Source organism: Micromonospora sp. NPDC048063, from assembly GCF_043202855.1.
In the GTDB taxonomy this organism is placed as follows: Bacteria; Actinomycetota; Actinomycetes; order Mycobacteriales; family Micromonosporaceae; genus Micromonospora.
Genome location: NZ_JBIDBG010000007.1, coordinates 1 through 115,343 on the forward strand (window position 1 = coordinate 1; position 115,343 = coordinate 115,343).

70 protein-coding genes and 8 pseudogenes (1 of these 78 running past the window's edge) are annotated in these 115,343 nt (G+C 69.7%); 27 read left to right on the forward strand and 51 right to left on the reverse strand.

The window, feature by feature from the left end; genetic code table 11:
• The 18 genes and pseudogenes from ACGFZ2_RS18620 to ACGFZ2_RS18705 form a co-directional block, all read right to left on the reverse strand.
• Positions 1-28,420 (reverse strand): annotated as a pseudogene (locus ACGFZ2_RS18620) (hypothetical protein); the annotation flags it as partial.
• A 99-nt stretch (positions 28,421-28,519) separates the two neighbouring features.
• A complete protein-coding gene (locus ACGFZ2_RS18625; RefSeq protein WP_350711314.1) occupies positions 28,520-28,828 on the reverse strand; it encodes a hypothetical protein in 309 nt (102 codons plus the stop codon).
• A gap of 32 nt (positions 28,829-28,860) precedes the next feature.
• Positions 28,861-29,283, reverse strand: coding sequence for a YbaB/EbfC family nucleoid-associated protein (locus ACGFZ2_RS18630; protein ID WP_393270734.1), 423 nt, complete (start codon positions 29,281-29,283; stop codon positions 28,861-28,863).
• A gap of 67 nt (positions 29,284-29,350) precedes the next feature.
• Positions 29,351-32,485, reverse strand: a complete 3,135-nt coding sequence (locus tag ACGFZ2_RS18635) for a hypothetical protein (protein ID WP_393455000.1) — start codon at positions 32,483-32,485, stop codon at positions 29,351-29,353.
• Positions 32,486-32,487: 2 nt separating this feature from the next.
• Positions 32,488-32,859 carry a hypothetical protein gene (locus tag ACGFZ2_RS18640; protein ID WP_350711309.1) on the reverse strand — a complete coding sequence of 124 codons (372 nt, stop codon included), beginning with the start codon at positions 32,857-32,859 and terminating at the stop codon, positions 32,488-32,490.
• Between the two features lie 289 nt (positions 32,860-33,148).
• On the reverse strand, positions 33,149-33,436 hold the full coding sequence (locus ACGFZ2_RS18645) for a WXG100 family type VII secretion target (protein WP_393270729.1): 288 nt from the start codon (positions 33,434-33,436) through the stop codon (positions 33,149-33,151).
• A gap of 70 nt (positions 33,437-33,506) precedes the next feature.
• Positions 33,507-33,824, reverse strand: a complete 318-nt coding sequence (locus ACGFZ2_RS18650; RefSeq protein ID WP_393270726.1) for a hypothetical protein — start codon at positions 33,822-33,824, stop codon at positions 33,507-33,509.
• 117 nt (positions 33,825-33,941) lie between these two features.
• Positions 33,942-35,273: a type VII secretion protein EccB gene (eccB, locus tag ACGFZ2_RS18655; RefSeq protein WP_393270723.1), complete on the reverse strand. Its 1,332-nt coding sequence runs from the start codon at positions 35,271-35,273 to the stop codon at positions 33,942-33,944.
• A 1-nt stretch (position 35,274) separates the two neighbouring features.
• Positions 35,275-36,654, reverse strand: coding sequence for a type VII secretion integral membrane protein EccD (gene eccD / locus ACGFZ2_RS18660; RefSeq protein WP_393270720.1), 1,380 nt, complete (start codon positions 36,652-36,654; stop codon positions 35,275-35,277).
• Positions 36,655-37,294: 640 nt separating this feature from the next.
• The gene (locus tag ACGFZ2_RS18665) at positions 37,295-37,708 is read right to left on the reverse strand and encodes a hypothetical protein (protein ID WP_393270718.1); all 414 of its coding nucleotides are present in this window, start codon (positions 37,706-37,708) and stop codon (positions 37,295-37,297) included.
• A 108-nt stretch (positions 37,709-37,816) separates the two neighbouring features.
• Positions 37,817-38,194 carry a WXG100 family type VII secretion target gene (locus ACGFZ2_RS18670; RefSeq protein ID WP_393270715.1) on the reverse strand — a complete coding sequence of 126 codons (378 nt, stop codon included), beginning with the start codon at positions 38,192-38,194 and terminating at the stop codon, positions 37,817-37,819.
• 18 nt (positions 38,195-38,212) lie between these two features.
• The gene (locus ACGFZ2_RS18675) at positions 38,213-40,303 is read right to left on the reverse strand and encodes a hypothetical protein (protein ID WP_393455003.1); all 2,091 of its coding nucleotides are present in this window, start codon (positions 40,301-40,303) and stop codon (positions 38,213-38,215) included.
• On the reverse strand, positions 40,303-44,271 hold the full coding sequence (gene eccCa / locus ACGFZ2_RS18680) for a type VII secretion protein EccCa (RefSeq protein ID WP_350711292.1): 3,969 nt from the start codon (positions 44,269-44,271) through the stop codon (positions 40,303-40,305). The genes ACGFZ2_RS18675 and eccCa overlap by 1 nt, the downstream gene beginning before the upstream one ends.
• 117 nt (positions 44,272-44,388) lie before the next feature.
• Positions 44,389-44,898 (reverse strand): hypothetical protein, encoded by a 510-nt coding sequence (locus tag ACGFZ2_RS18685; protein ID WP_350711290.1) that lies wholly within the window; start codon positions 44,896-44,898, stop codon positions 44,389-44,391.
• Positions 44,899-44,928: 30 nt separating this feature from the next.
• Positions 44,929-48,393: a right-handed parallel beta-helix repeat-containing protein gene (locus ACGFZ2_RS18690; RefSeq protein WP_393455006.1), complete on the reverse strand. Its 3,465-nt coding sequence runs from the start codon at positions 48,391-48,393 to the stop codon at positions 44,929-44,931.
• 115 nt (positions 48,394-48,508) lie between these two features.
• Complete coding sequence (locus tag ACGFZ2_RS18695; RefSeq protein WP_393270707.1) at positions 48,509-50,365, reverse strand: hypothetical protein; 1,857 nt, start codon at positions 50,363-50,365, stop codon at positions 48,509-48,511.
• The gene (locus tag ACGFZ2_RS18700) at positions 50,362-51,630 is read right to left on the reverse strand and encodes a hypothetical protein (RefSeq protein WP_393270704.1); all 1,269 of its coding nucleotides are present in this window, start codon (positions 51,628-51,630) and stop codon (positions 50,362-50,364) included. The genes ACGFZ2_RS18695 and ACGFZ2_RS18700 overlap by 4 nt, the downstream gene beginning before the upstream one ends.
• A gap of 86 nt (positions 51,631-51,716) precedes the next feature.
• Positions 51,717-53,132 (reverse strand): glycosyltransferase family 2 protein, encoded by a 1,416-nt coding sequence (locus ACGFZ2_RS18705; protein ID WP_393455009.1) that lies wholly within the window; start codon positions 53,130-53,132, stop codon positions 51,717-51,719.
• 306 nt (positions 53,133-53,438) lie between these two features.
• Here ACGFZ2_RS18705 and ACGFZ2_RS18710 point away from each other — a divergent pair, with 306 nt between their 5' ends.
• Both ACGFZ2_RS18710 and ACGFZ2_RS18715 read left to right on the forward strand, forming a co-directional pair.
• Entirely contained in the window at positions 53,439-53,987 is a 549-nt protein-coding gene (locus ACGFZ2_RS18710) for a sigma-70 family RNA polymerase sigma factor (RefSeq protein ID WP_393270700.1), read from the forward strand.
• 86 nt (positions 53,988-54,073) lie between these two features.
• Positions 54,074-55,168: a sensor histidine kinase gene (locus ACGFZ2_RS18715; RefSeq protein ID WP_393455012.1), complete on the forward strand. Its 1,095-nt coding sequence runs from the start codon at positions 54,074-54,076 to the stop codon at positions 55,166-55,168.
• A 39-nt stretch (positions 55,169-55,207) separates the two neighbouring features.
• On the opposite strand, the gene ACGFZ2_RS18720 is transcribed toward ACGFZ2_RS18715, so the two are convergent.
• Positions 55,208-57,565, reverse strand: coding sequence for a hypothetical protein (locus tag ACGFZ2_RS18720; RefSeq protein WP_393455015.1), 2,358 nt, complete (start codon positions 57,563-57,565; stop codon positions 55,208-55,210).
• Positions 57,566-57,570: 5 nt separating this feature from the next.
• Entirely contained in the window at positions 57,571-58,236 is a 666-nt protein-coding gene (locus ACGFZ2_RS18725; protein WP_393270694.1) for a response regulator, read from the reverse strand.
• A gap of 160 nt (positions 58,237-58,396) precedes the next feature.
• On the opposite strand from ACGFZ2_RS18725, the gene ACGFZ2_RS18730 reads away from it, so the two are divergent.
• The 5 genes and pseudogenes from ACGFZ2_RS18730 to ACGFZ2_RS18750 form a co-directional block, all read left to right on the forward strand.
• Positions 58,397-60,469: an Hsp70 family protein gene (locus ACGFZ2_RS18730; protein ID WP_393455018.1), complete on the forward strand. Its 2,073-nt coding sequence runs from the start codon at positions 58,397-58,399 to the stop codon at positions 60,467-60,469.
• Between the two features lie 781 nt (positions 60,470-61,250).
• Positions 61,251-62,717, forward strand: a complete 1,467-nt coding sequence (locus tag ACGFZ2_RS18735; RefSeq protein WP_393455021.1) for a cell wall anchor protein — start codon at positions 61,251-61,253, stop codon at positions 62,715-62,717.
• A gap of 908 nt (positions 62,718-63,625) precedes the next feature.
• Positions 63,626-63,808, forward strand: coding sequence for a transposase (locus ACGFZ2_RS18740; RefSeq protein ID WP_393455605.1), 183 nt, complete (start codon positions 63,626-63,628; stop codon positions 63,806-63,808).
• 88 nt (positions 63,809-63,896) lie between these two features.
• Complete coding sequence (locus ACGFZ2_RS18745; RefSeq protein WP_393455024.1) at positions 63,897-65,411, forward strand: UbiD family decarboxylase; 1,515 nt, start codon at positions 63,897-63,899, stop codon at positions 65,409-65,411.
• An 85-nt stretch (positions 65,412-65,496) separates the two neighbouring features.
• A pseudogene (locus ACGFZ2_RS18750) lies at positions 65,497-65,653 on the forward strand (IS5/IS1182 family transposase); the annotation flags it as partial.
• A gap of 55 nt (positions 65,654-65,708) precedes the next feature.
• Here the strand turns inward: ACGFZ2_RS18750 and ACGFZ2_RS18755 are convergent.
• Both ACGFZ2_RS18755 and ACGFZ2_RS18760 read right to left on the reverse strand, forming a co-directional pair.
• A complete protein-coding gene (locus ACGFZ2_RS18755) occupies positions 65,709-66,560 on the reverse strand; it encodes an inositol monophosphatase family protein (protein WP_393455027.1) in 852 nt (283 codons plus the stop codon).
• Positions 66,561-66,834: 274 nt separating this feature from the next.
• Positions 66,835-67,758, reverse strand: coding sequence for a phosphotransferase (locus ACGFZ2_RS18760; RefSeq protein WP_393271258.1), 924 nt, complete (start codon positions 67,756-67,758; stop codon positions 66,835-66,837).
• A 400-nt stretch (positions 67,759-68,158) separates the two neighbouring features.
• Between ACGFZ2_RS18760 and ACGFZ2_RS18765 the strand changes: the two genes are divergently transcribed.
• Together ACGFZ2_RS18765 and ACGFZ2_RS18770 are read left to right on the forward strand one after the other, a co-directional pair.
• Entirely contained in the window at positions 68,159-68,581 is a 423-nt protein-coding gene (locus ACGFZ2_RS18765; protein WP_393271259.1) for a PPOX class F420-dependent oxidoreductase, read from the forward strand.
• Positions 68,582-68,646: 65 nt separating this feature from the next.
• Positions 68,647-69,357 carry an HAD family hydrolase gene (locus ACGFZ2_RS18770; protein WP_393455030.1) on the forward strand — a complete coding sequence of 237 codons (711 nt, stop codon included), beginning with the start codon at positions 68,647-68,649 and terminating at the stop codon, positions 69,355-69,357.
• On the opposite strand, the gene ACGFZ2_RS18775 is transcribed toward ACGFZ2_RS18770, so the two are convergent.
• Positions 69,337-69,648 (reverse strand): response regulator transcription factor, encoded by a 312-nt coding sequence (locus ACGFZ2_RS18775; RefSeq protein WP_393455033.1) that lies wholly within the window; start codon positions 69,646-69,648, stop codon positions 69,337-69,339. The genes ACGFZ2_RS18770 and ACGFZ2_RS18775 overlap by 21 nt on opposite strands.
• A gap of 168 nt (positions 69,649-69,816) precedes the next feature.
• On the opposite strand from ACGFZ2_RS18775, the gene ACGFZ2_RS18780 reads away from it, so the two are divergent.
• Positions 69,817-71,955: an Hsp70 family protein gene (locus ACGFZ2_RS18780; RefSeq protein WP_393455036.1), complete on the forward strand. Its 2,139-nt coding sequence runs from the start codon at positions 69,817-69,819 to the stop codon at positions 71,953-71,955.
• Between the two features lie 514 nt (positions 71,956-72,469).
• Here the strand turns inward: ACGFZ2_RS18780 and ACGFZ2_RS18785 are convergent.
• A complete protein-coding gene (locus ACGFZ2_RS18785; protein WP_393455039.1) occupies positions 72,470-75,298 on the reverse strand; it encodes an AAA family ATPase in 2,829 nt (942 codons plus the stop codon).
• A gap of 267 nt (positions 75,299-75,565) precedes the next feature.
• Between ACGFZ2_RS18785 and ACGFZ2_RS18790 the strand changes: the two are divergent.
• Positions 75,566-76,255 (forward strand): annotated as a pseudogene (locus ACGFZ2_RS18790) (transposase family protein); the annotation flags it as partial.
• A gap of 285 nt (positions 76,256-76,540) precedes the next feature.
• Here the strand turns inward: ACGFZ2_RS18790 and ACGFZ2_RS18795 are convergent.
• On the reverse strand, positions 76,541-77,560 hold the full coding sequence (locus ACGFZ2_RS18795; protein ID WP_393271191.1) for a methyltransferase: 1,020 nt from the start codon (positions 77,558-77,560) through the stop codon (positions 76,541-76,543).
• Between the two features lie 1,122 nt (positions 77,561-78,682).
• Between ACGFZ2_RS18795 and ACGFZ2_RS18800 the strand changes: the two genes are divergently transcribed.
• Together ACGFZ2_RS18800 and ACGFZ2_RS18805 are read left to right on the forward strand one after the other, a co-directional pair.
• A complete protein-coding gene (locus tag ACGFZ2_RS18800; protein ID WP_393455042.1) occupies positions 78,683-78,829 on the forward strand; it encodes a hypothetical protein in 147 nt (48 codons plus the stop codon).
• A gap of 158 nt (positions 78,830-78,987) precedes the next feature.
• Positions 78,988-79,224: a hypothetical protein gene (locus ACGFZ2_RS18805; RefSeq protein WP_393455045.1), complete on the forward strand. Its 237-nt coding sequence runs from the start codon at positions 78,988-78,990 to the stop codon at positions 79,222-79,224.
• 65 nt (positions 79,225-79,289) lie between these two features.
• Here the strand turns inward: ACGFZ2_RS18805 and ACGFZ2_RS18810 are convergent, their stop codons facing one another.
• Positions 79,290-79,499, reverse strand: coding sequence for a zf-HC2 domain-containing protein (locus ACGFZ2_RS18810; protein ID WP_393271183.1), 210 nt, complete (start codon positions 79,497-79,499; stop codon positions 79,290-79,292).
• 335 nt (positions 79,500-79,834) lie between these two features.
• On the opposite strand from ACGFZ2_RS18810, the pseudogene ACGFZ2_RS18815 reads away from it, so the two are divergent.
• Positions 79,835-79,921: pseudogene (locus ACGFZ2_RS18815) on the forward strand (IS5/IS1182 family transposase); the annotation flags it as partial.
• 125 nt (positions 79,922-80,046) lie between these two features.
• Here ACGFZ2_RS18815 and ACGFZ2_RS18820 read toward each other — a convergent pair.
• Positions 80,047-80,218: pseudogene (locus tag ACGFZ2_RS18820) on the reverse strand (transposase); the annotation flags it as partial.
• Positions 80,219-80,443: 225 nt separating this feature from the next.
• On the opposite strand from ACGFZ2_RS18820, the gene ACGFZ2_RS18825 reads away from it, so the two are divergent.
• Positions 80,444-80,995, forward strand: a complete 552-nt coding sequence (locus ACGFZ2_RS18825) for a sigma-70 family RNA polymerase sigma factor (protein WP_393455048.1) — start codon at positions 80,444-80,446, stop codon at positions 80,993-80,995.
• 102 nt (positions 80,996-81,097) lie between these two features.
• On the opposite strand, the gene ACGFZ2_RS18830 is transcribed toward ACGFZ2_RS18825, so the two are convergent.
• The 11 genes and pseudogenes from ACGFZ2_RS18830 to ACGFZ2_RS18880 form a co-directional block, all read right to left on the reverse strand.
• Positions 81,098-81,355, reverse strand: a complete 258-nt coding sequence (locus ACGFZ2_RS18830; protein ID WP_393271187.1) for a transposase — start codon at positions 81,353-81,355, stop codon at positions 81,098-81,100.
• 325 nt (positions 81,356-81,680) lie between these two features.
• Positions 81,681-82,238 (reverse strand): hypothetical protein, encoded by a 558-nt coding sequence (locus tag ACGFZ2_RS18835; RefSeq protein ID WP_393271189.1) that lies wholly within the window; start codon positions 82,236-82,238, stop codon positions 81,681-81,683.
• A 184-nt stretch (positions 82,239-82,422) separates the two neighbouring features.
• The gene (locus tag ACGFZ2_RS18840; RefSeq protein WP_393455051.1) at positions 82,423-83,316 is read right to left on the reverse strand and encodes a hypothetical protein; all 894 of its coding nucleotides are present in this window, start codon (positions 83,314-83,316) and stop codon (positions 82,423-82,425) included.
• 529 nt (positions 83,317-83,845) lie between these two features.
• Positions 83,846-85,105 (reverse strand): histidine decarboxylase, encoded by a 1,260-nt coding sequence (locus ACGFZ2_RS18845; RefSeq protein WP_393455053.1) that lies wholly within the window; start codon positions 85,103-85,105, stop codon positions 83,846-83,848.
• Positions 85,102-85,836, reverse strand: coding sequence for a hypothetical protein (locus ACGFZ2_RS18850; protein ID WP_393455056.1), 735 nt, complete (start codon positions 85,834-85,836; stop codon positions 85,102-85,104). The genes ACGFZ2_RS18845 and ACGFZ2_RS18850 overlap by 4 nt, the downstream gene beginning before the upstream one ends.
• A gap of 260 nt (positions 85,837-86,096) precedes the next feature.
• A complete protein-coding gene (locus ACGFZ2_RS18855) occupies positions 86,097-87,542 on the reverse strand; it encodes an APC family permease (RefSeq protein WP_393455608.1) in 1,446 nt (481 codons plus the stop codon).
• Between the two features lie 11 nt (positions 87,543-87,553).
• Positions 87,554-87,826 carry a hypothetical protein gene (locus ACGFZ2_RS18860; protein WP_393455059.1) on the reverse strand — a complete coding sequence of 91 codons (273 nt, stop codon included), beginning with the start codon at positions 87,824-87,826 and terminating at the stop codon, positions 87,554-87,556.
• A 302-nt stretch (positions 87,827-88,128) separates the two neighbouring features.
• The gene (locus tag ACGFZ2_RS18865) at positions 88,129-88,770 is read right to left on the reverse strand and encodes a hypothetical protein (RefSeq protein ID WP_393455062.1); all 642 of its coding nucleotides are present in this window, start codon (positions 88,768-88,770) and stop codon (positions 88,129-88,131) included.
• Positions 88,767-89,999: a globin domain-containing protein gene (locus tag ACGFZ2_RS18870; protein ID WP_393455065.1), complete on the reverse strand. Its 1,233-nt coding sequence runs from the start codon at positions 89,997-89,999 to the stop codon at positions 88,767-88,769. Before ACGFZ2_RS18870 ends, ACGFZ2_RS18865 begins: the two co-directional genes overlap by 4 nt.
• A gap of 3 nt (positions 90,000-90,002) precedes the next feature.
• Positions 90,003-90,197: pseudogene (locus ACGFZ2_RS18875) on the reverse strand (nitric oxide synthase oxygenase); the annotation flags it as partial.
• A 322-nt stretch (positions 90,198-90,519) separates the two neighbouring features.
• Positions 90,520-90,649 (reverse strand): annotated as a pseudogene (locus ACGFZ2_RS18880) (IS5/IS1182 family transposase); the annotation flags it as partial.
• Positions 90,650-91,214: 565 nt separating this feature from the next.
• On the opposite strand from ACGFZ2_RS18880, the gene ACGFZ2_RS18885 reads away from it, so the two are divergent.
• The gene (locus ACGFZ2_RS18885) at positions 91,215-92,216 is read left to right on the forward strand and encodes a hypothetical protein (protein WP_393455068.1); all 1,002 of its coding nucleotides are present in this window, start codon (positions 91,215-91,217) and stop codon (positions 92,214-92,216) included.
• Between the two features lie 83 nt (positions 92,217-92,299).
• Positions 92,300-93,431 (forward strand): annotated as a pseudogene (locus ACGFZ2_RS18890) (IS630 family transposase); the annotation flags it as partial.
• 99 nt (positions 93,432-93,530) lie between these two features.
• Here ACGFZ2_RS18890 and ACGFZ2_RS18895 read toward each other — a convergent pair.
• The 4 genes from ACGFZ2_RS18895 to ACGFZ2_RS18910 form a co-directional block, all read right to left on the reverse strand.
• A complete protein-coding gene (locus tag ACGFZ2_RS18895) occupies positions 93,531-93,908 on the reverse strand; it encodes a nuclear transport factor 2 family protein (protein ID WP_393308325.1) in 378 nt (125 codons plus the stop codon).
• A gap of 199 nt (positions 93,909-94,107) precedes the next feature.
• Positions 94,108-95,352: a M14 family zinc carboxypeptidase gene (locus ACGFZ2_RS18900; protein WP_393455070.1), complete on the reverse strand. Its 1,245-nt coding sequence runs from the start codon at positions 95,350-95,352 to the stop codon at positions 94,108-94,110.
• Positions 95,353-95,557: 205 nt separating this feature from the next.
• Positions 95,558-95,905 (reverse strand): CGNR zinc finger domain-containing protein, encoded by a 348-nt coding sequence (locus ACGFZ2_RS18905; RefSeq protein ID WP_393455073.1) that lies wholly within the window; start codon positions 95,903-95,905, stop codon positions 95,558-95,560.
• 309 nt (positions 95,906-96,214) lie between these two features.
• A complete protein-coding gene (locus ACGFZ2_RS18910; protein ID WP_393271135.1) occupies positions 96,215-96,670 on the reverse strand; it encodes a VOC family protein in 456 nt (151 codons plus the stop codon).
• Between the two features lie 116 nt (positions 96,671-96,786).
• Here ACGFZ2_RS18910 and ACGFZ2_RS18915 point away from each other — a divergent pair, with 116 nt between their 5' ends.
• The 4 genes from ACGFZ2_RS18915 to ACGFZ2_RS18930 are packed head-to-tail and all read left to right on the forward strand — an operon-like array spanning position 96,787 to position 99,480.
• On the forward strand, positions 96,787-97,398 hold the full coding sequence (locus ACGFZ2_RS18915) for a helix-turn-helix domain-containing protein (protein ID WP_393455076.1): 612 nt from the start codon (positions 96,787-96,789) through the stop codon (positions 97,396-97,398).
• Entirely contained in the window at positions 97,398-97,769 is a 372-nt protein-coding gene (locus ACGFZ2_RS18920) for a hypothetical protein (RefSeq protein WP_393271139.1), read from the forward strand. Before ACGFZ2_RS18915 ends, ACGFZ2_RS18920 begins: the two co-directional genes overlap by 1 nt.
• Entirely contained in the window at positions 97,766-98,686 is a 921-nt protein-coding gene (locus tag ACGFZ2_RS18925; protein WP_393271140.1) for an ABC transporter ATP-binding protein, read from the forward strand. The genes ACGFZ2_RS18920 and ACGFZ2_RS18925 overlap by 4 nt, the downstream gene beginning before the upstream one ends.
• Positions 98,683-99,480, forward strand: coding sequence for an ABC transporter permease (locus ACGFZ2_RS18930; RefSeq protein WP_393271142.1), 798 nt, complete (start codon positions 98,683-98,685; stop codon positions 99,478-99,480). The genes ACGFZ2_RS18925 and ACGFZ2_RS18930 overlap by 4 nt, the downstream gene beginning before the upstream one ends.
• 198 nt (positions 99,481-99,678) lie before the next feature.
• On the opposite strand, the gene ACGFZ2_RS18935 is transcribed toward ACGFZ2_RS18930, so the two are convergent.
• Complete coding sequence (locus ACGFZ2_RS18935) at positions 99,679-101,112, reverse strand: MFS transporter (protein ID WP_393455079.1); 1,434 nt, start codon at positions 101,110-101,112, stop codon at positions 99,679-99,681.
• A 305-nt stretch (positions 101,113-101,417) separates the two neighbouring features.
• Here ACGFZ2_RS18935 and ACGFZ2_RS18940 point away from each other — a divergent pair, with 305 nt between their 5' ends.
• Together ACGFZ2_RS18940 and ACGFZ2_RS18945 are read left to right on the forward strand one after the other, a co-directional pair.
• Entirely contained in the window at positions 101,418-101,699 is a 282-nt protein-coding gene (locus ACGFZ2_RS18940; RefSeq protein ID WP_393455082.1) for a heavy-metal-associated domain-containing protein, read from the forward strand.
• A gap of 82 nt (positions 101,700-101,781) precedes the next feature.
• Complete coding sequence (locus ACGFZ2_RS18945; RefSeq protein WP_393268602.1) at positions 101,782-102,087, forward strand: glutaredoxin family protein; 306 nt, start codon at positions 101,782-101,784, stop codon at positions 102,085-102,087.
• A 175-nt stretch (positions 102,088-102,262) separates the two neighbouring features.
• Here ACGFZ2_RS18945 and ACGFZ2_RS18950 read toward each other — a convergent pair whose 3' ends face one another.
• The 6 genes from ACGFZ2_RS18950 to ACGFZ2_RS18975 form a co-directional block, all read right to left on the reverse strand.
• Entirely contained in the window at positions 102,263-103,246 is a 984-nt protein-coding gene (locus tag ACGFZ2_RS18950) for a threo-3-hydroxy-L-aspartate ammonia-lyase (RefSeq protein ID WP_393455085.1), read from the reverse strand.
• Positions 103,243-104,499 (reverse strand): MFS transporter, encoded by a 1,257-nt coding sequence (locus ACGFZ2_RS18955; RefSeq protein ID WP_393455611.1) that lies wholly within the window; start codon positions 104,497-104,499, stop codon positions 103,243-103,245. Before ACGFZ2_RS18955 ends, ACGFZ2_RS18950 begins: the two co-directional genes overlap by 4 nt.
• A gap of 50 nt (positions 104,500-104,549) precedes the next feature.
• The gene (locus tag ACGFZ2_RS18960; protein ID WP_393455088.1) at positions 104,550-105,692 is read right to left on the reverse strand and encodes a PLP-dependent cysteine synthase family protein; all 1,143 of its coding nucleotides are present in this window, start codon (positions 105,690-105,692) and stop codon (positions 104,550-104,552) included.
• Between the two features lie 841 nt (positions 105,693-106,533).
• Positions 106,534-107,463: a M56 family metallopeptidase gene (locus ACGFZ2_RS18965; RefSeq protein ID WP_393455091.1), complete on the reverse strand. Its 930-nt coding sequence runs from the start codon at positions 107,461-107,463 to the stop codon at positions 106,534-106,536.
• Positions 107,460-107,786 (reverse strand): BlaI/MecI/CopY family transcriptional regulator, encoded by a 327-nt coding sequence (locus ACGFZ2_RS18970; RefSeq protein WP_393455614.1) that lies wholly within the window; start codon positions 107,784-107,786, stop codon positions 107,460-107,462. The genes ACGFZ2_RS18965 and ACGFZ2_RS18970 overlap by 4 nt, the downstream gene beginning before the upstream one ends.
• Positions 107,787-107,881: 95 nt before the next feature.
• Positions 107,882-108,334, reverse strand: a complete 453-nt coding sequence (locus ACGFZ2_RS18975; protein WP_393455094.1) for a DUF2752 domain-containing protein — start codon at positions 108,332-108,334, stop codon at positions 107,882-107,884.
• A 179-nt stretch (positions 108,335-108,513) separates the two neighbouring features.
• On the opposite strand from ACGFZ2_RS18975, the gene ACGFZ2_RS18980 reads away from it, so the two are divergent.
• Positions 108,514-109,383, forward strand: a complete 870-nt coding sequence (locus ACGFZ2_RS18980; protein WP_393455097.1) for a F510_1955 family glycosylhydrolase — start codon at positions 108,514-108,516, stop codon at positions 109,381-109,383.
• Between the two features lie 86 nt (positions 109,384-109,469).
• Here ACGFZ2_RS18980 and ACGFZ2_RS18985 read toward each other — a convergent pair whose 3' ends face one another.
• Both ACGFZ2_RS18985 and ACGFZ2_RS18990 read right to left on the reverse strand, forming a co-directional pair.
• Positions 109,470-111,398, reverse strand: a complete 1,929-nt coding sequence (locus tag ACGFZ2_RS18985) for a heavy metal translocating P-type ATPase (RefSeq protein ID WP_393455100.1) — start codon at positions 111,396-111,398, stop codon at positions 109,470-109,472.
• Positions 111,399-111,421: 23 nt separating this feature from the next.
• Positions 111,422-111,640 carry a hypothetical protein gene (locus ACGFZ2_RS18990; protein WP_393455103.1) on the reverse strand — a complete coding sequence of 73 codons (219 nt, stop codon included), beginning with the start codon at positions 111,638-111,640 and terminating at the stop codon, positions 111,422-111,424.
• A gap of 706 nt (positions 111,641-112,346) precedes the next feature.
• Here ACGFZ2_RS18990 and ACGFZ2_RS18995 point away from each other — a divergent pair.
• From ACGFZ2_RS18995 to ACGFZ2_RS19005, 3 genes are all read left to right on the forward strand, one after another.
• Positions 112,347-112,667: a hypothetical protein gene (locus ACGFZ2_RS18995; RefSeq protein ID WP_393268609.1), complete on the forward strand. Its 321-nt coding sequence runs from the start codon at positions 112,347-112,349 to the stop codon at positions 112,665-112,667.
• A 1,111-nt stretch (positions 112,668-113,778) separates the two neighbouring features.
• Entirely contained in the window at positions 113,779-114,213 is a 435-nt protein-coding gene (locus tag ACGFZ2_RS19000; RefSeq protein ID WP_393268612.1) for a hypothetical protein, read from the forward strand.
• Positions 114,214-114,247: 34 nt separating this feature from the next.
• Positions 114,248-115,343, forward strand: partial view of a glycoside hydrolase family 15 protein gene (locus ACGFZ2_RS19005; RefSeq protein ID WP_393268614.1) — the 5' portion only. 719 nt of this gene lie beyond the right edge of the window; the window shows 1,096 of its 1,815 coding nt (coding positions 1-1,096); it begins with the start codon at positions 114,248-114,250; its stop codon lies off the right edge, out of view.

Genomic DNA, 115,343 nt, shown 5'->3' on the forward strand with positions numbered 1-115,343 from the left:
CCGCCCACCCCGACGGCAACACACCCTTCCCACCACCCGAGAACGAACCACCCCCCACACGACCCCACTCAAACGCCGCCGCACCACCAGGCAACGACGACCCACCCCCAGCGCCCGGCCCATCCCCGGCGCTCGGACGCTGCCTGGTCGGCTCAGGTACCGACTCGGCTCGCAGGATGCGCATATTGCGCCTCTCCTGCCGGTCTCGGAGATCTTTGATGAGCGCCTCGAACTGATCCACCGTCTTGCGCGTATTGATGATCTTGTAGGCGTGTCCGGTTCCGTCGACCAACGGCGCCTTGACCACGACGAAAACGCCGGTAACGAATTCCGGTCCGACCTGCCGCGACCACTTCCCTACCCGGTAGGTGACATCCGTCCCAGGGGTGACATTCACCTCCCCCCCACCGAACGTCATGTTCTCCGAACCAAACCTGAGTCTCAGGGGTCGGGGCAGGTAGGGTATCACTCGGTCTATTCGTTTGATCGAATGTATTGTGTCTTCGAACGTTGCTGGGTCGGAAAGATCCCACTGATTCTGCGGCACCCACAGTGCCCTTCTGCGCAGCGACTCGATGTCGCCTGCGGTGGGGGCGGGCTCCAGTTTCAGGTACAGCGCCCGTCCGGTAGGGCTATTTTCGGCCGGTAGCTCCACGACTGCGGCGGGTCGACCCAAGATGTCATACCCGAGCTCGACACGAACCCTCTCGATGTCCACAGGAAAGACAAACGACCTTCCGTCGACCACCACGGTCGGTGAAATGAAGACCGGACGGCCGGCGAACCCTACGTTCAACTGCCCAGAATTAGACTTGGGGTCCAGGGACGCCGTGATGTGGTAGGACTCGGCGAACGATGGGGGGGCGAATTCCCACGTCTGGCCGGGCACCTCCCGCAAGTCCGGCGCGACACCGCCGAAACCACCGGCCATCATGGTTTCGCTCGAACCCGGGACCGCCCCGCCCGCCCCTGCGGGCAACGACGACCCACCCCCGATGCGCGGACGCTTCGGGGCCCGCCGAGTTCCCGCCGGCCCGCTCACCTCCGACAGCGGGTCCAGCTGTTCGACCCGGCCGCCTACCGGATCATCCTGTTCGACCAGAGACTCGACCAGCGCGGGGTTCTCCGGCGGCGACGCCAGGTCGAACGGCGCTGGCAGATCCAACCCTGCCGGCAGGTCCGGGGAGTCGACCGGTGCAGTGATCCCCGGCGGCGCCGCCCCCAGGTCAAGCGCTTGCGTCAGATCCCTTGGACTGCGATACGACACCTGCCAACCGCCGCCCACCACCTCCTCGGCAGGCGGCTGCTCACCCGCTCCCCACCCAGAAGACGACCCACCCCGGGCGCCCGGCCCATCCTCGATGCGCGGACGCTGCGCGGCCCGCCCAGTTGCCGACTCGGCTCCCCTTTTGCGCTCGCCGAGCCTCATCTGCCGGTCTTCGAGCCTCATCTGCCGGTCTTCGAGCTGCTTTATGAAAGCATCGTAATCCGTCTTGCCCGTGGTGAAGAGCCGGAAGGCGTATTCGGGTTCGGACGCCGGCGCGTCCCGTCTTGGGACCAACGGCGCCTTGACCACGACGACAACCTCTTTGACGCTATCGACAAAGCCGTTGACGACATCTTTTCCGACCGGCCGGAGCCGCTCCCCTACTCCCAAGGTGATCGGCGTCCCAGGGGCGAGATTCACCTCCCGCCCATCTAACGTCTTTGCCGAGTTTCTGCCGATAGTAAGACGCAGAGGATTGGGCAATCGCCTTTGCGAGTCCATTTCGTCATCGAAATATCTCACCCGGGAAATGTTCCACCAATTCTCGCGTTCCCACAGCGACGCTTTGCGCAGCCACTCGATGTCGTCGATGGTGGGGGCAGGCTTGAGCAGTTGCAGATACAGGTCCTGTCCGGCCCCGCTCTTCTCTGCCGGCATTACCACGACCGCGAGGGGTTGACCATCCCAGCCATACCCGAGTCGGAGAATAACCTCCTTCATGTTCTGAGGGATGACAAATGGACTTCCGTCGGCCACCTTGACGGCTGGAATATGGGCTCTCTGGAGTTTTTCGCCTTCGGAACCCTTGCCGAAGCTGCGGCTCAATTGGCCGTTCTTGGGCACTAAGCCCGCCGCGATGTGATAGAAGAGGCCGACCGGCGGCTCGTCGAGTTGCCACGCCTGGCCGGGTGCCTTGTCTCTCAGTTCGGCCAGCTCGCTGTCAGTAAATTTGCGGTCGATCTCTAGGTAGGCAAACTTCTTGGCGCCGTTGGCCATGTACGGGATTTTGACAATACCGACACCCACCCCGTCGACCGACCCGAAGTCGATATCGACCATATCGCCCGAGAGGATCATGTGGTCAACACGAGTGAGTTCCACGTCCTTGCCGCCCAACCGGGTGCGCAATGCCGAGTACGCGTCGCTGCCGGCGTGAACGTAGGCGGGGATACGGAGGGTGAACGGGTCATTGAGTTTCCATCGGTAGTCACCTTCCCAGTCGCCGCCGTTGCCGAGGGCGTTGAGGTACCGACGGTGTGCTGCAAGTTCTTCGGCTTGACGGCGAGGGGAGGTGGGGCGTTGGCCAATGGCCGCGAGCTCGCGGTCAAATACGTATTTCAGGAGGGACCGGTGGCGCTTGGTAAAATTCCCTTCCGCCGTGGCGATTTCGGTTTTCAGTAGACCGAGCGCCTCGTTGAAAAGTCTGTCCCGTCGCTGCTGTTCGGGGTCGGATATCGAATTCCGCTGGTAGCCACTGGCGATGCGGGCGGCGATGTCGGCATCGTTTGGGTCACGAGGTTTAAGGATGATGTAACCACCGTTCCACCACACGACCGAGTGTGGGATGGCACCGTCATCGGACGACGGACCGATGTCGTCGTACGGGTCGCCGAACGGATGGTGGATCCGCATCGGCTGGTCCAACCCCTTGGCCAGGAGATGGAGAGCCACAGGCGCGACTTCCAAATCCGCAGATCGGGCGTTTGCGATCTTGTCGAGCCAGATCCGGTGCAGGGCATCTCGTCGCTGCTCGGACATATTCTCCGGATCCGGATACGGATACGGAAGAAGCTCCCTGAACCTCGACGATCCGCCCAGGGCGAGTTCCTCGGCCATTTGGCGGGACAACCATCCGCGCAATCCAGTCGGGGTGGTTATGCCTTTCTTCCCCAACTCTTCCCGGTAGGTGTTCAACACCGACTCGTTGAAGGCGTAGTTCGACCTGAGATCGACCTTCGCGGGATCGAATTCGAACACCTCGCGCGCCCACTCGCCAAACGCCGCCTCGGCAGCGGTTCCAGCGACCGTCAAGTATCGGACGGCCGCTTCCACTTCCTCTTCCCAGTCCGGCTTCTGCCCGCCCGACGGCGACCATCCCGGGCCGGCCGCCGGTGTCGGCGCTGCCGGCGAGCCCAGGGACCCGCCCGCTCCGCCGGTCTGCGGCTGCAGCCCATCCGAGAGATCCTTTGGTGTCGTGGCGCCCGCTGCCTGCATCGCCTTGGACGGGCCGCGTGGCGTGCTGGTGGAGGCGAGCAGGATGGCGCTGGTGTCGGTGCTGGTCGTGGTGTTCGGCCGCGGGTGTGCGGCGGTCTGGCCGCGCAGGTCGGTGATGGTGGTGGGTCGCCCGTTCCCGTCGAACGCGGCCAGCAGGGTGCTGGACATGAACAGGTGTTGTAGCCACGCATCTTGTTCTGGTTCGGGTCGGTTGACGGCGTCGGGCACCAGGGGGTCCCGCACCTGGATTCTCGGCGGCCCGGATTCCTGTGGCTGGCTGTAGAGGGCGAACACGTGCTGCTGCTCGTTCGGTATCGCGGCCTTGACCACGACCATCGACCCTGGCACGGCCCGCAGCGCGGCCAGCACGTCCTCTCCTGCTACTCCGTGCGGGTGGGGGCCGACAGGCTCGGGCACCGTGTCGAGGATCTCCATCAGTTGCGGCCAGCCCATGTTGGGCGCGAGCCGCCCGTCCGGTCCGAGGATCCGGTCGTCGAACACCGCCCGGTTGCCCAGCCGTTTGTACTCGGTTTGGAACACATCGAGCGTGGCCGCCACGCACCACCACGGGTCGCCGCTGCTGCCAGGCACCCCGTCCCCGGTGCGCGGGCGCTTCTCGACCGGCCCCGCCGTTCCTTCCGGCCCGGCTCGCCGTTTGCCGCTGTCGGTCATCTCCCGCTGCTTCTTGAACTCGTCGAACCACTCGTTCGACATGTTCGTGTCGATGAGCCGGTGGGCGTATCCGGACCGGTCGGCCAACGGCGCCTTGACCGCGGCGAAGACACTCGTGACGACGTTCGGCTCCTCCAGCCGGAAGAATCGGCCGACCCGCAGGGCGACCTCCGTCCCAGGGGAGAGATCCACCTCCCGCCCGTCCAACGTCCTGCCCGAGTTGTCCCCACCCAGCGCGAGCGGCAGCGGGTGGGGCGTCCGCTTGTCCTCCTGCATCACGAGATCGATGGACACTTCGTCGACAAGCGGCGGCGGCTCGATTGATTCCCACAGCGCCAGCGTGCGCAGCCACTCGATGTCGTAAGCGGTGGGCGGCGGCGAGGACAACTCCAGGTACAGGGGCGCTCCCGTGCCGTTCCTTCCGGCCGGTGCTTCCAGGACCGCCAGGGGTTGACCATCCATCCCGTACCCGAGCCGGAAACGCCCCTCCTTCAACTCCGCGGCGATGACCGGCGGAAGCCCGTCAGCCACCTCGACCGGTGGAATCGTGACTCTCTGGCCGCCGAAGGTGATGTTATTAAATACTCCGCTTTCGCTCACCGGCACCGTGATGTGGTAGAGATTGCCGAACTTCCACCGATCGGCGGTCTCCCACACCGGGCCGGCTGCCATGCTCCGCAGTTCGGCCAGCTCGCTGTCGGTGAACCTGCGGGCGAACTCCTGGTAGACGAACCTCTCGGTGCCGTCGGGCGCGGTGTACGGGATTCTGGCGATAGCGATACTGAGACCTTCGCCATCAACCTTTCCGACAACGACAGCGACCCTGTCGCCCGCGACGGCGACCCGACCGACATATTCGAGGAACACGTCGTTGTCGCCGACCCGGAACTGAAGATATGGGCGACCCCCGATGTCCTCGACGGGGACGGGGACGGTGAATGGGTCTTGCAGGTTCCAACGGTTCTCGTCTTCCCACTTGCTGTCCTCGCGGAGGGCGTCGACGTATCGGCGGTGCTCTTCGAGCACCTCGATGTGCCGGCGAAGGGAGCTGGGGCGTTGACGGACGGCCGCGAGGTTCCGATCGAATGTGTCCCGCAGAAGCGACCAGTGGCGGTTCGTCGTGTTCTGTTCCGCCGCGTCGACTTCGGCTTTCAGCACATCGAGCGCCTCGTCGAACACGGCATCCAGTCGGCGCAGTTCGGTGAGGGCCGTCGGTGACGGGAAACCCTCGACGATGCGGGCATCGTGTGGGTCACGAGGCTGGCCGAGGTGGTAGGCGCCGTTCAAGAAGACGACTGGTTGCGGTTTGGCGCCGTCATCGGACGGCGGACCGATGACGTGCGGGGCACCGAACGGGTGGTGGGCCTCCATCGGCAGACCCAACCCCCAGGCCACGATGTGGGGAACCACATGCACAACGTCGGGATAGCCGGGCTGGCGGTGTACGAGTTTGTTGAGCAGGTGCCGGTGCAGGGTCTCCCGTCGCTGCTCGGACATGTTCTCCGGATTCTCCGGATAAGGGAGAAATGCTCTGAACATCGACTGCTCGCCCCGGCGGAGGTCGGCGTCCAGGTGGCGGGCCACCAGCACGCCCAGTTCAGCCACGGTGGTGACGCCCGCCTGCGCCAACAGCTCTCCATGGGTTTTCAACACCGTCCCGTAGAAGACGTCGAGCGGCCCCGCGTCGCCCTCCGCGCGATCGATGTGGAAAACCGAATGCGCCCACTGCTCGAATGCCGCCAACTCGCTGCGGGTTTCCCCGGCCGACAACTGCCCGATCGCCGACTCAACTTTCGACCGCCGGGCCTCCGCCGCCCTTTCCATCAGCCTGGTCAGATCCGCCGCCGTGAGTCTGGTGGCGAACTCCTGGTACATGAAGGTTTCGGTTCCGTCGGGCGCGGTGTACGGGACTCTGGCCTCAGCGACGACATCTTCGCCGTCCATCCAGAAATCGACAGGGATCGTGTCGCCCAGGATGGAGATGGAGTGGAGCGAGCTGATACGCAGAACCTTGCCGCCCACCTCCATCATCAACTGTGCATTCTGGTTACCTTGGACCCGGACGGTGACGTAATGGGTGAACCAACCCGTTTGAGGCCTTCGGCTCTCGTCTTTCCAGCCGCTGGTCCGGCGGATGTGATAGAGGTACCGGCGGTGTTCTGTCAGGATGTCGGCCTGGCGTTGGGGCGATTCGGGGCGTTGACGGATGACCGCGAGCTTACGCTGGAACGCTTCCCGCAGGGCGGGCCAGTGTCTGCTGGCCGGACGAGGGTCCTGTTCCGCCTCGTTGATTTGCGCCTGCAGCAGACCGAGTGCCTGGTCGAACAGTCCATCCAGTCGCTGCTTCTCGTCGTCCGATATTGACGTCCGCTCGGGGCCCTCGGCGAGGCGGCCAGCGAGTGCGGCATCGGCTGGGTCAGGTAGCTGGCCGAGGTAGAAGGCGCCATCGTAGAGGACGAACGGATACCGGATGGCACCAGCATCGGACTCCGGGCCGATGCCGTCCGGGGCGCCGAACGGTTGGTAGATGCGCAGCTGGGGCAACTGCCGGGCCAGGATACGGACAACCACAGGCGCGACGTCGTAATCGCCGTTCTGGTGGTTCGCGACCTTGTCGATCCAGTTCCGGTGCAGGTCCTCTCGCCGCTGCTCGGACATGACCTCCGGATACGGAAACAACTCCCTGAACTCCGACGCGTCACCCAGGCGGAGCTCGGCGGCCAGGCTGCTGGCCGCCCACCCGCGCAGTCCGTTCGGGATGCGGTCGAGCTTCAAGTCCGCCAACTGCTGGCTGAAGGTGCGCAACACCGAGTAGAAGTCTGACTTCGGTCCGACCCCCGCGAGATCGATTCCGAGCACCTCGCTCGTCCACCGCACGAAATTCTGCTCGTCGCGTTTGCCCACGGCCGACAACTGTCTGATCGCCGAGGCCACTGTCCGCGACGAGTCCGGCGCTACACCGCCGGACCCACCGACCGCCGGCGCCCCACCCGACCCCGGGCCTGTCAGCACCCCCGCCTGCCCCGAGACCGCCAGGGCCTCGGTGATCTTGCGTTTCAGGTTGTCGAAGCCCTTGTTGTCCACACCCGTGTCGACAAGCCGGTAGACGTGTCCGGACCCGGACTTGTCGACCAACGGCGCCTTGACCACGGCGGGAATGGTGCCGGCGACATCCGCTCCGACCGACCCCGGGTCCTGCCACTTCCCCACCCACAGGGTGACCAACGTCCCCGGGGAGAGATCCACCTCCGCCCCGTCCAACGTCTTGGCCGGATCAGCACCGCCGACCGCAATAGACAGCGGACCGGGCGTCCACGTCCCCTCCTGCAACACGACATCGAAAGACATCTCCTCGGAAAGATCCCACCGGGCCGCCGGTTCCCACAACGCCTCCTTGCGCCGCCGCTTGATGTCGTCCACGACGAGGGCGGGCTTGCGCGCTTCCAGGTAGAGGGGCCGTCCTCTGACGTTCTTCTCGGCCTGCGCTACCAGAACCGCAGTGGGTCGGCCATCGTCCCTGGCATACCCGAGCAGGAGACGACCGTCCAGCTCGATAGGGAGGACAGGCGGAAGTCCGCCGACCACCGGGACCTGCGGGACCGTGAGCAATCTGTCGCTGGCCTCGGGGTCGCCGAAAACGCCGGCCACCCTCCCGCCTACACGGACAGGCAACGCGACCTGGTAGTAGTCGCTCGACAGCGGTGGGTGGTGAAGGTCCCACACCCGGCCGGCTGCCTTCCTCCTCAACTCGACCAGGTCACGTTCGTCGAGCTTGTGTTCGCTTCTTCGGTAGATGATCCTGTCGGTGCCGTCAGTCGCGTCGGTATACCGGAATTCCGCAACACCGATGTGGTCTTCGCCGAGTGTCCCGAAATGAAAAGCAACCCTATCGCCGCGCATGGCCAGTCGGTCGACATTGAGGAGAACCGTCAAGCTGCCGCCCAGCCCCACGCGCAACTGCGAGCTCCGCCGGGACTGCCCTTGAACGGCGAAGAGGTCGAGCGTAAACTGTCCACGGAGGTCCGGCTTCTCTTTCTCCCAGAGGCTATCCACACCGAGACTGTCGAGGTATCGGCGGTGTTCGACGAGTTCCCGGGCCTTTTTGCGGTAGGGGAAGTCGGGTTGTTTACGGATGACCGCGAGCCTGCGCTGGAAGAATTCCCGCAGGATGGGCCAGTGCTCGGCGTTGGTCGGATGGGGGTTCTCCTCCGCCGCCTTGATTCTCTCTTGCAGCAGATCGCGTGCTTCGTCGAACAGTTGATCTAGTCGCTGCTGCTCGTCGTCCGATATTGACGTCCGCTCGGGACCCTCAGCGAGGCGGCCAGCGAGTGCGGCATCGGCTGGGTCAGGTAGCTGGCCGAGGTAGGCGGCCCCATTGTAGAAGACGAACGGATACCGGATGGCACCAGCACCGGGCTCCCGGCCGATATCGTCCGGGGGACCGAACGGATGGTGGATCCGCATCGACAGGGGCAACGAAGCGATGATGTAAGGAACCACATGCGCAATGTCGTAATCGCCGTTCAGGTCGTTCGCGATCTTGTTAAGCCATTGCCGGTGCAGGTCCTCCCGTCGCTGCTCGGACATGACCTCCGGATACGGAAGCAACTTCCGGAACTCCGACGCCTCACCCAGGCGAAGGTCAGCGGCCAACTGCCGGGCCACCCACGCGCGCAGTCCAGCACTGCTGCGCTCGACCCCCGCGTCCTTCAACTCCCTCCCGAAGCGACGCACCACCGCGTTGTAGAAGCCGCTCGACCTCGGCGTGCGCTCCGTGAGATCGACCCCGAGCACCTCGCTCGTCCACCGCACGAAATTCTGCTCGTCGCGTTTGCCCACGGCCGACAACCGTCTGAACGCCGATTCCACTGTCCGCGACGAGCCCGGCGCTACACCGCCGGACCCACCGACCGCCGGCGCCCCACCCGACCCCGGGCCTGTCCGCACCCCCGCCTGCCGGGCACCGCCGGACCCACCGACCGCCGGCGCCCCACCCGACCCCGGGCCTGTCAGCACCCCCGCCTGCCCCGAGACCGCCAGGGCCGCGGTGATCTTGCGTTTCAGGTCGTCGAAGCCCTTGTTGTCCACACCCGTGTCGACAAGCCGGTAGACGTGTCCGGACCCGGACTTGTCGACCAACGGCGCCTTGACCACGGCGGGAATGGTGCCGGCGACATCCGCTCCGACCGACCCCGGGTCCTGCCACTTCCCCACCCACAGGGTGACCAACGTCCCCGGGGAGAGATCCACCTCCGCCCCGTCCAACGTCTTGGCCGGATCAGCACCGCCGACCGCAATAGACAGCGGACCGGGCGTCCACGTCCCCTCCTGCAACACGACATCGAAAGACATCTCCTCGGAAAGATCCCACCGGGCCGCCGGTTCCCACAACGCCTCCTTGCGCCGCCGCTTGATGTCGTCCACGACGAGGGCGGGCTTGCGCGCTTCCAGGTAGAGGAGCCGTCCTCTGACGTTCTTCTCGTCCTGCGCTACCAGAACCGCAGTGGGTCGGCCACCGTCCCTGGCATACCCGAGCAGGAGACGAGCGTCCAGCTCGGCAGGGAGGACAGGCGGAAGTCCGCCGACCACCGGGACCTGCGGGACCGTGAGCAATCTGTCGCCCTTTTTGGCCTTGGGGTCGCCGAAAAGGCCGGCCACCCTCTTGGCTGCACGCGGCCCGCGCGAACGGACAGGCAACGTGACCTGATAGTAGTCGCTCGACAGCGGTGGGTGGTGAAGGTCCCACACGCGGCCGGCTGCCTTCCTCCTCAACTCGACCAGGTCACGTTCGTCGAGCTTGTGTTCGCTTCTTCGGTAGATGATCCTGTCGGTGCCGTCAGTCGCGTCGGTATACCGGAATTCCGCAACACCGATGTGGTCTTCGCCGAGTGTCCCGAAATGAAAAGCAACCCTATCGCCGCGCATGGCCAGTCGGCCGACATTGAGGAGAACCCTCTCGATGCCGCCCAGCCCCACGCGCAACTGCGAGCTCCGCCCGGACCGCCCTCGAACGGCGAAGAGGTCGAGCGTAAACTGTCCACGGAGGTCCGGCTTCTCTTTCTCCCAGAGGCTATCCACACCGAGACTGTCGAGGTATCGGCGGTGTTCGACGAGTTCCCGGGCCTTTTTGCGGTAGGGGAAGTCGGGTTGTTTACGGATGACCGCGAGCCTGCGCTGGAAGAATTCCCGCAGGATGGGCCAGTGCTCGGCGTTGGTCGGATGGGGGTTCTCCTCCGCCGCCTTGATTCTCTCTTGCAGCAGATCGCGTGCTTCGTCGAACAGTTGATCTAGTCGCTGCTGCTCGTCGTCCGATATTGACGTCCGCTCGGGACCCTCAGCGAGGCGGCCAGCGAGTGCGGCATCGGCTGGGTCAGGTAGCTGGCCGAGGTAGGCGGCCCCATTGTAGAAGACGAACGGATGCCGGATGGCACCAGCACCGGGCTCCCGGCCGATATCGTCCGGGGGACCGAACGGATGGTGGATCCGCATCGACAGGGGCAACGAAGCGATGATGTAAGGAACCACATGCGCAATGTCGTAATCGCCGTTCAGGTTGTGCGTGATCTTGTTAAGCCATTGCCGGTGCAGGTCCTTCCGTCGCTGCTCGGACATGACCTCCGGATACGGAAGCAACTTCCGGAACTCCGACGCCTCACCCAGGCGAAGGTCAGCGGCCAACTGGCGGGCCACCCACGCGCGCAGTCCAGCACTGCTGCGCTCGACCCCCGCGTCCTCCAACTCCCTCCCGAAGCGACGCACCACCGCGTTGTAGAAGCCGCTCGACTTCGGCGTGCGCTCCGTGAGATCGACCCCGAGCACCTCGCTCGTCCACCGCACGAACTCCGCCGCATCATCGCGGGTCCCATCCACCCCACCACGGCGTTCCACGGCCGACAACTGCGCGACCGCCGAAGCCACGGTCTGCTTCCAGCCCTGCCGGGCGCCGCTGGACCCACCGACCGCCGGCGCCCCACCCGACCCCGGGTCCGGCTCGGTTGGTCCGGGGTTCTCCGGCAGGGGCCCGAGATCACGCTCCGGTTCCACCTGGTCCCACCCCGCCAGCAGATCCGACTCGACCGGGTCGGCACCCCACTCCGGCTCCCAGTCCATGTCGAACGGCGGTGGATCCTCCCCCGCCAGCAGATCCGACTCGACCGGGTCGGCACCCCCCTCCAGCTCCCAGTCCATGTCGAACGGCGGTGAATCCAACCCTGCCAGCAGATCCGACTCGACCGGGTCGGCACCCCCCTCCGACTCCCAGTCCATGTCGAACGTCGGTGAATCCAACCCTGCCAGCAGATCCGACTCGACCGAGTCGGCACCCCACTCCGGCTCCCATCTCTCATCGAGCGTCGGTGTATTCATTCGAAACACACCCATTTCAGCCAGTTCCGTTTCCAGATCCGGGTCCGCTACGGATGCCTGGGCACTAGACGCCGGGCCAGGACCAGACGAGCCGTTGTTTTCCGTTGGATCGGACGGCTGCCGGGGAAAGCCGGGCGGCTCGGGAGACGTGGCGCCCGCTGCCTGCATCGCCTTGGACGGGCCGCGTGGCGTGCTGGTGGAGGCGAGCAGGATGGCGCTGGTGTCGGTGCCGGTCGTGGTGTTCGGCCGCGGGTGTGCGGCGGTCTGGCCGCGCAGGTCGGTGATGGTGGTGGGCCGCCCGTTCCCGTCGAACGCGGCCAGCAGGGTGCTGGACATGAACAGGTGTTGTAGCCACGCATCTTGTTCTGGTTCGGGTCGGTTGACGGCGTCGGGCACCAGGGGGTCCCGCACCTGGATTCTCGGCGGCCCGGATTCCTGTGGCTGGCTGTAGAGGGCGAACACGTGCTGCTGCTCGTTCGGTATCGCGGCCTTGACCACGACCATCGACCCTGGCACGGCCCGCAGCGCGGCCAGCACGTCCTCTCCTGCGACTCCGTGCGGGTGGGGGCCGACAGGCTCGGGCACCGTGTCGAGGATCTCCATCAGTTGCGGCCAGCCCATGTTGGGCGCGAGCCGGCCGTCCGGTCCGAGGATCCGGTCGTCGAACACCGCCCGGTTGCCCAGCCGTTTGTACTCGGTTTGGAACACATCGAGCGTGGCCGCCACGCACCACCACAGGTCGCCGCTGCTGCCGGGACGCACCTGCTCCGCAGCGGCCGAGTTGGCGACCCGCTGCCCGGACTCGAACATCGCGACGGCCGGCCCAGTTGCCGCAACGGCCGGCTCGCCAAGCTTGCCAGGCACCCCACCAAGCGACGACGCCGCCGCACCACCAGGCAACGACACGTCACCGCGTACCGCACCGGCCACGTCCGCGGAAGGGTCTGGCTCGACCGGCGGGGTCGACGTCGACGTGGTCCGCGCTGCCACGTCCACGTGGCGCGCGAGGGCCGACGGGTCGCGCGGGTTGTCGGTCCCGTTCGGTGTCGGCACGATGTACCAGATGTCGTCCGGTCCCGCGTCCTCGCCGGCCCGGGCCTTGGCCCAGGTGCCGAGCATCTGCATGCTGCCGGTGTGGATCTGGTTGCGGGCGGGTTCGTACCAGCGCAGTTGCCCGGTGGGCAGGACCACGCCGGCGGCGACCGTGGACCCGGCCACGGCCAGCACCCGGGTGCCCGGTGGCGGATCGGCCGGCAGGTCGCGGGTCGGCCGGCTCACGGTGAACCCGGGCCCGGGGGCCCCGTCCAGCAGGTCGGCCATCATCTCGGCACGCCGCTGCGGGGTGTACGCCAACCAGGCGGCGGCCACGTCGTCGGGGCGGCCGGTCTCCACCGACCCGGCCGGCGGGGTGCTGGTGGTTTCCGGCCAGGCTGTGGTGTCCAGGCCGTTGGCCAACCCCCGCAGGCCGGCGGCGTCGACCGGCGGAGTCGCCTGGGTGACCCACTGGTGGGCCAGGTACCCCTGGTGCCGGTTCAGGTTCTCCACCAGGGCGGCCACCGCCGTGGCGAAGTCGTGCCGCGACTCGATCTCCGCCTCGTGCAGGATCTCCAGCCGGGATTCCACATCGGGCCGGCCCCGGTGCGGGGCCAGATCGTCCTGGACGCGCTGCGGCAGCCGCCGCACGGCGTCGTCGAGGGTCTCCGGGCGGCCGGTGGCGTCCAGCCGCACCATCTCCCCGCCCGGGTAGGCGAGGTACGGCGGCTGTGCGGTGCTACCACCGTAGACCCGCAGTTCGACCGGGGTGTCCAGGCTCGCGGCGAGGTCCCGGGCGAGTTGTACCCGGTCCAGTTCGTGTACGGCGGTCTCGTCCGCCGGGGCGGTCGCGGCGTTGTCGGCCTGCCGGGTGGGGTCGGTGCTCAGCACCACGCGCGCCGGGGGCGTGCCACCGTGCTGCGCGCGTACCGAGCGGTCCAGCTCCTGGACGGCGGACCGGCCGTGGCCGGAGCGGGCGATGTCGGCCAGCGCGGCGTCGATGTCCATGACGGGGGTGCCGCGTGGGGTCGGTGGGACCGGCAACGCCATCGCGTCGACCTGATGTTGTGCGGCGTCCCGGGCGGCCTCGCGGGCCGTCCTGGCCTCGTCGAGCATCCGTACCGTGTTGGTGTGCGCCTGCGCGGAGATGTCGCGGGCCCGGAACTCCTCGCTCGCGGTCTCGACCTGCCGGCGCAGGTCCGGCAGCTCCGAGCGGACCCGGTCGAGGTTCTGTCCGGCGTCCCGGAGGTCGCTGGTGGCTTTCTCCAGCGCCGTCCGGGCCGTGTCCAGTTCCCGCTGCGCCTGGAGAAGTTCTGCCTGGGCGGCGGCCAGCCGTGGCTCGTCCTGGCTGGTGGCGAGGTCGTCGACCGCCTGCCCGGCCGCTGACTCCAATTCCTCTCGTCGCGTCACCTCCGCTTCGAGTCCCGGCATCGCACGGTTGAGGTCGCCGATGTTCTCCTCGAGCCGGGCGCGTTCGCCTTCGGCGGCGGTGACGGCGGTCCTGGCGGCGTCGAGCGACTCCTCTGCGGCGTCCCGGGCGCCCTGCGCGTCGCGTTCGTTCCGGCGCGCCTGGCCGAGGTCGTCGACGGTGCGCTGGAGTTCCTGGGTGGCCTGCTGGAGGCGCTCCCGCGTCACCTGCCGCACCCGGGCAGCCTCGGCATCCGGAGCGTCCGGGGCCGGATCCGGATCCGGTGCGGTGGTGAACAGCCGATCGGCGAGGTGGCGCAGTGCCGGCCCACGGGTGCCGGTGGCGTTGTCAGCGAGGTTGCGGATCGTCTCGGCCCACTGTTGCCGCTGCGGCGCGGAGAGGGTCTGACGGGCGTCGCGCACCAGCGTGGTGACGGCGGTGTCGGGAACGTTCAGGCCGGCGAGCGTGTCGGCGGTGAGGTGCAGGATCGCCGCGTCGACGGCGTCGACCGGACCGTCGAGGGTGGCGGCCAGGTTACCGAGGGCCGACACGGCGGCCGGGTCGGCCAGATCCGGCCGGGCCAGCAGGTTGGTCAGCATCTCCTGCCGCCCGGTCGGCGCCCCCGGGGCCGGGGCAGGCACCGGGGCCGGAGTCCCGGCCGGGGCCGGGGTGGGTGGGGTGGGGCCGAGCAGGTATTGGTACCCGTCGTCGAGGTGGCCGTAGCGGGCCAGGGTGAGCAGCGCGTCCCGGGCGGCGAGGTCGACGCCGTGGGGCAGTCCCGCCCGGCGGATCTGAAGCTCGCTGTGCGCCCGGTCGGAGAGCAGGTCCGCCCGGTGGTCGTCGAGGAAGGTGCGGGAGTCGTCCCAGTTGCCGATGGCGAGCCACTGCTCGAGGGCGGCGGATGCCGGGGGCATCGAATGGTGCACGACGTGGGCCGGCGGCAGTGGGGTGTCTGCCGACAGCCGGGTGTCCGGCGTCCCGGCCCAGGCGCCGGCCGGTGGGGGCAGCGCCGGGATCAGGTCGTCGAGAGTGGAGACGTTCCGCCACGCCTGGGCCAGGGCGGTCGCGGTCGTCCCGGACGCGGTCAGCCTGGCGGCGGCGTCCGGTGCCAGGTCGTCGAGCAGGTTGATGTTGTGGTACAGCATCCGCTCGTCGGCGGGGAGCGCGGCGCGTAGCGTCGCCACGTCGTCGCGGCCGGCTGCCGCGGGCAGCCGGTCGACCAGGTCTTGCAGGGTTTCCGGCCAGTTCTGTTGGGGGTTGATGGTCCACGCGGCGGTGGCGATGGCCCGGAAGGTGTCCAGTGGTCCGACGGCCGGGTCGAGGATGTCGGCCACGGCCCGCAGGATGCCCGCGTCGGAGACGGCCTCCCGCTCCGGCCGGGGCTGGGTGACCCGGGGGTCGGCGTCGACGAGGTCGGCCAGCGCCCGCAGCCCGGCCGGCGCGACCGGGTCGATCGGGCCGGTCGGGTCGGTCGGTGCCACCGCGGCCACCGCGTCGGCGAGCACGCGGTGGCGGGCCGCCGCGTCGGCGGCGTCGAGGTAGTCGAAGGCGGCGGTCAGTTGTCCGGCACGGATCGCGTCCAGCAGGGCCTGGTGCCGGTCGAGGACCGGATCGCCGGGCGGCGCCGGGGCCGTCTCGGGTTGGGTCGTGTCGGGTTGGGTCGGCGGGGTCGGGGGTGGCGTGTGCCGGGCCTGCTGCTGGTCCTGCGTCAACCGCGCCGCGGTCGGGTCGGCGCGCAGCGCCGCGAGGTTGTCTTCCGCGAACTGCCGGGACGCCGCCCAGTTGCCGTCGTGGAGCAGCCAGCTCGTCAGCGCGTCGGGCTCGGCCAGGGTGACGGCCTGCGCCCCGGCGAGTACGTCCTGGAACTGCTGGTTGTCGAGGGTCCGCTCGGCCGTCCCGAGGGCGAACGGGTCGTAGAGCCGGTAGGTGCCGTCGGCGTCGACACGTGCTGCGGCGGCGCCTTGGGGGCGGGAGATCCACAGTCGGGTACCGGGGCGCAGCGTGTCCGGTGCCTGGGGTAGTGGCCCGGTGGTGGTCCATCCCGGGGGCAGGGCGGGGGCCAGCAGCCGCCGTGCCTGGCCGGCCCGCGTCTGCGGGGTGTCGGTGTCGTGCCGGGTAGCGTGGCCCGCGAGGGGGTTCGCCGATCGGGCGGGCAGGCCCTCGGTGATCCACTCGCGGGCGCGGTCGTCGGCGTCGGCGCGTGCCTGCCGGATGTGCGTCTCCAGCTCCGGGCCCAGCTCCGCGGCGGCGTCCATCTGCACCGGGGTGCGCCCCAGCAGCTCGTGGTAGGTGGCGATCTGCCGCCGCAGGCGAATCCCGGCAGCGTCGGCCCTCAGCTTCAGGTCACGGTCCAGGTCGAAGATCACCTCGGGGGCCGTGATCGGGGCGAACGTGCCGTCCGGGCCCTCCCGCAGCTCGGTGATCCAGCCCTGCGGGTCGATCCGGTACCGGCTGGCCGCGCCCTGGTCGTCGGTGACGGTCAGGTCGAGGTGGGTCTTCAGCTCGAACGCCACCACCCGGGCCACCGTGCGCGGGTCCTGAGCGAGCAGTTCCACCTCCTCCGGCGGGGTGACCGACGCGGAGCCCGGCGGCAGCACCGCCTGCACCCGCTCGACGATCTCCGGGATCCGCTCGTTGAACTGCCGCACGTCGGCTGCGGACGGCGCGGCGCCGACCGCGAGTTTGCCGACCCGGTTCCTCCAGGTCTTCAACTCGGCGAGACCGGCGGTGGCCTGCTGCGTGGCGTTGAGCCGCTGGAGGTGACCCACCGCCCAGTCCAGGGTCAACTCGTACCGGCGGCGGGTCTGCTCGGCGGCGCTGGCGGTGAGCCGGAGCGGGCTGACCGGGTCGTAGTGGTTGCCGATCTGGTCGCGGATCAGCAGGGCGGCGTGCTGGGGCGCCTGTTGGGGGTCGAAGGTGCCGGCGTCGATGACACGGCCGGCGACCGGGGCGGCGGCCATACCCGCCGGGGTGGCCCGTTGCAGCAGACCCTCCAGGCCGATCGTGGGGGCGTCTGCCGCTGGTGCGGGCCAGGCGGCCGGGTTGTTCGCCTTCCAGTCGTACCGTTCGGAGAGCGCGCGCTGGAGCTCGTGTACCTCGCCGGCGAACATCTCGTAGAACCCGTCGCCGCTTATCCAACCGGTGCCGGGGGCGTCGTCGGCCTCGAACAGCGCCGGGTCGATCGGCGCCAGGCCGGCGTCGCGGTGGAAGGCGCTGTGCCAGTGCGGGACCGCGACGAAACGGGCCCGGGCGCGGATCCGGACCAGGTACGTCACCCCCTGCATCTTGAGGTGGTTCTCGAGCCGCTTGGTGTCGTCGAAGGTGGCGCTGTGGCTGGCCGGCGCGGTCCGGTTCGCGCCGGTGGTGATCTTGCCGGCGACCGTCTTGTCCTCCTGCACGCCGACGTTCGTCGTCCCGAACGGGGGCAAACCGTAGGACGCCTCCGCGTCGAGGTTGGGCCGCCACCGGTTGCGCGACTGGGTGAACGCGGTGGTGAACGCGATCTTGGCGTACCGGCCGGTGCCGGTGGTGGTGATCCTGCTGATGATCTCCAGCGAGTAGGGCTCGACGTACATCCGCATGGCGACCCGGTTGTTGGACGCGCCGGCGACGAACAGGTGCGAGCCGAGCAGGTATCCGCCGTCGCCCAGCCCGTCGGAGAGGTGGTTGTCGACGTTGAGCCGGGACAGCAGGCCGTCGAGCGCCACGCTGCCCCGGTAGGCCGGGTCGTTGGCGTGCGAGCCGAGCACGTTGCCCATGAGGTGCCGGGCGGCCGGGTAGAGTTCGTCGATCAGGGCGTTGACGTAGGCGTCGCGGGGCAGCGACGGCAGCGCGCGCAGGTCCAGCTGCGGCGACCGGGGGACGGGGGTGGCCTCGGCCAGCCCCCGGGGCACCTTGAAGTCGATCCGCCCCTCGTAGTGACGGGTCAGCACCGGCTCCACCGGCGCGAGGGTGATCCAGTCGGCGAAACCGGCGGGCGCCTGGTGCAACGCCCAGTCCGCCGCGTCGTTCAGGGCCGTCATCACGTGGTTCACCAGGTAGCTCGGCTGCCAGCCGTGCATGTGCACCCGGCTGAACTTCAGGGTGAGGCCGATGAGGGACCTGGCCAGGTAATGCCCCGTCCAGTCGTAGACGGTCTGTTCCCGGACGACCTGCGCGGCGCCCTTGACGCTGCGCCCCCCGCCCGGCGCGAACGACAGCGACCCGGCGGTGGACACCGGGACGCCGTCGACCGAGAAGCCGAACTTGGCCGGCATGAGGTTCCAGCCCAGCGCCTGCCCGATGATACGAGCGGTCGCGCGGTAGGCGTGCCCGTAGTTCTCGATGCCGTAGTCGGCAACCCAGTCGGTGTACCAGGGACTGTCTCCCAGGGTGGCCGAGATTTCCAGCTTGAACATCCGGGCCGCCACCGGGTTGCGCTGGTCGACCAGGTAGAACGACACGCCGTTGTAGCGGTGCAGCATGTCGGCGAACACGATGTTGGCGCGTTGGCCGGCGAGCGTGGACTGGAGCGTTTCGAGGCCGCCGGGCAGCGCGCCGACCACCGACTCGTCGGGCGAGACCATCAGGACGCCCCAACTGGTCCCCGCCCCCGGCCAGTTGTCGTGGCTGGCGCCGAGCAGCCCGGGCCGGCCGGCGTCCACCAGCTCCCGGACGGCGTCCAGCACGGTCGTGGTGGGGCGTGGCCCGCCGTCGGCCGGTGCCGGCCCGGTGAACAGCGTCACCTCGTCGACGCCCGCGTGGCCCAGCGTCCGGTCACCGGTACGGGTCAGGTAGGGCGGCATGGTCAACGCGCTGAACGGGTTGACGTTCGGGTCCAGGGTGATCCCGAAGTCGGTGGTGAACTGCGCGCGGCGGCGCGGGTCGAGCACCGCGCCGCGCTGGGCCAGGTCCACGTGCCGGTCGGCGAGCGTGTGCGCCCACGTCTGGACCCGGTGCTGGATCAGGTACGTGCCGAGGTCGGGCAGACCGGCGGCGGTGCGGCTGGCGGCGCGGTCGGCCAGTTCGCCACGCCACCGGCTGAGCAGCCCCGCCACGGTGTTGCCGCTGAGCACCAACTCGCCGCGGGACCACCGGCCCATCGCGTCGAGCAGCTGCACATCGCTGATCGGCAGCTTTCCGGCCGCGTACTGCGCCAGGGCCTCCGCCTCGGGCAGGATGAACTGCATCATGCGGCCCCGCAGGTCGGCTCCGGGTGGCACGCTGACCCGGCTGACGACGAACCCGACCTGCTTGTGGATGCCGGCGCGGACGTTGATGTCGTATTCCGCCTCGAAGGCGTACCCCCGGCCGAAGGCCAGCTTGAGCATCTCCAGGCCGCCGACGCGCTTATTCTCCGCCGACTCGTTCTTGCTGACCCGCACGCCCGCCGACTCGCCGAAGCTGAACTTCCACGGACCGAAGTCGTGGCCGAGGCCGATGTTGGGCAGGTTGAACCCCCACGTGGACGACTTGTGGGCGGCGTTGACGATCTCGGCCAGCTCAAGCTCGATCAGGCCGGTGACGTACTGGTCCGGGGTGGCTCCGACGAACCGCACCCCCCGGATATCGGACACCTTGACCGAGAGCGCCGCTCTGGTGGTCGCCACGAAGCCCGGCTCGACCAGGGTGGTCGCGCCGTACTGGCCGAGCACGGCCTCCTTGAACCGCGACTGGAAGGTGATGTGGTTGGTCAGACTGGCCACCGGCCCGGTCATCGGCTGGCCGGCCTGGGTCAGCTCCTGCGGCAACTGGTCCTGCGCTGCGGCGTGCAGGCCGTGCGCGTCGACGAAGTACACGATGCCCTGGTTGAGCACCGACGGTTCGGTGTCGCCGGGGGCCACCTCGCTGAAGGTGGCCGGGTCGGTGTTGAACTTCAGCAGCGCGGCGTGCACGTTGGCGCGGATCAGCTCCGGCGAGACGATCGGGGTGGCCCGGTCGCTGATCCGGACCACGAAGCCCAGGTCGTACGGCAGGTTGACGAACATCACCCGGCTGCTGGTCTCCTTCAGCTCCGGCCGGTTGACCACCCGGGTCACCCGCTCGGCGGCGCCGACGTTGCGGCTCACCGACCCGCCGAGGAGTCCGACGGACCGGAGCTCCTTGACGCTCGGCGGCATCGCGGTGTTCACCCCGGCCTCCGCCAACCAGCCCTGGTTGCCGCTCGCGCCCTGGCCGGCGATGCCGAGCGACATCCCGAGGGTGACCGTGCTCACCTCGTCGCTGAGCCGTTCGAAGTGCACCGAGTTGCCGTCCGCGTCGACGTCCGCGGAGATCCGGGGGATCGCGTAGACGGTCACCGTGGCGGTACGCATCACCCCGTTGCGCCAACTGTGCAGGGTGAGCGGCATTCCCGCTTTCGGGGCGGGCGCGTCCGGGTCGTCGACGGCAGCGGCGCCGTCCTGGACGAGCGGGTCGAAGTGCGACTCCAGGCCGTCGCCGCTCACCATCTTGTTGAGCAGGTCCAGGTTGTCCATCAGGGCGTCGGTGTCGGGGCGGGCGACCTTGTCGTAGGCGTCCCGCACCCCGTCGACCACCCGGCCCAGCAGCGGCCGTTCCTCCAGGGGAGTACCGGGATCCGGGGTCGCCGGCCGGCTCTGCTCCCCGTGCGCCCACGGCCGGTCCGGGTCCGTCGGAAGGAAACCCTCGTCGGCCAGCACCCGCATGAGACCGGCCCGGAGCTGCCGCACCGCCGGCTTGTCGATCCTCGGCAGGGACTGACCCAGCAGGCCCCGCCCCTCGAGGACGTGCCGGGGCAGCACGTTACCGCCGGTGTCCTCCGGGTGCACGCCGGTGTTGCGCAACCGCTGCCGCCACTGGTCGTGCGGCACCGACCGGGGTCGTCCGCCTGCCGGCACCACCGCCAGGTCACCGTCCGCAAGACCGGGCATGGGATCGGGGGCGAAGGCGTCCGCGTCGACGCTGAACCCGTAGTCGAAAGCGTCCGGCTCGGACATCCGGAGCACCGCCGACCCGTTCACCACCGGCGTCGGATGCGGCCACTCGCGCGGGCGGCGGGAGGTGACCACCTCGGCGTGCCACTCGATCGGCACCTCATGGCCGACCGTCTGACCGGTGCGCCGACCGACCACGACGTTCAGCGACGCCACCGTGACGCCACCACCGTCGTTGCTGGTCCAGCTCATTCCCGCACGGGCGGAGAGACCGAGCTTGGCGTTCTCCTTGTACGCCCGTGGATCGTCGAGACGCCTGGCCAAGGGCAGGTCTACCGCGCCACCGAGGGACAGCCCGGCGGACTGCTGGAGGGTGAACTCGCCGCCCTGCCCCACGATGCCGGTACGCACCTGCTCGATGTGGGCCTTGTCGCTGCTGGCGCCCACCCGCGTGGAGCCGCCGCCGAGGCCCACCTGCACGGAGCCGCCGAGACGACGGCCGTAGACCCGGATGCTGGCCGCCGCGTGCCCGTCGTCGTGCAACGTGAACGCGTAGCCCCGGGTCAGCGCGCCGGCGTCGCCGTCCGTCTCCGGCGTCCGCCGGTTGTTCACCGCCTCGTCGAAGTGGGTCTCCAGGTTCCACAGCTTGCGCTGCAACTCGTTGCGCATCGGACTTTCGATGGACATGTCGAAGCCGTCGGCGCGCAGCCGGTCGATGACGAGGTCGTACAGCTCGTTCAGGCCGGTGATGTTGCTGGCGGAGAAGAGCTCCGGGACCCGCGTCAGGTTGTCCCGCAGGTGCTCGGGCAGGTCGGCGACCACCTGCTCGCCGGCGTTCTCCAGCAGGTGATCGGGGATCGCCACCACCAGCCGGGCCGGTTCCTGCCCGTCCGGCGGCTCCGGCACCTCCACCGCCTGCCACGGCTGTTCGTCGCCGCGCGCCTCGATCAACCACCCCGGCTTGTACGAGTAGAACGTCGAATTCGCGCGGGTGTCGGACACCCGACCCTTCTCCGCGTCGATCAGGTAGGCGGACTTCTGGTCCACCTTGTTGAGGGTGGCGTTGAAGCGGGGCCCCCAGTGGGTCGTCGGGCCGAGCGGCACGTCGACGTTGAAGTCACCCCGCAACCGCACCGCCCGCGTCGGGGTCCCGTCCGACTGGCTGTGCGCACCGGTCTGGAAAACACCCTGGGTGAACTGGTTGGCGTGGAAACGGCCGTTCTCACTCGTCAGGCCCTCGGTGTCGTCCAGCGACGGCCCGGACGCCTCCGTGTCGAACGAACCCGCCGGGTTCGACACCAACTGCGGGTCCTCCGGCCGCAGGCGGGCCCGCACCTCCATGCCACCCAGCGTGAACACGTACCCGTCTTCGGAGACCACCTGCGGGTAGTTGTTGAGCAGCCGCTCATGCAACTGTTCCCATTCGTTGTCCCCCACGGTGACGCCCCGCCGGGTCGCCTCCGCGCGCAGCCCCTGCTCGATGCGGTCCAGGTCCGGCAACGCCGCCTTGGGATCGCCCAGTGCGAGCGCCCGCCGGTCCGGGTTGGCCGGCCGCGCCGGGGCCTGCGCAGACGACCCGTCGGGATCGGGTGCGGCCGGTCCGGCGCTGGCCTCGTTGCCGAAGACCCGCACATCCCGGTCGGCCTCGGGAACACCGGACAGCAGCCGGGCGGCCGCGTCGGCCACCTCGCGCGGGATGGGACCACCCCGGGACTGGACAACCACGGCCACCCCGGTCGCGGGGGCCGCCAGGGCATCGGGGGACAGCGTGTCCGGGCTGGTGCCGTTCTGCGCGAACAGGACGACCCCCCGGTGCTCCCGGACCCTCCAACCCCGGTACACCTCGAACCCACCGGCGGCAGCCGGTCGCAGGCCCAGCGGCCCCGGCTGCCGAGGCGGTGCCGGACGCAGCGGCACCCGCCAGGCGTGCGCGGCGGCCGGGAAGGTCTCCTGACCCCGGGCGTCGACCGGGATCAGCTCGTCGACACCGGCCGGCTGCCGGCCCACCACGGAGACCGGCAACACCACCTCCAGCCGCCCGCCGAACCACTCCCGCAACAGCTCCGCCACCCGGGCAGCGGCGGCGCCGGGCGGCGTACCCGGTGTGCTGGTGGCCGGTGGCGCGACGAACACCTGGAGCGGGCCGGAACCCGGCGGAAGCCCCCGACGGACGGCCTCCACGACGGCGACCGGGTCGCCGACCGACTCGTCCACCACCAGCCGGGGCCGGTCCGGGCTGGCCAGGTCGGACCAGTGCAGGGTCGTGGCACCGGCCGGCGGCCGTGGACCGGTGTGGGCGAGCACCCCACCCGGAACGTGGCTCAGCTGGACCCCGGCCGGAAGGCCGGACACCTCCGACGGGACGAGAGTACGTCGGTCCAGCCCCAACCCCGACGTGATGAGCCGTTCCGGCGCCGCCGCCGGCATGCCCCCGAAGATCCGGCCGACCCGGTCGCGTACCCGCTCGGGCAGCGGGGTCGCCCGCCAGCCCAGGAACACCGCCGGCTCGGCCAGCCAGCCACCGGTGTCCGGCAGCAACCGACGCGCCCCGTCCAATTCGGACTCCGGCCCGATCCACAGATGGCTACCGCCGTCCCACACCACCCAACCGTCACCGAGCCCGTACACGCCGGGCGACTGCTCGATCAGCCCGTACGGGGCGGGCCGGCGCGGTGCACCGGCGCTCTCGGGCAGGAACAGATACCGCTCCGGCCGCCCACTGAAGAACGTCACCTCGCCGTTGGCGTCCAACGGGACGACCTGCGGGCCGGGCACCGGCCGGTCCCGCAACGCCGACCGGGGCACCGACAGCATGGCCGAGGACTGCCCCAGCGCCTGCGCGGTGACCTCCAGCGCCCGGGCCACGCTGACCGGCTGGTCCTGCGGCCAGTGCAGGACAGCCATGGTGGCGTCCTGCGCCCGCAACCCGGCCAGCGCGGCACCGAGACGGTCCGGGTCGAGCACCGAGGAGTGCAGCAGAACGGCCGGGCCGGGACCCGTCGGGGCCAACACCCGCGAGCTGATCGGGCCGGGCACGGTGCCGCCGTCGTGCAGCAGCACACCGCCCACCGCGCGCTGGAGCCGCAGGTTCTCCGGCAGCCCCTCGGCCATCACGACCAGCGGCGCGTCCGCGGACGCGGCCGGCCGGACGACCTGCTGCTGACTGTCCTCGGCAACCGGTACCGGCGGTTGCGGGGTCGGCGCGAGCTGCTGCGGGGGTACGGCCGACGGCTCGACCGCCGCAGGGGTTTCCGGCACCAACGCGTCGAAGTGGACGCCCGGCCGATCCGGGTCGGCGGCCACGGGGGCCAGACTGACCGGGGTGCCCCCGGCCGGGCCGTACCCGCCCACCGGCTGCACCCCGTCCGGGGCGACCTGGGAAATCTGCATCCCAGCACCGGTCGCGTGCGCCAGCAACGGCGCCAGGAACTGGCCAGCCGGGCTGTCCGACAGGTTCGCCCAGTCGTGCACGGCAGCCTTCACCGCGGCCAGTTCCCCGGGGTCGAGCTGGCGATCGGGGTCGGTCAACAGCTCGAACAGGTGACGGCCGGCGTTCGCCGGATTCGCCCACATCTCGTCGAGACGTGCCCGCGCGGTGTCCGGGTCCAGGTGACCGGCGTCCACGAGTTCACCGACGCGCCGCCGCGCCTGGTCGGGGCTCAACGCCGCCACGTCCCGCTCGTATTGCGGCCGGAAGGCGAGCCGCTGCGCGGTCACGTCCGCCGGCAACCGGCCCGCGTTCTCCTCCAGATAGCCCGACACGTGGTCCCGCAACAACTCGGTGACCCGACCAAGCTCGGACCCCTGCGGCGCCCCGGTACGAACCGATTCGGCAACAGCGGCCCGCACCCCGGCCGCATCGGACAGGAACTCCCGCAGGTCCGCCGGCAGCCGCGCGTCCAGCGCGGTGCGGACCAGGGCCGGTTCGGAGACGATCAGCGCCGACAACAGGTCGAGACCGTCGCGGGGCACGCCGATCCGGACCAGGGCGGGCGGCTGCTGGTCGACCGGATGGTCGGATGGCTGCCTGGGGGAGTCGGCCGGGTCGGTGGAAGTGGTGTCTGCCCGCATCGCCTGGGACGGACCGCGTGGCGTGCTGGTGGAGGCGAGCAGGATGGCACTGGTGTCGACGCCGGTCGTGGTGATCGGCCGCGGGTGGCCGGCGGTCTGGCCGGGCAGCAGGTCGGTGATGGTGGTGGGTCGCCCGGTGCTGTCGAACGCGGCGATTCGGGTGCTCGATGCGAACAGGTGTCCCAGCCACGGGTCGCGCCTCGGGTCGGGCGGTTCGGGTCGGTTCTCGGCTTCGGGCATCAGGCCGTCGCGCACCTTGATGGTCGGTGGTCCGGCTGGTTGTGGTTGGCTGTAGAGGGCGAAGACGTGTTGTTGCTCGTTCGGTGGCGCGATCCTGACCACGACCATCGACCCCGGCACCGCCCTGAGCGCGGCGAGTACGTCCTCTCCTGCGACTCCGTCGGGGTGGGCGACGCGTTCGGACGTCGCGTCGAGGATGTCCAGGAGTTGCGGCCAGCTCGTGGTGGGTGCGAGTCGGCCGTCGGGTCCGAGGATTCGGTCGTCGGATACTGCCCGGTTGCCGAGCCGTTTGTATTGGGCTCTGAAGGCGTCGAGGGTGGCCTGCACGCACCACCACCACGGGTCGCGGCTGCTGCCGGGGCCCACCGGTGTCTGATCGACCCAGTCGGCGACCCGCTGCGCGGACTCGGCCACCGCGGCGGCCGGCCCGGTCGCCGGGACCGCCGGCTCCGTTGCCGTGCTGGCCGGCTCGGCGCGTCCGACCGGTTCACCACCGGCCGAGTCGTCCAACGAGGACACGCTACTGAACGAATCCCTGTCGCCGAAATCGCGCTTGACCGGGTCGCCGTTGATCAACCCGTCCCGCGAAGAGGCGTCACCGAACGGGTCCGTGTCCCAGAATTCGCGCTTGGCCGCTTCACCATTGTCCGACTCGTCGAGCGCCGTCATGGTGTCGTTGAAGCTGCTGTCGCCGCTGAACACGTCGTCGCTGACGACGGACAGGCCACCGTCCGACGCCGCGTCGCTGGTGTTGTGGTGGTTCGGCGTGCCGTCGGTGCCAGGGGCAGCGCCACCTGGCACCGTACTGCGGGCACCGGCCGCATCCGGCGTGCCCGGAGTGCCCGGCGCACCCGGCACGCTGGGCACAGCGGGCACCCCCGGCGCACCTGGCACGCTGGGCACAGCAGGCACCCCAGACGTGCCCGGCACGCTCGGCACAGCAGGCACCCCAGACGTGCCCGGCACGCTCGACACAGCCGGCACCCCTGGCGCACCCGGCACGCTGGGCACAGCCGGCACCCCAGACGTGCCCGGCGCGCTGGGGGTGGCCGGCGTGGCGCTGCCGGCGGCCTGGGCGAGTACCTGGTGGTATCCGTTGACCCAGTCCTGCTGGAAGCCGGCGAGGGTGCCGTGGCTGGCCGGATCGACGCCGTACTTTTCGGCCAACGCGGTGAGCAGGGTTTTTGCCAGGCTGTTCGCTGCTGCGACGTGCTGCTCTGGGGTCACCGGCACCGCCGGCACGTCGGTGCGCCGGTTTGCCGGGGTGTCCGTGGTGGATGGGGTGGTGTCCGGTCCGGTGGTGTCGGGGATGGCCGCGGCCGTGAAGCGGGCGGGCAGGTCGGTGACCACCTGTCGGACCGCGTCCGCCACGGCGTTGACCTGCGCGGCAGCCGGACTGGCCGCCGGAGCCGACGGCACGGTGGGCGGCACGGTGAGTGGTGCGGTGGGTAGTGGGGTGGTGCCGAGGATCTCGTCGAGCCTCCGGTCCAGGTAGGCCCGCACGTCACCCGCGACCACGGCGCGCGCGGCGTCCGACGGCACCGCCGCCGCCCCGGCGGCCCCCGGCACGTGAGCGGCCCCCGGCACGTGAGGGACCCCTGGCAGGACCACGCCGCCTGGCAGGGTGGCGGGCGTCGGTGTGCCGGCGGTGAGGTACTGGTCGATGTGGTGCTTGGCGGCCAGATGCGCGGCCGCGCGCAACGCCTGCCAATCGAACGCCGCCGGCAGCGCGGCGACAACCTGCTCCGGGCGTACCGCCGTCGGGATCTGCCCGCCCGTCGGGATCTGCCGCGCGAGGGCTTCGGCGACGCGGGCGACGGCCTCTTCCCGGACACCGAACAGGTACTGCTCGGTGAGAGCGGTGGCGGGTAGGCCGATCTGGGACAGGAAGGCGGGGACCGTCGGGTCGTTCTGCCGGGCGTCGGCCCACTCGGTGAACACCTGCTCGACCGGCACGGGAAGCGCGGCCAGGAACTGCCGTGCCTGCCCGGTGCCGGCCAGCAGCCCACCGTAGTGGTCCACCAGTTCCCGCTGGAACCGATGCCACTGCTCCACCACCGGCGCACCAGCTGCCGCGACCCACTCCGGCGCCGGTACCACCGACGCAGCCGGCACCGACCACGACGGCACGGACAGGTCCGGTGCCGACAGCGCCGGTGCCGGCACCGGCGGGACGGGCATCGGGGCCTGCCCGCCGGTGCCCGCACCCGCCGGATCGTCGACCTCCGGCTGATACGTGGACGGGTCCGGAGTGACCGGGATGGGCGGCGGCACCGGCGCGACCGGCTTGCCGTCCGCGGTGAAGCCGGTGCCATCGGGCATAGTCCACCGGGGCCGGGTCGGGTTGAACCCCAAACCGACAGCCACGCGACGCGCAGCGGCCCCGGCCCCGGCCGCGGCCAACTCACCCGCCCCCGACAACGCCCCGGAAATCGCGGCCATACCAAGACCACTGGGGTCGTAGGTCCCGTCGACCATGTAGCTGGCGACGATGTCGCCGACCACCTCCAGGCCGACCTCCGATACCGGCACCATCAACAGACGGGTCAACAGGTCACGCGTGGCGTCCGACACCCCGAGCTTCGCCAGACCACCACCCACGACCCCGGCGAACCGGCCCATCGCCGGCCCGGCCGCCGTGGTGACACCCGCCACCGCCAACCCGTACAACGCCTGCTTACCGACCTGCGCCCAGTCGACCCCCGGCATCAGACCATCAGCCACCATGGTGATCTGCGCCAACAACGACGACCCCGGCATGAACAACATCTGGATCGCCGTGCTACTCGCCGCCGCCCGCACCATCGACGACCGCAGGATCGTCTGGATGATCGTCCGGGTCTTCACGATGTGCGCCGCCGCCTGTACCGGCAGGAAGAACGCCAACGCGAACGCGACCGCCAACTCCGTCATCATGAATATGAACATGACGAGCGCCTGACGATCCGTGAGCTCCATCTGACCGAGGAAGCCCCGCATCGCCTTGGCCACATCGACCTTCAGATCGGCAACCTGGCCCAGCAACTCCACGAACGGAGCGGTCTGCGCCACGAACCGGTCGAAGGCCTCACCCTCCCCCGCGGCCCGAACCGCCTTGATCACCTGGATCAACTCCGGAACCAAGACGGTCCGCACCCGATCCGCCAACACCTCCAACGCGTTCAGGTCATACGCCAACAACGGCAACTTCGACCGGTGCAACCGCATCCCGGTGAAATTTTCCAGGGCCCGCTTCGACGACTCACTGAGCCCCACGGAAGGAACGGCGGCCTCACCCATCGCCAACGCCCCCTCCCGCCCCCGATCAGGGGCACTCAGTGCACATCACTCGGCGGCGCAGGCCGCCGCCCCAACCCACGACCAACCCGCCCCCGCGGATCAACCCCGCGCGCCACCGCTCATGTCCGGAACCAGATCGTGGACGGTGGCCTCGGTGTTCTCCCCGACACGGCGATAGAGGTCCACCTTGTCGCCCTGGAATCCGGAGGCCTCAATCAGCTTGACGTACGCCGCGAGCACGATGCCCCCGAGCAATTGCTGCGCGGCCTCGCGGGCCTGCAGGCTCAGCTCGTCGTCCGCGGGAACGCCAGCCGCCCACCGGCACTCGGCGATCTCGAGGATCGGGTCCACCGTGCCGGCGAACAGGTGCTCCTTGAACAGGCGCAGCAACGGCACCCGCTGGGCCACGGCGTCCCCGTTGAACTCGTACCGTCGCCCACTCATGACGCCGCCGGCCCGGGCCGCCGGTCGGCACTGCCGGAAACCATGCTGGCGATGCCCTCGACAAGCTCCTCGATGCTCCCGGCCGACTGCGCGGCGTCGTCGAGCTCGGAGAGGTGACGCGTCAGCTCGGCGGCACCGGCCATCGTCTTACGCTGGGCCTTCTCGCGAGCGGTACGCGCCGTCGTCACGATCAGGTCGGCCAGCTCGGGTGGCGCGAGTCGCCGGTAGGCGTCCCCGTTGAAGGTGATCCGGGTCAGCTCGCCGTGACCACCCACAGTCACCGACAACAGCTTCTTCTTGTCCTCCACGGTGGTCTGCGCCCGAGCCACGCGCCGGCGTACCCGGTCGGCCGCCTCCTCGACGTCCTTCAGGGCCGCACGCATCTCGGCCAACAGTTCCTCGTCGCCCAACATGCTCATCCCGATTACCTCCTCTTCTATCCCACGGCTGACCTGCGGCACCGGGTTCACGTCGGCGCAACAGTGTTCAACGGCCCCGGTACCGGCGGCGTTCGTCCTGGCTGCCGGGGCGCTCGTCGACCGGCATGCCAAACTCGTCGTCCTCGACCCGGGTGTCCCGACCGCGCCGGCCGATCACCGCGGGCGCACAGTCGGGGTCGGTGCCCCAGACCTTGTCGTCCTCCTTCAGCCAGGTGCTGCGCTGGCGGTCACGGTCCTGCCCTTGCTGGGGTGCGCCACCCATGCCCGGCATCATCGGAGGCATGAACGGCATCCCACCGCCCGGCATACCGCCCCCGCCGGGCTGCGGGAGACCAGGACCGGCACCCGGACCTGCATTCAGGTTGGTCCCGACCGGGCCTCCGACGGGCACCCCCAGCTTGTCCGGGTTCAGCGCCCCGGGCGAGCCGGATACACCCGGCACCGCCGACAGACCCCCGGTGCCGACCTGCACCCCGGGAACGTGCGGGAAGCTGGCCGAACCGGGTCTCGTGACGTCGCCGAATGCCGGAGGGGTGGTGATGCTCCCGGTCGTACCCGGCTTCGGCGACACGTTCTTGCCGTCGACCGTGGTCGGGAACTGATTCCGGTCCACCGGCGCCGTCGGCCCGGTGTCGGGCCACGGCAACCTGCCCACGTCCAGGCCCGGTACGGACCCACCCCCGCCGGAACTCCCCGACGGGTTGGGCGGCAGCCCGAGTTTCGCCCGCTCTTCCGGCGACAGAGGGACATCGTCCAGCAGCCCGCCGCGTTGCAGCGCGTCGAGCTGATCCGGACCGAGCTGACCGAGCTTCGTCGCACCCCCCGGCGACAGACCGTTCTTCCGCAGGTAGTCAGCCTGCTCAGCCGTGAGCGGCACATCGTCCAGCAGCCCGGCCCCGTCCAGTTGCCGCAACTGGGACGGCGTCAGGTCACCCAACGACTGCGGCCCGTCCAGGCCGAGCTTCGCCCGCTGGTCGCTGGTGAGGGGGGTCTCGTCCAGCAGCCCGCCGCGCGCCAACGCGTCGAGCTGATCCGGACTGAGCTGACCGAGCTTCGTCGCACCCCCCGGCGACAGACCGTTCTTCCGCAGGTAGTCAGCCTGCTCAGCCGTGAGCGGCACATCGTCCAGCAGCCCGGCCTTGTCCAGTTGCCGCAACTGGGACGGCGTCAGGTCACCCAACGACTGCGGCCCGGACGGACTGCGGTTGAGCCCGAGGTTCTTGGTCGGCAGGGAACTGCCCCCACCACCGCCGGTGAACGGGTTCTGCGCGCCACCGCCGACAGACGGTACGACCGGCTCGGGGATCGGAACGGGGGGAAGAAGACTGTTCGCGCCCCCACCACCAGACGGGTTGCCCGCACCGCCTTCGGTGAACGGATTGTCCAAGCTGCCGTTGGCGAACGGATTACCCGCGCCACCGCCGAACGCGGCACCCACGGCGCCATTGTTGGCAAACGGATTACCCGCGCCACCGCCGAACGCGGCACCCACGGCGCCATTGTTGGCAAACGGATTACCTGCACCACCAGCCTCGGACGGTCTTTCTGACTTGGACATCAGACTGGCGGGAAAGAGGTTGCTCGCGCCACCGCCAGACGGATTGTCCGCGCCACCGCCGGTGAAAGCGGCACCCAGAGCGCCATTGGCGAACGGATTACCCGCGCCACCACCGGCGCCCGAATTGGGCATCAGGCTGGTGGGGAAGAGAGCGCCCGCGCCGGCCCCGTTGGTAAACGGATTATCCAAGCCACCGCCGTTGGCGAACGGGTTCCCCATGCTGCCGCCGTTGGGGAACTGGTTGCCAAAGTTCGCTCCCACGTTCGCGAACGGATTGCCCACATTCGCAAACGGATTGCCCATGTTCGCGAATGGATTGCCCATGTTCGCGAATGGATTGCCCATGTTCGCGAATGGATTGCCCATGTTCGCGAAGGGATTGCCCATGTTCGCGAAGGGGTCACCCCAGTTGGCGAAGGGGTTACCCATGTTCCCGAACGGGTTGTTGGGGAATGCGCCGTTGGGCATCCCCACGTCGTTGGGCATCGGATTCGGTGGCACCGGCTTCGGGTCGGTGATGCTCATCGGGTTGCGTGCCTCGGCGAACACCGCCACCAGGTTCTTCGCCGCGAGCACCGCCGGCTCGAAGGTCTCGAGGGCTTTGTCTGCCCACATCTGGCGCAGATGCTGGTCCAGCTTGTTCCACTCGGGGACGCTGAAGGCGTCGAACGGGTGGTACTTCACCCACGCGGGCGGCGTCCACGTGACGACACCCGCGTCCGATCCACCGAGCTTGGTTCCACGGTATTCCGATCCTTCTTGGTCCCCGGTGTCGGCGTACTGCTGGCCCAGGTCCCAGGCGTTCGACTGGCCATCGTGCAGGTCGCCGTACTCGAGCGTGCTTTCGTTGAACATCGTGGCGATGAGCCGGTACGGGTGCTGCCAGACGCCGGCCGGGTGGATCGAGGTCCACTTCTCGAAGGTGTCGCGCACCGCGTCGACGAAGTCCCTCATGGCCTGCTCGACCTGGGCCAGCGAAGTGTCCCACTGCTTGAACTGGGGCATGATGTCGGCGAGGTACTTGTTCGCCTCTTGCACCCGGTGCCGCCAGGCCGATTCGGCGGAGCCCTTGAAGTCGGGGCTCTTGGCGTTCACCGACTTGACCTGATCGGTCAGCTCGCTCGAGATCCCCAGCGCGTGGGTGGTCAGGTTGCCCAGGATCTCGCGGACGGACCCGATCGAGTCCGCGTCGAACGTGGAGTTCGGGCCGGCCACCTTGGGCAGGTCGCTGATCATCCGTTCCCACGCGTTGCCGAGCGAGACGACGTCGTTGCCCTCGGGGTTGGTCGAGTTCCCCGGATCGGTGGTGTTGCGCTCCTGCCCCTGGGTTTTGTCCTTGCTGGTCACGCCCACCCACACCGTCAACCGGGTGATGTGCTTTGTCGCCCCGTCCTGTTTCCAGCGGTAGAAGGTGACCGCGTCCTTGTTGTACTCCGGCATCCACCCGCCGGGGGTGAGTTTCTTGAGCGTGCTCGTCTGGTTGATCAGCCAGTAGCCGGGCCCCTTGATGGTCCGCGGACGGTACTTGTCGTTGATGGAAGCCTTGTCCCCGCCCTCTCCACCGCCGAGCACCAGCCCCAGAATGCTCGCCAGGGCATCCTCGAACGTCGCGGTGTTCGTCATGACTAACTCCCGGTTTTGGGCATGAAGTACTCGAACTGCTCGGCGCTCAGCGTGCTCGCCTGCTCAATGGCGTCGGAGTCGGCCAGCAGGAACTTGATGCCGAGCTCCAGGTTGTTGATCTCGCTTCGCGCGCCCTTGAAGCGCGCGGCCATTCCCCCCCGGACGACGTCGATCGCCCCCGTGAGATCCTCCGCCTCGGTGAAGCCCTTCCCGCCGAGGCGCAGCTTGAGCGGCTTCGTGATGTCGACCGTCGAATCCGGCAGGGAGCCGTACGGGTAGACCTTGCCGTACATCAGATCGATCTCGTCGACCTGCTTGGTGTAGATGCCGTGCAGCTTCCGCAGGTAGCTCTCGTTGATGACGATGTTCTTCATCGTGTCTTCCTCTCGATGGAGACGGGCCAGCGGGACTCGGCTGTCCTCACCCGACGAAAGCCGGGGTCCGGGCGAGTCCGTGGACAGCGGTGAGCCAGACGCACTGGTCCACCCGGCGGTGCGGTGGACCAGTGCGTCTGACCCGGTATCGGCTCGGCAGGATTGCCGTCCCGACCCCGTGCGGCGTCAGGTCCGGCTGGGTGCTGCCCTCAGGTAGGTGATCCGTCGCGTCGGTTCCGGTGGACCGGCATCACATGCACTGGTCCAGGACACCGGCGCCAGCGGTCTCCTAACTGAAGATGGCCGCGCCCCGGTTGTCGCCGACAACGTAGTTCTGGACGATTTCCACAAGGCGCGCCTGCCCCATTGCCAGGGCAGCTCGCATTTCCTGCTGACCCAGATTCCACAGCTGCTGAGCGTCCTTGTAGGCTTCGGGCGCCTGGCCGTTGTTGGCTGCGGCGAACCGCGTCACATGGGCCTGGAGGTTTTCCAGCGACGCGTCGAGCTCGCGGGTCTCCCTGGTCATGGTGTCGGCGACCGCATGTACCGCAGCGGGATTGATGTTGTAGTTGGCCATCCTCGGCCTCCTTAACGTTCGTCGGTCCGGGTTCTGTCGGCCCGGGTTTCGCCGGTGGGACGCTCGGCGGTCAGGCTGCCGCCCAGCCGCCGGCCCGCATGGCGTTGTCGTCTTCGGTCGTGGTGGTCAGTTGCGAGTACTGCTCCATGTTCCGGTTGAGCAGGTTCAGGCCCTGCTGGACCTTCTGGAAGCCGGCCAGCCAGTTGTTGATGGCCTGCTGGAACTTCGGCGCGGCCCCGTCGCTCGCCCACGAGGCGGCCAGCGCCTGGCTCGCGGCCACGACGTTCGAGTGGCTGTTCCTGGCCTCGGTCTGGGCCTGAACGAACGCCATGACCATGCCGTGGATGGTCGCCTGATCGGCGACGATCCCGTTGTTGGGGGTTGTCATGACTCTCCTTGTTTGTCATCCGGCGCTGTCGCCGGAAGGTGTGTGATGTGGGCGCGTCTGCCGCGTCCGCCCGGTGGGCCGGGCCGCGGCAGCGGATCGGTCGGATACCCCGCGGCCTCACCTCCCTTCCGGCCGGACCAGTGCCGGCCCGGGAGGCAGCATGGCGACCAGCGCGGTGGGCATGACCACCGCCTGGTTGAGGGAGTAGCCCAGGGTGGCGACGTCGCCGCCCATGATCGGGTAGGCGATCCCCCGCTCGTTGACCAGCAGGCCCTGCTGCCGCCACCGGTCGGTCTCGGCGGTGGCCGGGGGCATCAGCAGCGCTCCCCCGCCCGACGGCACCCGCACCGTCACGGCGGTCTTCCCGCCGCTGCCGCCGGTCGGCATTCCGGTTCCGCTGGCCAGGACGATTGTGGGTTTCTCGTCGGCCTGGCCCGCGTACTCCACGCAGACCACGGCGTCCTCGGGCATGGACGGTGGCACTGGCGGGGTGGCCGGCAGCGTGGTCAGCGGGCGCACCGGACTGCGCTGACCGGCGGCGACCAGATCGGCCGCGGTGATGGCGGTCTCCCTGGCCCCGCCCGGCGTGGCCCGCTGCAACCGGTACTCGGTCTCGGTCAGCGGGGCCAGCCCGTCGGTGGTCATCAGGTAGTGGTTGACCGTGCCGTTGCCCATGTCCACGCCGAACATCTGGCCGATCGACGTCGGCCGGCCGGCCACCCTCGGCCCGGCGCCGCCGGCCCGAGCCACCTTCGGCGGGCCGACCGTGCCGCCCAGCGGGATCGACTCCAGCCAGGCGGTCGCCACCGGCACGGGAGCGAGCAGCCCCAGCCCCAGCACGTCGGCCATCCACGGCTGGGGAAGGAGCAGCCGTCGCCCGCCCCACAGCAGGTAGGTTTTGCCGCCTGCGGTGACCGGCAGCGCATGCCCGTCGCCGAGCGGATCGGGGGCCGCCGGCACGTCGACGTCCAGGACGATCCGGCCGGTGTCCCGGCTACAGGCTCGCCACACGCCCTGGTTGACCCGGTTGGCCGCCGGCAGCACCTGCGGCCCGGTCGGGGTACCCACCGGCGGGCCCTGGGGCACCTTGGCGAGCTTGGACGAGGAGACGGTGACCGGGGTGAGTCGACCGCCGGCCAGCAGGGTGGCCGTCGCCACGTCGTTGACCAGGCGCAGTTGGCCGTCGACCAGCACGTAGCGCGCCCCGGTCGAGGCGTCCACCACCAGCATCCGCGGCTGCTGCCAACTGGTCGAGCCCGATCCCGGCATCAGCGCCCAGATCGCGACCCCGGCCAGCACCAGGATCCCGAGCACGAGACCGGCGAGCGTGCCGGTGCGGTCCCGGCGGGTCGGAGACTCGGCGGTCTCCGGCTCGGCCCGCACCAGCGCACCGGTCACCCGGGTCATCATGTACCGCTGGGCGTCCACCTGGTCACGACGCGACGACATGTCAACCCACCCGCGCCCGGATCACGTCGATCAGGCCGGTGATGACCACGACGGTCGGCCCGAGGGCGGCCACCATCGCGGTGTGCGCCAGGTCGCCCATCCGGCCCCAGATCGGGTTGAACCGCCGGCCGACCGGGATCCTCGCGGCCACCCCGCACGCCACCGCCAGGAGCAGGCAGCAGCCGATGGCCAGTTGGGCGGCGAGCGGACTCCGGTCCGTGGGCGCGGTCAGGCACCAGGTCGCCATGGCGACCAACGCCGGACCGGCCAGCGCCACCCGGTGCCAGATGCTCGTCATCGGGCGGGTGACCAGGATCTGGGCGACGGCGGCCAGCCAGGCGGCCAGCGGTGCGGCCCAGCCGGGCGCCGTCGCCAGCCACACCATCGCGGCTCCGGAGACCAGTCCGAGGGCCGCGTACAGGGCGGTCATGAACTGGTCGGCGGCGGCGGCCCGGGTGAGCACCCCGGCGGCCGGTTCCGGGTCGATGTCCTTCTGCAGGTCCGCCGGTTCGACGGGCATCTCCGGCAGGGCGAACCCGGCGAGCTTGAAGGCCGCCGACGGTACCGCCGGGCGCAGCGCCGTGGTGGCGACGACCGTGATCGCGGCGATCGTGGTCCAGTCCAACGTGGCCCTGGTGTGCAGTGCGAACGCGGCGACGACCAGCAGCCAGGCCACCAGCAGGCCGACGGTGACCTGCCGCCAGCCGGTGCGCGGGAAGACGAACGCGGCCACCAGCAACGCGGCGAAGGTGCCGGCGGTGGCACCCAAGAAGATCAACCGGGGTACGGAGGCACCGGCGACCGCCTCCAGCGCGGCGACCACCGTACCGACCACACAGGCGGCCCCCAGGACGCCGGCCGTGGCCCGGTCGGCCAGCTTGCGTACCACCGCGAAGCCCGCGACGAAGCACATCCCCGCCATCGCCGCGAGCAGCAGCGGATTCCGGGACTCGGCCGGCCACATCCGCGCGGCGGCCAGCCAGGCGGCCAGCCAGGCGGCCAACAGCAGCAGGGCGGTGACCCGCGTGGTCTGCGGACGCCACAGCCCGGACCGCTTGCGGATGCCGGCCGAGACGCCGTCGACCAGGTCGTCGTAGGCCAGCGGCGGGATCTGGTCGGTACGCGGGCGTACGTGCACGACCTCGCCGTCGAGCAGGTCGAGATCGCCTACGGTGCGCGACTCGTCGAAGGCCGGTCCACCCAGCCGCTGCACGATCCAGCCGCTGTGCTCCAGCCCACGATCGGCGAGGTCCGGTCCCAGCGCGCTCAGCAGGGCCGGCATCATGTCGGCCAACGGGATGTGGGTGGGCAGACTCACGTCGACCTGACTGGTCGGTCCGACGACCAGCAGTCGGCAGAGTTCCCCGCGCTCGGCGCTCATATCCCGAACACGCCTGCACTGTCGCTGTGGTTCACGACTTTTTAATCCTCCCGCGGGTGGGTTCGCGCGGTGGTCGCGCGAGCTGTAGACCCTGTCCGCCAAGACCCGGTCGGGTCGGGTGCGGGGTCGGCCACCGGCGGACCGGGGAACCCGGATACGGGCCGGGACCCGGGCGAACCGCGACTGTCGCCACGCTGCCCGCCGGTCGTCGGCATCGCCAGGGGCCGGAAGGCCGGACCACTCGCGCAAGGGCTGCGCGCGGCCGGGGTCATCATCTGCGTGGCGACGGTGATGGTAGCCGTGTTCGCGCTCTTCGCCACGCTGCCTGTGTGGCCGCTCTGCCATCAAGGGCGAACCCACCCGAACCCGCCACCGGATCTCGTAGATGAGCTGCCGTTTACTGCACTTCGGCGGCCGACCTCGCTTCTTGTTCCTCGACAGCAGGGGCGCAGACGGCGCCCACCAAGCGTCGGTCAGGTCGTGCCGCCCCGTACCGGCATGGTGGTCCGGTTTCAGGTTCTGGTTGGTCGCTGACCCACGGCCGCGTCCAGTTGCCGCAACTGGACGCGGCCGGCGCCAGGTCACGCACCGTCTGGAGAAGGGACCCGCTTCTCGTAGGTCACAATGGCACTGGCCGGAGTTACCGCTCGATCCGTCCGAGTGGGGCCATCGGCATTTGGACCCTCTGGGCCCTGCCGTACAGCAGGCCGTCCCCTGCAGCCCAGCTGCCGGCCTGCACGGCGTTGTCGTCTTCGGTCGTGGTGGTCAGTCGCGCGTATTGCTCCATGTTCAGGTTGAGCATGTTCAGGCCCTGCTGGACCTTCTGGAAGCCGGCCAGCCACTGCTGGACGGCCTCAAGGAACCGAGGCATGGCCACGTCGCTCTGCCACGAGTTTTGCAGCGCTATGCCTGCGGCTTGGACATTCGCGCTGCTGTTCTTGGCCTCGGTCTGGGCCTGGGCGAACGCCATGACCATGCCGTGGATGGTCGCCTCATCGGCGACGATCGGGAGTGTGATGCCTCGCGCGTCGTACCCGTACTGATTCTCTGCCATGACTCTCCTTGTTCGTCATCCGGCGCGCGTCGCCGGAAGGCGGGTGATGTGAGCGCTCAGGCCGAATGTCTTCCGCTGGGCCGGCAGCGGAAGACGTCCATCTGACGGTCACTCTTTGTAAAGCACCCGCGACAGACCGGGGAGAGGCTGTTGCCAGGCCCAACTGCCGGCCTGCATGGCGTTGTCGTCTTCGGTCGTCGTGGTCAGTCGCGAGTACTGCTGCATGCTCTGGTTGAGCATGTTCAGGCCCTGCTGGACCTTCTGGAAGCCGGCCACCCAGTTGCCGATGGCCTCCAGGAACTTCGGCGCGGCCAGGTCGCTCGACCACGAGGCGGTCAGCGCCTGGCTCGCGGCCACGACGTTCGAGTGGCTGTTCCTGGCCTCGGTCTGGGCCTGAGCGAACGCCATGACCATGCCGTGGATGGTCGCCTCGTCGGCCATCAGGCCGAACTCGCCGCCCACGACCCCTCTGTTGGGGGTTGCCATAATGACTCTCCTTTTCTGTCATCCGGCTGCTGCCGCCGGAAGGTCCGTGATGTGGTCGCGCCCGCCGCGTCCGTCCGGTGGGTCGGGCGGCGGCGGCAGCAGCCGGGCCGGGACCGTGCGCTCGCCGAGGAACCAGTACTCCCGGCCGGCGGTGACCTCCGGTCCGGCTCCGCCAGCGTCGCCGGAGTGGGCACCGGAACCGAACCAGGTGGCCGGTGTCGCGGCACGATCCAGCAGCGCCTCCGCCTCGGGCGGCAGCACCACCACGTCGAGGGTCCGGTCCTGGTTGCGTCGCCGATCGGTGACCGACGTGACCGGGCCGAGGTCGACGGACAGATACCCGAACGCGAGCAGCACCGCGGTCCACGCGGTGTCCGGATCGGGCAGCCCGCGTACCAGCGGAGCGACCGCGGCGAGGCACAGGTCCCCGGAGCGCGACAGGTGCTGCCAGCGCAGCAGGTCCACGCAGGCGACCAGGGTCGGCAGCGGGTCCGGGTCGGGACAGGCGACCGGCGGCTGGCCGTCGACCGGCGGCAGCCAGCTCAGCTCGCTGTGCCCGCGTACCGCCGGCGCCGGCTTGACCAACTCGGCCGCGCCGATGCCCAGCCGGGCCAGCAGCCAGTGGTGCACCCGCCCGGTACGCATCGCGGTGACCGCCCAGGTCCAGGAGGCCGGTTCCCCCCGCCACCCCGACGCCCCCGCGACCGGCGGGCCGGACCCGCCTTGCGGGTCCGACATGCGCAACGAATCCGACGTTGGCGGCGGGTCCGACGTGAGCGGCGGGTCCGACCCGGCCGGCTGGGAGGCGCCGACGGCGTACAGGTCGCGCGGGTCGCGCAGGTAGTTGTACCGCGCGCCCTCCAGCCACAACGCCAGCGCGGGATGCCCCGCCGGGGCCAGGATGACGTCGTTGAGGACGATCTCGTCGGTGAGCGCGTGCAGCGTGAACCCGTGCGTCGACGCGGCGACCCGGTCGAACAGCTCCGGCAACCGGGCCGGCCCGTCGGCCTCCGGCGGCCCGTGCCACCGGCCACGGAACAGCCGGTACCCACCGCCCGGCGGGCCCTCGGCACCCTGGCTCGCCGAGCTGTCGGCCCGCTCGTCCGGCGGGAGCGCGGTGGCCGGAAGGAAGTGCAGGTCACCGTCGGCGTACAGGCCACCGAACCGGTGCACCACCTCGACCCGCAGGTGGTCGCTGGCCGCCGCGAAACCCTGCGGCAGCCCCCGGTTCAGCTCCAGGGCGTACGGACTGTGCAGGGTCATCGGCGCGTTCGCGGGGAACAGTTCGGCCACGCTCACCAGGTGGATGCCGTGGGTGTCGGCCCAGGTCAGCAGGGCGCGTACCGGGGCCAGCGGATCGGGCCGGCCGGCCGGGGCGGCCGGGGCGGCGCGGGCCGCGTCGAAGCGGGCCCGCGGGATGTCCGTCCACAGCACGAAGTCGACCTGGCCGGCGTAGCTGTCGGCCGCCGCGCCGTAGTTGGCCCAGAAGCCGTTCGACTCGGGCAGCGGCCGGCCGAGCCAGATGCCGTGCACGACGTGCGGGATGGTGGTGGTGTCGGGCAGCGGCGGCGTGTGCTCCGGTTGGCCCCAGAGCCGGGCGACCCCGTCGCGCCGGAACGTGCTGACCCGGCCGGCGTCGGCGGCCAGGGCCGCAGGCGTCAGCTCGGCGGCGCTCGGCGCCGGACGCGTCATGCTCACCCGCCGCAACAGCGGCGCGACCAGGTGCGGGGGCAGACGGCGTAGGTCGGTGCCGGCGAGGAACTCCGGTGCCCGCGACAGCCGGCGGGAGCCGAAGATGTCGCCGCCGATCCAGCGGCGCGCCAGGTTCTCCTCGGCCGCCCAGGTGTACAGGGCGGGGTAGGTCATCCGGCGCAGCCAGTCCAGCAGCCCCGTGTCGCAGGGCCATGCGGTCGGCGCGGCGGACGGTCCGGGCAGGCAGGCCAGGGCCCGCAGCCGCCGGGCCAGTTCCTCGGCCGCCGCGTACGCCGCAGCGGGTTCGGCCGCCGTAGCGGGCTCGGCGGGCTCGGCCGCCACGGCGGTACGGGCCGGCTCGGCGGGCTGGGCCGGTGGGGTGGGCGTACGGCGCGGGCGGGTGGCGGTGCGGGTCATCAGCCGGCCCCGGTGGGCACGGGCGCGGGTACCAGTGCCGTCTGGATCAGCCGGCTGCCGCGCCGGGTGCACAGCAGCGCCCGGCCCGGCGGTAGCGGACGCGGCCTGGTGTTACCCAGCAGCGGGCCTTCCGTCGGCGGGCAGGACAGCGCCACGTCCGGAGTGTTCAGTTCCTGGATGCGCCGCAGCAGCGGGTCCATCGACAGCCGCATCGCCCCGGCTGCAGCCCGCGCGACGACCACGTGCAGGCCGATGTCGCCGCCCTGGGGCAGCAACGGGGTCAGGTGCGCCAACGGGTTGTCGGGCCCGGCGAGCAGTTCGTAGTCGTCGACCAGGACGTACAGTTCGGGGCCGGACCACCAGTCGCGGGCGCGTAGCTGCTCCGGCGTGATGTCGGGGCCGGGAACCCGCGGCCGGAGGCCGGCCAGCGCCTCGGCGGCGGTGTCCCGGGTGCTGTCCGGCGAGACCGAGTAGCCGAGCCGGTACTCGGCCGGTACGTCGTCGAAGAGCTGCCGCCGGTAGTCGACGGCCATGATGCGCGCCTGGGCCGGGGTGTGGCTGGCGACGATCGCGTGGGCGATGAGACGCAGCAGGTTCGTCTTGCCGCTCTCGGTGTCCCCCAGCACGGTCAGGTGCGGCATCGCCCGGAAGTCGTGCCACACCGGCGCGAGCTGGTCCTCGTCCACGCCGAGCGCGATGCGGGTGTCCTGCGGTGCCGGCAGCTCGGCCATCGGCAGCGAGGCCGGCAGGGTGCGTACCGCGGGGGCACGTTCCCCGGCCCAGTTGTCCGCCACCGCGGACACCAGGTGCGCGGTGGCCGCGGCGAGCCCGTCGGCCGACTGGACGCCGTCGATGCGCGGCAGCGCGCCGAGGAAGTGCAGCTTCGCGTCGGTCAGCCCATGCCCCGGCCGGCGGGGCACCTGGGCCGCCGCACGCAGGTCGATCCCGGACTCCACCGGGTCGCCCAGGCGCAGTTCGAGACGCGTCCCGATCTTGTCCCGCATCGACATGTGCAGCTCCGACCAGCGGCCCATGGTGATCATCACGTGGATCCCGTAGTTCAGGCCACGGGCCGCGATGTCCCGGGCCATCTCCTCGGCCGGCTCGAACTCCTGGCGCAGCACGAACCACCCGTCCACGACCAGGAACACGTCGCCGAACCGGTCCTCCGGGATGCGACCGTCGGCCTGCGCCTGCCGGTAGGCGTCCCGGCCGTGGATGCCCAGATCAGCGCAGCGCCGTTCCCGCTCGACGAGGATCGAGCGGACCTCGGCCACCGTGCGGCCCACCCGCTCCGGTTCGTGCCGGCCGGCGACCCCGCCGATGTGCGGCAGGCCGGTCAGCCCGGCCAGCGAACCGCCGCCGAAGTCGAGGCAGTAGAACTGCACCTGTCGCGGCGAGTGGGTCAGGGCCAGCCCGCACACCAGCGACCGCAGCAGGGTGCTCTTGCCGCTCTGCGGCCCGCCGGCCACGCCCACGTGCCCGCCGACCCCGGCCAGGTCCACCACGAGCAGGTCGCGCATCTGCTCGAACGGCTTGTCGATGAGACCGACCGGCACCTGCAGGTACCCCTGCTGGCCGGCGTCGATCGGACGCAGCCCGTGCTCCGGGTCGGGCAGCAGCGGCGGCAGCACGTCGTCCAGGGTCGGCGCGTCCTCCAGTGGCGACATCCACACCTGGTGTGCCGGCGGACCCTGGTCGACCAGTCGGTCCACCAGCGCGTGCAGCACGGTGGTGCCGGTGTCGGTCGACTCGTCCGGCGCCGGGTCCGAGGGCGGGCGCGGCGCCGGGACGGCGGGTGCGGCGGCCCCGGCGGTGAACGGGACCACCTGGCTGGCGATCACCTCGCGGTGCAGCCCGGTGCTGCGTACCCGGTGCGGGCCGGACACGTACGCGGCCCGGAACCGGGTGATGCTGGTGACACTGGAGCGCAGGTATCCGTTGCCCGGATCGCCCGGCAGCTCGTACGCGTCGGGTACGCCGATGACGGCCCGCGACTCCATCGCGGAGAAGGTACGCAGCCCGATGCGGTACGACAGATGGCCCTCAAGCTGGTGGATGCGCCCGTCCTCCAGGCGCTGCGAGGCCAGCAGCAGGTGCACCGCGAGCGAGCGGCCGAGCCGACCGATCATCACGAACAGCTGGATGAACTCGGGGTTGGCCGCGATCAGCTCGCTGAACTCGTCCACCACCACGAAGAGGGTGGGCAGCGGGTCGAGTTCGGCGCCCTGGGCACGGGCCTTCTCGTAGTCGCGTGCCGAGGTGAAGTTGCCGGCGCTGCGCAGCAGTTCCTGCCGGCGTACCAGTTCCCCCTGGAGGGTGGTCTGCATCCGGTCGACCAGCGCGGCCTCGTCGGCCAGGTTGGTGATGAGCGCGGAGACGTGCGGCAGCCGGTCCAGCCCGACGAAGGTGGCGCCGCCCTTGAAGTCCACCAGCACGAAGTTGAGGGTCTCCGAGGAGTGCGTGGCCGCCAGGGCCAGGACCAGGGTGCGCAGCAGTTCGCTCTTGCCCGACCCGGTGGCGCCGATGAGCATGCCGTGCGGCCCCATCCCGCCCTCGGCGGACTCCTTGATGTCCAGCTCGATCGGGGAGCCGTCGGCGGCCACCCCGATGGGCACCCGCAGCCGGTCGGCGGGCGAGCGTGCCTCCCACCGGGCACGCGGGTCGAAGGTGTCCAGGTCGGGGATGTCCAGCAGGTCCGGCAGGTCGAGGACGGCGCTGAGCCCGCTGGCCGGCTGCTCGCCGGTGACCTTGGTGGCGTGCCGGGCCATGATCCGGGCCAGCGTCCGCAGCCGGGGCAGGTCCAGGTGGTCGGGTGCGGCGAGCCGGGTACGCACCTCCCGCCCCACGTGGTCCTTCTCGATCATGTCCACGTCGGTGGCGGACACCTCCAGGTTGAGCACGTTGTCCCCGTCGGCGAGGCCACGACCGTCGAAGTCGACGAGGACGGCGTTGCGGTACCCGGAGACGGTCAGCCGGGCGCCCGGCGGGATGACGCCACCGTCGCAGACCACCACGACGAACGGTTCCTCGCGGGAGGGCTGGGCGTCGTCGTCGTACCGGGAACGGCCCGCGAACTCCGCGCCCAGCAGCCGCTCCACCTCCTCCAGGGTGGCGCCGAACAGCCGTACCGGCCCGGCCACGTCGACGTCGGTGGCGTGCTTGGCGTGCGGCAGCCACTTGGCCCACTCCCACTGCTCGGCCTGCTCGGTGCCGACGCAGAGGGCCAGCCGCAGCTCGTCCGGGGCGTGGAAGGTGGCCAACTGGGCGAGCATGGCGCGCACCATGCCCCGCGCCACGTCCCGGTCGCCACTGATCCGCACGTGCGCGAAGCCGGGCAGGCACAGCGCGACGGGCTGGTCGGGCACGGTCGTGTAGGCCTTGATGAACCGGCGCAACGCCTTGGCGCACACCGGTTCCAGGTCCTCCACCGGCTTGGTGTCCAGCGGGGTCATCCGCACCGCGAGCCGCTGGGCACCGGTGCCGACCCGGATCTCGCCGAAGTCCGGATGCGTCGGTCGGCGCTCCCACAGCCGGCTGGTCATCGCCAGCGACCACAGCGACTCCGGGTCGGGGTGCCGCCAGGCCAGCGCGTCCCGCTGTTCCGCCGCGTACTGGCGGACCTGCGCCCTGGTCTGGGACAGGTAGCGGAAGTAGTCGCGCCGGTCGCCGTTGATCTGCTGCTTGCGGTTGCCGCCGGTCATCGTCATCTGGAACACGGCCATGCCCAGCATGCCGCCGCCCATCATGACCAGCATGACCAGGCCCATCGGGCCTCTGAGCGAGTTGCTCATCATCATGAACATGAACCCGCCGGTCATCAGCAGGCTCGGCAGGATCATCCCGAGCGAGCGGAACCCGGCGGGCTGGACCTCCGGGACGACCGGCGGCTCCTGCAGGGTGATCTCGCCGTGCGGTAGCTCGGGTCCGTTGCGGCGGGCCGGCCGCCGGAAAGGTCTGGTGCTCACATCCCTTACACGGCTGCGGGCCGGAAAGGGTTGACCGGCACCGGGATCGATACTGTTCACACCGCGAGATTGCGGAGACGCCGTCGGCCGGGCGGGGCGGGCCGGGGCCCACGGCGATCAGAAGGACCGTCTCCGCAGGGGAGTTCCCGCCGACCCCGGCCGGCTGTACGACCGCAGCCGCTCCGGCGTCACCTCCGCGCCCTCCATCGACGGGAGCACCGGCATGTCCGGCAGCCCGTGCAGGTTGACGTCGACGGCGAAGGGCACCCCGGCCGCTTGCTCCTCCGGGTCACCCGCCGATGCCGGCCGGGTGAGCAGCAGCTTCAGGTCGTCGTGTCCACGGTCACCGGTCCAGTACACGTCCTTTGTCGCGATCAACCGCTGGAATTCGTTGCCGCACCGGACGATGGCACCCGCCTCCACCGAGACGTTCGGCCGCCAGACGCCGTCCCCACGGTTGTGTTCGAACCGCAGCCTCCAGCGCCGCCCACTCGCGGACCCCGACGTCCCGACCTCCAGTTCGAGCGTCTTCTGGACGTCGCCGGAGAACACCAGCCGCTGCGCGTAGAGGGACTCCTTGCCCACCACCGTGATCCGCCACGTACCGCTCATACTCACTGCCGGCATCTCCGGGCACCTTCTCTCGTCGCTACTGGGTCAGGCGGCCAGGGCTGCCCGCACGTCGGCCGCGTACAGCTGGCGCATGTCGTCGACCGTCGGTGCGGCCGCGCGGCGCAGCCGGTTGGCCTGCTTGGTGATGGTGCGTTCGAGCAGCTGGCGGGCGTACCGGCCGTTGCCGAAGGTCTCGTCCCGGGTCAGACTGTCGAAATGCTCCGACAGCACCGGGAGGCAGTCGTTGCTGAAATCGAAGCCGCCGTCGCGGGCCAGCGTCTGCAGAATGGACACCAGCTCCGAGGAGGTGTACGACTCGAACGGGATCTGTCGGCTGAACCGGGAGGCCAGCCCCGCGTTGTTGGCCAGGAACCGGCGCATGTCCCCGGTGTACCCGGCAGCGATCACCACGATGTCGTCCCGGTGGTCCTCCATCAGCTTCACCAGCGTGTCGATGGCTTCCCGACCGAAGTCGTTGCCCTGGCCGGTCAGCGCGTACGCCTCGTCGATGAACAGCACACCGCCGCGCGCCCGGTTGAACACGTCGGTGGTCTTGACGGCAGTGTGCCCGACGTACTCGCCGACCAGGTCGGCCCGGGAGACCTCGACGAGCTGCCCGGTGCGTAGCACGCCCATCGCGTTGAGCAGTTGGCCGTACAGCCGGGCCACGCTGGTCTTGCCGGTGCCGGGCGCCCCGGCGAAGACCAGGTGCCGGGAGATCGTCGGAGTGGGCAGGCCGGCCCGGGTCCGGGCCTCGGTGGAGGCGATCAGGTCGATGACGTCGGTCACCTCGCGCTTGACCGCGTCCAGGCCGACCATCGCGTTCAGCTTCCCGAGCAGGTCCTGGACGGCCTGCGTCACGCCGGCCGGCTCCGACGACCCGGCCGCCTGTTCGCCCAGGTCCTCCGGCAGCAGCCGGGCCAGTTCGAGGTCCGCGGCCTGCGGGCTGCTCGACAGCCGGTACGCCTGGCGCCCCAGCATGTCCTCGAAGACCTGCCGCGCCACCCGGGCGTTGCCGAAGGTCTCGTTTCGGGGCATGTCGCTGAAGTGACGTACCAGGGCCTGCCGCGTCTCGTACTCCAGCGCGTAGTGGTGGGCGCGGCAGAGCCGCTCGACGATCTCGGCCAGTTCGTCGTCGGAGTAGCTGTCGAACTGGATGGTACGGGCGAAACGGGACTCCAGACCCGGGTTGGCGGCCAGGAAGGTACGCATGTTCGGGGTGTACCCGGCGACCACCACGACCACCTCGTCGCGGTGGTCCTCCATCAGCTTGACCAGGGTGTCGATGGCCTCCCGGCCGAAGTCGTGGCCGCCGCCGCCCCCGCCGGTCGAGAGCGTGTACGCCTCGTCGATGAACAGCACCCCGCCCAGGGCCTCCTCGAACCGGGCCGTGGTCTTCACCGCGGTGCCGCCGACGTGCTCGGCGACCAGGTCGCTGCGGGACACCTCGACCAGTTGACCGCTGGAGAGCACCCCGAGGGTGGCCAGGATCCGGGCGAAGATGCGGGCCACGGTGGTCTTGCCGGTGCCGGGCGGCCCGGCGAAGACCAGGTGCCGGGACATGGGCGGTACGTGCAGTCCGGCCTCCCGGCGACGCTTGGCGATCTGGTTGAGCCCGACCAGGGTGGCCACCTCGTGCTTGACGCCGGCCAGGCCGACCAGTCCGTCCAATTCGCGCAGCAGCGCGGCCACCGGCCCGTCCGCCTCCCCGTCGCCACCCGGTGCGCCAGCACCGGGGCCACCGGAGCCGGGGCCGCCGCCGGCGGGCACCGCCGGAGCGGGTGACCCGACGTCGGACGGCGGGCCCGACGGGCGGGCACCGGACGGTTTCCCGGGCGGGGCGACGTTCGACCCGGCGCCCCCGGTCGGGGCGGGAGCGGACTTCGGGGCGTCGTCGACGGTCGGTGCGTCCGGCCGCCCGGCCCCGGGCGGCGGGAGGGAGATCGGGCGTCCGTTGTGGCCGGTGTCCACTCCTGACAGCTCGACCGCGGCGGTCGGGCTCGGCGCGTCCACGGCGACGCCGCCGTTGCCGCGCACCACCCCGCCGTGGAGCCGCACCGGCGCGTCGGTCTCCACCACGACACCCGGCCCCTGGTTGCCGACGATCTCGCAGTCCGTGGCGGTGACGGTGCTGCCGGCGCCGGCCCGGATCCCCGGGCCGCGACTGCCGCTGATCCGGCTGCGGGACAGGGTGGCCGCGTTGGGGCCGCCGGTCCGCACGCCCGCCCCGCCCGACTCCTCCACGGCCATCGAGGACAGGGTGGGCCGGGCGTTCCCGGCCACCTCCACGCCGACCCGGCAGCCGGTGATCCGGGAGTTGGACAGCACGGTGGTCGCGCTGTCGGCGAGCTTCGCCCCGGCGGTCCGCGCCCCGGTGACCTGGCCGTTGGAGAACCGGCCGGCTCCGCCGGTCGCGTGCAGGCCGTACCGGACGCCCTCGATGGTCAGGCCATGTAGTTGCGGGTCGGCTTCCTGCTCGATCGCCACGCCGATGGGGACGTCGCGTACCCCGACCCCGTCCAGCCGCGCCTTCGACCGGCCGGTCAGGAACACGCCCGCGTCGGCGCAGTCCGCCACGGCACCGCCGGTGAGGTGCGGCGTCGCCGTGCCGTTGACCACCACCCCGGCCGCGCCGCAGTCACGCACCTCGCAGTTGGTCAGCGTCGGCGCGGAGGTGTCCCGGCAGTCGAGGCCGTGGCCCCGGGCCCGGGTGACGCGCGTGTCGGAGAGCGCGGGCGCCGCCTGCCCCATGGTCACCACGGCGTGCACCCGGGCGTCTTGGATCTCGCAGCGCTCCAGCACCGGGGTCGCCCGGTCGCTGACGAGCAGCCCGACCTCGCCGCCGGACACCGTGGTCCCGGTCAGGTACGGCCGGGCGGTCTGCTGCGCGACGACGGCGTACTGGCCGACCTCGTCGATGCGGCAGTCCTCCAGGCGCGGGGCGCTGGCGCCCACGGCCAGGAGGGCCGCCTCCCCGATCCCGGTGAACGTGCAGTCCCGGAACACCGGGGCGCTCGACCCGGCCGTCATGATCGCGCACTTGGCGATGCCGCTCATCCGTACGCGGGTGTACTCGCCCGTGCCGGCCTCGTGGACCACGCCGGCCCCGCCGGAGTTGCTGATCGCGCCGCCGCGCATCTCCACGGTGCCCCCGCGCACGTGGATCGCGGCCGCCGCCGTGGCGTCGACGGTGCACGCCTCCAGACGGACCCGGCCGGCCGCCACCTGGAGCAGCGGCATCCGCTCGTCGCTGCCACGGATGGCGATGTCCTGGATCAGGATCTCGCCCCCGGCGGCCAGGATGGCCCCGCCTGGGGGCACCTCGATGGTGACGGTGCCCGGTCCGTCCTCGGCGACCAGGACGACGTTCCGGCGGAACAGCGGCGCCTCGCGGTACACACCAGGGCGTACCGCGACGGTGTCGCCGGGCGCCGCCGACTCCAGTGCCCGGGAGATGTCGGTGAGGCATCCGGTGTCCCTGGCCGACACCGACAGCACGCTGGTGGTCACGAGTTCGCTCCTTGCTGACTGTTGCCGCCGGGAATGGTGCCGGCGCGGGGCGGGCCGGGCCGGGCCGGGCCGCCGGGGTCGGACCGGAGGAAGCCGGAGATCGTCTCCTCGTACATCACGCGCCGCCCGGTCCGGGTTCGAGCGCGAACGGGCGGTCGCCGGCCGCGAAGCCGAGCGGCCACGGCAGCGGCGCGGGCGCCGCGCGTTGCGGCTGGGCGGCGAGCGCGTCGCGCAGCTTGCCGGCCGCCCGCTCGTCGAGTGCGCCGTCGCGGTGCTCGGAGACGACCTCCCGCAGCAGCACGTACGGCGCGCCGTCCGGCCCCTCGTCGACGCCGAGCACCGCGAAGCGGGAACCGGCGGCGAACATGGCCCGTCCGGCTCGGACACCAGGCCCGTCTGCGATTCCCAGTTGGTCCAGCCGCCGCGCGGTGGCCGACCAGATCGCGTACCGGCCCGCGTCGCCCTCGGTGCCACCGTGGCACGACACCGTGGTGAACGCCGGCTCCACCACCAGGTCCCCGGCCCGGTACCGGCCGACGTCCAGTCCGGCGGGTACCGCGGCGAAGACGGGTCCCCCGACGGCCGGCAGTTGCTCCAGACCGGCGCGGGCGCACCGGGCCAGCAACTGGACATCCTCGTCGGGCGTGCCTCCACCGCGCAGCGCGTCGTTGACCCGCGCGCCCACCCCGTCGAGCAGAGCCAGCACCGTGACCAGCCCGGCCATCACGTCGTGCGCGCCGACCGCACTGCGCAGCCCCGGGTGCAGCGACAGCGCCCGGGCCACCGTCCGGGAGTGGGCCTGGAACTTCCAGCCCAGCACGGTACGCAGCCGCTCCCGGTCCGCCTCGTCGGTGCGGGCCCGTACCCCGAACCACGCCGCGCCCCGGTTGGCGGGTGACGCCGGCGGCGGACCGCCGCCCGCGCCGTTCGCCGGGGCATCGGTGCTCTCCGGGCCGGTCGTCGGAGCATCCGTGGCTTCCGGCGTGGCCGCAGCCGGCACGGATCCCGTCAGGGTGGCCGCAGCCGGCACGGATGCCGTCAGGGTGGCCGCAGCCGGCACGGACACGGTCGGGCTGGCGGCGTCCGGGTCGGCGGTCAGCGGCCGGCAGGTGTCCAGCTCCAGCCGGGGCACGTCGAACTCCGTCAGCACCATGCGCTGGACGCTGAGGTCGGGCCGGGGCAGCTCGATCACCGGAAGCGCCAGGCTGTGCACCTCGAACGCCGCTTCCACCGGCGAAGGCAGCTCGGGCCCGGATTCCGGTGCCGCAGCGGGTGACGTGGCCTCCGCCGGGTCGACGGGCGACGGGGCGGTCCCCGGATCGGGGGTCGCAAGGGACGGCACCGGGGACGACGGCTGGTGGTTGCGGCCCGGCACCCGGCCGGTCGGGGTGGGACGGACGCGTACCGGTCCCAGCGGGGGCAGCACGTTGCCCGCCGGCTCCGGATCGTCCCCGCCACCGGGACGCCAGCACCAGAACAGCCCGTTCGCGGAGGCGCGCCCGAAGGTGAAGCGGATCCCGGAGTCCGAGGCGTAGACCGGTGCTCCCAGGTCGACCGCGAGCTGGTGCAGCACCGGTCCGACCCCGTCGGCCGACGCGGACCGCTGGGTGACCAGCAGCACCGGCCGGCCCCGCCAGCGGGGGCAGTGCCAGATCGCCCGGGCCAGGTCGGCGGCGGCCACCGGCCGGCCGTCCAGCCGGAAGCCGGACCGGCCGGCCTCGACCGCGAGCGCGAACCAACCCGCCGGGCCGGGGGTGACCGATCCCGGTGCCTCCCACGGCCCCGGATCGAGCACCGGCACCCGCGCACCGGCGTCCGGCAGGATGCGCGCCACGGCGGCGCCCACCGCCTGCGACGCCTGTCGCAGGTACCGCGCCACGTGCTTCCCGACCGGTTCGCCCTGGGCCGGCGGCGACACCTTCCGGGACGACGGCAGGGGTGCCCGCTGCCGCAGGGCGAGCATTTCGGTCACGGCGACACCGGCCGGTGCGTACCGGCGTCCGGCCTTGCCTCGGGTGTCACGTCCGGCAGCTCCGGGTGGGCCGGCGCCAGGCCGTCGGGCGACGGGATGTCGGACGAGGGGGCGTCGGCCGGTGCCACCGGGTCGTCGTCGGCACCGGACGGCGACCAGACGACCGCCTCGGCGTCGGGCCGGCACAGGTGCACCAGGGCGCGGTGCACGGAGATCTCGTCCAGGGGCTCGACGGGCTCGTCCCCGGTCAGGTGCGTGGCCAGCTGCGGATCCGGCGCCAGGCCGTAGTGTTCCAGGTAGTACGCGACCGCCTCGCTCCACAGCCAGGTCCCGTCGGTACGCAGGTGCATCGGCACCACGTCGCCCCGGTCCGGGGCCAGGATGTCGGGCATCTCGGCGCTGCTCCACGCGATGACCACCCCCCCGCGCAGTGCTTCGAGCAGGTCGTCGCGTTCCGTGGCATCGGAGACCACCGGCCGGTTGGTGGCGAACCACGGGCCGCGTACCGGATCGACGCCGTCGAAGAGCCGGGCGGTGGCCACCGGCGCGGCGGGCCGTGCCGCCCACAGCAGGGCGCCGGACGAGCGGGCCAGGGTCTGGTAGTACGGCGCGTGCAGCCCGGCCCAGCAGACCTCGACCTGGGCCTCGTCGTCCCCGGCCTCGGCCATGACCTGCCGCAGTTGGACGCTGAGTGCGGGGAGGGTGTCCATGGTGTCGTCGACGCTGACCACGGCCACCCGTACCGGGTCTTGCCAGGGCCGGGCGCTGGACGGCATCCGCCACGCCCGCCACACCGCGAGTACCCCCGGGTTTGCCGACGCCGCAGCCACCAGCGCCCGGTCCACCGGGTCGAGGGTGTCGACCGGGTCGGCGCTGCGGTCCTGCGGGAGCACCATCAACGCCAGGTCTTCCTGTGTGGTCGGCAGGTCGGACAGGAACTGCCACGGTACCGGCGGACGTTCTCCGCGCAGCTCCTCCAGCGCCAGGCCGAGGTCGATGTCCCCGCCACTGAATGCCAGTTCCTCGCGCAGCGCCGCGATCTCGTCGGCGTCCAGTTGCAGCGGCTGGGAGACTGCCTCGAAGGCGATCGCCTGTACGACGTCCAGCCGCCGACCGGCGGCCAGCGCGTCCCGCGCGTCGGTCAGTACCCGGTCCGGCAGCGAGCCGGCCAACCGCAGCAGCAACGCGTGCATGCTCTCGTCACGGTCGGCGTCCCGTGTCGTCTCCGGTGCCACATCCAGGTCCGTGTCCACGTCCACGGTCACCGCCCTCCTTCACCCGCGTCCGGGGGTTCATCTGTGGCACGCCTCGTACGCCAGTAGGGTTCACTCCTGCCACGGGCCGGATACGACTACTTGTGCCGCCACCACGACTCGGTGCTGGCCCGGTCGTCCTTACGGAACTCCGTGCTGACCTGGCGGCCGTGCACGATCATTCCCGCGTACCAGGTGCGGGCCACGTAGTTGAACGGCCCCATGTCGAGCGGGCCGGCCTCCCGGGCGTTGGTGACGCAGAAGTCGAACATGTCTCGGCAGAACTCCAGCACCGTCTCCCGCCGGCCGCCGGTGAGCCCGCAGTTGAGCAGCGGGACACCTCGGTTGTCGGACAGGAACTGCAACAGCTTGGCGCTGCCGCCGTGCTGATACACCATCCACGGGATGCACAGCGGCGCCGGCTCGTCGCCCACGTACAGCCGGTCCTCCATCTCCGGGAACGGATCGCGCAGCATCTCCACGTCGGTGCCGTCGACGCACCACACCTGGTCGATCTCGGGGTGCTCGCGCAGGTACCGCCACCAGCACAGCCAGCGGTGGAAGTACGGCGAGCTGACGGCCCCGCCCGGCGTCACCCGGACGTGCGTGACCAGGTCGGTGTCCGGCTCGTCGAGGCAGTCGTGCAGCACCACCAACCGCCGTCCGTGCCGCTCGACAGAGCGGCGCAACTCGGCCAGATCGTCGTAGTTCGGTGTCCAGGTGATGCCGCGCTGCGGGTCGGGCTGCGCGGTGAGGTACGTGGTCAGCACCACGTTCTGCGCCGCCGCCGCACCGACCGGGCGGGTGCGGAACTCGCGGTACTCGGTCGAGGTGTAGCTGGCCTCCGACCGGGTCTTGAGATTGCGCACCAGGTGGAAGCGCTCGATGTCGGACACGCTGGAGCCGACCTTGGTGCTTTCGTCGCAACTGAAGATGAGGTCTCCGCTGCCGACCACGTCGGCGAACCGGAACGAGGTCAGGCCGGCGTTGTAGATCCGGTTGGACAGGTCCACGTGCTCGTACCCCCACCGGCCGTACCGGGTGTCGTACCCGCCCACCCGGTCCAGCACCCGCCGCTCGAAGTAGAGCATGCAGCCGCGGGGATGGGTGTACGCCTGAAGCTGCGCGTCCCGGTAGATCTCCGTCGAGTCGGTCAGCCGGCCACGCGGGGTGTCGGTGAAGATGTACATCAGATGCGGCTCGGGACTGTCGATGTAGGGCCGCTCCCAACCGTCCACGACCGGCCAGCAGTCGTCGTCGAACAGGAACAGGTGCGTACAGCCCCGCTCGAGCAGTAGTTCCAGGCACTTGTTCTTGGCCCGGGCGATACCGGCGTTGCTGTCGAAACGAAACGTCGCCTCCTCCACCGGCTCGTCGCTGGCGTCGTCGACCACGACTATCGCGGCACCGCTGGGCGCATACTTGCGGATCGCCTCCAACGCGGTACGCAGCACGGCGCCCCGGTTGTGCGTCGTGATCCCGATGCCCACCGCCGGGAAGTCCGTCTCCTCCATGCCCACCTCTTCGGTCGGGGCGCCACGGCGCCGTCCTCGGGCCGCCGCCCGGCCGCGGTACCGGCCGTCGCGGCGGCGCCGGACGACCGTCGCCGCCTGCCCGTGAGCGAGGTCGTCCACATGGGGCACGGCATCGCGGCACCGTCGGGTTCACCGGTCAGCACGCGAACGAGCGGCGGCGCGGCGCGGGCCGCCGGTACCGGCGCATGGCGTAGGGATAACCCTCTCCAACCCGAGGGGTGGCACCCGCAGGAGCAGGGGCCGCACCATGTCGGGCGACCGGCCCGCGGCGGCACTGTCTTGGGCATGGCCGAACGGGTGCAGAGCAAGCGACACAGCAGCGCGTTGGAAAGCGATTCCCGCCTGCGCGAACTGATGGATGCCTACCAGCAGCCGCTGCTGAGGTACGCGCAGCGGCTGACCGACGGCGACACCGGGCGCGCCGAGGACGTGGTGCAGGAGGCGTTCCTGCGGGCGTGGACGCACCTGGACCAGCTCACCGCCGACCGCGGGTCGGTGCTGGGCTGGCTGCGCCGGGTGGTGCACAACCTGGTGATGGACGGGTACCGCATGAAGAAGGCCCGGCCGACCGAGGTGGACATCGAGAACGCCGCCGAGGTGGCCACGGCGGACCCGACGGCCGTCGTGGTGGACTCCCTCCTGGTCGAGCAGGTGCTGCGCGGGCTGTGGCCGGAGCACCAGGCCGCGCTGGTGGAGACCTACCTGAACGGGCGGACCGCGGCCGAGATCAGCGCAACGCTCGGGGTACCGGTCGGCACCGTCAAGAGCCGGGTGCACTACGCGCTGCGGGCAGCCCGCAAGGCAACGGTCAACCACCTGCTCTGCGCCGCGTGAGCCCCCGGCGGCTACCGTGGCGGCGGGCCGCCGCGGGCCACGAGCCGGGTCAGCCGGCCCGGCCAAAGCCGCCTACAGTGACGGGCATGCGCCGTTCGACGCAGCGAGCCGACGGGCCGCCCCCGGTGCCGGGGCCGCCGGACAATGTGGCACGGGTGGTCGACGCGGTGCACGGCCTGCCGGGTCGGCCGCTGCCGGGAGTGCAGGCCGAAGCCCTGGCCCGGGCGCTGGGTGGGTGCCTGGAGGCCACCACGGTCACCATCGCGGTATGGCTGCCCCTGCCGGCGGGCCACGACGCGGACACGGCGACCGAACACACCGTGCAGGAGTACTGGTGGACCGCTACCGGCGCCGAGGCGGCGGTACCCGTGCCCGGGGCGGCGCCGGTCCGGCTGTGCGACGGCGAGCAGGTCCTGGCCGACCTCGTGGTCGAGCCGCCGGCGGCGGCCGAGCGGCTGCGCCGGTGGCCCGAGCTGCACGCGGTGACCCGCCTGCTGGTCAGCGACATCCAGGCCCAGCTGATCACCGCCGGCGCCGAACGGCTGATCGGTCAGAGCACCCTGCTGCTGGCCGACACCCGGCTGCGGGCCGCGGGTGAGATGGAACACCAGCGGTACCAGCTGGAGCGCGACCTGCACGACGGCGCCCAGCACCACATGGTCGCGTTGCAGATGTCGCTGGCCATGGTGGAGCACCAGCTCGGCGCCGGCAACGCCGCCGAGGCGGGCCAGCACCTCGACCGGCTGCGGGAGCTGCTGGCCAGCACCGAGGAGGTGCTGCACACCACCGCGACCGGCCTGCTGGCACCGTTGGCCGACCACGGTCTGGTGGCCGCGTTGACGGCCCGGCTGGAGGCGCTCGACACGGTCACCCTGGACATCGACCCGGAACTGGTCGGTTACCGGTACCTGCCCGAGGTGGAGGCCGCCGTCTACCTGGCCTGCCTGGAGGCGGTCAGCAACGCGCACAAGCACGCTCCGGGCGCCGCGGTCACGTTGACGCTACGTACCTCCCGCCGGGGCCTCAGCTTCGAGGTGGACGACACCGGGCCGGGCTTCGACACCGAGGGCCGGATGCCGCTGCGCCAGCTCGCCGCCCGTCTGGCCTCGGTCGACGGCACGCTGACGGTACGGTCGAGCCCGACCACCGGCACCCGGGTCAGCGGATTCGTGGCGATCTGAGCCGTCCCGCCGAGCCGTTCACCCCGTGCCTCGCGCCGGTCACTCGGCGCCGTCGGTGAGCAGCCGCTCGCACGTCCGTACCAGCAGCGCGCACGCACTGCGCCCGGCCGGTCCCGAGTCCGGCGCCATGGACTGGTTCCGCCAGAACACCAACGCCCGGCTCGCGGCCTGGGTCACCTGCCCCGAGCCGGCGTCGCCGGCCAGGCCAAGCCGGGACCCCGAGTCCGGACCGTAGGCGCCGAGCAGGCGCAGCGCCTCGTCGTACCCGCGCGGCAGCCGGATCCGTCGGCCCTGCAACGCCTGCAACAGGTCCAGCTCGGCCACCTCGTGCGCGCCCGCTACGGCCGCCTCCACCGCCCGGGCGAACCGGTCGTCCAGCTGCCCCGCGGCCAGGCAGGCCACCAGTGCGCGCAGCGCCCACCGGGCGGCCATCACCGCCGCCCAGGCGCGAACCCGGGCGCGCAGCGCCGCCTCGAGCGCGGTACCGCCGCCCGGGGCCGCACGCCAGTCCACGATCGCGTCGCACATCGACCTCAGCTGCGGTGATCCGGCCGTCGCGGCGGTGCCCTCCTCCAGCGCGCAGATCGCCACCGGGGAGAACCCGTCCCCGTCCGGCGACCGCAGGGCGGTCAGGAACTCCGACTCCGCCGCGCTGGCCGGCCTGGACAGCACCAGCACGACCGCGTCGGGGGGCCCGTCGGCAGTACCCGACCAGCGGCGCAGCCGGGCCGCGAGGTCGGCGTCGACCCGGTCGCGGTGGTGCAGCAGCCGCAGCCCGCGCAGCGCGTCCACGGGTCCCTCGACCAGGATCCGGTCCACCCCGGCCGCTGCGGCCGGCCACGCGGCGCCGGACCAGCCGGGCAGCCGGACCGGCCGCCACGGCCGTGCCCCGCGAGCCGGGTCCAGTGTGATCCGCGGGTACGGCTGGTACTGGTAACCGGTCGGCGGGACCACCCCGACCGGCGACTCCCATCGGGCGGCACCGGCCGGTCCGTACAGCACCGACACCAGATCAGGTGCCGAGGCCCCAACCACCACCACCCGGGCCTGACCGTCCTGCCGGTCGACCGCGACCCGTAACGGCGGGCTGTTCCCGGGCGCCTCTCGGCCGGTCACGAGCAGAGTCAGCAGGCGGCGCGCGGAAACACCGACCAACAGCTCGGGTGCGGCGGCGTCGGCCCCGCCCGGCTGCGGCCCGGCCGGCTCCGGCGGGGCGGTACGCGCGGGCTCCGGCCAGTCGCCGCCGAGCCGCTCAGGCAGCAGGATGTCCACCACGGTCGGCGCGCCCCGACCGGCCCGATCCACCCGCAGCCGGCCGCCCAGCGCGGCCAGCCGCCGGGAGTCGTCCCGCAGCGCCGCAGCGACCCGGGCCGGCTCGGCGCCGGTCCGCTGCGCGCGGATCGTCAGCACGCCGTGGGACCGGCCCAGTTCCAGGTACACCGGCTGCTCGCCGCCGCTGGCGCCCAGCGCAGCCGCCGCGGACGCACCGGCCTGGTACAGCCCGGACTCGACCTCCCAGCCCGGGCGCCGGCCCAGTTCGCCACAGAAGACCACCGGTACCGGCAGCGCCGCGGTGACCTCCTCCAGCGCCGCGCGCACGCCGGTACTGCGCAGCACCTGCGGGTACACCCCGCGGACAACGGACCGGAACTGCTCGATCATCTCGCCCAGCCCGGCCCGGATGTCGCCGGCGATCGCCGTGGCCTGTGGTGAGCCGGCGCGCAGCGCCCGCTCCAGGTCCGCGGTGCGGTCCAGGATCGCCCGCAGCTGCCGGCCGGGCGTCGCGGTGACCGCGCTGGCGAGCCGGTCGCGCTCCACCGCCTGTACGGTGAGCAGCTCCAGCTGGGTCGCGCTGACCCGCTGTACCACCCGGTCGGCCCGGGCCCGCACGGCGGTGCTCGCCGCGCGGTGGCCCGCCTGGCGCAGCAGCAGGCCGACGCAGACCGCTGTCTCGCCCAGCGGCACCGCCGTGGCCAGCTGATACCGAGGATCCTCCGGGTGTGCCAGCACCAGCACCCCGTACCGGACCCCGCCGTCGGTCACATCCGCGGTCGCGACCACACCGGCCGCGCCCAGCAACAGGTCCGGGTCGGCTACCGGGTACGGCAGTGCGCCCCGCACCCAGCGCCCGGGCCGCCATGTGACCGCGGGTGTCCATGGTGGAGTGCTGGTGCCGTGTGCCGTCTCTGCCGGCAGCCACAGCGCCGCGTAGCGCACCGCGTGGGCTTGGGCGAGCTCGCGCAGCAGCGTGCGGAGGATCGGCCGGTACCCACCCAACGGGTCTTGCGGCCCGGCCGGCGCGGGCAGCGCAACCGAGGTCGCCAGCCGGACCAGGGCGGCGAAGGGCCCGGCTGGGCGGGGTGGGTGCGCCAGCTCGCCGCCTGCGGTCCGGAACACGGCCCCTAGCCCGCCATCTGGTTCGAGCGCAGGTACGCGAGCACCGCCAGGACCCGCCGGTGGTGCGCGGTCGGCTCGGCCGACAGGTCCAGCTTGGTAAAAATGCTCGCGATACGCTTCTCGACCGTTTTGACCGACAGGAACAATCCCGTCGCAATCCCGGAGTTCGACCGTCCTTCCGCCATGAGTCGCAGTACGGCGCGTTCCTGCTCGGTGAGATCGGCCAGCACACTCCGTACCGGGGGACTCGGCCGGTCCACCAGGTTGGCGGCCAGCGCCGGCTCGATCACGATCTCACCAGCGGCGATGCGCACCAGCGTATCGGCGAGCACGCCCACCCCGGCTACCTGGTCCTTGAGCCGGTACCCGATCCGTTCGGTGCCGATCTCCAGCAGCCGGAACAGGTAGTGCGCCTCGGCGTGTTGGGACAGCAGCAGCAGCCCGACATCGGGGTGTCTCGCCCGTATACGCTGGGCGGTTTGCAGTCCGCCGTCCGCGCCTGGTGGCATCCGAATGTCCAGGATGGCCACGTCGACGGGGGTACGGGCCAGTAGCTCCAGCAGTCGGTCGCCGTCCTCCACGCAGCCGACCACCTGGTGCCCCGCGGCGGACAGCAGCAGTTGCAACCCCTCCCGGAACAGCGCGCCGTCGTCGGCCACCGCAACGTCCACAGCTCGCCTCCCGATGTCAACACCGACGAATTGTTACGCCGAAATCGGCGGCGTATCGTGACGGCGCGATGTGAACTGATCTGCTTCGAGGTCGCCTACGTATGTCAACTATGACATCAAGCATCGTAGCGGCGGTGGGCTCGGCGAGGGGACACTGAGTATGTACGGGTTGGGTATCGACCTGGGCACCAGCTTCACCGCCGCAGCGACCGCCTCCGCCTGGGCCCTGGACATGGTGCCACTGGCTGGGCAGGCGGTCGTCGCCCCGTCGGTCGCCTACCTTGACGAGAAGGGCGCGCTGCTGACCGGTGAGGCGGCCGACCGCCTCGGCCTGCAGGACCCCAGCCGGGCGGCGCGGGAGTTCAAGCGCCGCCTCGGTGATCCCACCCCGGTGATCCTGGACGGAGCGCCGTACTCCCCCACCGCCCTGATGGCCGCCCTGCTCCGTTCCGTGGTGGACACCGTCAGCCAGGCGCAGGGCGGCCCGCCCGACCGGATCGTGCTGACCCACCCGGCGGTGTGGGGCCCGTACCGGCGCGAACAGTTCGCCGCCATCCCGCACCTGGCCGGCCTGCCCCGCCCGCACGCCGAGCCGGGGTCGGACGGCCCGACCGTCATCACCACCACGGAGCCGGTGGCCGCGGCCACGTACTACTGCTCCACCCAGCCACTGCCCCCCGACGGCCTGCTCGCGGTCTACGACCTCGGCGGGGGCACATTCGACAGCGCGGTGGTCCGCAACGGCCGCGACGGACTGGAGATCATCGGCACCCCCGAGGGCATCGAATGGCTCGGCGGCGCCGACTTCGACCAGGCGATCGTGGACCACGTCGACCGCGAGCTGGACGGCGCGATCACCGCGCTGGACCCGACCGATCCCGGCACCGCTGCGATCCTGGCCACCGTGCAACGCGACTGCATGCTCGCCAAAGAGGCACTGTCCACCCGCGAGCAGGCAGACATCACGGTGGCGCTACCCGGCTCGGTCCGGCACGTAACCGTGACTCGGAAAGCGTTCGAGCAGATGATCACGCCGTCCGTGGAGACCACCATGGAAACGTTCCGGCGGAGCCTGACCGCCGCCGGTATCACCCTGCAGGACCTCACCGCCGTGCTGCTGGTCGGCGGATCGTCCCAGATCCCCCTGGTCACCCAACTGCTGCGAGACACACTACGCCGACCAATCATGATCAACACCCACCCGAAACACGCGGTCGCGCTCGGCGCCGCCATGCTCACCTCCGACACCCACACACCGCGCGGCATCCCGACACCCCGACGACCCGCGCCCACCACACCGACCACCACAGCGGCCCGAACCAGCGCTCCTCACACGGCGACCGAACACGACAGCAGCGCGCCCGCCGCAGCAGCCCCAGCCGCAGCCGCAGCCGTGGGCACGCCGGCCCGCAAGACGAAGCGCGGCGCGAAGGGCTGGTGGCACCCGCCGGCCAAGCCGACGCAGCCGGTCAGCGGCCCTGCCAGAGACACCGGCCCGGCGGACGTGCCGCCCCCGGCGCGACGGCGGTGGTCACGGCTCGCGAACGCGCGCGTCGTCGTCGCGCTGGTCGCGGTCTTCGGCCTGCTGGGCATAGCGCTCGTGTTCGGTACCGACGCCCCGAGCGACCGGCCCGAGGTGACCAGCGCAACGCCCGAAACCAACGCCCCGAGCGACCGGACGCAGGCGCCCAGCGCAACGCCCGAAACCAACACCCCGAGCAAACGGCCGCAGGCGCCCAGCGCAACGCCCAAAACCAACACCCCGAGCAAACGGCCAATGCTCAAACTGGAGGACGTCCAGGTCCACAAACCATCGAAGCTGAACTCGGTTCGCCCCGCGGTGGTAGGTGCCAAGCATTTCGTCGACCGGCCGCCCGTCTTCACCAGCCTTCCCGACCCGCTCACCGGAGCAGTGCTGATCCCCGGCGCCAGCGACGACAAACGACTGACCTCCCCGGCGGACTACCTGGTCTTCGATGTCGCACACGACGCCACCGTGTACGTCGCCTTCGACAGACGCGGAGCACCGGAGGTGGCCAACTGGTGGCCGGCATGGCTGAACCAGCAGGGCTTCAAACGCGCTGACATGATCATCCCAACCAACGACAAGGACCAGCGTCACTTCGTCGTGTTCGCCAAAAAGGTGCCGGCGGGACGCGTCACGCTCGGACCAAACGCGGCGACAACCGTGTACTCCACCGGCTACATCACGCTCCTAACCGCTCGGGGATGATGGTTTCGTGACAAGATGCCCGTTCCGGCGCTCCGCCATGGAACGGCTGATCCAGCACAGAGGTTGATCACGGTGGCGCCGATGCGTAGCAGCCCGCCAGGCGTGGTTTGCGGGTAGCGGTGCAGGCCGGGTTTGGTGGAGATCACCCCGCGTAGCTCGGCGTGTTCGGTCGGGGTGAGCTTGTCCGAGCCGTCGATCTTGTCGGTGAGAGGAGATCAGCCGTTTCACGCACGGCGGCGTCGCGTTGGGCGGCGTCGGGGTTGATGCAGATCACGAACCGGTCGTCGGTGTGGAGCAACGCTGTGGGGCATGTTGTCGTCGGCCGGAACGCGGACGGTGGTGCTGTCGACGGCGGAGACCGCCGGCGGGCGGTCGCGGGCGTGGCGGCTGTATCGGCGGATGGGATTCCGTGACCTGCGCCGCGGGCTGCGCTATCCCGGCGACCCGCTACCGTACGCCGTCCTCGGTCGCGATCTGCCGTGGCGGGACGGTTCGGCGGGGCGCACGGGGGATCGCGGGTGCGTGGCCGGCAGTGAGGAGGTGACGCAATGCTGAGGTACCGGACCGGGACGGTTGCCGACTGCGGTGATTGGGGTTACGCGCGGCTGGCGGTGCTCCGCGGCCGTGTACCGCGCGGTCGATCATCGACAGAAACCCTTCGTATCAATTTCGCCAGCGATTGATCCACGCAGGCTCCTCACGACGTGCAGACAGGGACGTGAAGAGTGCGGCGCCGCCGCCGAGGCGCCGAAACCCCGAAACCATCCCTTCCATCTGTGGAGTGACTGACGTGAACAGACCCCTCCGAAGGCTGCTCTCCCTGGCGGGCAGCATCCTGCTCGGCATGCTCGCGGTGCTGGTGGCGGCGAGCCCCGCCGCAGCGCACCGCACCGGGGTCAGCGGGACGGCAGTGTGCCAGCCGGACGGCACCTATGAGATCACCTGGCAGGTGAACAACGGCAGCTGGGAGAACAGATACGCCAAGATCACCAAGCTCGTCGCGCGACCGCAGACACCAATCGCCGGGATCAAGGTGGGCAACGCGATCAGCGCCGACACCGACGGCAACGGCCCGAAAGGCGTCAGGACCGGTGTGCAGCGGGTGCCGGGCACGACGACGAGTGCCACCCTGACGGTGTCGGCAACCTGGTTCGAGCGCAACGGCGACCGGACCGGCATCTCCAGCACCGACTCCGGCCGCGCCGCCGGCCTCAAGGGGACATGCAGAAAGACACCGCAATGCGTCGACATGGCACAGGCCACGTACACGCACACGTTCGACGGTGCGAAGGGCCGCGCAACGGTCGAGCTCGCCGGTGACCTGCCCCTGTGCCAGGACCAGAAGCAGGAGTTCCTCCTGGTCTCCTACTTCGCGCCGAGCGCCAAGCCGAGTTGGCCGCAATACGCGCACGACCACGACATCGCGGTGATCGACGCCAAACACCGCAAGGTTGAGCTGAAGATCGACGTGCCGAAGTGCTACACCCAAGTCGACCTCGTCTGGGGTGGCAAGAGCGAACTGATCACGCCGATGGTGGAGAAGGGCAAGCGCTACGGCGACAAGAAACTGGGCAGCAAGGGCAAGCCCGGCAACCGCTCCGCCGGCCCACTCGGCGCCTACAACGGCGGTGCCGCGCCCTGCGCACAACCGAAGGCCACCTTCGCGCCGGCCTGCGACGGGTCCGTCACCGTCCATCTCAGCGGCGGCCGCTATCCCGTGACGTTCCGAGTCACCGCGACCGGTGTGAACCGCGCCGTCAACGTGCCCGCAGGAAAGTCGGTGGAACTGCCGATGCCAGCGGGCGCCGGCCAGATCGTCGTCGCCGAGCAGGGCAAGGAAATCGCTCGTTATCTCTGGTCGCGGCCCTCGACCTGCGGGCTGCCCACGATGTCCACCGAGTCGACCTGCACCGAACTGAAGGTGACCATCACCCATCCCGGCCAGGGGATGCCACCGATCGAGGCGGTCGCCACCTACGGAACACAGGAGAAGAAGGTCACGGCCTCCGACGGAGGATCGCAGACGATCGTCTTCGCCTCCGGACGAGAACGCGCCGTCAATGTGCAGTTTCCCGGCTACGACTACAAACTGACCGGCGAGTACGAGGACCCAGGCACCTGCGAAAAGCTGGCGACAACAGGTTCGATGACCGCCCGGATCAGCCTCATCGGAATCCTGATGATCTCCGTCGGAGCCGCCCTGATCATCTTCGTACGCCGCAGAAGGACATCGGCGGACGAGCTCTAGTCAGTACGTGCCCACCACCTTCGCCGGGTAGCCGGTGATGGTTGTAAATCATCGCCTTGGGAGCGAGCGCCCCCACCGATAACTGGTGAGGTGAGCCTGGCGCGGACCAACTGTTCCTTGAGCCACCCATGGTGGGCGGCGGAGGCCACGTCGGGACTGACCGGCACCGGGGTAGGTGCCGGCCAGTCCCGACGGTGCGCGATGACCGGCCGCCCCCATCAGCAGTGCCTACGATGACCGCACCCGAGCCGAGGGCCAAGAACACAACGCCCGCCGCGCAGTCACCGCCGCCGGGGGCCTGGGTGATGCAGCCGTTCACGCTGATGTCGTCCAAACCAGGCCGACGGAACGGTCGTGGACGTCCACAGCGACCTGTTTGGGCTGGGCGGACACCCCGAGGCGAACTCACTGCGGCGAAGGCTGGGTGAGTAGGTTGACCAACCCGTCTGGGGACTGTGGACGTGGGATAGGCTCGGCTGCCAGTGCGTATAACTGGCGACGAGCCGACCCGGGCGCCGCCGGTACCCGCAGATGCAGTCCCACCCCACGACCGCATCGTGCCGATCCGCGTCTATCCGGGCAATGCGGTTCCACTCACGCTGGCGCCCGCTGCTCCAAAACCATACCGAACGGATCGGTATTGAATGTGGCGGCCCCCATCCGTAAAGATGTGATCTTCCGTTGTGGTGTTGCGTGTGTCAGGCTGACTCGAGTTGGCCATCGGAGCGAGGAGCGGGCCTGCGATGGCGGTGGCTCTGACCCGATGCAGGCGGGGGTTGCTCCCCTCAACAGCGGGTTTCTTTGAGGATCGCCTGGTACCAGACTCGGTGTACACCGTGCTACGTCATGAGTGCCCGGAGTGGTTCCCGGATCCGATGTCTGCGGGCCTGTTCGCTGAGGACGGCCCGATGTCGATACCGCCGATGATCATGCCGGTGGTGATTGTCCTGCGGCGGTGGAAAGGGCTGTCGGACCGTGCGGCGGTGGACCGACTCACCGTCGATGTCCGGTGGAAGTACGCCGCAGGCGGTCTGGACTCTGTGGCGGTAAGGCCGGGCCGGTTTCGGAGAGCATCACCGCGACCGAGGTGAGCCCGGGCAACCAGGGTTATGCCGGCCACCAAGTAACGGGCCGCCGAGTGTGCGGCCAGGATCTCATCACGCGATCGGAGAACTCGCCATGCAAGCCAGATCTTCCCAGCGAGGCCGTCCCAGGAGCTTTCGTGAGTACCTGAGCCGGCTGGACGAGCTCGGAGACCTTCGGCGGATCGATTGGGAGGTAGACACCGCGTTCGAAATCGGCGCAATCACACGCCACAGCAGTGAGGTGTGCGCACCGGTTCCACTGTTCACCAACATTCTTGGACACAGTGGGTATCGCGTGGCCGGGGCGCCCCTCGCTTACAGTTCCTCTGCCGAAGCCCGGATGGCCCGGGTAGCGATCGCACTGGGGCTGGCTCCGACCACCCCTGGCGGACGGATCGTCGAAGAACTCGCCGCGGCGATGCACCGCGAGCCCATCGCCCCGGTTGTCGTGGAGGACGCGCCGTGCCATGAAAAAGTGTTGGTCGGCGACGCGGCGGATCTGATGAGTCTGCCGAGTCCGCTGCTACATGTCGGAGACGGCGGCCGCTATATCAACACAATAGGTATCTTCGTAGTCGCCAGCCCGGACCGAAAATGGACGAACTGGTCGATCGCCCGAGCGATGCTGATCGACGGCAAACGGATGACCGGTATCGTCAGTGCCAGCCAGCACAACAATGTGATCCGCCAGATGTGGCAGCAACGCGGTGAACCGATGCCGTTCGCGCTTGTTCAAGGCCCCGAGCCAAGCGCATTGTTCGTCGGCGGCATGCCGCTGCGCGACGGAATAGACGAAGCGGGCTTTCTCGGTGGACTGTTCGGCGAGCCGATAGAAACCGTGCGCTGCAAGACCGTGGACCTTGAGGTCCCGGCATCCGCCGAGCTGGTCATCGAGGGCTACCTGGCCGATGACGAGACGTGGCTCGAGGGGCCCACCGGCGAGTACCACGGCTATATACCCACTGCCCGCAAACACCGCCCCGTGTACCACGTTACCGCGATCACTCACCGGGAGGAGCCGATCATCCCGGTCGTCTGCGCGGGCAAACCGGTTGACGAGGACCATACGATCTGCGGCCCTGGGATCGCAGCTGTCCTGCTGGAGGAGTTGCGTCGCGCCGACCTGCCAGTCATTTCGGCCTGGGTCGTCCCAGAAAGCGCCTGCACCCTGCTGGCCGTCTGCGTCTCTCCGGACTGGGCGCAGCTTACGGGGTTGACCTCGGCCGACCTCGCGCGGCGCATCCTTGATGTCTGTAAAGCTCCAGACGCCGCTCACGCTGGCTGGTGGATCAACAGGCTGATGGTCGTCAACCACGACATCGACCCCACCGATATGCGCGACCTGCTTTGGGCCTGGTCAACCCGGTGCCATCCGGTCACCGGCCGGGAGACCGTCATGGACCAGCGGATCCCGGCCGGCGTCGTTTTCTACTCGGAGGCAGAACGTAGTGCGGCACGCGGTCCGGTCGAAGTGTTGGACTGCCTGCTGCCCATCGGACAGAACGCGCCCCGCAGCACCGCCTTTTCCGTCAACTTTCCGGCTGACCTGCAACAGCGGGTGCTAGCCAGGCTGAACCACGACCAGCCGACCGGGCGCTTTTCAGGCTGATCTTGCAGCTCAGTACGGGCCCGGCAGGCCCGGAGACCGATGAGGGCGAGGGCCGCCTCACCGCCGGTGATGCGGCCCCATCCGGCAACTGGCGTACGCGATCCTGTACGGCACGCTGATTTCCGATCGACCACGTGGCAGACCAGGAGCCGTACTACTACGGCAAACACAAGAGGCATGGCCTGAGCATGCAGGTCGTCGCCGACGCCGGTCGACTCGTGTGGGCCTCACCGGCGGGCCCGCGCCGCACCACCGCAATCGTGTAGGCCATCTTCGAAAATGGCCCAATATGAGCAGTTATGATCTTGGAGCGGAGTTCCAAACCGGAGTGTTCGCGGCTTCGGCAGGCCAGTAACGGGTGCCGCGCGCGATCTCGAGAATCGACAGGATGGGGTCACGCAGCGCCGGGGCGACCGCGACAGCACACCGTGATTGTGTTGAATGTGGACTCCCGTCAGCATCCATAACGACCGCGCCTGCCTCGTGCGCGATGACGGCGCCGGCGGCAGTGTCCCATGTTCCGTTCCAGATGCTGATGCTGGCGTCGAGGGAACCCTCTGCGACGAAGGCCAGCTCGATGGCTGTGGAGCCTAACCGGCGCAGCCCCTGGGCGCGGGTGGTCAACTCGCGATCCAGTTCCCGGCACAGCAGATCATCGATTCCCGGTTGGGGCCCGCCGTAATCGGTGAGAGCGACCAATGCTTTGGACAGGTCGGCCGTTTTGGAAACTTGTATGCGAGCACCATCGCGATAGGCGCCGCCAGCGCGTGTGGCCCAGTACCGGCGCCCGAGGAACGGGACTGCGATGACGCCGAGAATCGGGTAGCCGTCGTGCACCAGGCCAAGCGAGATCGAGCTCAGCGGTAAGCCATGGCTGAAGTTGGTGGTGCCGTCGATGGGGTCGAGTACCCAGTAAGTATTGGGGTTACCCACCGCGCCGGTCTCCTCACCGAGGAAGCCGATCGTTGTGTCGACTTGGAGCAATGCGGCGCGGACGAGGCACTCGATGGCGACATCGGCATCCGTGACGATCTCGTGGGCGTCCTTCTGCCGGACGGCGGTGGCGGGATTTCTCAGCACATAGTCGACGGCCTTGTCGATAACGTCGTGCGCGACCGGCAACAGCGCATCAGGGTCAGGCCTTGGCATGAACTCCGCCGTCCACTTCAGTCATCGCGCCGGCTCCCTCGAGCCGCCCCGTGAAGCGTACCGGCTGTCCTGACGGGCTGAGTCGCGCGGTCTGGCTCGACTGCCAATTCTTGTCGTCCCGCATGGGACGCACCGCTCACTCGCCGTCTCCTGGGACGCCGGTCTCGAAGATCCGCTGCACCGAAGCCCGCGCCCGCACCGGAATGTCACGACCAAGCTTGGACCTCGTCGGTGCCTTCGCGTAACGCAGGCAGCAGCGCGGTCTTGCGGACCGTCAATCACGCTGGTGCCAAAGGAACGGTGACCACACCGCTCGCGAGGTCCCCGTGCGCAATGTTCTGATTCTTTTGGCAAGCTCCTGTCCCGCTTTGTCGTCCTGATCCGCATTTTGCGCAAGCCAAGTGACCAGCTCGACCTCGAGTGCATCCGCCAGTAGGCCGTAACCAGGCCAGTCGAGCACATCGAAGCCGTAGCTTTCCGCGAATTCCCGATACTCGCCGGCCGAGTGCCATCCGAGCCGGTCGTAGTACACCGCAGCGGGCACGAGGTCCAACTCGCGCGGTCCCACCGCCACGGTGTCCAGGTCGCCTAGCACCGGCCTGCCACGGCGGTCCCGGAAGACGTTGCACACATTTGCGTCGCCATGGACGACGCCCGGCCGGAGTGAGAACGCCAGCCGTTCGTACCTGGTCGCCAGTCGGCCCAGCAGACCACTGATGAACAGCTTGTCCTCGTCGGTCAGGGCCGTGGCGTTCGCGAAACAGGACCGCGCTCGGCGAAACGGGTCCGCACGCGGCAACGCGATGTCGGCAGGCGGCTCCAGGGCGTGCAACTGGCGGAGCAGGGACGCCAACTCTGCCGGGGTGCCGTAGCTGACCTCGTCTCCCACCGATTCCCACAGCGTCACGAAATGATCGCCGACGCGCAGTGGCTGAGCCATCTCGAGCGGCCGAACCGCAGGAATCGCGGATCCTGCCAGCCACCTGGCAACCTTGATCTCTCGCTCGGCCTCAGCGGCGCGAACGTCCCCCCGCCCGACTCGCGCCACGACAGTTCGCGAGGCAAGCCAGAACACCGCATTCTCACCGAGTCGGATCAGTTCTCCGTCGGATAGATTCACGTGATTCGTCGAACATGCCTCGCGCAGAATCAGCCACGCGCGCTGTGCGTCGAAGGAGTCGCTCGGGACATGCACCATAAACGGCCCCTTGTCGGTCCGCGTACGCGTTCGCGGTTTCGCCATTGCACAGGCCCATCGCGTTGCCGCCGACGGCAACGCTCGGGGTCGCAACGACGGTCACGGAAGGCGCGGGTGTGGTCAGTACGCCCAGACACAATAAGGCAGGTGCCCAAACGGGTATACATCGACGCCCCGGATCCGGCGCCATGTCGAATTCTCCGGTTACGTCATGGAATTGCCGGCGTTGAGGGCTGAATGGCAAACAAGCCAGACTTCTGCTCACCTTTAGGTGGCTAGGCTGGCAAGCCCTCACCAAACCGGACAGAAACAGATAATCGGGCCACTACCGATGCCCGACGTTGCTTGACGATCACCAGGCACGTCGGTACTTTGTGCGCCCAGGGACATGGGAGTCTTCATGGGTAGCAGCCTCGAAACTAGCAGCTTTGTGATATGTCCAGCACACCTGGAGAAGATGGCGCGGCTTTTCCGGGCACCTGTCATCGCGTCGCTGTCTGCAGTGAGTCCACTCGGGCAACCGCAGTCCAGTCCGATGTGGGCCAAATTCGACGATGGCCAGGTTCTGTTCTCCACCGCGGCGAACCGGCTGAAAGTCCGCTACATGCTGATCAACCCCCGGGTCAGCGTTCTGGCGTGGGATCCAGATATCCCGGGCAGCTACATCGAAGTACGCGGCACTGCGTCGATCTCGTCTGAGGGTGCGATGGAGCTCATCGATGAACTGTCGCTCGCTTACCGCAGCACACACTGGGTCCCCCAGCCGGACGAAACGCGAGTCACCGTACGCGTAACGCCGACGAAGACCTTTTCGCGGGCCTGAAGTCCGCTCTGTGGAGCAACGCCATCGTGCTACGAGGAGGGCAGGTGCGGCGCCCGGTTCAAGCAGTGCTGTTCGATGTCGACGACACGCTCATCGACTACGCCAGTGCGGAGTACAACGGCATCGTCAGCTACCTCCGCGCTCTTGGCGTGGAGGGTGAGCTCGATGCGGCGGCGGCCAGGTTTGGGGAGCTACAAGCGTTCCACTTCGACCGCTTCCTCGCTGGCCGGACCGACTATGTGGGACAGGCTCGCGCGCTCGCAGTGGACATGATCGCCTGGATGAAAGCACCCTCGGTGCACGATCCATACCGCTGGTTCTTGGGCTATCGTGAGCGTTATGAGGCGTCGCTGCGGCTTTTTCCCGATGTCCTCGATGGGCTCGCCTCGTTAGGCAACGTGCCCCTGGGAATCGTGACCAACAGCGACACCGCCTTCTCGCGGGTCAAGCTTCGCCGGGTGGGCCTGCTCTCGCGGTTCCATTGTGTTGTCGGCGTCGACGCAGCGGGGGTGTCGAAACCGCATCCCCGTATCTTCCACGCGGGCTGCGCGGCATTGGGATACCCACCCGCTGTAACCGCGTACGTAGGCGACAACAAGCTTGGAGACGCAGCAGCCGCCGACGCAGCCGGTCTCCTTGGTGTCTGGGTCAACAGGTTCGGCGCCGGTGGAGACGGTGTGACCGACCTCCGACAGCTTGCCGCGGTTCTGAAACTTGATCCCGGGCCGGTCGCAACGCTGCCGCGGCAAGCTCGATTAGCCTCGGGCCTTCGGTAAGCCCTGTCCGCATCGCGGATCTTGGCTGATCGTCGAACGGCCAACCGACGCCACCGGGCCGGTCACCAGCAGCCCGACATCCGGGCATTCCGCCCGTACGCGCTGGGCGGTTTGCAGTCCGCCGTCGGCGCCTGGCGGCATCCGAATGTCCAGAATGGCCACGTCGACGGGGGTACGGGCCAGTAGCTCCAGCAGTCGGTCGCCGTCCTCCACGCAGCCGACCACCTGGTGCCCCGCGGCGGACAGCAGCAGTTGCAACCCCTCCCGGAACAGCGCGCCGTCGTCGGCCACCGCAACGTTTACAGCTCGCCTCCCGATGTCAACACCGACGAATTGTTACGCCGAAATCGGCGGCGTATCGTGACGGCGCGATGTGAACTGCTTCGAGGTCGCCTACGTATGACATCAAGCATCGTAGCGGCGGTGGGTTCGGCGAGGGGACTCTAGAGTATGTACGGGTTGGGTATCGACCTGGGCACCAGCTTCACCGCCGCAGCGACCGCCTCCGCCTGGGCCCTGGACATGGTGCCACTGGCTGGGCAGGCGGTCGTCGCCCCGTCGGTCGCCTACCTTGACGAGAAGGGCGCGCTGCTGACCGGTGAGGCGGCCGACCGCCTCGGCCTGCAGGACCCCAGCCGGGCGGCGCGGGAGTTCAAGCGCCGCCTCGGTGATCCCACCCCGGTGATCCTGGACGGAGCGCCGTACTCCCCCACCGCCCTGATGGCCGCCCTGCTCCGTTCCGTGGTAGACACCGTCAGCCAGGCGCAGGGCGGCCCGCCCGACCGGATCGTGCTGACCCACCCGGCGGTGTGGGGCCCGTACCGGCGCGAACAGTTCGCCGCCATCCCGCACCTGGCCGGCCTGCCCCGCCCGCAGGCCGAGCCGGGGTCGGACAGCCCGACCGTCATCACCACCACGGAGCCGGTGGCCGCGGCCACGTACTACTGCTCCACCCAGCCACTGCCCCCCGACGGCCTGCTCGCGGTCTACGACCTGGGCGGGGGCACATTCGACAGCGCGGTGGTCCGCAACGGCCGCGACGGACTGGAGATCATCGGCACCCCCGAGGGCATCGAATGGCTCGGCGGCGCCGACTTCGACCAGGCGATCGTGGACCACGTCGACCGCGAGCTGGACGGTGCCATCACCGCGCTGGACCCGACCGATCCCGGCACCGCTGCGATCCTGGCCACCGTGCAACGCGACTGCATGCTCGCCAAAGAGGCACTGTCCACCCGCGAGCAGGCAGACATCACAGTGGCGCTACCCGGCTCGGTCCGGCACGTGACCGTGACTCGCAAAACGTTCGAGCAGATGATCACGCCGTCCGTGGAGACCACCATGGAGACGTTCCGGCGGAGCCTGACCGCCGCCGGTATCACCCTGCAGGACCTCACCGCCGTGCTGCTGGTCGGCGGATCGTCCCAGATCCCCCTGGTCACCCAGCTGCTGCGAGACACACTACGCCGACCAATCATGATCAACACCCACCCGAAACACGCGGTCGCCCTCGGCGCCGCCATGCTCACCTCCGACACCCACACACCGCGCGGCATCCCGACACCCCGACGACCCGCGCCCACCACACCGACCACCACAGCGGCCCAAACCAGCGCACAACCCACGGCGACCAAACACGACAACGGCGAGCACCGCGTTGTCAGTCGGCACGTAGCCGGTTCGGTCACGCCCGCGCCCGCAGCCGCGTCCGCGGACGCGCCGGCCCGCAAGGCGATGCGCGGCGCGAAGCACCGGGCGCAACCGCCGGCCAAGCCGACACAGCCGGTCAGCGGCCCTACCGGAGACACCGGCCCGGCAGACGTGCCGCCCCCGGCGCGACCGCGGTGGTCACGGCTCGCGAACGCGCGCGTCGTCGTCGCGCTGGTCGCGGTCTTCGGCCTGCTGGGCATAGCACTCGTGTTCGGTACCGACGCCCCGAGCCACCGGCCACAGGTGTCCAGCGCAACATCCGAAACCAACGCCCCGAGCGACCGGACGCAGGCGCCCAGCGCAACGCCCGGAACCAACGCCCCGAGCGACCGGACGCAGGCGCCCAGCGCAACGCCCGGAACCAACACCCCGAGCAAACGGCCGCAGGCGCTCAGCGCAACGCCCAAAACCAACACCCCGAGCAAACGGCCAATGCTCAAACTGGAGGACGTCCAGGTCCACAAACCATCGAAGCTGAACTCGGTTCGCCCCGCGGTGGTAGGTGCCAAGCATTTCGTCGACCGGCCGCCCGTCTTCACCAGCCTTCCCGACCCGCTCACCGGAGCAGTGCTGATCCCCGGCGCCAGCGACGACAAACGACTGACCTCCCCGGCGGACTACCTGGTCTTCGATGTCGCACACGACGCCACCGTGTACGTCGCCTTCGACAGACGCGGAGCACCGGAGGTGGCCAACTGGTGGCCGGCATGGCTGAACCAGCAGGGCTTCAAACGCACTGACATGACCATCCCAACCAACGACAAGGACCAGCGCCACTTCGTCGTGTTCGCCAAAAAGGTGCCGGCGGGACGCGTCACGCTCGGACCAAACGCGGCGACAACCGTGTACTCCACCGGCTACATCACGCTCCTAACCGTTCAGGGATGATGATTCCGTCACAAGGTTAATGAACGCCCCTTACCGGACCGGGCTGCTTCGCGGGGCTGTCAGGTCATATCGGATCTGGACGAACCATGTGGACGCTTTTGGGGAAGAACTCAGAAACAGATGACCGCGGAAAGCTGAGCCCAGTCGGACGGCATCGCCCCCTCCGTCCCCACTGCTGCGGGCCTACGCACCTCGCGTTTGGCCAAGGGCCGCATCGCTGTCAAGGAGAGGTGGTCGCCGAGTAGTTCGTGGAGGATGTGTTGGTGGCAATGCTGACCCGACTGCCGGACGACGTTCAACTCGACCACGACGGGAAGGTACTCCGCGAGACCGCGGGCATCTCGTGGACGATCCCGCGCCTGCTGGTGAGCCCTCGTCCCGCATCGTGACCCACGATCGGCCGTATGAGACAGGACCCGGTCGCCGCCACCCATTCACCGACGAGCAGTACACCCCAGCCAACTGCCCGTCGCTGGGCGCTTCAGCCACCCACAGGACACCAGTGGTACATGTCCTACTGCGAACTCGCCAGCTCACGGGCGATGTCGACCCGCGAATGGGCCCCGAGCTTCGCCAGGATATGGGAGACGTGGGTTTCCACGGTACGGCGGGACAGGAACAGTTGGGCGGCGATGTCAGGGTTGGACTGTCCCGCGGTGACGAGGTCGGCGATCTTCCTTTCCGTGGCGGTGAGGGCTTCCCGGCCGATGGTGGGCCGGCGGCGCGGTCCGCGGCGGCCGCGGCGGATGCCGTACGGCCGTAGGCGGGCGTCGGTGCGCATGATGTCCCAGGCCGCCTCAAGCGACGTGTAGACCTCGACCGCCCGCGCGTACGCGGCCCGCGCCGCAAGCGCGTCGCCGCGTTCGGCGTACAGCACGGCGGCGTCTTCCAGTGCCTGCGCGCCGAACAGGGGGTAGCCGATGCGGTGGAAGGTGTCGCCGGCGGCAAGAATCCCTGCGGGGTCGGCCGCCAGCAGGCCGGCGCAGTAGCCGGCCGCAGCGGTGGTGGCGGGAGGCGCCTGCCCCTGGGCGGCGCAGGTTGCCCGGGCCGCGGCGGTGGCGATGGTACGGTCGCCGCAGATCAGCGCGAGGCGGACCACCTCGGCCAACCAGATCGGCGTGTCCGGGGTCAGTTGCGGAAACTCGCGGTCCCCCTCGGGATCGAACACGGCCAGCAGGCGAACCAGCGCCTCGGCGGGCCGGCCCTCGCGCTCGGCCGCCAACGCCCAGGCAACCAGCAGGAGGTCGGCGTACAGACGCAAGCCGTTCCCGGGGCTTGTCAGCTCCTCGACGCCGAGGAACTCCCGCTCGGCCGCCGGCAGGTCGTCGCGGTGAACCGCGATCAACGCCCGCACCCCGCGGCCGGCCAGCCGATACGTCATGTCCATCGGCAGGTCGGTAGCAGCCTGCAGCTCCGCCAGCGCCTCGTCCCACCGCCCCCGGTAGAAGCTGTAGTCTGCGATCTTCGCCCGCAGATGCGCCAGCCGGGGCGGAGTGCCGGCACGTTCGGCGAACACCATGGCCTGGCCGAAGGCGTCGTCGGCCTCGGCGGGCCGTCCCAGGTTGTCCAAGCCACCCGCGCGGTTGATCATCAACAGCAGCCGCAGGTCGGCGACCGGCAGTTCGTCCCCCAACACCGCCAACGCGCGATCGATGAGCGCCACCTGCGCCGCCACGTCCCGCCGCTGGTTGTGCTCGATGAGGGCCAGGGCGTGCAGGGCGTATCCGACCGCCAGCCGGTCACCGGCCTGGTGCCCCTCGACCTCGGCTCGTGCGGCGGCCGCCCGAGCCTCGTCGAAACGCCCGACGCCGATGAGCGCAAGGGCGCGCAGGGCGTACAGCCGGGCGGTCCAGACCGCTGGCAGTTCCGGCCGCTTCAGCGTGTGCTCGGCGACCTCAACGGCCTGCTCGTACCGCCCCATGCGCATCAGCGCGTACCCAAGAGTCCAGGCCACCCGAGCGGCCACCACGGGATCGCGGCTGAAGGCCAGCACCGGACGGGCGAGCTGCTCGACCCGTTTATTGTCGCCAAGCTGCGACAGTGCGACCGACAGGTCGGCATCCAGCCGTTCCCGGCGCGGATCGTCGTCAACCGCCCCGCGGACCCGGGTCAACAGGTCGACTGCCACCCGCGGCGCCCGGTAGGTCAAGGCTGCGGCTTCCCGGGCCACCCAATCGATCATCCACTCGTCGGCTGTCACCGGTCCGGCGAGCAACTGCTCGGCCACCCGCTCCACCGGCGCCCCCGCGCCGGCCAGCGCCTGAGCCGCCTGCCGATGCAACGCCGCCCGCAGACTCGCCGGCATCGCCTCGTACAGCGCCTGCCGGATCAGTCCGTGCCGGAACACCAGCCGATTCCCTGACGGCGCCAATACCCCGCCCGCCACCGCCTCATCCACCACGGCCATCAACTCGGTCGCCGGCTGCCCGGAGACCACCGCCAGGTCATCGGCCGTGAACGCGGAACCCAACACCGCCGCCAGCCCCAGCACCGACCGGGGCCGCTCCGGCAAGAACCCCAACCGCCGCCCGATCGCTTCCGGCAACGACCCCGGCCACTCCCCCGCACCCGTCAACTCGGCCACTCCCGCCACCACGGTGATTCGGGACTCCCGGATCAACGCCTCGACCGCCTCGCGGGCATAAAGCGGATTTCCCCCCGCCTGCCCCGTCAGCGCACCCAACGCCCCGCTCGGCACCGCGCCCACCAATTCGCCCACCACCTCGATCACCTGAGGTGCCGACAACGCTCCCAGCGGCAGCACCGTCGCCCCCTGCTCCACGAGGTCCCGCCGCGTTGCGGCCACTTCCGGCCGGCGTGGCAGCGGCCGGCACGCCGCCACCAGCAGCAACGGGGCCTGGGCGGCGGTCCGACCCAACCGCGACCACACCGACAGGCTCGCCTCGTCCGCCCACTGCACGTCATCCAGCACCAACACCACCGGTGCCGCCGAACACAACCGATCCACCAACGCCAGGACCTGCTCGGCCAACAACGCCGCCACATCTCGCGGCGTCACCAGCTCCGTCCTTCCCTCCCCCCGCAACAACCTCACCAACGGCGCCCGCAACGGATCCACCGAATCCCGCCCCACCAGCAGCGCATCCAGCAACACCTGCAACGGAAACGGCGGCAGCAACTCCGGCGCAGACCCCGCGTACACCACACACCCCAACCGCGCTGCCTCATCTATCGCCGCCGAGATCAGTGTCGACTTCCCGATCCCAGGTTCGCCGTCCACCCACACCATCCCGCCTCGGCCCTCAGCCACCCCCGCAATCAGCTCTCGCAAGACCGCCAACTCGACATCCCGACCGACCATTGCCGAGGCAGGTGAACGCATGCCGTCACGATAGGGCGACCAGTGGCGCAACGTGCCCCCGAGGAGCAGCCCTGGACGCAGGATTTCACCTGAACGCCCACACACTCTCACCGATGATGGGAACGAGCCCGAACACCCGATCCGGCTCGGAGGCTTTCCATCGTGATCAGGGACTGAGGTCTCTTCATCGTGATGGGCCCGGTCACGGTGGGTGCGGGAAGGGTCTGTGGACATAGGGGGAAACTCCCGGTAAGACCAGAGCCCGATGCCCCAACCGGGAGCCTCGCCGTGCTGTCTTACCCGTCCGCGGTCGCGCTGTCCGGCCGCACCCTGAACCACCTGGCCGACCTCATCCGCGCCGAACGCATCCGGCGCCGGGGCCGGTGGCGGCGCCTCGACGCCCGTCGGCAAGCCCTACTCGCCCTGGCCCATCTCCCTATCGGGTAGCCCATCACCCGTCCGGCCTGCGGCATCGCGGTCAGCGTCACGACCGCCTGACGGTACGTCCGGGAAGCCATCGACCTGCTCGCCACGCACGCCGAGGACCTGACCGCGGCCATGCGGCGCATCGCCCGGCTCGCGTGCGCGATCCTCGACGGCACCCTGATCCCCGTCGCGTCCAAGACGGCGACCCAGAGGCCGTACTACTCCGGAAAGCACAAGCGCCACGGAGTCAACGTGCAGATCATCGCGGACTGCAAGGGATGCCTCATCTGGGCCTCGCCCGCGCTGCCCGGCGCCGTGCACGACCTGACCGCAGCCCGCACCCACGGCCTGATCGACGCGCTGAGCAGCATCAACACGACGACCTTCGCCGACAAGGCATACCAAGGCGCCGGCGGCAACATCCGCACGCCCTTCGAGTGCCGCCGTCACCGGCCGCGACTGTCCCGCCGGCACTAGACCGTCAACCGGCACCACGCCAAGATCCGCGCCGTCGGCGAGCGCGCCGTCGCCACCCTCATGGGCTGGAAGCTGCACGCCGTCGCGACGGCGCCCCGGACGGTGGAAACTGGTGCAGCGGGTCGGTCTGGGTCACTCGTAGGATCTAGGTGCGGTGGAGTCCGCGTGGAAGCTTGACGCGAGGGGTAGGGCTGGAGCCCTGGATCGTTGCCGGTAGAACACGAGAGTCAGACTCAAGGTTGATCATTCCCTCGCCAGACCGTCCCGGTCCGAGGGCGGCCGGGACCATCCTGACAGGCGGTTCGGGGAGGACCCGAGGGCGAGACCCTGGGGCCCTCCACGACTGTCGCCACGGTCCGGTCAGTGTTTGACTCCGATGACGACCCCGTTTGCGCCGGCCGCGACGAACGGCAGGGTGCGGATGTCGGAGAACTTGGCATCCTGTAGCCAGGTCATGTACTCGGTTTCGGAGTAGTTCTTACCGGCCGTAGTCTCGATGAGCATGTTCATACCCATCAGGGCGGCCTCGGCGGGGCCGGTGCGGTCGGCATTGAGCATCAGTTCGCTGATGATGACCACACCGCCGGGTGCCAGCGCCTCGTAGGCGCGTCGCAGCAGTTCCCGGTCGGTGTCCTCACCCCAGTCGTGCATGATCATGCTGTACAGGATCACATCGTGGCCTGCTGGCAGTTCGACGTCACGCAGGAAGTCCCCGGCCACCGTGGTGATTCGCTCGCTCAATCCAGCATCGGCGATCTTAGAATCGGCGATGGGACATACGTGGGGTAGGTCGTATACCGTCGCCGACAGATTCGCGTAATGGCGGCACAGTTCGATCGGGAACGCTCCGGAGCCGCCCCCCACATCCAGCAGACGGGCGTGCTGGCCAAAATCGTAGACCTCGCCGAGAGCGCGGGCGGTGAATGTCGAGATGCAGTGCATCGCGTCCCAGAACAACTGCAGCATCTGCGAGTCCTCGGCCACGAACGGAGAGTCTTGGACATCCGGGTCCCAGGCGGTCGGCTTGTCCGTCCGAAGCGCCTCGACAACACGATCCCATGCCGGGTACTCGCGCTTGTCGTAGAACCGCACCAATCCGCCGAAATAGTAGGGGCGTCCTTCGACCAAGAACTTCTCGGCGAGTGCGGTATTTCCGTACCCGTCACCACGCCTCTCCAGCAATCCCAGCGAGGCGCAAGCGGTGAGCAGTAGATCCGCCGGACGAGACGGCAGTCCGAACTCGGCAGACGCCTCCGCCACGCTCATCGTCCGACCATCGGCAAGCCGGGTGAACAGACTCAACTCCACTGCAGCGGCGAAGGTCTTGAAGCTCGAGAATCCGGAACTCAGTTGCATCAGCGGCAGGGGAGTTAGCGTCATTTCATTCTCTACTTTCATTTCCGTCTGGAGCGCGGCACTTGCTGGTCCGCACCCCTCCTCCTTTCGGATACCGCTCGTACTGATTTTCCGCACGTGGCGCGCCGATTCCCCTTTGGCCGCCACGCCGTGCCGCCTACGGAAGTCGGACAGCGCCTTGTGGCCCAACGCGTTGAACCAGGTGTCCACGCGCCCGGCCGGGTGCCGGCGCCCAGGTCGCGACCGCGCTTCTTGACCGACGAAAGCGCAACCGCCCGCTTAGGCGGCATCGGCTGCGCAGCGGCCTTCGATTACGATCGAGCACCCCTCCGCTGGCGAATCGAGGCGCGACAACCGCGCCAACACTGCGGCCGTCACCGACAATTATCGCCACTTTCCTTGAAGACCCCTTCGGGCTTCTTCTATTCCATCTCGCCAGGGGACGGGGTCGGGATGAGTAGTTGGCGCACGAGCCGCGACCTCCCCACGGAAGGGGCGCATTTCGGCGGACGGAACGACAGTGCAGTCAATCGCGACGAGAGGGAGCGTTCAAGGCCAGGGTGAGTTTTAATTCCGACAGTCGTATTGGAATAGAGGCCAAATACCAAGCCCCACCGAGTTGGCGACTGGCCGCCAACAGTCCGGAGCAGTAAATGGTAACGAGCAGCCTGGCGGTCGGTAAAAGCTGCGCAGCAGCGCGTCTTGGTCGCCATTCGTCATGGACACCAAATCACTTGGTCCTTCATGTTGGATTTCACCGTACACCGCCCTCGAAGTTGTTCACAAGACTCGTTGATCGAAATTCCACGATCGGCCCGACCGGCCCTTCCGTCCTGCTGGAGCATCAGCCGGAACGCGCACCCACGTCCGGTGAGGACGGTGGCGAACTGGTCGAAAGCCGTCCAGTTTCGACGGCGCCTCGCCCTTGTTAGGGCGGTGTACTGGCGCGGCGCTTCGGGGTTGCGGGCGTCAACGATCGCGGCGGGGCATCGACTGGGGCACCAGGGAACAGGTGCCCGGGGAGGCGGAAGTCGACGATGAGCCGCCGCAAGTGCGGGCGACGCCGATCCCTGAACAACTCGAAGGCCCGCTGACCGCACGACCCGTGACCGACACGTCGCCATCCACGAACTACGCCTTACCGGCGTGAGCATCAACGCGATCGCCGAGGCCCTGGGCCTGGACCGCAAGACCGTACGCAGCTACGCCGCTACGCGCAAGCCGCAACCGCTGACGACCTGCTCAGCCACGGCCGCCGCGGCCGCACCGGACGAGCCCTGCGCCCTTACCTGACCCACATCTACCAGCGGTGGCACGCCGGCTGCACCGACGCCGCCCTCACCTACACCGAGATCCGTCAGCAGGGCTACCGCGGCAGCGCACGCATTGTCCGCCGCCACCTGCAGCCCCTACGCGAGTCCGGCACTCCAGCCCCGACCCCACCCCCCTGCGTGACCGTGCGGCAAGCGACGAACTGGATCACCCGTGCCCCGGACACCCTCACCGACGAGCACCAGGCCAAGCGACACACGATCCTCGACCGCTGCCCACCGCTACGCGAAGCCGCTGACATCGTCAGCTCCTTCGCCGTAATCATCGTCAACCTTCGAGGCCATGACCTGCCGGGCTGGCTCGACAAAGCCGAGGCCAGCACGCTGCGGCCATTCGCAGCTTCGCCCTCGGCCTAGGCTAGACCTCGCCGCCGTCACCATTCGACTGTCCATGTCCTGCGCTCATCATGCGCCGCGCCGTGCTATTCGGACCTGAGGTGGCGTATGTCGTCCTCGGAGAGCAAGGCCAAGCCAGCAACCACGTCCCGGAACCCGTCGTACTCCGCGCGGCACCGCTGGCATCGCGCGATATGAGCCTCCATCATCCGATGCTCGTCGTCGGACAGAGCGTCCAACGCGAAGACTCCGAGCGCCAGCTTGAACGGGTCATTCGAACTTCCAGGCTGGCTCATTCACTCTTCCTGACCGTTGGCGGTGCTGGCTTTCCTCGCCCAGATTACGTATCGTCGGCGTGGACGGTTCAGCCCAAGGGTGGTTCTGCCGGTCGCGCGCTGGCTGATTCAGCATCGGCAGGCTACCGGCGCCCGCCGGGATTTCTATAGGCCAGCGATGCCGTCCCGGGTCTTCCCGACGAACACAACGAGCCTTTTTAATCCTGGGTATCGGCTGGTCTCGACGCGGTGCAGGACGAGGATGGCCTGCACGATCGCGGTCGCGCGGCGGGGACAGCAACGCAGCTTGGCCAGGATCTTCCAGGTTTGGGAGCGTGTCGATTTCCGTGTTTGGGCCGTGGCGTGCGACGTACTACTACTTCGCGTTGTGGCGGGACGACGGCACCCACCAGGTGATCCGTGACCTGTTGTGCTGCAAGTCGGCCGGCATGCAGCCGGATCTGCGGGGATGCTGCCGGCTTGGCGCGGACGTGACCGGGTGCCATCGGGCTCTCGTCACTCTCTGCGAGGTAATCTGGCCGTCGGTGCGTCACCCGGTGGGCCCACACCACTGACAGCCGGTCCGGTTCTGGCAGAAGATCGCGTTCACGATCTTCCGCAGGTCGTAGTCATCCTGACGACCCGACACCGAGACCGACACGCGTCTGGCCTTCCACGCGTCCAGGAACGGCCCACTGCTCGTCGCTGACGTCACTGGGATACGGCTTTCGATCACCCATGACCGGGCTAACACCGCTCCGCCCCGGCCCCGTGACGACGGCCCAGAACGTTGCCGCTCGTCCGCGGCTGGTGTCGCGGCCGGGTCGACGCAGCTGGCTCGATGACTACGCAGCAACCCGGTGCGGTACGGGTACGACCCCAAACATCCGTGAGCTACCCGATGTCTCTCAGCGCCCGACGAACGAGCCTTGCCTTGGGACAACCAGGTATGGAGGAGGGCAGCCATGGCGCTTGCGACCGGAACCGTCGCGGTCAGGGACCTATCCGCCGAGGAGCGGATGCAAGCCCTGTATGACACCCATGCCAAGCCGGTCTATTCATTCCTCCTGCGGCTCACTTTCGGCGAGCGCCAAGCGGCCGAGGACCTGCTGCAGGAGACGATGGTGCGGGCCTGGCGCAAAATCGAGGCCTTGGACGCGGACATCGCAACGCTACGCCCCTGGTTGCTCACCGTCGCGCGACGAGTGGCCATCGACGCCGGTCGAGCGAAGCGGGCCCGGCCGGCGGAAGTCGGGCTGGTCGACATGACGGTCCTGCCATCCGGCGATGACGCCATCGAACGGATGCTCGCCGTTCAGACCATCAAGCGGGCGATGGCTCGGCTGACCCCAGACCACCGGAACGTGATCATCGAAGTCTACTTCCGTGAGCGGTCAGCCGCCGAGGCAGCCGCGGTGCTCGGCATTCCGGAGGGGACGGTCAAGTCACGCACCTACCACGCACTCCGGTCGCTGCGCGCCGCCATGGGCGCCACCGTGAAGCGCCAGCCCGAATAGCCCGAGGATTGGGTAGTTTGTGCCAACCGGCCGTCCTGCCGGCCGCCTCCTACCGGGGAGTGTGTCGATTTCCGTGTTTGGGCCTTGGTGTGATCGAGGTTGTTAGATGGTGATCCGGTCGCCGTAGGCGAGGACCAGGGCGTTGAGGGCCTTGGCCCGACCGTAGACCCGGCCGGTGATGCTCCCGCCACCTCGGTGTTTCTGCTGAACGACGAGGTAGAGGATCTTCATCGCGGCCTGCTCGGTCGGGAAGTGCCCGCGGCGTCGGGCGGCCTGCCAGAACCTGGCGTTGAGGCTCTCAATGATGTTGGTGGTGTGGAGGACCTTACAGACCTCGTGCTCGTAGTCGAGGAACGGCACGAACTGCGCCCAGGAGATCCGAGGCTGGCGACCAGGTGGTGTTCCAGATCGAGGTACCGGCCGAGTTGGTTTTCGTGGCGAGTGTCCCGCGCTTCAGTCAGTCGGTTGTGGCGGGCTACCTGGCACGCGGGATCGCGGGTCTTGCTCGGTAGGCACCCGAAGGCGCCCGCTTCGACATCCACCTTTGCGTCGGCGACCTGCGACATCGGGCACTGGCGCGGCTGAGGAATAGTGGCCCTTTAAGCGTCAGCAACTTCATGCTCAGTCGTTCTGTGCCTGCATCCGTTCAGACGCGCCGATCAAGCCCACCATTACGCGCAACCTCTCAGTGGAGAGTGACGTTGGGCAGTGGGCGGCCCGTAGCGTCGAACAACGCGGCTCCACAGTCGCAGCGCTCGTCGGCCAGGGTCTGGGTCGCCGACAGCTGCCAGACCAGCATCTCCGAGCAGTTCGGGCAGTCCAGGCTGACCAGGGTCTCTTCGGGTTCCGAGTCCCAGGCCCGCACCGGGAGGCCCTGGTGCATCAGCCCGGTCAGCTCACGCTCACCGGTCAGCGCGACCAGCACCTCGTAGGTGTCGGTGCCGTTGTCCCGCACCACAAGCGTGCAGCCGAGATCTACCAGCACACCGGACAGATGATCGAGCTGGCGGACCGGGAAATCACCGCGGCGCAGAGTCGGGTCGGCCTCGGCCGCATCGTAGAGGACGTTGGTGTCGACGTCTGTCGGCTCTGCCCCGAAGGCCCGTACCCGACCAGCCACGAACGCCGCCAGTTGGCCTGGGTAATCCTCACCAGTCCAGTCCATCCTGAACATCACACTGTCGACTCGAACCCCCCGCGCCCGCTCACCCGGGGTCAGGACCAGCTCTTCCAGCTCTGCCACGACGATCACGCTATCAACTGCCGGGCGGCGGACCCGTTGTTGTGTCGTTGTCGTGCATGACCAACACCAGCCTCCGCGCCTATCTGCGCGACCTCTTAGACACTCAGACGATCACCGATGGGCTGCGAGCCCTTCACGCTCGGGTGGCCCGCGACTACGAAGCCCTACCGACCGGCTCGCTCCGTCAACGGGCTTGGCGCTGAAGCCGATGCTCGTCGACGGTGGTGAGCCATGAGCCGTCGCCGAGCGGTTCGAAGTCGTACTGTTCAGCAGAGAACGGTGCCATCTGCCCTCGGACCTCGCCGGTTCGCGGATCGACGATGTACCGCTCCAACCACTCCTCCTCATCGTCGGCCTCGCCGATGACGGTCACAATGGCGGTGTCGTCGCCGAGGTAGCCGCCAACCCACTCGACGACCACGCCGGCGGGATCATGGCCGAGCGACTCCGCCGTTACTCGCGCGACGACTGCGCCGTCGGGATACGCATGGAAAGCGGCGTCATGCTGATCGTGGTCCACGGTCATGAAATGGCGGCCGCCCGGCGCTACGTCGACAAGGACCCGATCCGGCCACGGATACTCGGTCAGCTCGATCCGACCGTTCTCGAAGCGACCCCGGTAGATCAGCGAGCCATCCTGTCCTTCCCCCACGTTCAGCAGCATGTGCCTGCCGTCTGGATGGGCGAAGTGTTTGCCCCCGTGACCGGCCGAACACAGGTCCACCTGCGCCATCACCCGGCCGGTACCCGCGTCGACGGCCAACCACTGATCGGCGCCGGTACCGCGCGCCATCGCGTCAGGTCGGAACACCCACACGATCATTCCGTCCAAGGAGTAGGCGCAGCAGCTATGGACGATGGGCCACGGTGCCGCAGCGGGGATGAAGTCGAGCTGCCACAGCCGCCGTCCGGTACGGTCGATACACGCCACGTGGTCGGGCATCGCGTACACCGCGCGGCTCAGGTCAGGTGCTACGGCATGGTCGTCCAACTCCATGTGCGCCCCAACGGGAAAGGTCGCTGCGGGCACCACGTCCGACACCGGCGCTGAGCCGACAGGAATCTCGTAGGCGAGCACAAGCCCATCCCGGTACCGGGATCGCACACGAAATTGCGTCATGGCGCAGGACGGTAGCCGACCCGAAGGCGGGACTCGTGACCGACGTGCCAGCCCAACTTCGTTGGAGTTCGATCGCCGAGGCGAGCCTCGGTCAGCACCATCCGTAGTCTCATCCGACGCGCATGGACCCTCTACCGGTGGGACAGCCGCCCCACCCGCCGCCGATGATCACCAACCATTCCGCGCGACCTCTTAGATAGCTAACTTGATCCTTAACCTGTACGGCGTGGCTCCGATGCCGGCACCGAAGAAGTACCCCGATGAGCTGCCTGAGCGTGCGACCCGGTTGACGGTCGAGGCCCGCCGGGAGCCGGCCGGTGCGGTGGGAGCGATCCGGTGGATCGCTCGGGATCCATCCCGAGGCATTGCGTACGTGGGTGAAGCGAACCGAGACCGATGCCGGCGAGGGGCCGGGTACCACCAGCGGCGATGCGTTCCGCATCGCCGCCCTCGAACGGGAGGAAACTGCCGCAGCCACTGCGAGGGATCAAATGAACTCGCCTCCGTGTCGGTCGGTAGACGGCATCGGAAGACAGTCAGTGCCCAGCGGTGGGGTGGGCGATTGGGGCGAGAGCCGGGATTGCGGTATTGACCTCGGCGGTGCGGCGGCGGCGATGTCGGCTACGAACGCGTCGACTTGGCCCTTGCTGACGCCAGGCATGCAGATGATGTGGCTGGTGTCCCCGTCGGTGGCCAGCAGCCACTTCTTGCGCACCTGTTCCGGTGGGGTGGCAAGGACGACGGTGAAGGCGTGGGGATGCCGCCACGCGGGCCATCCCGCGGCGGTGAGCTGGTTGACGGCATAGGCGGCAAGGGTTCGGGCTTCGCTGACCCGCCAGCGGTGCCCTTCGCGGCCGTGGGTGGCGATGGCGTGCCACAGCAGTGCGGCGGCCAGGCCGCAGCGGGAGCCGGTGATGGTGGTGTCGACGGTGTCGGTGTAGGCGACGTGGCTGCTGTGGCTGCGGACGCCGTCGCGGATGAGGACGACTCCGCACGGAGTCGGCACACCGAGAAACTTGTGACCGGACATGGCGATGCTGCCGATGCCACCGGCGTCATCGAGGCGTAGCCGGCCGTCGAGGGCGAGCGGGATGCCGGACAATGCCGCGTCGACGTGCAGGTGCCCGCCCGCGCCGTACTCGTCGAGGACGGCGCGGATGCGGGTGGTGTCGTCCACCGCCTCGGTCATGGTGGTGCCGGCCGTGGCCACCACGATGGCGGGCCAGCGTCGCCGCCTACGGACCTGCGCGGCGAGATGCGCATAGTCCATCTCCCCGTCCGGCCGCGCGTCGATGACCACGCTCCGCGCACCCAGTATCGCCGCCGTCTTGGAGATCGAGTAGTGCGCGGCGGTCGAGTAGTAGATCCGGGCGGTGGGATAACGGCGGTAGGCGGCGTGCAGGGCAGCCAGGTTGCCTTCGGTGCCGCCCGTGGTCACGTAGCCCCACCGGTCATCGGCCGGCATGGACAGGATGTCGGCGACCCAGGTGATGACGGCCCGCTCCAGCACCCGCGTGTGGGCTGTCCCGCCCGGGTCCGCCGGATCGCCGATGTTGTTCCACAACCGGCTGCCCAGGCGGGCCATGACCTTGCTGTGGTCGAGGTCCACGGCCCCGGGAAACCCGATACTCGTCGCCGCGTCGGCGTCGGCCTGCTGCACCAGGCGGTCGAGGACGGCCGTGACATCGATCGGCGCGAGGCTGAGGTCCGCGGCACCGAGGAGACTGAGGATGGAGGTGTGGGTCACGCCGGCCGCCTAACGGTGAGGTGGGCGGTGAGGATGTCGTGCAGCGCGCCGAGCTGCCGCCACACCTCCCGGGTGGCGTCATCGTCTTCTTCGGTGAGGTGCTGGTGGGGGTTGTAGTAGGTGATCCGGTCCGGGTCGAGGGTTCTGTTGCAGCGGATCCCGTCCACGCCGAGGCGGGCGTGGGGGTCACGGTCGATGTGCAGGGCGGTGCCGTCGGTCAGCAGCGCGTAGCACTGGCCTTTGAGGTCGAACGCCGACCGGTAGCGGCCGTTGGCCCATTCATCGCGCAGGGTCCGGGCGACCTGGTACCAGCGGCCCTGATCCGAGTCGAGGGTGGTGACGCCGATGCCGACGTAGGTCGCGTCGTCGGGCAGGGTCATGTCTCCGCCGTTGACCATCGAGCCATCCGGCCCGAGAGGATGCCACCGGCGCCCGGCGGAGGCGGCACGTGAGATGTTGTCGCTGGCGACGACCGCCAGGTCGCCGAGCAGCCGAGGTAGGTCATCGGATTCCGGCGAGGCCAGCCACAGCCGGTGGGCCATGTGCAGCCGGTAGCCGTGCGGCTCGGCCGGGGCCTCGGATCTAAAGAACAGCATCACCCCGTGCGGACCGAGCGCATCGCGCTTCCCGAACCGCTGGTCGGCCTCGACCATGTGGCCGGCGTTGGCCCGCTTGGAGCGATACGCGACTTGCCTGCGCAGGTCCGCCCAGCGGCGGTCCCTAGCCGGCACACCGTCACCGTCCTGCCTCTGCGAGGGCGCAGGCGGGGGTGGTGTGGGGGGAAACGTGGTGCCAGCCGGTCGGTGGTAATCGCCGGGCACTGGGACCGCGCCGTAGCCGGGTGGTGGTGGTGCGTAGTCGGCTGGCCTCCGGGAGGCAGCGGGCGGTGCCGCCGGTGGGCGCTCTGGTCGCCAGCCGGGGTGAAAGGGATCGACACCGTAATGCCCGCCGCGTGCGGCAGTATGATTGCTCATCGTCGCGATCCTCCTTCTCAGATCGAGACGTTGATGGCGTCGGGAACGGCGTGCGCCGTCGGGGTACCGCGGCCAATGCCGGCGTAGACCTCAGGACGGGCTCGCCGCAGGCTCCCGGCCCACACCCCGCCCGCAACGGCGGTGGCGACGAGGATCGCGGGCAGCAGGATGGGGTACAGCGACCCGGGCGCGGCCCCGAGCAGCGAGCTGACGTTACCGAGCATCAAGGCCAGCACCACCAGCCCGCCGAGCACGCCCAGGGCGGGCGCGAGCCGCCACTCCCACACCCCCGGCCGTAGCCCGCGCACGCTGTCCGGTGCCCGCAACGCGGCCACCGACGCGGCCAACAGCAGACACAGCAGCCCCATCGCACCCAGCGTCGACAGCCAGGTGAACATCGCCGCGACGGGGTCAGCGCCGCTGAACGCGAACGCGCCCACTACCACCGTGGCGACACCGGTCTGCGCCAGTGACCCGCCGCGCGGCGCGCTGACCCGAGTCGCGCTGCCGCCTCGCGCGAGCCCAACAGGCAGGACGCCCTCGCGGGCCATCGCGAACACATACCGTGCGAGCACGGCGTGGAACGCCAGCATCGACGTGACGATCGCGAAGACCAGCATCAGCTCCGCGAGGACAACCCACCCACCGCCAAGACGCTCCAGGACCGAGAACGGCAGCCCGCCGGCAGGGTCAGCGGCGACCTCGGCGACGGCTCCGGGGCCGACCGCCACCCCCATCGCCCACGCGGCCACCGCATACACCCCACCGAGCACCACCACTCCTGCCGTGGTGGCCCGGCTGACCGACCTGCGGTCGATGGCCTCCTCGACGAACGATCCCGGCGCGTCTATGCCCATGAACGCGGCCACGCAGAAGGCAACCGCGCCGCCAAGGCCGCTAACCGCCAACCCGGAGGCGTCGAAGCCCGCCCAGGACAGCCCACCGTCCGCCGGTTCTCCCATACCGGCCAGCACGAACGCCGTGACGACCAGCAGCGAGACGGCCAGCACGGCGGCCAGGACCCGGGTGGACAACACGATCGCCCGCAGACCCAACACCCCGACGCCGGCCAGGGCGAGGCCCGCCCACACCCACCACGTGCCGCCGAGCTGCGCGGCGATCGTCGCCCCGAACAGCCCGTACAGGCTGGTCTGGATGGCGTTGTAGGCCACCAAGGCGACCAGGCCGGCGGCGACGCCCCAGCCACGGCCCAACCCCTTCGCGAGGATGCCGTAGTAGGCCGCCGGGTGCCGGACCTGGCGTGCCATCGCCGTGTACCCGACCGCGAGCACCGCCACCGTACCCGCGACGAGCACGAAGGTCAGGGGCAGAGCCGTCACCTTGGTGGTCGCGTACGTCGCGACGATGCCTCCGGCGAGCACCACCATGGGCGCCGACGCCGCAGCCCCGATCACCCACAACCCGAACGGAGTCAGCGTCCGCCGCGCGAGAGCTACCTGCACATGCGTTGACTTCACCGCAGCTCCCCCCGCTCCGGAAAGATTGGGCACGACGAGCGCTGGCAGTCATCCGCTGGATGTCGGTCCCCGGTGAGGGCGTTGGCCGCCATCAGGTGCACCGTCGCCGGCCGTACCGGGCCGGCGCGCCAGTAGCCCTGGTCACGGCCGAGCCGCCGCTGCGTGGTGTCCGCGTCGGGCGTGAACCTGAACAGGTCGTGGTGTCCGTCCGGCCACTCCCGCCGAATCGCGTACCTCCATGCGTACTTCGCGGCCGTCGCGTTTGCCACGTCCGTGACCGCGGCACCGGTGCCGGCGGCGTGCGGCCGTGCCGGCAACCGCTGCCCGGCATCGAGCGTTCGCGGTGGGGAGGCAGTAAGCGGTCCGGGGACCAGGGTCAGCATGAGGATGTGTCTCCTTGAAAATCGGGGCACATAGGGTTGGAACTCCGGTTGAGCAGTTCGGACGAGTCGGCACTCGTGCGTGACGGGTAGCGCGGGGCGCCGAGAAACCGTGCGGTTTGGCGCGACAGGCGTGGGGAGCCCCTGTCATCACCTTCCGGTCGAGCCAGGAAACCGCGAAGAGCACCCTGCTACTCCTTGATCGCCAGTTTCAGCTGTTCGCTGACCTCACCAGCGGCCCCTGCGCTGGCCAGCATCTGCTCAGACTGATCGGCCAGGTACGACTGCCACTGGGACAGGTATTCGTGCGCGGCCCGACTGGCGGTTAACAGAGCGTCATACCTCTCTTGCAGGTCCTGTAGATGACGCTGCAGTTCGGTGACCTGCGGGCCGGCGTATCCGGTGCTCTGGGCGGCCTGCTGATGGGCGTGGACGATGATGTCCTCGGCCTGCCGCCGCGCTTCGGCGAGGATCTCCGCGCCCTCCACGCTGGCGTCGCCGATTGTGCGGTTGGCTTCCTCCTGAGCGCGCATCGTCAGCTCGACAGCCAATGGGTCAGCTGCTTGCGGTACGGCGCTCGGCAGGGTTCCGTGGCGGAGCATCTCGACCTGGTTGAGCAGGCTGGCCACCTCTCGTCCCCTACGATCGATTTCGCCGCGCAGCAGCGCGATCCGATCGTCCGCGAAGCGGACCACCGCGGCAACGTCAACTGCCGGGTACCAATGCGTGCGGCGTGAGCGGCGGGTGGCTACCAGGCTGAGGCGCTGGGTGACCTCGCCGGGCAGCGGCCGCTCCGCGTCCGGTGCAAGGTGTCGGGCACCGTGGTCAGTCATCGGACTCCTGTCCAGGTGAGGTCACGCGACGTCGATCCAGCCGGCGCCGACAGAGGTGGGTAGAGCGAGTGGTCGTAGCTTTCGGTCAGAATCCGGGCAGGGTCTACACCAGAGGCGGTAAGGGCAGCGATCGTGGCCCGGGTCATCACAGGAGACCCGCAGACGAGGATGTCTGCGTCTGCCCACGGGCCGAGCCGCAGGGCGGTGTCGACGGCGCGCCCCACCTCGCCGTCCCACCCCCACCCAATTTCTACGGTTGGCACGTAGCGCAGCCACGGCTCGCCCAAGGTGTCAGACCACGCTGCTTCCGGCGCCGTCGCGGCCAGTTTCAGGAGCGCTTGGTGGTCGTACAGGTCGTCGGGTGTTTTTCCCCCCACCACCAGGGTGGTGGGACGGCCGGAGCCTTGCTGGATCTGTTCGAGGATGGCTCGCAGCGGCGCTACGCCGGTACCGCCAGCGATCAGCAGAAGCCGTCGGTGGGGTGCGCGGTCGTACGACGACAACGCGGTGCCCACGGGGTGCCCCAGCAGGAGTGTGTCGCCGAGTGCCGTCCGGCGCACCAAATGGGTGGAGAACCGGCCCGTCGCCCTCACGTGGAACTCGAGCGTTCCGTCGGGGCGGGGAGCGTTGGCGGGTGACAGGTACCGCCAGGTGCGCATTGCCGGCACCTGTGTCGGCAGAGACTGCCCCGGCAGGTAGTTGCACAGGTAGTTCGGTCGGACGGTGAACACGCAGATGTCGGCGCGGCGGCGCTCCGTGCTGGTTACCTCTGCCCGCCAGAACGAGGGCGCGACCCGTTCGGATCTGGCGGCGCCGGCGAGCATCAACTTCGCTACCGCCTCGTACGCCGCAGCCCACTCAGCCCTTAAGCTTGGTGTCCACCCTGGTCCGACGAAGTGCTCCAGCGTTGCCACGAGTGCCTGGCCTACCCAGATGTAGTGCCGCTCTGCCAGCTGCACCGGTCGACCCTCGTGGTCTGATCCGTGGAACCGCCTGTGATCAGCGCCGAGACGCTGCGCGAACGTCGTGAGCGCATCCGGGTCGTCGATGTTCGTGATGATGTGCCCGAGCGAGGCGAGTAGCTTGTCCTCCTGATACCGCATGTCGGCTGGGAACATGGTCCGCGTCTCAGGAGCGATAAGGAACAGAGTCGCGTAGAAGTATTTTGCTGCTTCGGGGCCGGCGACGGCGAGCTGGTTCCAGCTCCGACGCAGCGCAGTGACGTCCATGTGTCAGCCCTCCTGCCGGGAGGCGAGGTAGTGGCGCTCACGCAGAGTCGGCTCGGGAAAGTACGGCGTGTGAACACCTGGCCAGAAACTCGGGTTAGGCGCCCGGGTGTCGTAGCAGCGGTGGTGCTCGGCGTGTAGGGCGGCCCATCCGACCGACCCGTTGATCCACGGCCAGTCGCCGTGGCCGGGCCGGCCAGCGCTGCCGGTCGTCGATGCTGGCTCGTTCCCGATCATCGGGCCGGTTCCGGCACGTTCCCCGCGTGTCCCCCGCGTGATCCTCCGTGCGGGCGGGCGTCGTCGCAGTGCCACGTCTCTCCCATCCCGTTCATGTTTCGCCTCTGGTCTGTGCCATACGGCCGGCACCGGACGGGAGTTCACATCTTTGACTCAGGACGGATCGCCGCTCGTAATGCCGGGTGGCGGCGGAAGACCGGGGCAGGGAGGGCTTGACCACGGCGCCGAGCCGGCGTGGTCGCCGAGCACCTGGTTGCCGCCGTGGCAGGGCCCTTGTCCGGAGCTGCTGCCTGCCCGGCTGAGGGGCGCCGACGGCGATGACCAGGCGGATGCTGGCGTCGATGGCGACCTGCAGGTTCGTCGAGTACCGGTAATTCTCGCCCCGCGGCGAGGCGGTGGTCCCGGGTCGGGATCACCTGCACCCAGGCATCTTCCGACGACCGTCCCTAACAGACACCTGTCGGGGTTACGAGACGTCCCTCAGACATTTTCCGCGCCCCCTGACAATAATCAGGCCGGACGCAACGGCCGGCCGCGGCGACCACCGCGACCGCCGCCACCCTCGCGACGCCGCGCCGCGAGATCTGCCATCGGGATGGAGGCTGGGTGATCCGGCCAGAACGTGCGAACACCACATTCAGCTCCCGCCTTGTGAGCACATGCCTGTGTCGTCATCGAGCTACGCTCCCTGCACGTAGGGACGCGGGTCCCGGTCACGGCGAGCGAACCGGGTTCAGCCGACAGGCCGACGATGCTGGCGGCAGCACCGGCCGAAGCCCGCCGAACCCACCTTGCTAATTCGCATTAGCATCTTGACGCCGCCGAGACGGCGCGCGCAGACTCGTCAACCAACGCACCCATCCGCGACGACCGTCCACACCGTACGGCCGCTCAGCGAAGGTGAATGACACCCGCTGACTCGTCACGGCCGCCCCCGCTCCCGCTGCCCCGGTCGGCCCACCTCACGAACGGAGAAACGCGATGACGCGTACCCCTGAAGGCTCCATCTCCCGACGCACGCTGCTGCGTGGTACGGCGGCCGCCGGCGTCGCGATCACCGGCGCCGGCCTTGCCGCGACGCCCACGCCCGCGCTCGCCGCACCGGCTGGCTTCCCCAACTATCAATACGTGCGCGACGCGTTCGCCGCCCCGTTGCGCTACAACCCGACCGGCGAGTTCATCTTCCCGTGCGTGCGCGGAGTCTACGACAAGATCAGCGGCTATCTCGGCCGCTACTACCTCTACTACGCGCCACACGACGCACCCGGCGGGATCTGCCTCGCCTACGCCGACCGACTCGAGGGCCCCTACACCGAATACCCGAACAACCCCATCATCGACCGGTATCTGCCGACCACCACGGTGAGCCACGTGTCGTCCCCCCACGTGGTGTGGGACGCGCCGACCCGGCAGTTCTACCTGTACTTCCACGGCGAGAACTACACGACCCGAGTCGCCCGCTCGACCGACGGCATCCACTTCACCGACGAGACCCCGATCCTGTCGACGAGACTGGTACCCAACACCACCGAAACCTCGTACGCACGAGTCTTCGAACACTCCGTGGCCGGCAAGGGCAACCGCTACGTGATGGTGTTCATGGGCTACCACACAATCGGACCGGGCACCCGAAAGATCTTCTGGGGCTGGTCGCCGAACGGCTGGAGCGGCTGGCAGTTCGACCCGAACCCGCTGGTGTCACCATCAGGCGACGGGCTAACCGACATCTCCGCGCCGCACCTGTTGAAGCGCAACGGCACCGCCTATCTCGCGTATCACGGCAACAGCGGCAACATGTATCTGACCGAAATCGGCAACAACTTCGACCGCGAAATCCACCTCGGAGTGTTCCACCGACCAATCGCGTCGGACAACGGCCGGGTCGCGGCACCCACGTTCGGCACCGACGGCGGCGTGAGCTACATGCTCTACGAGGCCGGGCCCCGCCTCGACGCCAGGATCTGCGTGGCCCGCGCGGTCTAGTGCTCTGACCGGGAAGGTTCACCGGGTTGGTGGTCGTGACGGTTGGATGTGCGGTGACGTCCGATCCGAGCGCTGGAGGCGCGGTGGCTGAGCCTGTCCGTGTACGCAGGCGGACCGACCAGGAGGGGCAAAAGCTGCAGCAGACCGTGCGCCGGGGCAGCACCAACTCGGTGCGCTACCGGCGCGCGATGATGCTGCTGGCCTCGGCCGGCGGGAACCGGGTGCCTGTGATCGCCCAGCTGGTCCAAGCCGACGAGGACACCGTCCGGGACGTGATCCACCGGTTCAACGAGATCGGCCTGGCCTGCCTGGACCCTCGCTGAGCGGGAGGCCGTCCCCGCCGACTCAGCCCTGACGAGGAAGACTTCGTCATCCAGACGGCCACCACCCGCCCCACCAAGCTCGGCCAGCCCTTCACCCGCTGGTCGATGCGCAAGCTCGCCGCCTACCTGCGGAAAGTGCACGGACGTGTCATCCGCATCGGCCGTGAAGCCTTACGGTGCCTGCTCCGGCGCCGCGGCATCACCTTCCAGCGCACCAAGACCTGGAAGGAGTCACCCGACCCTGATCGCGACGCCAAGCTGGAAGGATTCACCCGACCCTGATCGCGACGCCAAGCTCGACCGGATCGAGCAGGTGCTGGAACGCTTCCCGGACCGGGCTTTCGCCTTCGACGAGTTCGGGCCCCTGGGGATCCGGCCCACCGCAGGCTCCTGCTGGGCGAAGCAGGGCAAGCCAAACCGGCTTCCGGCGGCCTACCGCCGCACCCACGGCGTCACCTACTTCCACGGCTGCTACTCCGTGGGCGACGACCGCCTGTGGGGCGTCAACCGCCGCTGCAAGGGCACCGCCAACACCCTGACCGCGCTCAAGTCGATCCGCGCCGCCCGACCCGACGGCGCCCCGATCTACATCATCCTGGACAACCTCTCCGCCCACACCGGCGCGGGCATCCGCCGCTGGGCGAAGAAGAACAAGGTCGAGCTGTGCTTCACCCCGACCTACGCTTCCTGGGCCAACCCGATCGAGGCCCACTTCGGCCCGCTGCGGCAGTTCACCCTGGCCAACTCCCACCACCGCAGCCACCCTGCGCAAACCCAGGCACTGCACCGCTACCTGCGCTGGCGCAACACCAACGCCCGCCACCCCGACGTACTCGCCGCCCAACGCAAGGAACGCCCCCGCACCCGCAGCGAAAAGGGCATTCGCTGGGGCGGACGCCCCCCTCAACACCGCGGCCTGGCCAACCGCGAACAGCAGCCCCCGAACGCCGACGGGGCAAGTTCAGGAGAAGGACAGCGACAGAAGGATGACTCAGGAGGCGAACGGCTCGATCTCCCCCGCGAAGACGATGACCTGGTCGATGAGGCTCCGTCGCAGATGGACGACATCCGTTCCCGCCAGGCGGGGGCCTCCATCAGGCGTGGTGAAGACCCACCGGTACCGGGCCCATTCGTCAGGCATGTCCACCGCTGAGCAGCGCACCATCGTGCCGGTTCCCGCCGGGTGGCGTCGGATGTCCAGCACGAACCGCTCGACCGCCCCGATTCCTTCGCTGCGACCCAACGGCCCCCAGAAGACCACGTCTGAGGTCAGGGCCTGGGAGAGCAGGGCAGTCACATAGCTGTCGTCCGAGGCGTTGAACGCGGAAATGAACGTGTCGATCGCGGAGCGTGCGGTCTCTTCCTGCATGCCCCAGTAATACCAGCCGTTTCGCGTGCGCTCGTCCCACGAGCCGCCTTCCGATCACGGTGAACCTTCCCGGTCACAGCACTAGCAATACCTCCCCGTCACCGGCCACACGAGCAACTCGGCCTGGAACGGGGCACCATCCAGCCGACGCCAGCGGCCCCGGAGCTCCTGCCCCGGGGCCGCCAGCCGTCAATGATCGTCAGTCGTTGGTGGTGTCCCAGCCGTAGTCGGGCAGGTCGAAGAAGTCGTCACCGTCGACCCGGTCGACGGTGCCGTCGGCCAGGCCGTCGAGCAGCGACTCCACGCCGGTCTGCACGCTCTGCACGAGCATGCCGTGCTGCTTCTGGCCCAGGTCGTCCTGCTGGCCGCGCACCTCGAACAGCACCGTGCCGGTGCCGTTCAGGGCGAACGCCGAGCGGCCCTGGCCCGCGTACTCCCGGTTGTCCGGGTGGTAGTACCGGCCGATGGCGGCGAGCTTCGACTGGTCACCGTACTTCGCGGTCATGCCGTTGGCGACGGTGAGGGCGTAGCGGCGGGACTTGTCCTGGTCCAGCGCCGGCCACTTCGCCTTGTACGCGGCGCCGTCCTGCACGCCGAGCGGCGGGTAGTCGAGCGAGACGGAGATGAGGTTGCCGTCCTGCTCACCGCCGGTGATCCGGTCGCACGGCCCCATGTGGTGCAGGTCGATGTACGCGTCGACGGCGCCCTTCTCCGCCCGCAGACCCACGTATACGTCGCGGATTGCCCGCGACTCGGGGGAGAGGAAGAACCCGGCGTCGGTGTCGCGGCCCGGAAGGTCGGTGGCGCGCGGCACGTAGTCGAGGTCGGGGTTGAAGTCGCGGTTCAGGTCGTAGCCGGGCAGGTTGATGCCGTCCCCGTTGAGCCGGTGGTACCAGGCGCGCGGGGCGCCGGCCAGCTGCGGGAACTCCGCGACCGTCGCGTCCCAGGACCGTACGTTCATCCGCCGGTTGAGCTCGCCGCCGTCGGGGTTGACCATCGGCATGGCGACGAAGGTGACCTCGGTGAGGATCTGTCGCGTCTGCGCGTCACCGGCGCTGCCCAGGCGCTTGAGGATCCCGAGCAGCGCCTCGGTGCCGGTCCGCTCGTTGCCGTGGATCGCGCTGGTGACCAGCAGCACCTTGTCGCCGGTGCCGACCCGGGCCGTGTACAGCTCCCGGCCCTCCGGCGAGCGCCCGACCACCTCGACGTCCACCCGGCCGCCGCTGCTGCGCTCGATCTGCGCCAGCTGGTCGCCGACCTGCTCGTGGTTGCTCCAGCCCGACCAGGACGGGTCCTCGGCGATCTTGCAGCTGCCCTGCCCCGGCCCCTCGGGAGCGGCGGCGGAGACCGCCGGAGCGGTGAGGATCGAACCGGCCAGCGCGGCCGTCACGGCGGCGGCCAGGGCCCCGCGGGATCGGATTGTCGACTTCGTGTGTACCTGCACGCGTAACTCCTCTCGTGGATCCACCGGCCACCGAGCGGGGCGCAGAAGAGCGCTGGTGACGCTCGGGGAGCGGACCACCTCTTGCTTCCGAGGATCTTGACCTGCGCGGACGGCGGATGCAATAGAGAGCTGCGCTTTTCTCGATGCGAGGGCAGGTTCCGGCCGACGCGGCGTCCTGCCACCCGGTGCGTGGTCTGATCGTCGATCACCTGCCTGCTCGGTGCTGGGTCCGGTGGCGATGCACAGCGTCGTGGTTGCCGCACCGGGTCGAGCAGTATTCGCGCCGCCCGTTGCGGCTGGTGTCGACGAACACCGTCACGCATGTCGACCGGGCGCAGACGCCCAGCCGCCGGCCTTCCGCCTCAACCGCGAAGATCGACAGACCGCCGGCCGTGACCGCTCGGACCCGGCCGACGACATCATCGTCCTCGGGCGTGAAGTGCAGGTGCGGGCGCAGCCCGTCGTGGGTGGTCAGAAACGCCCCGGTAGTCCCCTCGACCAGCAGCGCGTTGATCGTCGCGCAGCGCTCGTCGGTCCCGGGCGCCTCGAACACGGCTCGCAGCCGCACACCCCACATCCGCAGAATCTCTGCCTGCCGGGCCGTGAGAGCCGGTCGCGGATCTCGTGCGTACGCAGGACCGCCTCGATCTCACCCGTCCCGATCCCGCCCACGCCGGGCCGGCGTCCATCGCCGGCGCACAGACGCTACTCTCGATCGCCACGCTCCCGTTCATCGTCGGCCTGACCATGGGATGACCTTCCCCGCACCGGCGGCACACCGCCACGGCCAGGTCCGCGGGGCTGTCTCGACCGAGCGGCGTTTCGACCCAGGCCATCCGCCGGGAAGTCGACGTGTGGGGGGTCACCGCGGGGTGCGGGCCGGTCGTCCCATCTCGGCGAGGATTCCGGTGCCCTGACCGAGTTCGATGAGGTAGCCGTCCGGATCACGCAGGTAGCAGCGGATCTCCACCCCGTGATCCTTCGGTTCGGTCAGGAACTGTCCGCCGCGGGAACGCCACAACTCGTAGACGGCGCGGACGTCGGTGACCCGGATGTTGAGCGCGCCGCTGAGCACGTTCGGGTCCGCCGGTGCCTGCGCCCGGACGGTCGGCTTGTCGTCGGTCGGGCCGCCCTCGTCGTTGATCACGATGTAGCCGTTGTGCAGCCGGAGGATGGCCGGTTGCCGCTCGCGCACCACCGTCGCTCCCAGCACGCTGCGGTAGAACTCCCGCGAACGGTCCACGTCCCGCACGATCAGCAGGTGGGTGAGCACCAGCCCGTGCTCGGGCTGGAAGTAGTCGGGCGCCTCGTCCGTCACCGCAGTCTCCTCCGGGTCGGCCGGACGGGTACCCACGCGGGCGCCGGGCACACCTGTCCGCCTCCGGAACCACCCACCCTTGCCATTATCATTCTCGATAGTGATATCGTTGAGCCGTGGAGTTGTCGAGGGAACGTTGGGCGGAGTTGGCGCTACACCCGGTGCGCATCCGGATCCTGCGGGCAGTGGCGGGTGCGCGACTGACCACGCACGACCTGGCGGCGCTGCTGCCGGACATCCCGCAGGCCACGCTCTACCGGCACCTGGCCACGCTGGTCAAGGCCGGCCTGATCGAGGTGGTGGAGGAGCGCAGGATCCGCGGGGCCGTCGAGCGGGTCTACGCCCTGCCTGCCCACGGTGCGACCTTGGACGCCGCAGCCCTGGCCACCGCGACGCCCGAGGATCACGCCCGCTACTTCACCGCCTTCGTGTCGAGCCTGCTGTCGGAGTTCTCCCGCTACCTCGCCCGTGAGCGGATCGACTTCGCCGCCGACGGTGTCGGATACCAGCAGCTCGTGCTCCACCTGACCGACGCGGAGCTGGCAAAGTTCGCCGCCGACCTCAACCAGGTCATCGGCCCGCTGCTGGGCAACGAGCCCGGCGAGGGCAGGGTGCCTCGACTACTGGCCACCATCCTGCTGCCGGCCGATCAGCCGACAGCCACCGACAGCCCACAACAGACGCCGGAGCGGGACGAAGGCTCCGACCCGAGGGAAGGGAATGGCTGATGGCCTCGGTCACGGTTGCCGTCGAGCTGGTCGACATCCGGTTCACCGGGTGGGAGCGGCTCTGGATCGGGCGTGAGCGGCTGACCGTCCCCGTCACCGCGGTGCGGAGTGTGGCCATCGTGGCCGACCCGCTGCGCCTGGCGCGGGGCGCCCGGCGCGGAATGGTGGTGTCCGGCTTCGTCAAGATCGGTGTCTGGGGGTTGTTCGCTGGTCCCCGTCAGCTCGTGGCGGCACGCCGGGGCGAGCTGGGGCTGCATATCGTCCTGGACCGGGCGGCCGCCGGCGGTCAGTTCGACGAGGTCGTGCTCTCCGATCCGGCTGCGCCGGACATCGCGGACGCGATCGGACGCGCGTCGGCGGTCGGCGCATGAACGGCGACCGCCTGACGATCGAGGTCTCGCACCTGACCAAGCGGTACGGCGAGGTCACCGCCGTACGTGATCTGACCTTCACGGTCGAACCGGGCGTGGTCACTGGTTTCCTGGGCCCGAACGGCGCGGGCAAGACCACCACGATGCGCATGCTGACCGGCCTCGTGTCGCCCACCTCCGGCACCGCGACGATCGGCGGCCAGCCGTACGGGCGGCTGCCACGGCCGTCGCGCACCGTCGGGGCGGTGTTCGACGCGAGCGCGTTCCACCCCGGCCACACCGCCCGCGACCACCTGCGCGTCTACGCCGCGATGGGCGGCTACCGGGACAGCCGGGTCAGCGACCTGCTCGATCTGCTCGGCCTCGCCGAGGCCGCCGACCGCCGCACCCGCGGGTTCTCCACCGGCATGCGGCAACGGCTCAGCCTCGCCACCGCCCTGCTCGGCGACCCCTCGGTGCTGCTGCTGGACGAGCCGAGCAACGGCCTCGACCCCGAAGGCATGCTGTGGTTGCGTGGCTTCCTGCGCCGGCTGGCCGATGAGGGACGCACGATCCTGATCTCCAGCCACGTGCTCAGCGAGATCCAGCAGCTCGTCGACGACGTGGTGGTGGTCCGCCACGGCGAGCTCGTCGCCGCTGGACCGTGGTCACGGCTCGCCGGACCGCCAGCGGTGCTGGTGAGCTCGCCGGATGCCGACCGGCTGGCCGCCGCCCTGCGAGTCAGCCGGCCAGACGGCGACGCGCCGCGGATCGAAGCCGTCGGGGCAGGGCGGCTACGGGTATACGGGCTGGACGCGCCGCACGTCGCCGACCTGGCCGCCACGTGCCGGCTGCGGGTACACGAGCTGGTCACCGAGAACCCCAGCCTCGAACAACTCTTCCTCCACCTGACCACCGACAGGGCGACCACCGCATGAACCACCTGATCAAGGCCGAGTTCCGCCGGTTGTTGGCCACCCGCACGTGGAGCGGGCTGCTGCTCGCCGCCGTGCTGATCGGCGGCGGCATGACGGGCGCGATGGCGCTGGTCGGTCCGGAGAACTTCGACCCACCCATGCCCGGACTGGACACCGAAACCGGCATCCGCTCGGTCCTCGGCATCCTCGGTTACACCGCATTCGTGCCGGCCGCCGTCGGCACACTCGCCGTCACGTCCGAGTACCGGCACCGCACCGCCGCCGTCACGTTCCTGTTCGCGCCGCGCCGGTGGCAGGTGTTGGCGGCCAAGCTCGCCACGTACGGCGTCGGTGGACTGGCGTACGGGCTGGTCCTCGCCGGCACCGCCGCCGCAGCCCTCTTCGCGGTCGCCGCCGCCCGCGGCGTCGCGCTCGGCCTGCCGGCCGGCACGGTGCTGGCGTTGCTGGCCCGCATCGGCCTGGCCATGGTCGTGTACCTGCTGATCGGCGTGGGCATGGGCGCCCTGCTCCGCCACCAGGTCGTGGCCCTGTGCGTCGTGATCGGCTACCTGTACCTGGGCGAGACGCTGCTCATGATGATCCCCGGCATCAACGCGCTCTATCCAGTCCTGCCCGGCGGCGCCACCGCCTCCCTCACCGACTTCACCTACCTCGCCGACGCCATGTCCGAACAGGTCGGCAGCACGGCCATCCAACTACTGCCACCAGCCACCGGCGCACTACTGCTCACCGCGTACGCACTCACCGCCTCGCTGATCGCCGTCATCATCCCCATGCGCCGCGACATCACCTGACCTTCCTCCCCTTGCCGAGCTTTCGGGGCGGTCGGCCGTTACGGCCGACCGCCCCGAAGACGTCACCAGGCGGCGGATCGCGCGAGTAGTGGTTCCGATTTCCTCGCCCTATCGGCGCTCGGCGGTGGGGCCAGCGTTGTCCGCGACGGCAGCGGTCTCCGCGGCGAGTCGTTCGGAGGCGTCGCGAGTGGCGGAGAGTCAGGTCAGCTGATCCTGGGTGGGCTGGGCGTCGGTGGTCTGTTCCGGGTGGGGCGCGGTGCTGCGCAGGGTGATCGCCGCGATGACAGCTCCTGCGGCGGCGATGATCCCGGCGCCGACGAAGGCGGCGGAGTAGCCGTCGGTCAGGGCCGGCAGGTCGCCGAGTTGGTCGGCGCCGTAGGACGCTGCGACGGCGGTCATGGCGGCCAGGCCGAGGGCGGAGCCGACCTGGTAGCTGGTGTTGACGATGCCGGATGCCAGCCCGCCTTCCTCGGGGCGGGCGCTGGAGATCGCGGTGCCCAGCGACGGGATGAAGGCGAGTGACATGCCCAGCGCCGCGACGAGCGAGGCGGGCAGGACGTCGGCGACGAAGGTGCCGTCGGGGCGGATCAGAGCGAGCCATCCGAGGCCGGCGGCGAGGACCGCGAGGCCGGTCACGACCATGGGCTTGGGGCCGAACCGGTTGATGGCCCGCGGTGCGAGGGCGATCATCCCGACCATGATGAGGACGGTCATGGGCAGCAGCGCGGCACCGCTGGGGAAGGCGCTGTAGCCGAGGACCTGCTGCAGGTACAGGTTGAGGTAGAACCACATCGGGATCCAGGCCGCGCCGAGCAGCAGTTGGGCGATGTTCGCGGCGGCGAGGTTCGTGGCGCGGAAGATGGACAGGCGCATCAGCGGCTCCCGACGCGCGGCCTGGATGGCGAGGAACGCCGCCAGGGCGGCGACGGCGCCGGCCAGGACCAACCAGGTCTGCCCGGAGGACCAGCCGACCTCGGGGGCGCGCACGATGGCGTAGACGGCGGCCCCGAGACCGAGGGTCACGGTGAGCGCTCCGGCGACGTCGAGGGAGCCTCGGCGGGCGCCGCCGGCCGGCATCAGCGCCGGGGTGGCGAGGACGGCGACCAGTGCGATCGGGATGTTGATGTAGAAGACCCAGGGCCAGCTGACGTACTCGGTGATGACGCCGCCGAGGAAGACGCCGGCGGTGCCGCCGGCGGGTGCCGCGGCTCCGTAGAGAGCAAGGGCTCTGGTGAGTTCCCGCGGCTCGGCGCCGAAGAGCATCATCAGCAGGGTCAGCGCCGAGGGCGCGATCAGGGCGGCGCCAGCGCCCTGGACGGCACGGGCGGCCAGTTCGACGGCGACGCTGTCGGCCAGGCCGGCGGCGGCCGACCCGGCCAGGAGGATCAGCCAGCCGGCGGTGAACATGCGGCGGGCGCCGAACAGGTCGGACAACCGGCCACCGAGCAGCAGCAGGCCGCCGAAGGCGACGACGTAGGCGTTGAACACCCAGGACAGGTTCTCTGGCGAGAAGCCGAGGTCCGTCTGCATCCGAGGTAGAGCGACGCCGATGATCGAGGTGTCCATGATGACCATGAACTGGGCGAGCGCGATGAGGCCGAGCGCCCACCACCGCTTGGTCCTGGGTGACATCACAACCACTCCTTTATGCCCCTAGGGGGTACGGGTAAGTGGAGAATGTTTACCCCCTAGGGGTATTGGACGTCAAGTGATCCACGTCAACGACGCCCGATCACGCGAACCCCTTGCGCCATATACCCCCCTGGGGTAGCTTCCGCTTATCAAGAAAAGGCGGATCGTGACGGGACACCGGCACCCAGACAGAGGACGGGACCACGCCGCAGCTCCGCCGGGCTGAGGGAGGACTCCGGGTGACCAGGAGGCCCCGTCAGGTCCTGATCTGCCTTGCCCACCCACACCCACCAGAGGAGATGTCCATGTGCAACAGCGAATCCGGTTGCGGCTGCGCCACTGCCGTTGACACCGCCCCGGCAGCCACCGCCACCCAGGACGGCGTCCGGACCACCTACACCGTGTCCGGAATGACCTGCGGGGGCTGCGCCAACTCCGTGCGCAAGCACCTCAGCACCGTCGCTGGCGTCACGCGCGTCGAGGTCGATGTGACCGACGGCCTGGTCACCGTCACCAGCGACGCCGCCCTGGAGACCGCCGACGTACGCACCGCGGTCGAACAGGCCGGCTATCAGCTCGTCGGCTGACCACCTGGCCGGTCGTGTCCGTCCCAGGCACGGGCACGACCGGCCGCGCCCCTGCCGCAACAACACGGTCACAGGAGTCGACATGACTGGTGCAGATCATCCCGACCACTACCCCACCAGCCCTGGGCTCGTGGTCTACGGCACCGGCTGGTGCCCCGACGTGCGGCGCAGCCGGGCCGTGCTCGACGCCGCCGGCGTCGCCTACCACTACGTCGACCTCGACCGGGACCAAGCCGCCACCAGGCTCGTCCGACGGCTGCAGCACGGACGTCGACGCGTCCCCACGCTGCTGTGGCCGGACGGCACCTGCCTGGTCGAGCCCACGGATGAGGACCTGCGGACTCACCTCGACCAGCGAGAAGCAGAATCCAGCACCGGTGACCGGTGACGGCCTACCGGCCACCACCGCCGCTGGAGCGAGAAGAACATGGCGAGGCCGAGGTATCTCGCCGCGAGCCGATGGAGCGGGAGATCTGGGGGCCGCCTGGCGGCGGTCCGGCGTTCCGGAACGCGCTGCCGGACCGTCCGGGCGGCACCCGTGCGGCTGCCACCCGGACCACCCTTCAGTCGCTGGGACCCCCTCCAGTGATGAGCTGCCCGAACAGGTCGGTGCTGATGTTGCCGCCGGAGACGACCAACCCGACCCGGCGGTGCGGCATTCGGACCCGGCCTGCCAACATCGCGGCTACGGCAAGGGCGCCGCTCGGCTCAACGACGAGCTTCATCCGATCGAACAGGAATTTCATCGCGGTCAGAATTTCCTCGTCGGTGACCACGACGACGTCGTCCACGAGCCGCTGAATGATGGGAAACGTGACATCCCCGGTCCGCTCCCCGGTCACACCGTCCGCGATGGTGCGGGGCACCGGTATGCGGACCGGTTGACCGGCCAGCAGAGATCGCCGGTTCTTGTCCCCGGCCTCGGTCTCCACCCCGACGATGTACGTGGTGGGTGCGATCGCCCGAAGGGCGGTGGCACAGCCGGCCAGCTGCCCGCCACCGCCGAGCGGGACGACCAGCGCATCCAAACCGTCGACGTCGTCCCAGAGCTCCACCGCCGTCGTGCCCGCACCGGCGACCACGTCCGGATGGTCATACGGTGGGATCACGGTCAACCCGCGCTCGGCAGCGAGCCGGTCGGTGATCTCGAACCGGTTGTCGGTGTAGCGGTCGAACGTGACCACCTCGGCGCCGTAGTGGGCGGTGGCAGTCACCTTGGACGCCGGCGCGTCACGCGGCATGACAACGACGGCGTGGGAGCCGAGCACATGCGCGGCCAGCGCGACCGCCTGCGCGTGGTTGCCTGAGGAGAAAGCGATGACGCCACGGCGGCGGGCATCGTCGTTCAACCGGGCGACGGCGTTGTAGGCGCCCCGGAATTTGAAGGCACCGACGCGTTGGAAGCTCTCACATTTGACGAACGCCGTGGCGCCGGTTCGCTGGTTCAAGGTGCGTGAAGTGAGGACGGGTGTGCGGTGGGCGACGCCGAATAGCCGTTTGGCCGCGGCATGCACGTCGTCAGCGGTGACAGTGAGGCGATTCGTCATCGTGAGGTGACTCCTTGCGGGACGGCTGTGGCGGGGAGCGGCGCGGAGGCGGGCTCGAGTCGACCGGAGCGAGCCAGCAGAGCGACAGCACCGGCGCAGACTGCCCCCGTCGCGGAGAGCGCCAGCCAGGGCAGCGCGGGAAGCTCCCAACGCTCAGCTAGCCCCCAGACGGCGCCAGTAGCGAGGTTCCCGGCGGTGATCCCGATGCCGGCGAAGGTGTTGTACAGGCCGTAGTGGGTCGCGACAAGCCGGTCCTGGGCAAGCGCCACGATGGTGTCCATCTCGAACGGGTACGCCACCACGGCGCCCAGGGTGAGCAGCACCGTGGCGGCCAGGGTCGGAAGAATCGCCAGGGTGGCCGCGCCCAAGGAACTCTGGCGGGCGGTCAGCCCGGCGGTCGCCGCCAGCGGCAGGAACGCCGCTGCCATCAGGGCCAGGCCGGCGGCGACGGCCCTGCCGGATTCCCAGCGATGCCGCGCCCAACCGGTGGTCCGGACCTGCCCCATGACCGCCACCACGGCGGAAAGGGCGAACAGGACACTGCTGCCAATGTCACCGCTCTCCCCCAGCACCTTGGCCGCCTGCAACGGAAGGGCGAGGTAGAGCTGCGACGACAGCACGTAGGAACCGATCATGGCTAGGGAGAACAGAAGGAACGAGCGGTTGCCGACGACCTGCCGCCAGTCGGCTCGCACCCCACCGACACCGTGTGGCCGGCCGTCGACCGTGGGCGCGGACCGCGCCGGCAGGGCACGGACTTGCACCACGGTGAGCACCAGGAAGATCATCGCCGCGGTCATACAGACGAGCCGGAAGTCCTGGCTGATCAGGGCAAGCCCGACGACCGGCCCGATGAGGATGCCAGCTTGGTAGAAGACGTTGAATGCGGCAAACGCCTCGACTCGGCGTTCCCCGGCCTCCGCCGCGACGTACGCCCGCACCGCTGGATTGAACAGCGCGCCGGCGAGCCCGGTGGCCACCGACGCAACCAGCAGCATACGCAGGTCGGAGCCAAGACCGAGCAGCGCGAATCCCATGGTCCGCAGGGCGCAGCCGAGGACGATCATCGGTTTGTAGCCGAGCCGGTCGGCGAGCATGCCGCCTACGAAGAACATGCCCTGCTGGCTGAGTGTGCGCACCCCCAGGATCAGGCCCACGGTCCAGGCGGCCATGCCCAGACCCGAAGCGAGATGGTTGGCCAGGTACGGCATCAGCATGTAAAAGCCGAGGTTGATGCCGAACTGATTGACCATCAACAGTTGGAGGGGCCGGTCGAACGAGCCGACCTGATGCCAGGTGCCCTTCACCACGGTCTCCTCCTGGCGTCCCAGCGTGCCCCAAGGCCGCTGCCGGCTCTGCCGTCCCCTGCGCCGGCCGGCGGCGCCGTTTCGGCACCAGCACCACCGCGCGGTGCGGGATCGATGACGGTGACGCACCGGGTCCAGCGGGTAACCTCGCGCTCCTGCGGGTGGCCGAGGTGCTCGGGTTGCGGGGCCGGTGGCCGATCTAGCAGACGGTGGCGGCGGCAGTAGTCGTCGTTGAAGATGGTGTCGACGTACCGAGCCGCCCCGTCGGGAAAGATGGCCGCGACCCGGGTGGACGGAGGGTGGGTGCGGGCGACCCAGGAAGCGACAACCGCGACGGCGCCCACGCTCCAACCGCCGGTGAGGTAGCGGGCGGCAGCCAGACGCCGACATGCCCATACTGCTTCGGCCGGCGAGACCCAATGCACTTCCGCGAAGGCCCTGTAGTCGACGTTGCGGGGGTAGATGCTGCTCCCCAGCCCTCGCATCAGGCGTGGCCGGTCGGGTTGACCGAAGATCGTCGACCCGACGGTGTCGACCCCGACCAGTCGCAGGTCCGGGTTCGTCTCCCGCAGCACTCGGGAGACACCGGCGCTGTGGCCGCCGGTGCCGACGCTGCACACCAACACGTCGACGTGTTTGAGCTGCGTTGCGAGTTCCCGGGCCAGTCCCTCGTAGGCCCTCACGTTGTCGGGGTTGTGGTACTGGTCGGGGCACCAGGCACCCGGGCGTTCCGCGAGCAGCTGGGCGACCCGGTCCCGGCGTGCCTGCTGCCAGCCACCCTGCGGGTGCGGCCTGTCGACGACGTCGACCTCGGCACCGTAGGCGGCCAGCAGGTGCCGCATGTGGGGTTCCATCCCCGCGTCGGTGACCAACGTGACGGGATGCCCGTAGAGCATCCCCGCCAGGGCCAGTCCAAGTCCGAGGGTCCCCGAGGTGGATTCGACAACTGGTGCTCCCGGAGCCAGGTCTCCTCTCCTTCGTGCCTGACCAAGTAGGTAAAGGCCTGGCCTGTCCTTGATTCCGCCGGGATTGTGGCCTTCCAGTTTGGCCCAGAAGCCGGTCTCTTTCTGCCCGGTCAGGTCGGGAATCCATAGAACCGGGGTGTTTCCCACCAGGTGCTCGGGAGTCGCTGCGGCCATCGCCGCACTGGGGACAGGTTGATCTGCAACGCCGTGGGAGGCGTCAAGGTACTTCGCCACAACATGCCTTTCGTCGTCTCGTCTACGCCTACGGTCACCGTCAGGAAGCGCAGACCCTGTGGGTGGGGGTCCGCGCTGCCGGCGCCGCTATATGCGAAGGACCGACGAAGATGCTCCTGCCATCGTGAGCGGCACCAACGAACGCGTGAGGTGGCACGGCCATCGGTGGACGGATGAAGAGACGCCGTCCATGTGTCTGTGTACGGGCAGGGCAGGGGAACCGATTGCTTCGGTGACGGACCTGTAGGGCATGACCATTGCCGCTGTCGCCAGATGCGGGCACCTCTCGGAGCGAGTTGGAGTGCTCGGGAGCGACGAGTCGGCGTCATCCGTGCCGGGCGAGGCGCCTTCGACCGGATGGTCATGGTGGCCGAGCGGCATGGAATGGGCCGAGGCGGAGGGTGCGCACCAGCCGGCGAGCATGACCAGCCCTGCCACAGCCAGGACGACCAGGAGGCTGGCCAGAGGAGCCTGCGACGCCGGGCGCAGCCAGTGACGTCGCACCACAGGTCCTCCCACTAGACATAACCGTCGAACCTGGGCGATAGCCCACATTCACCGACGTCAGCCTAGCCGCTGAACAGCCAAAACTACAGATGGAGAGCCTTTCACTACACTGAGCGCCGCCGGTTGACGATCGGCCACACAGTCCAACTGCGGCATCCGAGCATCGCCAGGACCTGCCCTGAGAGGCGGCGAAACGATCGGTGAGTATGGGCTGACGGGCGGTCGTCACGGCGCACGGGGTGGCAACCTCGGCGTCGACGTTTTGACAGGAATCTCAGGCGCAGAAGAGGATGGTGGCGGCGACGCCGACCAGTGCCGGCGCGAGCACCGCGGCCAGCGGAAGAGCGACACGCGCCGACGTTCGGGAGTCCGGTTCCCCGGCCTGCAGGCGGTGCAGCCGCGTAGACACGTCCGCTCCGGCCATCGACAGGGCGTGCGCGGGGTGTGGAGCATCGTTGAGGGCGATCAGCGCTGCGCGAACTGCGGGTGCGCCGCAGGCGCGCACGGCGGCCGCGTCAGCGCAAAGCTCGACCAGAAGGCGCATGGCGCGCGGGGCGCGGCGGGTCAGCGGCACCCACGGTGCGGCCGCGGCCAGGACCTCGGCGAGGGCGACGATCAGATGGTGGCGGCCGCGCAGGTGTGCCCGCTCGTGAGACAGCACCGCCGCGCGTTGCGCCGCAGGCAGCCCCAGGACGCCGGCGCTGACGACGAGCAGGCCCCGGCCGCCACCGACGCTGTAGGCCAGTGGCACGCGATGCGGAAGCCGCAGCACCGGTACACGCTCCGGCGTGAGGGTTTCGCCGACCAGAGTCACCAGATCCTGGTGCGCCTGCCGAGACTTGCGCTGCGAACGCCACTGCCGGACAGCAACGACCAGGCTTCTCGCGGCCAACGCGGCCAGCGCGGCGACCGCCACCATCCCGGTCACGCCGAGAACCTCGTCCTGCGCCGGCAGCCGGCCGTGGCGCACCGCAAGCCAACAGTGGTGCGCGAGATACTCTGCCCAGTCCTCGATGCTGTCGGCGGGTGCGAGCAGCAGCGCCGCTCCGGCGGTGAAGGTCAGCAGCACTGCGGCCAGGCTGCCCCACCAGGCGAGCAGCACGGCGACCGGATCACGGACCCGGCCCACGGCGCGCTCGAGCAGATCCGGGGTGACCCAGGCTACGACGAGCGCACCGACGATGAGGGCGACGGCCGGGCTCACCGGCGATCCGACCGCTCGTCGAGCACCTGCCGCAGCACCGCCAGTTCCCGGTCAGAGGCCGAACGGGCGAAGTGCAACAGCACCACGTCGGGTTGGAGACTGGTCTCCAGCATGCGCCGCAAGGTCCGCGCCACGAGTTCCTCCCGGCTCCCGGCGGGCCGGTAGTGGTAGGCCTTGCCGCTCTTGTCGCGCAGCACCCACTGCTTGCGGTGCAGGTTGTCCAGCACAGTCATGACGGTGGTGTAGGCCAGGGTGCGTCCGGTCAGCCGGTCGAGCACCTCACGCACCCGCAGGGGCTCGCCCGCCCGCCACAGCACGTCCATGACGGCGGCTTCCAACTCACCCAGGCCGTTCAACGGCACACCGCCTCCCACATCCAGGTCAGCCTACGCTGACCTCGCAGCGCCGTACCTCGGTGCTACGGCGTCAGGTTGGGGATGTCGAACCAGGAGAACGGCGCCCACGGCAGGTTACGCAGCACCGTGCTGTAAAGCAGGAAGGCGGTGACGTACGCCCCGTAGGCCCAGGCGGGCAGGCGCAACGCGGGTAGTTCGCGGCCGAGCCAGGCCGAGGCGAGGAATCGCACACCGAGGTACGCCACGAATGGCACCGCGATCAGCGCGGCCAGGTGGTGGCGAGCGGCCTCGACGAGGTCGCCGTGCAGCAGATAGTAGAACATGCGGGTACCGCCGCAGCCCGGCCCGTTGATGCCGGTCAGGGCGTGCCACAGGCAGGGGCCGGTCGGGTCGGCGACCCGGTCGGTGGGATCGAATCGCAGCACGAATCCCACCGCCGCGGCCAGTACCGCAACCCCGGCAACCGATACCGCGCGTCGCAACGCCCGGTTAGGCGCCGCCATGACCTGACGCACCGACAACCTCCTCGCTGCGCCAACGCTGGGCGCACACTCGCCGTCGCGTCATGTCCGCACCGTGACGCCTGACGACACTACTACTATCCGGCAATAGTAGATGGCATACGATCGGGGGGCGGCGCGGGATGATCCCGTGCCGCCACCGCAGGTCGCAGGGCGAGGCAAGGGAGCTTGGTGTGGCCCACAAGGGGCAGAATCGGTTGGCATGGATCGGCGTCGCGGTCGGCGTCCTCCTGCTGGTCACCGCCGCGGCCACCGCCGTCGGCTGGCGTGGCGACGCCACCTCCACCGGCTCGTCGGGGTTGGGCAGCGGCGGGCTGGGCCACGTGCACGGCCTGGGCGTGAACCCCGCCGACGGACAGCTGTACGTGGCCACCCACCACGGAGTGGTCCGGTTCTCCGGTGCCGAGGCGACCCGGGTCGGGGACAGCCGCCAGGACACGATGGGCTTCACGGTGACCGGCCCCGACGAGTTCCTCGCCTCCGGGCACCCGGCACCCGGCGAGGACGGGCCGAGGCACCTGGGGCTGATCCACAGCACCGATGCCGGCCACTCCTGGCGGACCCTGTCCCTGGCCGGGCAGGCCGACTTTCACCTGCTGCGTTCTTCCGGCGGCGTCGTCTACGGCGTCGATTCGACCAGCGGCGCCCTGATGGCCAGCACTGACCGGGTCACGTGGCAGACCCGTTCCACGATCGAGGCCTACGACCTGGCCGTCGACCCGCACCGCCCGGACACCCTCCTGGCAACCACGGAACAGGGCACGCGCCGGTCCACTGACGGTGGCCGCACCTGGGCACCGGCCGGCGGCCCGCCAGCGGTGCTACTGCACTGGTCTGCGCGGGAACTGGTGGCGGTCACGGCGGATGGCGCACTGGTGCGATCCGTCGACGGGGCGGCGACCTGGTCGCCCACCGCCGGCCGCGCAGCGGGCGCCCCGGTCGCGCTCACCGTGCACGAGAACCTCATCTACCTGGCCACCGAGGACGGCCGGGTGTTGCGCAGCGCCGACTCGGGCGTGACGTGGCAGCCGATGACGGCCTGAGCCGACGTGCCCGAGTCGCCTGTACCTGTCCAGGCGCGCGGCGGCCCGGTCGGATCATCCCGACCGGGCCGCCGTTCGTGCGCCTGTCAGTGCGCTTCGGGGGTGAGCTTGACCCGGCGCAGCAGTTGGGCGTTCAGCGCCACCACGATGGTGGAGGCCGACATCAGCACCGCACCGACCGCCGGGCTGAGGGTGAACCCGGCCCAGGCCAGCGCTCCAGCGGCAAGTGGGATCGCCACCACGTTGTAGCCGGCGGCCCAGACCAGATTCTGAATCATCTTCCGGTACGACGCGCGGGACAGCCGGATCACGCCCGTGACACCACGCGGATCCGACGAGGCCAGGATGACCCCCGCGGACTCGATCGCGACATCGGTGCCGGCGCCGATCGCCAGGCCGACGTCGGCACGGGCCAGGGCCGGGGCGTCGTTCACGCCGTCACCGACCATCGCCACGGTCAATCCCCGGGCCTGCAACTCGGCGACCGCCCGGTCCTTGTCCGCGGGCAACACCTCGGCGAAGACCTCGTCCACCCCCGACCGGAACCCCAGATCAGCGGCGACCGCCTCGGCAACCGGCCGGGCATCTCCGGTAATCATCACGATCTTCTTGACGCCCTGTTCACGCAGGTCGGCGATGGCCTGGCGGGCCTCCGGACGAACCTCGTCCTCCAGAGCGAACGCACCGACGGCAGCCGGTTGGCCAGCCTCCGACAGACGAACCAGATGCAGCACCGCCGCACCACGGGCCGACCACCCCCGCGCAACGGCGTCCAACTCCTCGGGAACCTGCGCGCCGAGTTCCCGCAGCAGAGCGGGGCCACCCACCGCCCAAGCGGTGCCGTCGACAACCGCCTGGACCCCACGACCGGTCAGCGACCGGAAGTCCCGGGCGGTCGCCCGCAGCCCCCGGTCCTGCGCGACCTTGACCAGAGCCTTGGCCAGGGGATGCTCACTGTCGGCCTCGACCGCGCCGGCGATCCGCAACACCTCGTCCTCGGTGGTGCCGCTGGCGGCGGCCGTGGCGGTGACGGTGTGGGCGCCCATGGTCAGGGTGCCGGTCTTGTCGAACAGCACCGCGTCGACGGTGCGCATCCGCTCCAGCGCCAGGCGGTCCTTGACCAGGATGCCGGCCTTGGCCGACACCGCGGTGGACAACGCGATCACCAGCGGAATGGCCAGCCCGAGGGCATGAGGGCAGGCGATCACCAACACCGTCACCGTCCGGACCACAGACTCGTCAACATCACCCAGCGCCCACCAGGCGGCGAAGGTGACCAGCGCCGCGGCAGTGGCAACGTAGAACAGCATCGCGGCGAACCGGTCAGCCAGGACCTGCGCCCGACCGCTGGACGCCTGAGCCTGGCTGACCAACCGACCAATGCCAGCCAGCGCCGTGTCCTCGCCCACCGCGTCGACCCGGACCCGCAACGCGGAGTCGGTGGCCACCGTGCCGGCCACCACCCGGTCCCCCACGCCACGCGGCACCGGCCGCGACTCCCCCGTGATCATCGACTCGTCCAGCTCGGCGGAGCCGTCGATGATCCGGCCGTCGGCCGGCACCCGGGCACCGGAGCGGACCAGGACCACGTCTCCGACCCGCAACTCGGACACCGACACGCGGTGCACGGCGCCGTCATCATGGACCCGTTCGGCGTCATCCGGGAGCAACGCCGCCAGCGCGGCGAGGGCGCCCTGCGCCTGGCCGATCGCCTTCATCTCCTGCCAGTGCCCCAGCAGCATGATCGTGACCAGCGCCGCCAGTTCCCACCAGAAGTCCAGATCGAACGCACCGAGACTGGTGGCCATCGACGCGACATAGGCCACCGCGATCGCCATCGAGATCAGCAGCATCATCCCTGGAGCGCGGTCGCGGACCTCGCGGACGCCGCCGACCAGGAACGGCCAGCCGCCGTAGAAGAAGACCACCGAGCCGAGGACCGGGCCCACCCAGCTCATGCCCGGGAAGTCGAGGGTGTAGCCGAACCAGCCCATCACCATGTGACTGGTCGCCACGATCGGAATCGTCAGCGCCAAGCTCAGCCAGAACTTGCGCCGGAACTGCTCCGGGTCGTGCCCCGCGTGCTTGTCGTGACCGCCGTGCCCACCGGCAGATCCATGCCCCGCGTGGTCATGGTGACCGCCGTGGTGGCCACCCGCAGCCCCAGCACCGCTTCCATGCCCGCCATCGGGTCCACCGCCAGGCTGCTCGCCCACCGGCACCAGATGCCCGTGATGCCCACCGGCGACCATGGCATCGGTGTCAGTCGCGTGTTCGTGCCTCATGCCGTCCACCTCCGACCGGAACCATATACCCCCTAGGGGTATATGGCAACCGTCGGGCCATCACCCACCCCTCCCCTGCTACAACGATGGTTCGGGAGTCCGACGGACAGCACGGGACGTAACCCCTACCCCCCAGCCGTATCGAACCATGACCGGAGAGGCGGGCACGCCCTCGCCGTGTCGCAGACACCTGGAGCGAGGGCGAGCCAGGAGGCTCCAGCAGCAAACGGGACAGCAAGCACAGGGACACTGCTGCCGCCGCCCGCCGCCCGCCGCCCGCCGTCGCAGCCGCGATAGCCGCGTACGGCCGGGCGCCCAACTCCCCCGACCCCACTGGCAATCGGGACCGAGGCGGCCGTTGCCCTCGCCGCCGCCGGATGGATCGCCGACCCCGGCCGACAGCGCGCCGAGCAAACGCGAGCAGGCCATGACGGCCGCCAAGGCTCCGGACGGCATCAGCCCCCACCGAAGAAGGGATCGTCGCCATCGCTGAGAACCGGGCGACCTGGTGAGCGCCCAGCTGAACCGGGCCAACCGCCCCAGAATGTGAAACAACTACTTATAGCAGCCGAAGGCATGTTCGCCTCAAAAACCTGGAAAGCACTCCGACCGGACATGAATCCTTCTTATGTTCGTCGTGGCTCGTCTTCCTGAGCCGACCAGAAGGGAGTGAGGGACATGTCCAAGAGGTTTCTGACCCGGCTCGCCGGCGGGGTAGCGCTGGGCAGCGCCGCCCTGCTGCTCGGTACGCCCGCCGCCGCGCTCGCCGCGCCCTACGGGCACCCGGAGCCCGGGGCCTGGGACCGCACCGAGGTTGTCTGCGCGAACACCGAGCAGAGCAACGAGGTGATCGTCGCCCAAATCATCAAGGACAACACCATCCGGGACAGCGAAGTCAACGTCGAGCAGTCCGCAGCGGTCGAGACGACGAACGACAACAGGACTCAGCCCAACAACGTCGTCGTCTGCATCGGCAACGTCGACGTCGACGTGGAGTAGGGCCGGGAGCTGCTCGAGTCGCTCCAGCATGCCGGTTTCAGCGGGTCCGGCTCGCCGGTGGGCCAGCATGCCGGCAAACGGGTGGTCGGGGTGACGAAGGCTTGAGGGGTTCTTCGCGGGCAGCGGTCGGCTGCCCGCGAAGAACCGCCAGTGGCCGGGGTCAGTAATGCCGGCAGAGCAGGAGACGGAGTGCGGTCGCAGTATTCTCCAACGGGCGGTGGCAGCGACGTAGGCCCCGAGCGCTCGTCGAGTTACCCGAGCCCGGCGACGGCGGTGCGTAGGTCCGCTCCCCGTCGCCGTGCTTGCCCGGTCCTCGCACGTCGGACGCGCGGGGTGCGGGCAGGACCCGCACTGCCGCTGAGGGCAGGGCGAGGTCGCCGTGGGAGCCCCGTTGCCCGGGGCAGCCTTACGTCCCGGTGGTGGCTCGTGGCGTTTGAGGCACGTAGGCGCTCGATCGGTGATGTGCTGGGCTGTCGTGGCAGCCACGACGGTGGTGACGCGACCTTGGCGGCAACGTGCAGAGCCGCACGAAGGCGATGGGGCACGCGATCCACCCAATGTTGATCGTGTTCCCCTTGGGGCTGCTTGCCACCACGGTGATCTTCGACATCGTGTAACTGGCCGCCGACCGCCCGGGGTTCGCCCTGGCGGCGGCGGGTTACATGATCGCGGCGGGGATCATCGGTGGGCTGACAGCGCGGTCCTCGCCCTGGTGTTCAGTTTCGCCGGTGCGGCCCTAGCCGGTGTTACCGGATGGCTTCGCGGCGAGCTGGTCGAGCGGCTCAGGGTCGGCATGGACGAGGGCGCCGACGTGAACGCGCCGAGTTCGCTGTCCCACAAGCACGCCTGAATCTCTGATCGAGCGAGGGGTGGACCGGGCTGATGGCAAGCAGACACGAAACTCCGCAACCAGCTGGGTTGGGCACAGCCCAGCGGTTGGCCACCACCGGGCGTGCCGTCGCCCAAGCCTGCGGCACGTGCTTGCCGGGGAGGACGAGACGTGGGCCTGAACCGGCCGGAGCACTCGTCGTGCCAACTGTGAACAGTCGCGACGTCGACCGCTGCTGAGATGGACTGGGCCGGATGGGCGTTGTTCGGGTTGGTCGCTACCGTGGCGCTCACCGCAGCGCTGATCACTGCACAACTGGCCGGCCTCACCCGCCTCGACATTCCTCTGGTGCTCGGGACCCTCGTCACCGAGGATCCCGACCGGGCCCGGGTCGTCGGGTTCTTCATCCACCTCTGCGCCGGTCAGGGCTTCGCCCTCGGCTACGCGGCCATGTTTGCCCTGCTGCACCGCGCCACCTGGTGGATCGGGGCGCTGATCGGGAGCCTCCACGTCGGGATCGCGCTGACGGTGCTCCTGCCGCTGCTTCCGGGTTTTCACCCGCGCATGGCCTCGCAACGGGCGGGCCCGGCCAGCACAGCCGTGTTGGAGCCGCCTGGCCTGTTCGCCCTCAACTACGGGGTCCAAACTCCCGCGGTCGCGGCAGTCGTCCACATCATCTACGGAAGCGTCCTCGGACTGCTCCTTCAGGCCGATTGACCGGCGTCACGCGACTCCTTGGGAAGCTATCTCCATGACTGGCGGGCCCGACGTGACGTGGCCTCGGCCCCCAGCGCCCATCAGCGACTATGGGCTGCTGGGTGACACGCGCACCGCTGCCCTCGTCGCCTCTGACGGCGGGATCGACTGGCTCTGCCTGCCCCGCTTCGACGGCGAGCCCCTGTTCGGCCGGCTGGTCGGCGGCCCGGACGCGGGAACCTTCCGGCTCGGCCCGGCCGGGCCGGCCACGGTCGTCGAACGACGTTACCGGCAACACACCGCCACACTGACGACGACCTGGGCGGTGGGCAGCAGCCGCCTCACCCTCACCGAGGCCATGGTGGCCGAGGTCAGCGGTCGCCTGCTGCCCACGACACTGATCGTCCGGCGCCTGTCGACCGAGGAGGCAACGGTGGACGCCGTCGTCGAGTTCGACCCTCGCCTCGGCGTACGGCACCGCAGGCCCCGGGTCCACCGCCGACGCCGGGCACTGGTGTGTGATTGGGGGTCGCTCGCGGTCTCGCTGGTCGCCGCACCCGACCTCACCATCGAGCCAGGTCGACCTGCCTCGATCACGGTCAGGCCAGGCCGACCGATCACCCTCGTACTGGCCGTGGCCCACCGTGAGCCGCTGATCCACGTCGAACCGGCGGCAGCCTGGGAACTGCTCATCGAGGACGAAAACCGATGGCGTGCCTGGACCACCGAAATCGACGCGTCGCTGCCGTTCCGGGAGCACGTCGTACGAAGCCTGCTGACCCTGCGGCTGTTGACCTACTCGCCCTCGCAAGCGCCGGTGGCGGCACCCACAACGTCCCTGCCCGAAGATCCCGGCGGGGTGCGGAACTGGGACTACCGCTATGTCTGGCCCCGTGACGCCAGCATCGGCGTGAGCGCCTTCCTCAGCGTCGGCAAGGCAGCCGAAGCCCACGGTTTCCTCGCGTGGCTGTTGCACGCCAGCCGGCTGCAGCGGCCACGCCTACCGGCCCTACTCACCCTCCACGGCCGCCACGTACCTACGGAACGGGAACTGCCCGGCTGGCCCGGCTATCTCGACAGCCTTCCGGTACGGATCGGCAACGGCGCTGCCGGGCAACACCAACTCGACGGCTACGGCTGGGTGATCGACG

Bases quoted from the DNA above. Each gene is read 5' to 3' on its own strand.
- ACGFZ2_RS18630 (WP_393270734.1), bottom strand. From the start codon at position 29,283: ATGAGCATGTTGGGCGACGAGGAACTGTTGGCCGAGATGCGTGCGGCC.
- ACGFZ2_RS18635 (WP_393455000.1), bottom strand. From the start codon at position 32,485: ATGACGAACACCGCGACGTTCGAGGATGCCCTGGCGAGCATTCTGGGG.
- ACGFZ2_RS18640 (WP_350711309.1), bottom strand. From the start codon at position 32,859: ATGAAGAACATCGTCATCAACGAGAGCTACCTGCGGAAGCTGCACGGC.
- ACGFZ2_RS18645 (WP_393270729.1), bottom strand. From the start codon at position 33,436: ATGGCCAACTACAACATCAATCCCGCTGCGGTACATGCGGTCGCCGAC.
- ACGFZ2_RS18650 (WP_393270726.1), bottom strand. From the start codon at position 33,824: ATGACAACCCCCAACAACGGGATCGTCGCCGATCAGGCGACCATCCAC.
- eccB (WP_393270723.1), bottom strand. From the start codon at position 35,273: ATGTCGTCGCGTCGTGACCAGGTGGACGCCCAGCGGTACATGATGACC.
- eccD (WP_393270720.1), bottom strand. From the start codon at position 36,654: ATGAGCGCCGAGCGCGGGGAACTCTGCCGACTGCTGGTCGTCGGACCG.
- ACGFZ2_RS18665 (WP_393270718.1), bottom strand. From the start codon at position 37,708: ATGGCAGAGAATCAGTACGGGTACGACGCGCGAGGCATCACACTCCCG.
- ACGFZ2_RS18670 (WP_393270715.1), bottom strand. From the start codon at position 38,194: ATGGCAACCCCCAACAGAGGGGTCGTGGGCGGCGAGTTCGGCCTGATG.
- ACGFZ2_RS18675 (WP_393455003.1), bottom strand. From the start codon at position 40,303: ATGACCCGCACCGCCACCCGCCCGCGCCGTACGCCCACCCCACCGGCC.
- ACGFZ2_RS18685 (WP_350711290.1), bottom strand. From the start codon at position 44,898: ATGCCGGCAGTGAGTATGAGCGGTACGTGGCGGATCACGGTGGTGGGC.
- ACGFZ2_RS18705 (WP_393455009.1), bottom strand. From the start codon at position 53,132: ATGGAGGAGACGGACTTCCCGGCGGTGGGCATCGGGATCACGACGCAC.
- ACGFZ2_RS18710 (WP_393270700.1), top strand. From the start codon at position 53,439: ATGGCCGAACGGGTGCAGAGCAAGCGACACAGCAGCGCGTTGGAAAGC.
- ACGFZ2_RS18715 (WP_393455012.1), top strand. From the start codon at position 54,074: ATGCGCCGTTCGACGCAGCGAGCCGACGGGCCGCCCCCGGTGCCGGGG.
- ACGFZ2_RS18730 (WP_393455018.1), top strand. From the start codon at position 58,397: ATGTACGGGTTGGGTATCGACCTGGGCACCAGCTTCACCGCCGCAGCG.
- ACGFZ2_RS18740 (WP_393455605.1), top strand. From the start codon at position 63,626: ATGTCGATACCGCCGATGATCATGCCGGTGGTGATTGTCCTGCGGCGG.
- ACGFZ2_RS18745 (WP_393455024.1), top strand. From the start codon at position 63,897: ATGCAAGCCAGATCTTCCCAGCGAGGCCGTCCCAGGAGCTTTCGTGAG.
- ACGFZ2_RS18755 (WP_393455027.1), bottom strand. From the start codon at position 66,560: ATGCCAAGGCCTGACCCTGATGCGCTGTTGCCGGTCGCGCACGACGTT.
- ACGFZ2_RS18760 (WP_393271258.1), bottom strand. From the start codon at position 67,758: ATGGTGCATGTCCCGAGCGACTCCTTCGACGCACAGCGCGCGTGGCTG.
- ACGFZ2_RS18765 (WP_393271259.1), top strand. From the start codon at position 68,159: ATGGGTAGCAGCCTCGAAACTAGCAGCTTTGTGATATGTCCAGCACAC.
- ACGFZ2_RS18785 (WP_393455039.1), bottom strand. From the start codon at position 75,298: ATGCGTTCACCTGCCTCGGCAATGGTCGGTCGGGATGTCGAGTTGGCG.
- ACGFZ2_RS18795 (WP_393271191.1), bottom strand. From the start codon at position 77,560: ATGACGCTAACTCCCCTGCCGCTGATGCAACTGAGTTCCGGATTCTCG.
- ACGFZ2_RS18810 (WP_393271183.1), bottom strand. From the start codon at position 79,499: ATGAGCCAGCCTGGAAGTTCGAATGACCCGTTCAAGCTGGCGCTCGGA.
- ACGFZ2_RS18825 (WP_393455048.1), top strand. From the start codon at position 80,444: ATGGCGCTTGCGACCGGAACCGTCGCGGTCAGGGACCTATCCGCCGAG.
- ACGFZ2_RS18865 (WP_393455062.1), bottom strand. From the start codon at position 88,770: ATGACTGACCACGGTGCCCGACACCTTGCACCGGACGCGGAGCGGCCG.
- ACGFZ2_RS18870 (WP_393455065.1), bottom strand. From the start codon at position 89,999: ATGGACGTCACTGCGCTGCGTCGGAGCTGGAACCAGCTCGCCGTCGCC.
- ACGFZ2_RS18885 (WP_393455068.1), top strand. From the start codon at position 91,215: ATGACGCGTACCCCTGAAGGCTCCATCTCCCGACGCACGCTGCTGCGT.
- ACGFZ2_RS18895 (WP_393308325.1), bottom strand. From the start codon at position 93,908: ATGCAGGAAGAGACCGCACGCTCCGCGATCGACACGTTCATTTCCGCG.
- ACGFZ2_RS18920 (WP_393271139.1), top strand. From the start codon at position 97,398: ATGGCCTCGGTCACGGTTGCCGTCGAGCTGGTCGACATCCGGTTCACC.
- ACGFZ2_RS18925 (WP_393271140.1), top strand. From the start codon at position 97,766: ATGAACGGCGACCGCCTGACGATCGAGGTCTCGCACCTGACCAAGCGG.
- ACGFZ2_RS18930 (WP_393271142.1), top strand. From the start codon at position 98,683: ATGAACCACCTGATCAAGGCCGAGTTCCGCCGGTTGTTGGCCACCCGC.
- ACGFZ2_RS18935 (WP_393455079.1), bottom strand. From the start codon at position 101,112: ATGTCACCCAGGACCAAGCGGTGGTGGGCGCTCGGCCTCATCGCGCTC.
- ACGFZ2_RS18940 (WP_393455082.1), top strand. From the start codon at position 101,418: ATGTGCAACAGCGAATCCGGTTGCGGCTGCGCCACTGCCGTTGACACC.
- ACGFZ2_RS18945 (WP_393268602.1), top strand. From the start codon at position 101,782: ATGACTGGTGCAGATCATCCCGACCACTACCCCACCAGCCCTGGGCTC.
- ACGFZ2_RS18950 (WP_393455085.1), bottom strand. From the start codon at position 103,246: ATGACGAATCGCCTCACTGTCACCGCTGACGACGTGCATGCCGCGGCC.
- ACGFZ2_RS18955 (WP_393455611.1), bottom strand. From the start codon at position 104,499: ATGGTCAATCAGTTCGGCATCAACCTCGGCTTTTACATGCTGATGCCG.
- ACGFZ2_RS18960 (WP_393455088.1), bottom strand. From the start codon at position 105,692: ATGGCCGCAGCGACTCCCGAGCACCTGGTGGGAAACACCCCGGTTCTA.
- ACGFZ2_RS18970 (WP_393455614.1), bottom strand. From the start codon at position 107,786: ATGGACGTGCTGTGGCGGGCGGGCGAGCCCCTGCGGGTGCGTGAGGTG.
- ACGFZ2_RS18990 (WP_393455103.1), bottom strand. From the start codon at position 111,640: ATGCCATGGTCGCCGGTGGGCATCACGGGCATCTGGTGCCGGTGGGCG.
- ACGFZ2_RS18995 (WP_393268609.1), top strand. From the start codon at position 112,347: ATGTCCAAGAGGTTTCTGACCCGGCTCGCCGGCGGGGTAGCGCTGGGC.